This window comes from Lentibacillus jeotgali, assembly GCF_000224785.1.
GTDB classification, from domain to species: Bacteria; Bacillota; Bacilli; order Bacillales; family Amphibacillaceae; genus Lentibacillus; species Lentibacillus jeotgali.
The window spans coordinates 1-81,352 of record NZ_AGAV01000022.1 but is presented as its reverse complement, the minus strand read 5'-3'; the positions used below and the strand labels follow the sequence as shown (position 1 = coordinate 81,352).

Here is an 81,352-nt window from a genome sequence, read left to right as displayed (position 1 = left end):
CGACAGCTACCATTTGATCCGTTACAACCGTGGAACTCTGTTCCACTTCAAAGGAAGTGATTGTCCGTGTAATCGCGTTTTTCTTCAACCGGGAGACGAAGAAATAACCGTCGTCCGTCATGCGGTCAAAACGCTCATAATCTATGTAACCACGATCAAATACGTAAGTGGCTTCCTTGTCATCCATCAACACTTCTAATTGGTTACGATCGTGTTCGTTGGCCGTCGTGATGTTGGCGTATTCCGGATAGGAAGAACCATTTTCCATGAATACCAACCGCAAGTGCAGTTTGACGCCGCCTTTCGTTTTACGAAAGGTAGCCCATGGGTGATTCGTCAGGTTTAATGGCATTGTGCTCGAATCAATGATTTTCACGGGCATAACTGTTCGACCTGGTTGAGAATGACGTATTTGATCAACTAATTGATAAAAGATGGCTGCCAACAAATTGGGGTCAACAGTACGGTGTTTTCGTGACAATTGGGAAACACTAATTGAATCCAGTCCCAATTCCTGTTGAACGTCGTCATCAAAAAGTGTATCACTCATCGCATGTAAGCTTTCCACCTCTTCCAGGTGGGACAACAATAACAATTTGATATACGAATAAGTCGTAAACTTTTTCGTATAGCGATCTTGCCCAGTTTGCATAATTTGTTCTGTAAGTTTTTCAATATTAATGGGTGCAACCCATTTACCAAATGATGATAATCGTGTATGATTGTCCATATTCTGAGTTCCTTTATTTTGGATTTGGACAACAACCACCAATTCCATTATAAAGGATTTTTTATACCCAGAAACCTATATTTTGGATAATTAACAAGATTATCAATTTTCTTTTATTATTTATGCAACGCTAGTGATGCAATATATATTCTTAATGCGGGGGAAAGTTTACCACACTTAAATATCACATCTATTCAATGACATAATAACAAACTACTATTTTAAACAACCGTAATTTCACAGTGAGAAATGCGGTTGTTCGCTATTTAAAGAAATTCTTTTATTTTTATTTATCATTCATCTGGGAAAACAATCATATCAAAAGGCATTTGAATAACAATCATCTACTTTACCCGTAGTGACGGCTTCACTGATACTATACCTTTATTCAATTAAATGGCCCTACAATGGCAAATTGGGCGCTCCCCTTTATTCTGGAAGTGCGCCCGATCGTATTGTTGTATATGCTCTTCTTCCTATTTTATAAAAAATCATTGCGCTGCAAAAACAAAAGAAGGGCATGTTCGCGCTGGACATGCCTTCTTCGTCTATTAAATAAATATGCTTAAGCTCAACCCTAAAGATCATTTAACTTGGCAATGTCTTCATCTGTCCGGTTACCATGAATTTCAACGTTTGAAAGTTCTTCCTCAATTTGATTGTACTCTTCCTCCGTAAGCTCGACTTCAGCTGCGCCTAGATTTTCCTGAATTCGCTCTAGCTTTCGCGAACCAGGAATAGGCACAATAAAATCTCCTTTATGAAGCATCCAGGCCAGAGATACCTGCGCAGGTGTAGCTTCTTTTGCTTCTGCAAACTGCGTAAGAAGATCTAACAACGGCTGATTTGCTTCCACACTTTCTGGATCAAAACGGGTGATAACTCTTCTTACATCATCCCCCGTATATTTCGTATCTTTGCTGATGTTACCAGATAAAAATCCACTTGCCAAAGGAGAAAATGGAACAAATCCGATACCCAGTTCTTCGCAGGCAGGAATGACATCTTTTTCAAACATCCGCTCCATGATAGAATATTCACTTTGAATAGCAGTTAGTGGTGTGACAGCGTGTGCCCGTCTAATTTCTTCCTCTGTAGATTGGGATTGACCCCAGCCTCGTATTTTGCCTTCATCGATTAATTTACCCATAACATGCGCAACATCTTCGACAGGAATGTCTTTGTTTACTCGATGCTGATAATAGAGATCAACATAATCAGTGCCCAGTCTTTTTAATGAAGCATCTAAGTGTTTACGTATACTTTGTTCTAATTGTTCGATAGAATTAGCTTCTGTTTCACTATCAATAAACAATTTTGTTGCTAAGACAACGTTATCTCTTATAGGATTTAAAGCTTCCCCGACTAGTTCTTCATTGTGGCCGTTCCCATATACTTCGGCTGTATCAAAAAAGGTACAGCCCAAATCATAGGCTCCTCGAATCAATTGAATGGACTCTTGTTTGTCTGGACCGCTGCCATACCCGTGACTAAAACCCATACAACCAAAGCCAATTGATGAAACCTCTAAATCTCTCAAAAAACGTTTTTGCATCTCCCTCATCCTTTCTTATTTGAATACGTACACTGTACGGTCCATGTAGAATTATAATTTTTATAGAAAACGGGTTTTTGCATGATCAAAAATATTAAATGTCATATTTTATCGTGCCAAATCCTTTGACTAAATCAGGGTCACGGTGGTTAACGATTAAATTTTTACCTGTATCTAAAGTACTAATCTGTTTCATATCATTATTGTCAAGTTCGAAATCAAAAATATCGATGTTTTCAATAATCCTGTCTTTATGAACAGATTTCGGAATCACTACAGTATCTCTTTGAACAAGCCAACGCAAAATGACTTGTGCTACGCTTTTACCATATTTATGTGCCAACTCAAGTAACTTTTCATTTTCAAAAATGTTATTTTTTCCTTCAGCTAGAGGTCCCCATGACTCGATTTGTACGTTATACTCTTTCATAATCTTTTGGCTATCAGTTTGCTGAGTAAAGGGGTGGGTTTCTACTTGATTAACTGCTGGAACAACATCATTGTGTTGAATGAGGTCAATTAAACGATCAGAATAAAAATTGCTGACACCAATAGCTCGTATTTTCCCTTCTTTGTATAATTCCTCTAACGCTCTCCATGAGCCATAGTAATCTCCTAGTGGCTGATGCACAAGATATAAGTCTAAATAATCTACTTGAAGACGTCTTAAAGATTTTTCAAATGCTTCTTTTGCTTCTTTATATCCTTGCTCTTGGATGATTAGCTTAGTTGTGATAAATAATTCTTCTCTTGGAACACCGCTCCTTTTGATTGCTCTGCCGACTGCTTCTTCATTCAAATAGGCAGAAGCTGTATCAATTAAACGATATCCTGCTTCAATTGCATCATAGACTGCTTGTTCGCAAATATGTGCATCCTCTATCTGAAAAACTCCAAAGCCGATTATAGGCATCTCAACACCATTGTTTAAAATCACTTTTTGCATCACTGTTCCTCCTAAAAATTTAATTTTATACCAAGTTGCCTTTACAATTTCAGCAACCTGAACTATGATTAACTTATCACCTTCGTGTGGCACGAAGGCAAGAGGTTATAATAAATTTTTTATTGGAATGAATGAATTTCATAATTCTTAGCCCTTATCTCGCAAGGGCTCGCAGACATAAAAAAGGAAGTACCTCCCCAAATCTTGTATAATGGTAGTTGACTAAAACATCCATAAAGATTGGAGGAGTACTCCCTATGACCATTATACGACAAACGAGCTTATTTGGCATCCAAGAATTATATGAAATGGAACCTACCCAAAAATATGAGGCCATCATTTCCGCAATTGATTTGGATGCCATTTATCACGAAATCACTAAAAAATCGCGACTTGGTGCGCCTGAAGAGCTAAATTATGCAGCGATGGTTATTTCCATTTTCATTCGTTATGTTGAACGTATCCCAACCATGAAAGACTTGATAAAGCGCCTAAATGACGACATTGCCTTCAAATTGAATTGCGGATTCCTGGTTTCTGACAGTATTCCTTCTGAAGCTTCCTATTCCCGGCTTTTAGCGAAGCTGAGCGAATCAAATGCTTTGGAAAAAGCACAGGAAAAAGTTATCCTTCAAGCCATTGCGGAAGGTTTTATCGTTGATGACACAGTCGCCATCGATGCAACCCACTTCGAAGCACGCGATCAGGCACCGCCTAAACAAGAAAAGTCAAAGCCGGAACCAAAAAAGCGCGGCCGCAAATCCAAGGAAGAGCGTGATCAGTGGCTGAAGGAACAAGCTGAAAAAGAAGCTAACATGGCACTTTATGACAAGCGAATTGTAGCCCAATTGGACGCTTCCTTAACCGAACTTCTTGATGAAGTTCCCTGGGATCCCCAATGGGGCGTCAAGAAGAACAGTGAAGGCAAAAATGAATCCTGGTTTGGTTATAAAGGTCATCTGGCTGTCGGTGCATCGAGTCAATATATTTTACAATCCCTTTTTTCATCCGGAAATCTGAACGACGGAAAAGCTGCGATTCCATTACTGAAAGGAATTGATGGACATTTGCCTCTTCCAAACTTGCGTTATCAGACAATGGATGCCGGTTATGACTTTGAGCCAATATATAAGCAAGTATATCAGATGGGTCAGCAATCCATTATTGCCTATAACAAACGCAATGAATCGGAACCGATTGGATTTGATAAACATTTTGCCCCGACGTGTTTCCGTGAGCATTCATATCGTTATGATAGTTATGACGCCAGGTATGAAACCCTAAAATATACTAGCCCGAAGGAATGTAAAGACTGCCCTTTAGCCAATGAAGGCATATGCCAAAAAGTGTTCAAGATGAAAATCACCAAAGATCTCAGACGATACACAGCGCCAGCCCGGGGTTCCAAAGCTTGGAATGACATCTACAAACGTCGTTCGGCAGTTGAGCGTGTCAATGCGTATTTAAAGGAGTTTTTTCAACTCAACAATGTTCGTCATCGTACAGGAAAACGAGCCAAAGTTCATTTTGATATCGTTACCTTGATGTATAATGCTTCAAAACTAGCTGCAGATCGTATTAATGCGAAGCTAAACCAACAACAGGCTGCCTAGCAAGCTGTTTAAAGGAATTTTTAAAAAATCCATTTTAAAAATTCTGCAGGTCTTTGTGTTTTTAAAAAGAGCTATTATGAAATTGATTCGGAATTCTAAAAAAATCTTAATTTATTGAGGGAGGATTTCAAATGTATTCGGTATGGGAAGTAGCTAAATTCCTTGACCTTACTGAACATACTGTTCGCTACTATACAGATAAGGGGTTAGTTCCCAGTATAAAACGTGACAAGAACAATCATCGTCTTTTTGATGACGAATCCATCAATTGGCTTACAGGAGTCAAATACCTAAAGCAATGCGGCATGTCCGTGGAAGATATCAAAGCCTATGTCGATTTGTGTTTGCAAGGAGACGCTACCATTGAAGAACGCTATGACATCATTATGAAACAAAAAGCTAATGCTATGGATCAGTTAGAAGAAGCGAAACAAAAAGCCAAATATATGGAGGATAAAGCCAGTCATTACATGGACATTATTAATCATAAGATCTCGGATGACATGAATCCCGGGAAGTGGCATAACAATAAAATACGCTAGGCATTACGCAAGAGTTTCATCTTTTTTATCTTCTATTAGCCATCTAAAAGAGTCGATTTCTAACATAAACGAATCACTCTTTAAACATGAAAAAATATCTAACGTAATAAACCCTTCTTCCGCAATCTGCTATTCAGAAGGACACACTATTCGATTAGCGCGCCCGATCGTATTGTGGAAGTAACTTATATATTCTATCGAATCAAATATTTCCTATTGGACTCCTGCAAATCCCCATTGGAATACCCTTATGATTAATAGTTTTTTTCAGATTCACAATAGCGTTCCCTTGATAAACATCTTCCATAATATTTTCTATTTTTTCTCTTTCTCGTTTACTTACTTTTTGCTTCAGAAGCATTTTTTGAAACCATTGACTAATTTCTGTCGGGGAAACATTCCCGGCAATGGAAGAAAGGCGATCATATCCATGTAATACTTTTTCTTCTAAATCCACTTCTCCACCAGCATAAAAATAGAAATCGTTTCTATGTGTACCTTTTTTTATGCGTTCAATTTTTTCTTTATTGCCAGGATCTTTTATTCCAACCACTAAGTTTATCTTACTTAATTGAATAATACTCTTTTCTGATAAATCAAATCCAGTTCTTTTTGGATTGTTATATAAAATTGTAGGTTTATTACTAAGATGGATAATCCTCTTTGTATAAATAAATGCTTCTTCTTGTGTCGGTATAACATACGGTGGATACCCAACCATGATACCGGATATTTTTGTGTGTCGAATCTTTTCAGCTATTTCCTCTGCCTCTTTCTGTCTAATTGAAGCCACACCAAATATTATTTCCATATTACTAATAAGTTCTTCTTCCAGTTCTAAACCGTTTATTATTTCAATTTTCTCCTGAAAGTTTAAACTGTGCTGTTCTCCAGTAGTCCCAGAGACAAGAACAGATTTTACTCCTTGTTTATACAGGTCTCTTATATGGTTTATTGTCCCTTGAATATTTAAAGATTCATCTTCAAAAAAAGCTGTTGGCGCGGCAATATGAACCTTTTCTGTTAGCATTATGTTATCCCCTTTTAAAAAAACCATTTAATAATACCAATTATTTCAAAACCAGATATTAAATTCAATGAATTTTCATAAAAATAAGCTAATATTTGTTTCAAATAAGCTTTAGCTAAACCCCTGAAAAGGAAACAGGCGCTAATCCCTTATTCAAGTTAAGCTCCCGATTGTTTTAAGACAGTTTTAAAAGATCAGCAATAACATCAGAACTACCAGGCATCAATAAGATTACTGAACCAACAATAAATAAAACTCCAATAACAAACAGCATAATAACTGCCTTAACTTCTCCAGAAACTCCTTTTTTGGTGACACCTACAATAATAAAAACAATACCTATCAAGAATAATAGTAAATACCAAAACCCCACAATATCACCTCAATTATGATTACTATTCACTTATATTTTATTAAACAATCTGGCCCTATGATGCAGCATTGGCGCAAATCCTTATTCCTGATTCACGCCAGATTGTCTATTACTTTCCGATGATTTTGAAGTAGGTATGGTAAAACATAAGCTCATCTTCTTTATAAAAGGGAAATAACCCTGTCTCTTTACCACCGGACAATTCATTCTTTAAATCTCCCACAATTCTGGAACTGGTGTCATCATCAGTTTTCGTCAATGCCAACCAATCCTCAACACTTTTTTCTACCTGCAAGGCTTCACTCGAAAGAATGCTTATACCGCTTGTTTTATACATATTTATTAATTCTTCCCTTGTTAATGCCTTAACGTGGGAAGGGTCTCTGAGAATTTCATATTGATTATAGGACTGATTTAATTCGGATTCCTTTGGAGAAATCATATCGATCACAGCGATAGTACTTCCTCTTTTCCCGCATCGAACCATCTCGCGAAAAACCTTATAGGGATCGGTAAAGTGGTGAAAAGCGAGCCGACAAACCACAATATCAAACGAATCATCTTCAAAGGGCAGATTTTCAGCTGAACCCTGAACAAATTGGATGTTGGATATTTGATGTTGCTTGTTTTCCTGATTCCCTTGACGAATCATATCAGGTGAGAGATCCAAAGATGTAACTTGAGATACGAAAGGAGCCATAGCCCGACTAACAATTCCGGTTCCTGCAGCAACATCCAGTACAGAATGACTTTTGTTTAAAGGTATACTCGATAAAATCCACTGAATGTATTGATCATTGCTCAGAGATAGATTTTTGTTAGAAAACCCTTGTGCTTGTTTTTTAAATTGATGTATGACTTGCTCATTATGATCGCTCATTTCTTATTCCACCTTTTTTGAAATTTATTATTCCACAACATAGCCCAACAAATTAAGAAAAAACACAAGTTTTATTCGTTTCTTGCACCCTTATGTACAGTACGGGCGCTAATCGTTATTCCAGATAGGCGCCCTATCGTATAAATTTCAAGACTTTAACGATAAATTATTGGCTACCAAGTATCACCACCAGATGGAGGAGGCCAAGATCCAATAATTTATAATTTTATAGGTGCACAATCTTGTTCGTTTCTTGCATCCGTTAACTTAACAAGCCTCAATTAATCAATTCTACAAAAGTTGTATTAATTCCAAGTGGGTAGCTTTCTCTAACCTTACCATCATATCCGACTCTAATCTTATCGCCAATTTGAAACGTTGTATTATTGGCAACTGAAAGATTCACACTCACTTCTTGTCCTGATTTAAGTATTTTGCCCTCTTCTATTGTTACAATAGCAACGTTTTGATCCATTATCTTTTCAATGGTTCCTGTAAAAGTTACTTTTGTCTCATTACCATCTGTTTTGTCGGCATTAGAGGAACTACACGCAGATAATAAGCCGACTAATACAATTGCGAACACAGTACATTTAATTTTTTTCCACATTGATTCCACCTCATAACATAAAGTTATGCAAAATGGCTCTTTTTCAGCATTGGCGCTAATTCTTATTCCAGATTTGCGCCCAATAAAAGCAAAACAGTCCTATTCTTCAATGTTAACCAATTCCACTTTGATCCACAGGGACAAAACTTGTTCCGATACCATTAAACCTGAGTTGAAGCGATCCGCCTTTACTCCGTATGTTTTTGAGCAATTCGCCGTTAGTCAATGTAATATTGTAAATATAGGTCTTCTTGTTCAAAATGTCTGCTCCTTCCTTTTCAAAATTTTCTTTGTGAGTTTTTCAAATATAAGCTGCAGCGATCTCTTCTTTTTTCGAAATGCTCTTCCTTATACATCACTACCGTTCAGTTACCCATTTTTCACAGTATGGAGACCCAATAATTACTGAATTCCAATTTAACGGTGAACTTATACACTATCGTTGGGATAGTACAAGAGATGAAAGCGAGGAACATATAGCAGAAAATATGGATACAGGGGAACGATTTAGCGTGCAGGAAGATTACTGTAAGAAGCTTGTAAACAATCCGAAAATGCCGTATATCACAAACTGTTATAAGTATAAAAGTCATGAATTTTAATTTATTCCATTCTTAAATGTAGATTAATTTGAGGTTGGGACATAACCCAGTAAATATAAAAGAAGCGTGGTACTTACCGTTTAGGTGAGATACCACGCTTTTTTTATATTATCGTTTATTTTTTAGTAAACAAAAAGGATCGCCTCTGATAAAATTAAAGTAACCACACCATAACCATCGGAGGGATCCTTATGTTTAAACATTATAACATGAATCAAGTGGTTTTGCCTTTAGATTTAGAAATAAAAATAGAGGAAAATGATATTGCCTATGCCGTCAATGAAGTCGTGGAAACTATCCCGAATGATGCCTTCACAGGTTTCCGGCGTGACACAGGCTGTCCAGCTTATCATCCGCGCATGATGATGAAGATTATTTTATGTGCTTACACGCAATCTGTTTTCTCCGGCAGAAAGATCGAAGGATTACTACATGACAGTGTCCGTATGATGTGGCTGGCTCAGGGATATGAACCAACGTATCGCACCATCAATCGATTTCGTGTGCATCCAGAGGTTAAAGAGATACTGCGTCAGTGCTTCGTCCAATTCCGCTGCCAGCTTGTACAGGAAAAACAGATTGATGAAGAAGCGATTTTTATCGACGGGACTAAGATTGAAGCGAATGCCAATAAATACACATTTGTTTGGCGGAAAGCAATAGAGAAATACAGCGCCAAATTGGTGGAGAAGTCCAATCAAATGTATGATGAATTGCTGGCAAACGAAATTATCCCGGAGATCGAACGGGAAAGCGAGGACGAATTATCCACTGATGAACTCAGGCAAATAGCCGAGAAACTGGATGAGAAAGTCGAAGCGTATGACAAAGAGATTGAAGCACGTGAAAAAGGAAGCGAACGGAAACAGCTTCGTTCCGAACGTAAAGCGCCGAAACAATACCGCAAACGGTTCAGGGACTTTGTCGTGCGCAAACAGAAATACCAACAGGACATGGAAATCTTTGGAGAACGCAACAGTTATTCAAAAACGGATCATGATGCCACGTTTATGCGCATGAAAGATGACCATATGAGGAATGGCCAACTGAAAGCAGGTTATAATGTGCAGCTTGCGACAGAAGGTCAATATGCGCTCGCTTATGATGTATTCCCAAACCCGACAGATACACGTACTTTCGTTCCTTTCCTGGATCACATTGAGGAAGGTTACTTTGAGCTGCCTAAGTATATCGTGGCTGACGCAGGCTATGGCAGTGAACAAAATTACGAAGACGTCCTCGAGAACAGGGAACGCACGCCCCTGATCACCTATAACCAATATCGAAAAGAAAAGAAAAAGAAATACAGAAATAACCCTTTCCATTCCGCTAATTGGGAATATAATGAGGAAAATGATACGTTTATCTGTCCGAATGGTCAAAAACTGACATTCCGTTATATATCCAATCGAACAGACCGATATGGTTATACACGAACATTTAAAGTTTATGAGTGCGAAGACTGTTCCGGTTGTCCGTTACGATCTCAATGTACCAAAGCAAAAGAAGGCAATAACCGGAAAATTTATTATAATGAGAAGTGGGAAAATCAAAAAGCTTATACGAGGCGGAAGCTTTCGGAAGAAGAAACTGGCGAAATTTACGGACAACGTAAAATCGATGTGGAACCAGTCTTCGGATTTCTGAAGGCTAATTTGCGTTTCACACGTATGTCTGTAAGGGGACAAGACAACGTGGAAAATGAATTAGGATTTGCATTCATGGCGGTAAACTTGAGAAAGTACACCGCCGAGAAGACAAATCCTACCTTAGATGATAACAATCATTCAAATCAAAAAGGTTCCAACCATCAAAAATTGATGATTGGAACCTTTTTTAAGTCATTTTTGACAGTTATGTCCCAGCCTCTTTTTGTTATACAAAAAAATAACCCAGTACGGCAAGAACTCAGTAATCATTCGTATATGCTTTTAATTTTATTATTTAACTAGTCGAGTAGAAGAGACTCTCTCTCATAAGCCCCTTAATGAACTTGGACAATAAGAGTGTGATTTACTATACTGCTTATGTACCAAGGAGGAAGCTTTATGAAACAAACAAGATACTCAAAAGAATTTAAAGTACAGGCTGTCAAAGAAGCCATGGAAACAGGAAAGCCATCCGTGGTTGCACGCCGTTATGAATTAAATGCCAATATGGTTGGGCGTTGGGTTCGTGAGTATAAAGACGGTAAATTGGGTGATGTCGATGTTTCATCAGCACCTGATCTTGATACGAAACAGCTTTCCAACGAAAATGACCAATTAAAGCAGCTTTTGGGTGAAAAAGACCTTGAGATTGCCGTTTTAAAGGATCTTATAAAAAAGAAAAACCCTCACTTACTGAAAAAATTGAAGTAGCTGATAAATGGATACGAAAGGGTTATACCATTACATTAGTATTGAAAATACTTGATATACCTCATTCCACCTATTATCATCGCAAATCTTACCGGGTGGAAGAGAAAAAAGTAAGTGAGGGACGTCCAGCACCAGGATACTCCACCGATCAGAACAGGAAAAAAGTTCCTGATGAACAAATAAAAGAGTTTTTACTAGAGCTTATAGCTGGTGAATATAGTAATTTCGGCTATCGTAAACTGACCAAAATGCTCCGGCGTATTTATAAGGTTGAAATCAATAAAAAGAAGGTGTATCGCCTATGTAAAGAGCTGGATATTCTACGCCCACAGAAAAGAAAACGGATCAAATATCCAAGGAAATTGGCATGAAATCGGGTTGTGACGGCATCCAATCAGCTCTGGGAGGCCGATATCAAATACGGTTATATTCGGGAGAAGACCGATTTTTCTTCATCTGTTCGCTTATCGATATCTACGACAGGTCCATTATGGCCTACCATGTTGGACTTGAATGCACAGCTGAAAATATCGTGCACATTCTGAACAGGGCACTGTTAAAAAGGCAACAATTTGAAACCAGGAAAAGCCTGTGATCCGAACGGATAACGGTCCACAGTTTATTTCGAATACATTTGAGAAATCCTGTGTCGCCTATGAAATGGAACACGAAAGGATTCCGCCAAAGACACCAAATATAAATGCCCATATCGAGTCATTTCACCGTATACTGGAAGATGACTGCCTCTCAGGAAGTGAGTTTGAAACATATGGGGAAGCATACAAGGCCATTATTGACTTTATGGATTTTTATAACAATCGACGCATTCATTCAAGTATTCTGGACCTGACGCCAAAGGAATTTTATGAGCTGCAAAAAAGTGGTGAGACTGGCATCAAAGACATTCGGGTTTAACCCCCTTCCATTTTTCTTCGTTTTGTCCCTGCCCTGAAATCAGCCAATTCTGGAATGGAATCAAGGGCTGAGCGTAAGCGAAGGGCAAAGCCTTTATCCTTGGTGGAATGGAAGCATTGGCTATCATCTTGAAAGGGACAAAAGAAGGAGCTAATCTATGAAAATAGAAGAATTTTAAGTCTGAGCTAGTTTAAGAGTGTATTTGTCCAAAATTCAGGGGTTAATCCGCGAAGTTCTCCTTAACTCCTTAATTTCGCTTAAAATCTCTTTTTGTATTTCCAAGTTTTCTTTTCGCATTGCCATCAATTCATTAGTTCGCTTATTTGATGACTTAGCGAACCTTAAGGCAAAAACAAGCAAAAATGTGGTGAATATTGCCATAACAATTACTGCAATGATTATTAAGTTCAGAACTTCTATTAGATCCATTAACAACCCTCTTTCAAATGTAATTTCTATTCGATCTATTTATTCGACTATCAGGCCTGACAATAGCAAATTAGGCGCTGTTCATTATTCCGGAAGTGCGCCCGTTCGTATTAATGGAATAAAGTTAACACATTCTTCAACAGAACTACATGTTTGTTTAAGTTCATTGCTTCATAATTCTTACAATTAGTTTAACATAAAATACCATAAAGTCTTGAAAGAATCTACAACAAGAAAACACTTTTAATTCAAAAGAATGGTATGCTGACATAGTAGTTCAATCAAACGTTATCATATATGCACAACTTAAAAGATGAATTTTCACATATTTGTTATAATTAATCGTTTTAGCAAGGAAGTTTTTGTACTATAATATAATTTGAAATAGTATGATAAGGGATGTGAAAAAACTATGCGAGCACAGACCAGCATTGAGGAACTTGTTAACCAAAACAAAAAGGATTGCTCAATGATAAAGTAGCATTGAAGGTAATCGAGCAAAAAATAGATGAAAAATATACAACGCAATTTTAAACTTCAGCGAGTGTAAGTCCTGCCGAGTTTTTTCATTCTCTATGATATGCAGAAAACTTGTATCATTTTACAGTTTTCATTTCAGCGTACTTCGGGTATAATAAAAATAGGACATATCACATAAAATAAAAGTGACCGTTAGTGCTGATACACTAAAGGTCATGCACAACAGCCCTTCAAGGGGGCGACTCACGTGGGTCAAAAAAAGGACCACCCTACGCTTGTCAGGCTTACAGGGTGGTTATTTTTTTGGTTTGACAGTATAGCTATGATTAATGTTCCGAAGGAAATCATCAAGATCAGTGTTTCGAATACCGTCGTCAGCATCACTCCCTTTCTCAAAAACATATAAAGGGGCGTGAGCCACCACCCATGAAAGCCTTATTGTACAAATCCTATTATAACAAAAATCAGGCTAGTCTAACAGAACATATTTTTCTTACCATAAATGAAATGTTTCGCTTTTTTATGAATTACCAAACTTTATTTCAAATCAACAAAATAACCACCCATTGCTATGACTGCCATGTATCATCACGTTGTTTTTCTAAAATCGAATTAACATTTATCTGGATTAGGCACAATTTAGGCATGAAATAATATTTCTGTAAAAAAACCCAGTCATATCCATTGATATGACTGGGTTTTTAAAGTATTAACCAATAGAACCTTCCATTTCCATCTTAATCAGGCGGTTCATTTCAACTGCGTATTCCATTGGAAGTTCTTTCGTGAATGGCTCGATGAAGCCCATGACAATCATTTCCGTTGCTTCCTCTTCACCAAGACCCCTGCTCATTAGGTAGAAGAGCTGCTCCTCTGAAACTTTGGAAACCTTGGCTTCGTGCTCCAATGAAATATTGTCATTGTTGATTTCGTTATATGGAATCGTATCGGATGTCGATTCATTATCCATGATTAACGTATCACATTCAATGTTCGAACGGGCACCAGTAGCTTTACGTCCAAAATCAACGATCCCGCGATAGGTGACTTTACCGCCCTGCTTGGAAATTGATTTGGAAACGATACTGGATGACGTATTTGGTGCTAAGTGATGCATTTTCGCACCTGCATCCTGATGCTGACCACGGCCTGCAATCGCAATGGATAACGTGTTACCGCGTGCACCCTCGCCTCTTAACAGGACAGATGGGTATTTCATTGTCAATTTCGAACCGATGTTGCCGTCAATCCATTCCATCGTCGCATTAGCGCCAGCTGTTGCACGCTTGGTAACCAAGTTATACACATTATTGGCCCAGTTTTGGATAGTTGTATAACGACAGTATGCATCTTTATGAACGAAAATCTCAACAACTGCACTGTGCAGTGAGTTGGTTGTATAGACCGGAGCTGTACAGCCTTCCACATAGTGTACGGAAGACCCTTCATCCGCGATAATCAGGGTACGCTCAAACTGTCCCATGTTTTCCGAGTTAATCCGGAAATATGCCTGAAGTGGTGTTTTTGCCTCGACACCTTTAGGGACATAGATGAATGACCCGCCGGACCATACAGCTGAGTTCAATGCGGCAAACTTGTTATCGGATGGCGGAATAACCTTGCCGAAATATTTCTTGAATAGCTCTTCGTTCTCCTTAAGAGCCGTGTCGGTATCCTTGAAAATAATACCCAACTCTTCAAGATCTTCTTTCAGATTGTGATAAACAACTTCTGATTCATACTGTGCAGATACACCCGCCAAGTATTTTTGTTCGGCTTCCGGGATACCTAGTTTATCAAAAGTCTGCTTGATCTCATCGGGAACTTCATCCCACGTTTTTTCAGTTCTTTCTGATGGTTTTACATAATAGACAATTTCGTCAAAGTTAAGCTCTGACAGATCGCCGCCCCACTGTGGCATTGGTTTTTTATAGAATTGCTCCAGTGCTTTAAGACGATAGTCGAGCATCCACTGTGGTTCTTCTTTCATTTTTGAAATTTCTTCAACTATTTCACGTGTCAACCCTTTTCCGGAACGAAAAACCGATACGTCTTTATCATGAAAGCCATATTTGTACCCATCGAGTTCTGGCATTTGTTTTGCCATGAATATACCTCCTTTAAAGTGTTCTTTCTATCATTTGTCCCAAATGTCTGCCTACTATTCCTGAACACCTTTTTCCATTGCCTTCCAAGCAAGGGTTGCACATTTGATTCGCGCCGGAAACTGGGAAACGCCCTGTAATGCTTCGACATCTCCCATATCCAGTTCCTCAGTATCCACATCCTCGCCAAGCATCATATCAGAGAAAGCTTTCGACATATTCAATGCGTCATCTAGTTTTTTTCCTTTGACTGCCTGGGTCATCATCGATGCGGATGACATGCTAATGGAGCAGCCTTCACCGGTGAACTTGGCATCCTGAACAACACCATCTTCAACCTGTAATTGCAGCTGGATCCGGTCACCGCATGTCGGATTATTCATATCTACAGTCAGCGCGTCTCCGTCAACAGAGCCCTTATTTCTCGGATTTTTATAATGATCCATAATGACCTGTCTGTACAGTGTATCAAGGTTGTTAAAAGACATCGCCAAAATACTCCTTCGTTTTCAAAAGTCCCTCGACTAATCGGTCAACATCTTCTTCTGTGTTATACAAGTAGAAGCTCGCCCGTGCTGTTGCGGTTACATCCAGCCATTTCATCAAAGGCTGTGCACAATGATGACCTGCCCGAACTGCGATTCCTTCCGCATCAAGCACGGTTGCAGTATCATGCGGATGAACATCCTCCAGGTTAAACGTAACAAGTGCTGCACGCTTTTCCGGACCGTAAATGTTGATACCGTCTATTGTGCGTAATTTTTCCATTGTATAGTCGGCTAATTTCTGTTCGTGTTCTGTGATGTTATCCATTCCAACGTCATTCAGGAAGTCAATAGCTGCTCCAAGTCCGACAGCACCTGCGATGATTGGAGTTCCACCTTCAAACTTCCATGGCAGTTCTTTCCATGTTGAATCATAAAGGTTTACAAAATCAATCATCTCACCACCGAATTCGAACGGTTCCATATCTTCCAGGAGGTCCTGTTTGCCATACAGTACTCCGATACCGGTTGGACCTACCATTTTATGACCGGAAAAGGCATAAAAATCACAATCCAAATCCTGCACATCAACGTTCATGTGCGGAGCTCCCTGCGCACCGTCGACAACGATAACCGCACCGTTTTGATGCGCGATTCCGGCTATTTCTTTAACAGGGTTAATCGTCCCGAGAACGTTCGATACATGCGTGATGGCAACAACTTTCGTATTCCCGGTTACCGTTTCACGGATATCGTCCAATGAAACCGTACCGTCATTCTGCAAGGATACGTATTTTAATGTTGCCCCTGTGGCTTTGGCCGCCTGCTGCCAGGGGATCAGATTACTGTGATGTTCCATCGGAGTAATCACAATCTCGTCCCCTTCTTTCAGGTTGGCGCGCGCATAACTATAGGCGACTGTGTTAATCGATGTTGTTGTGCCGCGTGTAAAAATAACCTCGGCTGTACTTTTCGCATTAATGAACTTCCGTACCTTTTCACGGGCACCTTCATATTTCTCAGTGGCCCTTGTTCCCAATGTATGCACACCGCGGTGCACATTGGAGTTATCTTCTCTGTAATAAGCATCGACAGCTTCAATTACAGGAAGCGGTTTTTGTGATGTTGCAGATGAGTCCAGATATACCAAGGGATGCCCGTTCACTTCCTGATGCAAAATTGGAAACTGCTCCCGTATGGCGTTTACATCCATTAGTATACCTTCCTTTCAATAACCTGCCTCAACTGCGTTTTGACGGATTCAATCGGAAGCTGATTGACAACCGGTGCAAGGAACCCGTGAATGACTAGACGTTCTGCTTCATGACGGCTGATTCCACGGCTCATCAGATAGTACATCTGAATCGGGTCCACACGACCGACTGATGCGGCATGGCCCGCTTCAACATCGTCCTCATCAATCAGAAGAATCGGGTTAGCGTCCCCGCGTGCGTTTTTACTCAGCATCAGGACACGTGATTCCTGCTCAGCGTTCGATTTTGAACCGCCGTGCTCAATTTTGCCGATGCCATTAAAGATTGATCGTGCCTGATCTTTCATAACACCATGCTGCAGGATATGACCCTCGGTAAATTTACCAAAGTGAACGATTTTTGACGTGAAGTTTTGGGATTGTTTACCACGGCCGACTGAAACCGTTTTGGCATTTGAACCAGAGTTTTCGCCAATCAAGTGGGTCACATTTTCAGAGACCGTATTGCCGTCGTTCATTTGCCCAAGTGCCCATTCAATTCTTGCGTCACGGTATGTGACACCTCGGCGGTTGATGTATCCCGTTGTGCCTTCTGCAAAGTTATCAACACCGCCAAAAGAGATTTGGGCATTGTTGCCGGCAATCACTTCGGTCACAATATTGGCCACTGTTTCCTCTTCATGATTTTGTGAGAAATAATTTTCTACATATGTCAATGAACTATTATCATCCGCTACAACCAGCACATGATTGAACATGGCAACTTCCGGATCTTCCTGCCAGAAAATGACCTGCAACGGTTCTTCCAGCTGAACATTTTTTGGCACATAGACGAAAACTCCGCCGTTCATCAGTGCTGCATGCAATGCGGTAAGTCGATGCTCATCAACGGATACAGCGTCTTTCATATAATAACGTTTAACCAAATCTTCATGATCTCTCAGTGCCGTGAAGATGTCGGTGAAGATGACACCTTTTTCTTCGAGCTTTTTGCTTAACGATGCATATGCAACAGTATGGTTGCGTTGGATTAAAAGGTTTTCCTGTGCGTTTTCCTTGTCAAGAAAATCCTGTATATCTTCAGGCAACTTATCCAGTGATGCAATTTTTTCGCCTTTAGCTGCATCATGTTTGAACTTGCTGAAATTCCACTTGCTTATGTTCGTCTTGTCAGGCTGTGGCATTTCCAACGCGTCAGCTTGCTCTAAAGCTTGAAGGCGTAAATCGCGCATCCAGTCCGGTTCGTTGTTATCCTGTGAAAACTGGGTGATATAGTCTTTATCGTAAGGCAGTTTTGTTTCTACAGTCATATTACCCCTCCTCGCTTTTAGACTTCTTGCTCGACGTTTTCGTCTTCAATACCAAGCTCTTGTTTAATCCAGTCATAACCTTCTTCTTCCAGGCGCTCGGCCAGTTCAGGTCCGCCGGATTTCACAACACGACCTTGCATCATGACGTGCACTTTGTCCGGTGTAATGTAGTTAAGCAGGCGCTGATAGTGTGTAATAATCAGGCAGCCAAATTGATCATCACGTAATTTATTGATCCCTTTTGAAACAACTTTTAACGCGTCAATGTCAAGTCCGGAGTCGATCTCATCCAGAATGGCAATCTCCGGTTTCAGCAGCATCAATTGCAGAATCTCATTACGCTTCTTCTCACCGCCAGAGAATCCTTCGTTCAAATAACGCTGGGCCATGTTTTTGTCGATTTCCAGATAATCCAGAACTTCATCCATTTCTTTGATGAACTTCATCAGTGAAATTTCATCACCTTCTTCACGGCGTGCATTAATGGAAGAGCGCAGGAAGTCGGATGTTGTCACGCCACTGATTTCGCTCGGATACTGCATACCAAGGAAGAGACCGGCTTTTGCACGTTCATCCACTTCCATATCCAGTACTTCTTCACCATCCAGCAGAACACTGCCTTCAGTGATTTCATAATGCGGGTGGCCCATGATTGCAGAGGCCAATGTTGATTTACCTGTTCCGTTTGGTCCCATTACCGCATGGAATTCGCCACCCTTTATCGTAAGGTTGACACCCTTTAATATCTCGTTACCTTCAATTTCAACATGAAGATTTTTAATCTCTAGTGTTGAGCCTGCCATATCGATACCTCCAGTTACTGTTATTATGCTATTGTTGGAAATGAATATGTTACTATCCATTCTCAATCTATTCTCATTATAATTTTAAATCATTTCAAAAGTAATATCAACTCTCAGGACACTATCTAGTTAGGGATTACTATTCCATCAGCACCAGCTTTCATATTCTCCATTATAATACACGTGCCTACATCATCTAAAGTATGAAGAACACGCAAAAATGCCCGATCTTTTACCGGGCATTTTGCTTATTATATTGAATTCTCCTCGCACCACGCATCATTTTTCTTCAGCAGTCCTGCTGCATTTTCAAGCTGCTCTTTCACGCTTTGCTTTGCCGTCCCGCCTGGGGCCTGCCGGGCATTCACGACAGCTTCTGGACTGAGGGCTTCGAAAATATCCTCTTCAATCACGTTAGAAAACGAACGAAATTCATCCAGCGAAAGATCTAGCAAGTACTTTTTCTGATTGAGGCAATGCAGCACAATATTTCCAACGGCCTCATGGGATTCCCTGAACGTCATTCCCTTATCGGTCAGATAGTCCGCCAGATCAGTGGCATTGGAATAGTCCTGTCTGACAGCTTCATACATCTCGGTTTTCTTAACATGCATCGTTTCTATCATTGGTGCAAACAGCGCAAGAGCTCCCCGCAATGTCTCTGCTGTATCAAACATGCCTTCTTTATCTTCCTGCATGTCTTTGTTATAAGCAAGCGGCAGCCCTTTTAATGTTGTAAGCATTCCGGTCAGGTTGCCGTAAACCCGGCCGGTTTTGCCGCGTACAAGCTCTGCCACATCTGGGTTTTTCTTTTGGGGCATCATGCTGCTCCCCGTACAGAAGGCGTCATCGAGTTCGATAAAGTTAAATTCGGCACTTGACCATTGCACCATTTCTTCACACAACCGCGACAAATGCATCGCGATAATGGAGGCATCTGATAAAAATTCGACCACGAAATCACGGTCGCTGACAGCATCCAGGCTGTTTTCGCATATACCGTCAAACTGAAGTTCTTCGGCAACATATTCTCGGTCGATGGGAAAGGTTGTTCCTGCGAGCGCACCCGCACCAAGCGGCATTTTATTGATCCGTTTCAAACTATCGGTGAGCCGCTCCACATCGCGTTGAAACATGAACAGATATGCCAGCATATGATGGGCAAACAGAACAGGCTGCGCTCGCTGTAAATGTGTATACCCGGGCAGGATTGTGTCCAGATTGGCTTCAGCCTGCTTATGCACTGACTTTTGAACATCTGTGAGCAATTGAATCAGCTCCAGAACAACTTCGCGCAAGTACAGGCGCATATCGAGTGCCACCTGATCATTCCGGCTTCTTCCCGTGTGCAGCTTACCACCAACCGGGCCGACTTCATCAATCAGCAGCTTCTCAACGTTCATGTGGATATCTTCATGTTCTTCACTTAATTCCGCTTCGCCCTTTTCAATTTTAGCGGCAACCGTTTGGAGCCCTTCAACTATCTTATCGGCATCACTATCCGGTACGATGCCGCATTTCTTGAGCATCCTGACATGCGCAAGACTTCCCGTGATATCATGTTTTGCCAGTTTTTTATCAAAATGAATGGACGATGCGTATTCATCCACTAGCTGATTGGTTGGTTTTGTAAATCGTCCACCCCATAGTTTCATTGGTTCTGTGTTTCCTTTTCAGCACTGTCGATTTTGATATCTGCCGGTGAATTGTCCACCTTATGCGATGCATTAATGGAAGAATGAACTTTTGTCGGGAGTCCCCACAGTTTAATGAATCCATTGGCTGCCTCATGATCGAATGCGTCATCAGCATTATAGGTTGCCAGATTAAAGTCGTAAAGGGACTGTTCTGACTTACGGCCAAGCGTATGGACGTGTCCTTTGTACAGCTTCATTTTGACAGTACCGGATACATACTTCTGGGTTTCTTTTACGAATGCTTTAAGTGCATCTGTTAATGGTGAATACCACAGACCGTCATATACTGATTGAGCGAATTTTTCCTCGACATTCGGTTTGAAGCGGGATGTTTCCCGGGTCAATGTCAGTGATTCCAGTTCCTTATGCGCTGTTAGCAACACAGATGCTGCCGGCGCTTCATAAATTTCTCTTGATTTAATGCCGACCAGACGGTTTTCCACATGATCGATCCGTCCGACACCGTGTTTGCCTGCTATTTCATTCAACGACATGATCAGTTCATGTAGCTCAAGCTTTTGGCCATTCAGAGAGACCGGTTTACCCTGTTCAAACGCCACCTCGATTACGTCAGGCTCATCCGGTGCTTCGATTGGGTCAGCCGTCAGATCGTACGCATCTTTGGGCGGCTCAGCCCAAGGATCTTCCAGAATACCGCATTCGTTGCTCCGTCCCCATAAATTTTCATCGATACTATACGGACTATCTACGCCAACAGGCACCGGAATATTGTGCTCTTGTGCGAATGCAATCTCTTCTTCTCTCGACATTGACCACTCACGCACCGGTGCGACAACGTCGAGGTTCGGGTCTAGTCCGGCAAAGGCGACATCAAACCGCACCTGATCGTTACCCTTTCCGGTACATCCATGAGCAACAGCTGTGGCGCCCTCCTTTTCAGCTATGTCAACAAGAAGTTTTGCAATCAGCGGTCTGGAAAGTGCTGAAATAAGTGGATATTTTCCTTCATATAACAAATTGGCCTGCAATGCCGGGAGCACATACTCATTAGCAAACAGTGATTTGGCGTCGATCACATACGACTTCACGGCGCCGACATCAAGTGCCTTCTGTTTGACAAAATCGAGATCTTTTCCTTCTCCAACATCTATTGCAGCTGCAATGACATCATAATTATATTTGTCCTGCAGCCATTTAACTGCAACAGAAGTATCAAGCCCTCCGGAATATGCCAAAACAACCTTTTCTTTCCCCATAGTATCCTCTCCTTGTGATTTTATTTGGACCTCTTTATATAGAATGTTTTATTTAACCCGCAGCCCGAAGACACTTCGCTTTCCGGGGGCGGCTGATGAGCCTCCTCGTGCCTTCAGCACTGTGGGGTCTCATCTAGGCCTGCAGTCCCCCAGGAGTCTACGTGTCTTCGGGCTGCTCAGTGCTTCGAAATGTTTCTCAAAAAGCGACAAGCATTTAGAAAATAGCCTCTAAAATGTATATCTTCTTATATTATATAAATCAGCTCATTAATGCCATCATCAGTGCTTTCTGAGCGTGCAACCTGTTTTCTGCCTGCTGAAAGACAACTGATTGCTTTCCGTCAATAACATCTGCTGTGACTTCCTCTCCACGGTGTGCTGGCAGACAGTGCATGAAGAAAGCATCATTCTTGGCAAGCGAACAAAGCCTGACGTTCACCTGAAAATCGGAAAATGCTTGTTTCCTGTTTCCTTGTTCGTCTTCCTGCCCCATACTCGCCCATACATCGGTGTAAATGACATCAGCCTGCTCTGCGGCAGCCTGCGGGTCTGAAGTGACTTCCACATGTCCCCCTGTCTGCTCGGCGATCGTTAATGCTTCCTGAACAATCGACGTGTTCGGCATATAATCGTCAGGGGCGGCAATGTTAATATCCATCCCTGTCATGGCTGCCCCGATCATCAGGGAATGTGCCATATTATTCCCATCTCCGATATAAGCAAGTTTCACACCGCTCAATCCGTTTTTTATTTCCCGGATTGTCTGCAAATCGGCAAGCACCTGGCACGGATGATACATATCTGTCAGCCCATTAATTACCGGAACCGTCGCATTTTGGGCGAATTCCTCAAGGACTTCGTGGGAAAACGTCCGGATCATCATGCCGTCAACGTAACCTGAGAGAACCTTGGCTGTATCTGCCATTGATTCCCCTCTTCCCAACTGCAGATTGTCTGAATTCAGAAAAATCCCTGAGCCACCGAGCTGGAAGATACCTGTTTCAAAAGAGACGCGCGTTCTGGTCGATGGTTTTTCAAACAGCATGCCAAGTGTTTTTGCTTTCAATGGTTCCTCATGCAACCCTGATTTATGTTTCTGTTTCAGTTCACCAGCAAGCTCAAGCAAGTAGCCTAATTCTTGTATGTTCAGATCAGTAAGTTTTAGAAATTTGCGGCCCTTTAGCTCATTACCGGTAAATACGGGCTCAGCTTTTGTTTTCATTTACATAGCACGCTCCTTCCGCCGATTCAGTTCACGGCTGTCATTCAAATAATCATTCACTGGCACAGGGGCCTCCTGCGGCTGTTCTGCTGCATAAAGATAAGCAAGCAATGTTTCAGCGGACGTGAGACATGTCGTATTAACCGCCAGGGCTGCCATCCTGAGCCGGGTATGCTCATCCTCCATAAATGATTTTTGTGTATCGCAAACGAGTGAAAATCCATTTTCCGAACAAATATTACTGGCTTCGGCAATATCCACGATACGGTCAATGTGGATTCTCTTTTTGCTGAGGAAAGCGGCAGTTTCCGGATCAGCAGCTACCTTGATCGGTAAATTTGAGAGCAAGGACAAGAGCTGCTCGGTTAAATTGTCAGTTGAACCAAGGGACAGATAAACGGGTTTGTCTGTCGCTTTGTCCAATAGGCTGTTTTCCGTCCAGCCGCATGCTTTTGCCAGTGCCTGACCAATCGTTCTCCCTAGTCCGATAGCTTCGCCGGTTGACTGCATTTCTGGTCCTAGGTAAGGATCGACCCCAGATAACTTTGCTGACGAAAAGACCGGCATTTTAACGGCATAATATGGTATATCCTCATGCAATCCAAGTTTCCATGCCTGTTCTGCGAGGGACTCACCTGTTTGTATGCGCACTGCCAGATCAATCAGCGGTATGCCGGTTACTTTGCTTGCGATCGGCGCCGTCCTTGACGCCCGCGGATTAACTTCCAGCACATACAATTCCTTGCCGTCTTCACTGAGCACGAATTGAATATTGACCATACCCTGCAAATTCAGTGCTGCCGAGATGGAGGTCGCATATGATTCGATCTGCTGCTTTTGCGACTGTGAAAGGTCGGGCCCCGGGAAAATTGCTATACTATCTCCTGAATGGGTCCCCGCCCGTTCTATATGCTGAAACACACCTGGTATCAGGATGTCCTCTCCGTCGCAGACTGCATCTACCTCAAATTCTTTTCCCGGAATAAAACGATCGATCAATAGCGGGAAGATAGCCGATTCGGACGCTTTTTCTTTCAATCCGTTAAGGTATGTCAGCAGTTCCGGCTCACTGTGCAAAATAACCATCCCGCTTCCGCCGATAACGTAGGATGGCCGCACCAGAACCGGATAGCCTATATCAGATGCGGACTCGACTGCTTCTGTTATCCCTGACACTGTTTTTCCAGGTATATGAGGAATTTCAAGCTTTTGCAGCAGCTGATAGAACTCATCCCGGTCCTCCGTTGCGTTGATTGCCGGTAAAGATGTGCCATAGACATGGACACCGTTCTTGTATAATTCCTCCACGAGGTTAATTGCTGTCTGCCCGCCAAACTGCACCACAACCCCATCGGCTTCTTCATTCTGAACGACGGCTAAAACATCTTCAGCGGTCAGCGGCTCAAAATAAAGATGATCGGCCGTATTGTAATCCGTACTGACCGTTTCCGGGTTATTATTTATGACGGTCGCATTGATGCCCTGGTCCTGAAGGGACATCGCTGCATGCACTGAACAATAATCAAATTCAATCCCCTGACCAACCCTGATCGGACCAGCGCCCAAAACGACAACCTTTTGACCTTTTAATGGCAAGGCTTCATTCGCATCGTCCCAAGTACTGTAAAAATAGCCTGTGTCCGCTGATGCTTCTGTTTCACCTGTATCAACCATTTTGTAGGAAGGTGCCAATTTCAGGGATAGTTCCTGCGCTGCTCCTATATCTTTATTGAGAAGCGAAGCCAAGATCTGATCGGAAAATCCCATTGTTTTGGCCTGGTTCCATTGTTCCCAAGTGACGGCATCCCAGTTTTTTTCCTTGATTAATTTCTCCATGTCAATGACAGCCGCTATTTCGTTCAAGAAGAAGTGATTGATGCCAGTCAATTCGTGAATGTCGTCGAGCGAATAGCCTCTTCGTATGGCTTCTGCTGTCACAAACAACCGTTCATCTGTGGCATGCATCAGCGCCTTTTCAATTGCTTCCGGTGTCCAATCGGAAAGAAACGGAAAATGACTGATGCCGGTATCAAGCGACCGAACGGCCTTATTCAATGCAGCCGGAAAGCTGCCGGCCAATGCCATTACCTCACCCGTTGCCTTCATTTGCGTCCCGAGTGTCCTGTCAGCGGTCCTGAATTTATCGAACGGCCAGCGCGGTATTTTCACGGCGATGTAATCAAGCGCCGGTTCAAATCCCGCGTATGTGTTGCCTGTCATCGGGTTTTGCAGTTCATCGAGGTGCCACCCCATGGCAATCTTGGCCGAAACTCTGGCAATTGGATAACCGGTTGCCTTTGAAGCGAGTGCACTTGAACGGCTGACCCTTGGGTTGACCTCGATAATCACATACTCATCACTGTCCGGGTTCAGAGCAAATTGAATATTGCAGCCGCCGATAACGTCCAGAGCCCGGATTACCTTAAACGAAACGTTCCGGAGCATTTGAAGCTGCTCTTCAGTCAATGTCTGTGAAGGTGCAACAACTATACTGTCACCTGTATGAATACCGGCCGGGTCAATATTTTCCATATCACAAACGATCACACAGTCATCATTTGCGTCCCTAATGACTTCAAATTCGATTTCCTTCCAGCCTTTAATACTTTGCTCTACAAGCACCTGACCAACAGGGCTCATATCGAGGCCGTGCTGGACGGCTGACTTAAGCTCGTGTTCGGTTTCAGCGATTCCTCCACCGGCTCCGCCTAACGTATAAGCCGGTCTGATGATAATCGGAAAACCAGCTGTCTGTGAAAAACGGATCGCGTCGTCTATTGAATGGACTGATAAGCTTTCGGGAACAGGTTCTTCGATTGCTTTCATGGTAGATTTAAAGATATCACGATCTTCGCCTTTTTGGATAGCTTCTAAAGAGGTACCGAGCAGTTCCACTTTATATTGCTCCAATACACCTGCTTCGTTTAATGACATAGCCAAATTCAGTCCTGTCTGCCCGCCGAGTGTCGGCAAAATTCCATCCGGCTGTTCTTTTTGAATGATGGCGGTGAGTGAATCCGTCGTCAGTGGCTCCAAATATACATGATCGGCTATTGTTTGATCTGTCATAATTGTTGCCGGGTTATTGTTGACAAGGACAACCTCAACCCCTTCTTCTTTCAGTGCCAAGCAAGCTTGTGTCCCGGAATAATCGAATTCAGCTGCCTGACCAATGATGATGGGCCCTGATCCAATCACCAGAACCTTCCGAATCTGCTGTAGTTTAGGCATAGTGTACCTCCTCTTCCGTAAAACGTGTCACATATAATGTATAAAATGTTATGTATTATTATGCAATAAAATTTATATTAATGCAATACCCTTTATTAATTTAATTAGTGGTTTTAAGAGTTTTTCGAAAGCTATTGTTATTAAGGGTGAATGGTATTCGATCAGGGTGGTTTGTCATTCAAAGCAGAAAGCAGCATTCAGTGCGAAAGTATTTTTCAAAAAATAATTGCAGACCATTTTGCTGGTCTGCACTGAATTCGTTAATTTTTTAATTCCTTAACCTTATTTTCTATTTTTCCGATGTTGTCAATTTCTACAGTTATAATGTCTCCGTTGTGTACAAACTGTGGCGGATTCATTCCCATCCCGACTCCGTTTGGCGTCCCGGTCATGATCAGATCACCAGGTTTTAATGTGATCAGGGACGAAATGAATTCAATCAGAAACGGAATGTCAAAGATGAGCTTTTCCGTCGTTGCTGATTGTCGCTCCTCGCCATTTACGTAAGAACGAACTGACAATTTTTCGACATCACCGACCTCATCGGCAGTGACAACCCACGGACCAACAGGTGTAGAGCGATCCAAAGTCTTTCCTTGAAGCCACTGTGGTGTCCGCTTTTGCAGATCGCGTGCCGACATATCATTGCCGATTGTGTAACCGGCAACATAATCAAGCGCTTCGTCACGTTTGACATGTGATGCTTCTTTTCCGATAACCGCCATCAGTTCAGCCTCGTAATCGAGCTTGCTGACGAATTCGGGTTTTTCAATCACATCCTCGGGACCAATCAGCGCATTTGCAAATTTGGCAAACAATACCGGGTTGTCCGGTACGTCACTATCCATTTCGGCTGCATGTGCTGCATAGTTTTTGCCGACACATATAATTTTTCCAGGGGATGGAACCGGAGTGGAAATAGATACGTCAGCCCGGTTAAAACTGATAGCTCCCGTATCATTCGCTTCTGGATATGTCTTTAGATCTTTAGCCTGTTCGATAACTCGATGTCCTGCTTTGAAAAATTGTGCAGGGTCAGCTGGAAAAAGCTCGTCCGCAGCATCTGCCGCATCAATATCACTATTGGAACGCTTTAATCCCCTCCAAGCTTCCTGAAGGTCAACAATCTTTTCGCCATGCATGAAGCCCATTCTCGATGGGCCGGGAATTCCTTTAATTTTGTAGCTTAATAATTTCAAAATATGTACCTCCTTGAAGACTTCGGTTATATACATATTCGACTTCAAACATCCCATTCCCTGTTTGGGTTGCTATTTTTCAAGAAATTTTTCAATACGGGAAAGTTTGCGCCTGTATGAAGGATCATGGGCAAGAGATTACAAACATGTTCCTAAAAGCGCAAACATGGGCGGCAACACCGCAGCATACCCGAAACTTACGGCTCCCGAAGCCAAATACAGGAAAATCCGGCACTCTGTATCAGAGTGCCGGATTATTTCTATCAATTATGAATGTGACTATCAATTTCAGCTACCATGTGTTTACATTTCTCATATTCATTCTGTCGTCTTTTTTCAACGGCTATGCGGTTATCAAGGTTCCTTTCATATTCGACATAGCCCATTTTGTTTGATTGCTGCATTGCTTTTTCCATTTCTGGCGTGTAATGCATTTTTATTCCACTATTAATAGTGAACCATCCTTTCGTTTGATTACGATATCAAGAATACCATATCTATAGTACCTCGACAATTCGCATTTAAACGCGTGTAAACGACAGAGTTGAGAAATATTATGGCTGTTGCGATTAAGCTGTGTTGTATTTAAATATAGAGCAAATTACTGCCAAATGCTGTGGATTCCCTAAAAATCGCCTTTACTCCGATTTGCCGTCAACCGGCACCACAGCACCGTTGAACTCTTCTTTGATAAAGCTTTGAATTTCTTCAGAGTGCAGCACATCCACTAAAGTGTTGAGAGTTTCGTTGTCCTTGTTTTCCTTTTTCACTGCTACCACATTCACATATGGAGATTCATTACCCTCCAGAATGAGAGCGTCCTCTGATGGGTTCAAATTAGCGCCGATTGCATAGTTTGTATTAATCGCAACCAAGGTATTTTCTTCTGTTTCATATAAATTAGGCAATGTTGCTGCATCATAATCATATGAGAACGTCAGATTTTTCGGGTTTTCCACAATATCGTCTGTCGTCGCATTGACCGTTTCAACATCCTCAGCCAGTTTGATCAGCCCCTCACGTTCAAGCAATCCGAGAACGCGTCCATGGTCTGCAACAGAGCGGCTCATCAGCACTTCGGTCCCTTCAGCAACCTCATCAATGCTGTTGAAATCCTTGGAGTAAATACCCATCGGTTCTATATGAATACCGCCAAGATGAGTGAAATCATAGCCAATGTCCTCAATCTGCCCTTTCAAATAAGGAATGTGCTGGAAGTAGTTTGCATCAATTTCTCCATTTGAAAGGTCTTCGTTTGGTAAAACATAATCCTGATACTCTTCAATTGTCAGAGTGATGCCTTTTTCCTCAAGAATCGGCTTTGCTTCCTCTAAAATCTGAGCGTGCGGTGTACTGGATGCACCGACTTTTATTTCAGTGTTGTCGCCACTTCCCGATCCCCCGCATGCTGCCAGTAAAACAACTAATAATAATGATACAAACGCCAAGCCTTTTTTCATGTCTGTCTCGCTCCTTCTTTTTATCCAGCATCTAATGGACAAATAGCCCGCCACAGAACGGCGGCTAACTGTTCATAAATGCCCGATTCGGTTCTACTAACATTTAGTGGAGGAAAACACTCCACTGAATGAAGTTTCTCTTTACCTTTTATCTATTTTGTTTGAAATATAATCACCTATGAATTGGAATAAAAATACGATTAATACGATTAGAACTGTACATACAAATACGACATCAAACTCTCGCCGCTGGAATCCGAAAAAGTACGCATAATTTCCCAATCCTCCGGCACCGATGACACCAGCCATAGCTGTATAGCCAATCAGGTTGATTGCTGTAACGGTAATACCCGAAACAAGTGCTGGCATCGATTCCGGGAGCAGAACCCGAAAAATAATTGTCCTGGTTTTCGCGCCCATGGCCTTTGCCGCCTCGATAACACCTTTATCCACTTCTTTCAGGGCAATTTCAACAAGCCGCCCGTAAAATGGTGCCGAGCCAATGATTAATGCCGGCAGTGCTGCATTCGGACCGCGGATCGTTCCAATCAGGAAGTCGGTAAACGGGAACAGCAATAAAATTAAAATGATAAATGGTATGGCCCTGAATATATTGACGATTGAGGCAACCATTATGTTAAGTATTTTATTCTGCCAGATGCCGCCTTTCATAGTCAGATAAAGCAGGAGGCCCAGCAATATACCAAAAATAAATGTGCCGATCAGTGCAAAAATCGTCATGTAAAATGTTTCATAAGTTGCGACCCATAAATCCTGCATCTCGATATTCGGAAACAGATTATTCCACATTCCGGACCACCTCCACTTCCACAGAGGTCTCATCCGTTATATAGGTTATAGCGCGTTCAATTTCATCCGTATGGCCATCGATTTGAACGAACAATGTGCCATATGCGCCCTGCTGCATTTGTGTAATTTTTCCCTGCAAAATATTGATGTCAATGTTAAATGATCTGGCAACATGGCTGATAAGCGCCTGATTTGCGGATTCACCAACAAAATGCAGTCTAACGATTTTTCCACTTTCATACATATTAACTAGTTCTTCGACACCGTTATGTTCACCTTCAGTTCCCATCACCTGTTCTACAAACTTTTTGGTGACCCGCTGTTTCGGATGCAGGAACACATCAAGCACATCGCCTTGTTCGACGATTCGTCCTTCTTCCATCACGGCCACCTGATTACAAATCTTACGAATAACATGCATTTCGTGCGTAATCAGGATAATGGTCAAACCCAGCTTTTCATTGATATCAACAAGCAAATCAAGAATCGCATTCGTCGTTTCCGGGTCAAGAGCAGAAGTTGCCTCATCACAGAGAAGTACTTTCGGTCTGTTTGCAAGTGCCCTTGCAATTCCGACACGCTGCTTCTGGCCGCCGCTTAATTGTGATGGATAGGCGTTTTCCCGGCCGGCTAAACCGACAAGTTTGATGAGTTCCCCAACACGCTCTTCCCGTTCACGTTTTGGCACCCCGGAGATCTCCAGCGGAAATGCGATATTATCTTTCACTGTTCGTGACCAGAGCAGATTAAAATGCTGAAAAATCATGCCAATTTCCTGACGGGTGAGACGCAGCTGATTGGAATTTAATGTTGTAATATCCTGATTATCGATGACTACTTTTCCGGCAGATGGTTCTTCCAGCCTGTTGACCAGACGAACAAATGTACTTTTGCCGGCGCCGCTGTAACCAATAACGCCAAATATCTCACCTTCTTTAATATCAAGGGTCAAATCATCGACAGCCGTTATCCGATTCTTTGTTGTTGTTGAAAAAATCTTTGTTAAACCCTCTATCGATATCAAGGTTTTCCTCCTTCATTGTTACTATGTCCGTATCTAACAATAGCATTACTTCGCTTTAAGGTAAGATGCCGGGAATCATTGATCTGTGAATGATGGCATTTTTTCATTTAGAAAATCAAATCTAAAAGAAAAACGCCTTTCTGTAAGAGAACAGAAAGACGTGTGTATATCATCTTCACGTTCCCCTATCTGCCAAAGCATCCGCTTCGCAGGAATTGGCACCTTTCAAATAACTTTGATTTGAGGTTGCCGCGGTTTCATAAGGCCAGCCCCTCCACCGCTCTGGATAAGAGAAAATTCATATTCATTTACCAATCGACTTTAAAAGGATACCATGCCCTTGTACCGGCTGTCAATAAAATTAACTTGTAGCAAACAGCTCCGGCTTGTAGTCCATCAAATAGCTGTATATGTTGGCAATCGACTTGAAAGCGTAAACTTTATCCCTGATTTCCCCGCCTTCCTTGATCAGCAGGCAAGGGACACTTTCGACTTTGTAATCCTGCATAAATTCAGGGTTGAGTGACGCATTCATTTCATAAAAAATATCCTGCTGATGAACCGATTCGATTTTATCAAGCATCGTTCTTGCAAGTGCACAAGTACCACATAATGGTGTATAAATATATAATAAATAACGTTCCTGCTGCAATATATCATCAGTTACCTGCTGCAAAAAAATCACCCTAAATCAGAAAAATCGGATTAACCTCAATTCGTTTCCCTGCCAGTTCAGCAGCCAGTATATTATCAGGTGTTGTCGCCACTTCGCGATATTCACTGCTGACATAGATATGTTCGGCATGCGGAAGCTCGCGTGACAGCTGATTGCGAAGCCTGATGCCCGGACTGTCTTCGTCAACCAAAATATAAACATCCCGGTTGTCGAGGTCATAGTCCTCGAGAAGCTCATCAAATTTTTCCACGCCAAGTGTTCCGTTTGTACAGATAATTTCTGCATCCTCAGCAATCACTTTTTTGATTTGCTTTTTATCGGTCAACCCTTCCACAATGATAACTTTTTCGGTGTACTCTGTCATCTATATTGCACTCCTTAAGAAAACACCATGATGGGGGGTACAGATATTATATGATTGGAAACCATTAACGATTAAAAAAGCCGACCTTCACATCTGAGAGTGAGTCAGCTTTTTCATCATCGATTGTTATTAATCATTGTTAATGGCTTCTTCGTATTGCTCAGCAGATAATAACTGATCGACGTCAGACTCATTGGACGGTTCCAAAACAACCATCCAGGCTTTGTCATAAGGTGATTCATTAACGAATTCCGGGCTGTCTTCAAGCTCCTCGTTAATTTCGACGATTTTCCCGCTGATCGGGGCATACAATTCTGAAACCGTCTTAACAGACTCGACACTGCCGAATGGCTCATCAACCTCAATTTCATCACCAACTTCAGGCAACTCGACAAAGACAATGTCACCAAGTTCATCCTGTGCAAAGTCCGTAATCCCTATCCGAACTTTTCCGTCCTCTTTTTTCACCCATTCATGTTCTTCAGTATAAAACAAATCTTGTGGTAAGCTCATAAATATCCCTCCATTAAATCATTGCAACGGTAACCATAACTATACTAGGAAGCTCTGTGTTTTTCTAGTATAACATTCTATTTTTACAGCCAGGTTTCGGTGAATGTATCTTCTTTAAATCCAACTGTCACTTTCTCGCCGTCTGTCACGATCGGCCGTTTGATCAGCATGCCGTCCGAGGCCAGCCACTCCGCCATTTCTTCGGTACTCGCATCCTTAATTTTTTCCTTCATATTTTGTTCACGATACTTTTTTCCACTTGTATTGAAGAACTTTTTCGGCGACATGCCACTTTTGGAAATAAAGTCCAACAGTTGTTCCTTCGTAGGTGGTTCTTCTACAATATGTATGCTTGTATAATCAATGTCATGTCCGTCGAGCCACTTTTTAGCTTTTTGACACGTACCGCATTTCGGGTACCAGTAAAACGTTAATGCCATGTGCTTCTCTCCTCTGCTATAAAATAGATACATTCATTATAGCAAAATTAACACTCTCAGGCGACCAGAATTATTTTTATGGCTATAATTGTGAATATTTCAGCCGGAAGTTGTGAACTTCGGGTTTTTCTTTTATAACAAAAACTGCTCCGCAGCCTATCTGGCCGGGAGCAGATTTCCGTTGCTTAAATCAGACAACATATTTTTCTTCTTCAATGATCTTTGCTGCAATTTCACGTTTTTTGGCAATCACGTTTGTTGGCGTGTGACGTGTCAGCTTACGCAGAGATGACAGCATCATTCTCAGGTTATCGCCTTCTTCAACAGCGATAAGTGATTCTTTTGCATCTGCTTCAATCCGGTTAAAGGCTTCCTGCACATATACCTGTGTGTATAGAAGCTTCTGCTTGTGTTTATCTTCACCATCTTTATTGATTGCTTTTTCGGTACGCAGGACGGCCGCTTCCATATTGTATATTTCATTGACCATATCTGCCAGATTAACCAGAATTTCCTGCTCGTTTTCCAGCTTCTGCTGATATTTTTGTGCAGCCAGGCCAGCACCGAGCAACACCATTTTCTTGGCGTTTTTCAACAGATATTTTTCCTGCTCCAAAGTAGCATCGCCGATTTCTTCAGGCATCATCATCATGAGTTCTTCCTGGAGTTTTTGTGCTTCCTGAAGAAGCGGCAATTCACCTTTCATGGCTTTTTTCATCAGCGTTCCGGGCACAATCAGACGGTTGATTTCATTGGTTCCTTCAAAAATCCGATTAATCCGGGAGTCACGGTACATTCTCGCCACTTCATACTCCTCCATGAAGCCGTAACCGCCATGGAGTTGGACAGCTTCATCCACAACATGATCGAGACATTCTGTGGCCGAGAATTTATTCAACGAACACTCAATTTGATATTCAGCGATCGCTTTTGCCACTTCTCTGCCGTCTTTCAACTGTTCGTCTGTCAATGAACCCATCCGCTGCTCAAATAATCCGACTGTACGGTAAACGGCGCTTTCGTTGGCATATGTTCTAACCGCCAGTGTTGCCAGCTTTTCCTGAGTCAATGAAAAACTTGAAATCGGCGTGTTGAATTGTTTTCGTTCATTAACGTATTTCGTTGCCACTTCGATTGCGTTCTTGGAGCCGCCGACACCGCCCATAGCAAGTTTATAGCGACCTACGTTCAGGATATTGAAGGCAATTTTGTGACCTTTTCCTTTTTCACCGAGCAAATTCTCAACCGGCACTTCAGCATCCTCCAAAATCAGTGTTCGGGTTGAGGAACTCTTGATACCCATCTTCTTTTCCTCAGGTCCTGTTAAAACACCAGGGAATTCGCGCTCAACGATGAATGCTGTGAATTTATCGCCTTCCACCTGCGCATAAACAACAAATACGTCCGCAAAAGCTGAGTTGGTAATCCATTGTTTTTCACCGTTCAGAATATAATGGGTGCCTGCTTCATTCAATGTTGCTGTAGTTTTCCCGCTCATGGCGTCAGAACCCGCACTTGGTTCTGTCAATGCGTAAGCCGCGATCTTCTCCCCGGTAGCTAATTTCGGTAAATATTTCTCCTTTTGCTCCTCGTTTCCAAAAAATACGATTGGCAGCGTTCCAATACCGACGTGTCCGCCATGTGTTATCGAAAAACCACCGGCACGTGCAAATTTTTCGGTGATGATGGCTGAGCTGATTTTATCCAGGTTTAGTCCGCCATATGCTTCCGGAATGTCCGCGCCAAGCAGTCCCAGCTCACCTGCCTTTCTAATCAGGTCAACGGAATGCTCAAATTCATGATTTTCCAGATTGTCAATTTTGGGTAAAACTTCACCATCAATAAAGTCATCGGTCGTTTTACCGATCATTTTATGTTCTTCGGTAAAATCTTCAGGTGTCACCACATCTTCAGCTCGCAGGTCTTCTGTTAAAAATCCGCCGCCTTTGAACAACTTCTCTGTTGTTTCACTCATATTAATCGTTCCTTTCCATATTGGAATTTTTCCATTGCATCAAATTTCTTTGATACGATATTCAAGGTCCTTTTTGTATATTTTGCTGCTTATTACGCAGTTGCAAAATCGCGCGACACCCTCCAGATTTCGCGCGAGGGTGGCATGAAATCGCGCGACATTCCCTGGATTTCGCGCGAGAGTAGCACGAAATCGCGCGACACCCTCCAGATTTCGCGCGAGAGGACTCCTCGTACTCAGATGTCGTGAACAAAATACACGCGCTGACATGGCGTTGATTGGAGCGGAGGGCAGGAGACTCCTGCGGGAAAGCGGGCGGCTGGTGAGCCTCCTCGAACTCCGTTCTGCGGGGTCTCACCTATGCCTCTGCTCCCGCAGGAAGCGGTCTTTGCTTCCGAGGAAACTGAAGCGTTGCCCTAAGGTGTGCGACTGCCCGCAGCGGAAATCAACCAAAACACTATGTCGCAGTTTATGGATTTTGTGTCAAGAACAACAAGCTTTTACAATCCTTTGAATTCGTGCGAGTTAGCATTTACGCCTTTTCAACAGACTAGAACTAAATTTCAACAAGATTCATAGCTTACAAGAGTTCAAACACGCCGGCTGCTCCCATGCCGCCTCCGATACACATGGTGACAACACCATATTGTACGTTGCGGCGCTTCATCTCATGAATGAGGCTCAGTGTCAATTTTGTCCCAGTCATGCCAAGCGGATGACCGAGTGCGATGGCCCCGCCGTTAACATTGACAATATCCGGGTCCAGATCAAGTGCCTGAATGACACGGACTGACTGTGAAGCAAACGCCTCATTCAATTCAATCAAGCCGATGTCAGATAAATCCAGCCCAGCAATTTTCAACGCTTTCGGTACAGCTTGGACGGGACCGACCCCCATGATCTCCGGTTCAACACCCGCCACAGCAAATGAATGAAATTTGGCAAGCGGCTCTAGACCTTCTGAATCAGCCTTTTCACGGTCCATCACGAGAACAGTGCCTGCTCCATCACTCATTTGCGAGGAGTTTCCTGCTGTTACGGAGCCCGTTGCGGAAAATGCCGGCTTCAGATTGCCGAGAATTTCTTTTGTTGTGCTCGCGCGTACCCCTTCATCCATTTCAAACTTCAATGTTTTCTCTTCAACGTTATTCTTTTTGCCAATCACGCGCTCAGTCACTTCGACCGGCACGATTTCATCTTTGAATTTACCTTCTTCAAGCGCTTTTGCTGCGCGCTGGTGACTCCGGACAGCAAATTCATCTTGTTCGTCTCTTGAAATGCCAAAACGTTTGGCCACTTCTTCAGCAGTGTGGCCCATTTGCATGTAATATCCCGGTGCATTCTGAACAAGCTTCGTATTCGGCTTAATCACATGCCCGCCCATTGGAATTAAGCTCATGGACTCTGTCCCGCCGGCGATGATTGTATCACTTGCACCGACCATAATACGTTCTGCTGCATATGCAATGCTTTGCAGTCCGGATGAGCAATAACGGTTAATCGTGATGCCGGGAACATCTTTTCTGAGACCGGCAAGACCGGCAATGTTGCGCGCCATATTCATGCCTTGCTCGGCTTCCGGCATCGCACAGCCGATAATCACGTCATCGATATTCCCGTCATAATCTCCCGCGCGTTTTAATGTTTCTTTAATCGTTAAGGCTGCCAGGTCATCGGGTCTTGTGCTGGCCAATGAACCTTTATTCGCTTTTCCTACAGGGGTTCTTGCACCCGCAACAATTACTGCTTCCTTCACGTTTTCTCCCCCTCTTCAAATTAGTTTCGCAATGGTTTTCCTTTTAAAAGCATGTGTTGCATACGCTGCTGTGTCAGCTGTTCACTGATCAGGCTGAGGAATGCTTCACGTTCCAGATCCAGCATTGTTTGTTCGTCAATCAGTGTTCCTTCTTTAATCCGTCCGCCTGATAGTACATATGCTAATTTTTCAGCAATCTTCACGTCATGATCTGATGCATATCCACTGAACTGCAGTGATTTTGCACCAAGCAGCATTGCGGCATATCCTGCGTCGCCGACAACCGGGATCTTCTCGCGTTTTGGCGGCTGGTAACCTGCTTTAGCGAGTGCCAATACTTTTTCTTTTGCATCATGCAGCAGGTGCTCCGGATTCACGCTGATGTCATCACTGCTATCCAAAAATCCGTTTTCCCGGGCTTCCTCAGCTGATGTTGATACTTTGGCCATGGCCACTTTTTCAAAAACGTCATTTGCAACTTTGGTCAGATCAAAGTCTACACCTTTAGGCAAAGTGCGGAGTTCTTTCAGATAAAGTTCTTTCGTTCCGCCGCCGCCCGGGATTAGCCCGACACCAAATTCGACCAGACCCATATATGTTTCAGCTGATGCCTGGATTGATGCGGCCGGCAGGGAAAGTTCAGCGCCGCCCCCAACCGTCATATTGAATGGGGCGGTTACAACTGGCTTTTCAGAGTATTTAATATTCATCGCCGTATTCTGGAATTGTCGGACAACCATATCTAGTTCAAAGAAGTCATCATCCTGTGCCGCCATCAGCATCATGCCAAGATGGGCGCCAACACTGAAGTTTTTGCCCTGGTTACCGATGACCAGCCCTTCATAATTTTGATTCACTTCTTCAATCGCCTCATTTACCATTTTGATAATATCCAGGCCGATAGCATTGCCCGGGCTATGGAATTCCAATCCGGCAACACCGTCTCCCAAATCTATTAAACTGGCACCAGAGTTCTTCTTAATAACCCCTTTTTCTTCTTTTAATCGTTTAAGATTAATTTCTTTCGGGTTAAAATACTGCTGTTTGTATTCACCGTTATCGTAATAATAGACATTGCCATTTTCAGTCTGATAGAAGGATTCCTTTCCGGATTCCAGCATGTTCAGTATCCATTCAGGGACTTCCGATCCCTCTTGTTGCATACGCTCGATTGATTTTCGCAAACCGATGGCATCCCACGTTTCAAATGGACCGACTTCCCAGCCGAATCCCCATTTCATCGCCTGATCAATGGAGACAATGTCATCGGCAATTTCACCTGTAAGTTCCGCAGAATAGATGAGCACCGGTTTTAAAACGGACCAGACCAAGTCACCGGCCTTGTCACCTTCAGCTGATACAAACGCTTTCAATTTACGGCTGGGGCCTTTCTCCTGTTTCGCCATCTCAGTTGCATTCGTTTTCAATTTTTTGCGGTCTTCATATTCAAGCGTTTCAGGATTTAATTCGTATATTGTGCTTCCATCTTTTCCTTTTTTCTTCAGGAAAAATCCCTGACCGCTTTTTGCACCAATCCAGCCTTTTTCCTGCATTCTTTGCATGAAATCCGGTACCTTGAACACGTCTTTTTCTTCACCTTTAACCTGATCACGCACATTATTGGCGACGTGAATAAATGTATCCAACCCGACAACGTCCAGCGTACGGAAAGTGGCACTCTTTGGACGACCGATCATCGGTCCGGTGACAGAATCCACTTCACCGATACTGTAACCGCCTTTCAGCATCTCCTGCACGGTTATAAGCAGCCCATATGTTCCAATCCTGTTGGCTATAAAATTCGGCGTATCTTTTGCTTCGACAACACCTTTCCCCAGAACGTCTTCACTGAATGTTTTCATAAAAGAAAGCACTTCCGGATCTGTTGCTTTCGTTGGAATAATTTCCAAAAGCTTCAGGTAGCGAGGTGGGTTAAAAAAGTGTGTGCCGAGGAAATGTTTGCGAAAATCCTCTGACCGTCCTTCAGCCATGGCCTCCACTGAAATACCGGATGTATTGGAACTGACAATAGTTCCTTCTTTTCGATAGTTGTCAACGTTTGCAAATACCTTTTGCTTGATTTCAAGATTTTCAACAACCACTTCGATGATCCAGTCAACATCCGCTAGTTTTTCAATGTCGTCCTCCATATTGCCGACTTCAATTAAATCAAGACTATTCCTAGATGTGATTGGTGATGGTTTTTGTTTTAATAAAGCTTTTTTACTGTCGGCAGCCATACGGTTCCGTACAGCACGATCCTCAAGTGCTAAGCCTTTCTTTTCTTCATTTTTGGTCAGTTCACGCGGTACAATATCCAGCATTATCGTTGGGATACCGACGTTAGCCAAGTGTGCAGCAATACCGGACCCCATTACCCCGGAACCCAAAACCGCAGCACGCTTGATCGTTCGCTTCATGTTTTTTCCCCCTATCATCTTTGAATGAATACTCATTCATTTTTGCCAAAAAATAAAAGATAGTCGCCTATCCATCTATTAACAGTATAAGTTATATTCTGATAGTTCGCAACAAAATAAGTAATATTTTTAAGAAAACTTGGCTTAACGTCAAGCTCACTTATGCAGTAAGACAGGATTTATCCTTTCTTAACCGCTTAATAAAAGAAAGGCTTTTATGAACCGGCAAACTAAGTTAAAATGATAAAGGTTTATAAATGAGGATTCAGGTTATCGGCAAGACAGCTGATTTCAACATTTTTTGGAAAACTTTGCTTCTCGACAGGCATCAATATCGTAAGCCTTAGTTACACTTATTGCAGTAAGAAAGGATTTGCATCATATGAACAAAAAACTTATGACAGAATATGTTCAAATTATTATCGGTGCTTCATTAGTCGGACTATCTTATAATCTGTTCCTTTTGCCCTCCAAACTTGCAGCGGGCGGAATTTCAGGTGTCAGCACCATCCTTTATGAATTATATGCATTAAGCCCTGCCCTCACCCAATTTTTGATTAACCTCCCCATTTTTATTATCGGTTGGATTGCCCTGGGAAAAGATTTCAGCTGGAAAACGCTGCTCGGTACCTTTTGGGTGCCATTCATGATCTATCTTACGGCTGATTTTCCTTATACGGTTTCAAATCCTGTGCTGGGTGCCATTTACGGTGGCCTCATTCTAGGGGTTGGTCTTGGAACAGTATACAAGGGACGCGGTTCGACTGGCGGAACAGCGGCTATCGCACAGGTTGTCAAAAAATTCACCGGTCTTTCAAGCGGGTATTCGCAGCTGATTGTCGATGGTCTGGTTGTTACTTTTTCCATCATTGTATTCAATCTGGAATTGACCTTATTTGCACTCATGTGCATCTACATCACAAGTAAAACCATTGATATCGTGCAACTGCGTACATCAGCAACTAAACTGATTATGATCATTACAGAAAACGAGGAGAACATTCACGATATGATCAGCGACCAGATTGATCGCGGATTGACAAAAGTACGAACCATTGGGGGCTATTCCAACCAGGATAAAACGATGATCCTATGTGTTGCCGAACAGCAGGAGGCAGTTAAACTGAAGCGAATTATGCAGGATAAGGAACCCACATCATTTGTTGTATTTATCGATGCCTCAGAAGTATTGGGACGGGGCTTCACCCTTGATAAGTATTACGGCCAGAAATTCTAATTATACCGTGCAGAAATCGGCGTCCTGCCGGTTTCTTTTTCCTGCAAATACCTTTGCTGTTCTGCCGATATCTTGTCTCTTCTGCGGATATTTCTGCTCTTCTACCGATAGTTTTTCCCTCCCGCAGATATCTTTGCTCTTCTGCCGAACCCCCTCCTTCTGTCGATAATAAAGTAAAACTTCATTCAGTGGGACGTTTAAGACGGTTTAATCTAACAGCTTCCGAGTCCAGTTGTAAAATGTTCCAGCATAAATCGTAATCATTCCTATTTACAAATCGTAATTATTACGATAATATGAATGCATTCATTTCGAAAGGACTTGTATGATGAAACGATATCAGGCCATTCTACTATTAATAATGACAGGAATTCTTGCAGCCGGCTGTACATCATCTGAATCGGATACAAACAGCAATGCTGCCTTGAAAATTTACACCTCTCTTTACCCGATTCAATACGCGGTAGAGCGAATCGGGGGTGAATCTGTTGAGACTGAATCTGTCTATCCACCCGGTGTTGACGCCCATACGTATGAACCATCCTCCAGGGAGATGACATCCATTGCAGAAGGTGATGCGTTCATGTTCCTCGGCGCCGGGATGGAAGGATTTGCGGAAACCGCTGCTCAGGCACTTGACTCACAGAATGTAGCCTTAATCGAATTAGGTGCTGACGAGGCATTATTTCATGAGGAAACGGACGGAAGTAATACACATGATCACGCGGGGCATCATCATGACCATAACCCGCACATTTGGCTTGATCCAACACGAATGATTGACATGGCAAAAATCATCAAAGGCAAGCTTGCTGACCTGCATCCGGAAAAATCAGAACAATACACTAACAATTTTAATGAACTGAAAAATGACTTGCTTGCATTGGATGAACAGTTCCAAAAAACGCTCAAGCCGAAAAAAAACAAAAAAATTCTCGTATCTCATGCAGCATATGGCTATTGGGAAAAACGCTATGGGATTGAACAAATTGCCATCAGCGGATTATCGTCAAGTGAAGAACCATCCCAAAAGGAATTAACGACAATCATTGATCAAGCACAGAATTATAATATGGACTATATTCTTTTTGAACAAAACAGTTCTGACCGTGTTTCCGAAATTATACAGGACCAAATAGGCGCCAAAAGCTTATCCATTCATAATCTCGCCGTTCTAACAGAAGCTGATGTTGCAAACGGCGAAGATTATTTGTCATTAATGAACCACAATCTTGAAGTACTTGACCAGGCAACCGAGTAGGAGGCATATAGAGCTATGGAAGAGCCAGTTGTATCAATGAAAAGCATCACTTATGCATATGAACGGAAAAATGTCCTGAATGATATTAATTTTGAAATCCCCAGGGGCGTTTTCATGGGCGTGCTCGGCCCAAACGGCGGTGGCAAAACAACTTTAATAAAACTTATTCTTGGCCTGCTAAAACCCGACAATGGAAACATTCGTCTGTTCGGTCAGCCCATCGAAAATTTCAAAGACTGGGGCAAAATCGGTTTTGTTTCCCAAAAAGCCAATTCATTCAATAAAGGCTTTCCAGCCACCGTCTATGAAGTTGTGTCAATGGGATTGACTGCCAAGATCGGCTATTTAAAACTATTTACATCAAAACATAAAAAGAAAGTGCTTCAGACAATCGACCAAGTCGGCATGAGCGATTACGCGTATGAGAATGTCGGCAGTCTATCAGGTGGACAACAGCAGCGCGTCTTTATCGCCCGGTCACTTGTCAGTGATCCGGAGCTCCTGATTCTTGACGAACCGACCGTTGGGGTAGACCAGGAAAACGTCCGTAAATTTTACGACCTGCTGCATCAATTGAACGACGAACACAATATCACATTGCTGCTTGTCACACATGATACCAGGACGATGACAGAACATGCGACAGACATCGTTTGCGTGAATAAGACGCTGCATTTTCACGGGAACCCTAGTGAATACAAAACACTGTCCAATCAGGACCTATCACAATTTTACGGTCATCCCGTTAACATTGTGGCACATGACCATTAACGTTGGAGGACTCATTTTATGCTCGCAGATTTTTTGGAATATGACTTTTTAAGGCATACATTTTTCACAGGACTTTTAATCGGAATCATCGCACCACTTCTTGGGACGTTCATTGTTGTTCGCCGTCTTTCCTTGATCGCTGATGCTCTGTCACATGTAACGCTTGCGGGAATTGCCTTTGGGCTGTTCATAGATAAGAAGTTTGCGTTGGGGATAACCCCACTGTACAGCGGAATGGGCTTTTCGGTGCTCGGGTCCATTTTCATCGAAAAATTGCGCGGTGTCTATAAAGCGTATCAGGAACTGGCCATTCCAATTATTCTATCCGGCGGTGTTGGCCTGAGTGTTATTTTCATTGCACTTGCAGATGGATTCAACACAGATCTTTTCAACTACTTGTTTGGCTCTGTGTCCGCCGTTAGTAAGACGGATTTTTATTCCATTTTAGGGATATCCGTTGTGATCATTCTGGTTATCCGTCTTTTTTACCGGGAGTTGGTCACCTTATCATTCGATGAGGAACATGCGGTTGCATCAGGCATTCATGCAAAACGGATTCATTTATTGTTTATCATACTGACAGCACTTGTCATTGCCGCATCGATCCGTGTTGTCGGTGTTCTGCTGGTGTCGGCACTAATGACCCTGCCGGTAGCAACAAGCATGCGGATAGCCCGCGGGTTTAAGCAAATGATTGTATTTTCAATTGTATTCGGTGAACTGGCTGTTATCATAGGATTAATATCAGGCTACTATTTCAGTATCCCTCCCGGCGGCACCATTGTCGTTGTTTCCATCATCATGCTGCTGTTGGCGATCGGGATTAAACGATATTCATTTAGGAGGGTAACCCATGAAACTGAATGAAGCTATTAAGGAAGTAAAGCGTCACGGCTATAAAACAACCGCCAAACGAAAAGATATGCTGAATTTCTTTGCTGAGGCTGACGGCTACCGGACGGCGAAGGACCTGATCAACCACCTGGAACCTGCCTATAAAGGAATTAGTTTTGATACGGTGTACCGCAACCTGCACATGTTTGATGACATCGGTGTCCTAGAGGCGACCGAATTAAATGGTGAAAAGCACTTCCGCATCAGTTGCACACACCATCATCACCATCATTTTATCTGTAAAGATTGCGGAAAAACCAAAGAAATTGAGGTCTGCCCAATGGACGAGGTACGGAAGGCTCTCGGCAATTACGCCATTGAAGACCATAAATTCGAGATTTACGGCTTATGCCCGGTTTGTCAAGAAGCGTGGTAAAGAGGCCTCCCCTGAAGGTAATGGTTTTAGTTTCGGATGAGAAAAATGAACAACTAGAATTAAAAAGACCGGGCACTCATCGGCCCGGTCCTTTCAAAATTTGTTATGATGAAATCCCCATTATGGCTTTTGGCTCAAGGTATTCCTCAATTCCAAAATCACCCCATTCGCGGCCGATACCGGATTGTTTGAATCCGCCAAACGGTGCGGAGAAATCGGTTGGGGCCGAATTAACCCTGATCTGACCAGCGCGGATACCTGATGCTGCTTTTTGTAATGTGTCAGGATCCTCGCCGACTACGTAACCCGCAAGTCCATAGATAGTATCGTTTGCGATTTCAATCGCTTCATCTAGCGTATCGTACGGGATTATTGTCGTTACCGGCCCGAAAATTTCCTCCTGGGCGATCGTCATATCATTGCTGACATCCGTGAATACGGTTGGCATTGCAAAATACCCTTGCTTCAATCCCTCAGGCTTACCTACACCACCGATGAGAACTTTAGCACCTTCATCCATGCCTGTTTGAATGTAGCCCTGAACACGATCCCATTGTTTTTCCGCTACAAGCGGACCAACCTTATTGTCTTGTTCGGGGTCACCAACAGTCAATTTTTCTACAGCGGCTTTGACTTCCTCTTCGAATTGCGGTTTTATCGTCTTCGGCACAAGGACGCGGGTAGCTGCCGTACAAACTTGGCCAGTATTATTCGAGATATTTGCAACAGCAATTTTCGCCGCTTTTTGAACATCGGCATCTTCCAATACAATCATCGGTGATTTGCCACCCAATTCAAGTGCAACCTTCTTAATATCTTTCGCCGCGTTCTCCATCACTTTACGTCCGGCAACACCGGAACCTGTATAGGAAACAAAATCAATGTCCGGGTGTGAACTGATAGCATTGCCAACTCCTTCACCCGTACCGTTAACGAGGTTAAATACCCCTTTGGGAAGACCTGCAGCTTCAAAAATATCCGCAAGAATCATCGCTGCGTAAGGGGTGATTTCTGCTGGTTTTAATATGACGGTGCTGCCTGCCGCGAACGCACTCGCAATCTTAGTTGACGTCTGATTAGTAGGAAAGTTCCAAGGTGTAATCAAGCCACTGACACCAATCGCTTCTTTTACGATCGTTGATTTGTCGCGTTTTTCAGTAAACGAAAAGTGCCGAAGCTCCTCGGCCGCTTGTTTAAAATGGGAATACCCCATCATATAGTGCACCTTTTCTGAGAGGTTAAGTGGCGCGCCCAACTCTTCTGTGATAACTTTTATCAAGTCATCCTTTCGTTTTTCATATTCATCTGCAATTTTTTCCAACAATTCTATCCGATACTCTTTCGATGTTTGTGAAAAAGACGGGAAAGCATCTCGTGCTGCCCTGACAGCTCTATCCAAATCCTCCTGCGTTCCCAGACTGATATGTCCCATGACTTCTTCTGTCGCAGGGTTGATAACTTCCATCGTCTCTGAACCGGTAGATTCAACCCATTCGCCATTAATATAGTGTTTGAGATAATCACGCATTTAGACATAGCTCCCTTTTAATTATTTCTATCCACTGTATACCCGTTACATTGCTTTAAAAAACAAAGCATCGGATATTGTTGGCAAACAAATTCTTAAAAACATTCCACATGGACATTGTTAGTGCGCTAACGCTCATGATATCCTTCGGGATGTTAGTATGAGATAGTATTTATTCTTCACCGCCTCTGCACCCTATTCAACTTTTGTGCCCGTTTCTTGAATAGTTTTTACTGTTAGCTGGTATTGTTTAATGACTTGGCATATTTGAAGGTGAAAACCTCCCAAGGGGGGACGAACCCACGTGAAATACCTGCTATTCACAAAAAGAAAGAGTGCAGCTCTTATGTCAGATCACACTCTTCAGCTTTAAGCATCTTTCTTAATTATTATCTTGCCTTACTTTAAAAAAATCTCCACCCTTTTGTTTTTCTTTATTGAGCTTTTGTAGCTTTGGTATATGTTTTGAACAATGAATATAGGCTTCTTCCACTTCGATAACAACCCATCGTTCAGCTTTTTTTCCTTCTTTCTCTTGAATAGTGGTTATAGTCTCATCTGGAATATCTAGTAAAGTTAATTGGTGGTTTTCCAAAATCGAAGCTTTACCATTAACATGTAATCCAATTTGATTTTCAATAAAATCTATAAACATTAACCCAATATGCGGATTTTCAACAATGTTTCCCAAGCTTGCCATCACACCATTCCCTTTGTATTCGGGATACATCAGTGTTCTTTCATTAATAACCCGTACAAAACCAAGTGCCCCTGCCCGGAAAGATGAATCACATTTTCCACGACCATCAGCGGTTGATATAAACATCATATCTTGCTGAGATATAAACCATTTCATAACACTGTTAAGGTGATCAAGCATTTGTTTATCATAAAAAGCAGCAGCTTTCTTCATTGTTCCATATTGTTCTTGTAGTAAATGCTCTCCGTGTTGCCCGGCCAATTTAGTTCAACCCTTTCATGCAGCATTTATCACCACTATTTTATCACAGTAATATCTCCTAAACATTTTCTAGGTCTTATTCAGAATTAAGTAGTCTTATTAGAGATAAGTGCCCGTTAGCTTAACAATAAACTTAATATAATTGGTAATATGATCAGTTTTATAGAAGCTGTATAAATATCTTAATAAAATACAATAGACTGGCTTCGCATGAGGGGTTGGCAGCACTGTCGCTCGTCGGTAGTCTTCGGTGGGAGACTTCCCAGGGAGGGAGGTGATTACTATCGTAGAAGAATAGTCATTTTGGATATAACAACCATAATTATTGCAATACATACAACGGAGCGTAACAGTTTTGTCATTCCCAGGTGTTGATTTGATTTGATTCGTTTATTTGATATAACACGTTATTGTTGCTTTTGCTATATTACCAAGTACTTGGAAAATTAGTAGTATAACTACGAATGAATATTTGAAAAATACTGGTTTGTTATAAGGGGCAACTGAAACAGTCGGGAACCGCAGAAACGGTTAATCCCGATTTTTTCTAAATTTCGATATCAAATTCATCCCGACACCATTCACAAAACAATAGATAGTCCTGATTTACCTGGTTTTTGTAAAACATCGACCATACTACGACTTCGGATAAGAAATGATTAAAATCATCACCTATCGCCTTTAAAATTTCTTCTTCACTCTCATAGGAAAGCGGAATTTCATCAGCGTCAGCATCCGCGCGCGCATGGATCTTTGCTGTTATTTTACCCATTACTTCTACAGTGTCGTTCATTCCTTTTGTTTCGGTCAATTCCTCTTGATCGACACTTTCGTCAAAAGGTGAGTTTTCCCTAACGTAAAAATGGTGGTCTCCAATGGTTAAATAACCCAAGAATGGATCCTCCAAATAGTGCATGGCCTTTTGTGTTGTAATCACGCGCCTGCCATGGTGAGCTTTGTCCTCGGTAAACAATTCGTCATATGAAAGGAAATGTGCAGGAACCGGCGTACGCGCTTCTTTTGCTTCCAGCACAATATCATCACGTTGCTTTCCGTCTTTTTTCCCTTCAATGAGAATATAATAACGTGAAAGACCGATTGAACCTGTGCCCGCTCCATGTTTTTTCACAACGTCTTTGATGTGGAAAAAGCCTTTTTGTTGTTCATTTTCCGCATCAATCGAAGCGATATATTCCGGCCATGCATTTTCCAAAGCTACGCGCTCTTCTTCGTTAAGTGATTCCAGCTGTTCCGAACGCACAAACTGCCGCTGCTCGCTGTCTAAGGTTGTGACCTCCTCAAGAACTTCTTCTCGTTCTTTTGTTTTTAACGATTGTAAAGCATGCTGAACCGGGCCAGCTGTATTGGCATCATTAAACATAAGTGTGCCCGGGTCCGCGTTATCTTCAGCAAAATCCTTAATTTGCTCATAATAAGTTTGTAAAAACGTGCGAATTAAACTTTTTTGTTCGTTTTCGTTGTAATTAAGTTCCTCGGCAAACAAGGCAATGCTTGCTGTCATCCGCAGCACATCGTGTAAATACGATCCCAAATAGCCTTCGTCAAAATCATCCGTATCGAAAACCATGTCACCTTTTTTGTTCATGAAGGCACTGAAATTTTCAAAATGCAGGTCTCCTTGCAGCCACGTCGGCTTGTCCGCCGGGGTGTGAAAGGAAATCGGCATGCGCAAGACATCATAGTAGAACAAATACGCGCTACCTCGGTAAAATTGAAACGGGCTGCTGGTCATCTTTTGGTACTTCTCTTTCTGATTTTCAATGCTTAAACCGAGAATCTCGCTGTCGTATTCGTTTAAAATCGTCTTAATTGCATGTTTTCGCAAATACCGCCGTGTGGATTCAATACGTTCGATCTTTGTTGGCTCCATTCTGTTCCTCCATTCATACAAAATGTTCACATCACCTATTTTACACCTTATAGCAAATTTCAGGTGATACGATGACTGTACCACGATGATGTGGGGTCTCATGAATTCCCACTTTTCTTTCTTGTTAAAGAATTATATTTTTATGCTTCTACTCTGCCCGATGCACCGTTTCTTGCACCTAGGATGGAGTATTGTTCTAATCTTTATTCCTGATTAGCACCCGATTATTGATTCTTTTAACCGCTTATCGTTTCTATTTTGTTAATATTTTCTGCAGCATAAACAATGGTGATTAGCATAAGAATTACAGGTAAAATATATAGAAATATTTACGGTATTAATAGATATGATAAAGCAATTTTAATCGAGATGTTCATCCCACCGCCCCCTTAAAAGAATTTAACCCGCAAGTCAAAAGCCTGCGGGGTGTTGCTTTCTTAAGTGAACTGCTGAATCGTTATCCTTAGCTTGTCTGCTACTGAATGGACACCTTGGTTGATTTCTGCATCTGTGAATGAAACACGTACAAAATCTTCATCCATTTCCAGTGCTTCTGAAAACAGTCCGCCCAGTCCTTTAGCACGTCGGTCAATCTGAAGGATAAGTTCAACTCTGCTTGCTTCCAATTCATCCAAATCACGGTGGAAATCGCTACCCGGCATGAACTCAAACTCTTGAACATAGCGATGACGTCTGGAGTACTCCATTTCCACTTTACGCATACGTATTCCAAGTTCATTTGTCAAAGCCTCCAATACGGTATTCATATTCCGGTGCGGCTCAACTTTGATAAAGTCTCTGTCTTTTGGGTCGATTGCGTTTGGCACGTCCATTCCAGTCTATAAATCATGCACACCTGCTAAAATGATTGCTAGTTTTGCTGATTTTTCTAATGTTAAACAAAGATAAACCCGATTTATCATTAAAAAAAGGATACTAAAATCACTTGTGATTGTATCCCTAAATTGTTATATTGTATTTTCTTTCCCCAAAAATGAACCCATTACTCAAAAGGAAGCCCCCTTTATCCCTCATGTAACGGCAGTAAACTTTCCAAACTACGGCGGTAAAGTGACCTTAAATGGAAATGTTCGATCCGGCTTAACTGACAAACAGTGGGGGAGACGCCCCACTGTTTGAAGTTCACTCGCTTGGCTGGCAATTAGCCAAAAATCTCTTCCAGCACCTTTGATTCTTCATGGTCCAGTAGGTTTTTCTGAATCAGTTCCGTAACCGGCTTGTTCATTTCGTTTTCCAGCTCGGAAGCATCATCCGGTTCACCGACGACATAAATTTTCTCCCATTCCTGCTCTTTGGCTTTCTTATCTAGTTTAGGGGCAATATTTTTATACCAGCGTTGTTTATTCGCTTCATAACGGGCGTTAAACTTATCCTGCTGCAGACTTTTGCCCCCGGATCCCATTGAGGCCTGTGCCTGGTGCGGACCGGAAAATTGACGCCATTTTTCGGTATCGATATCAAGCTCATAATATTCGCTATCCAGAATTTCATTTAAGTGTGCTTCAATCAATTTGATTATATTTTTCTGTACTAGGATGATACCTGATTTCGGATAAGTTTCAAGCAGCTCCTTCAATTGTTCGAGCTTTGGCTCCTCTTCCCAGAAAAATTCAGTTCTTACGGGCATCTGGAAGCGATCCGCAAACCAAACCTCTTCGTCTGCGGATGCAAATAAAATAATACCTTTGCGGAAATGCTGTTCATTGCCGTGAACAAACTTTTCGACCTTTTGCTTAACGAGCTGAAAGTTTTTCAGTTCTTCTTTGTTATTATCTTCCTCCAAATAGCTTTCGAAATTTCTTAAACCATTTTTTAGATGAATTTTCCACTCACCGGCCTGCTGTTCAGGGTCAGATGGGTCTGTGTTTAAATACATCGACAGAACTTTATTGTCCTGCTCTTTTTTAACGTTTTCCAGCTGTTTAATCTGTTGACGCAAACTCATTGGATATCGGCACTCCCTTAAAGATTATTTCGATTTCCTAATACGTGTTTATCCATATAGTGCGTCAGCTAAACATCTCAGGTAATCAGCTTCAGACCCACAGCCGCCGAAATAATCATGCCGATGAACAAAATACGGCGCCAGTCCGTTGACTCATTATAAAAAATCATCCCGGCGATCGCACTGCCTGCTGTACCAATTCCCGTCCATATCGCATAAGCGGTCCCCATCGGCAATTCTTCCATAGCCAGTGTCAAAAATAGAAAGCTAAACAGAAAGCCGCCAATCAGCCACGTAAACGAGAGGATGCTTTTTTGTTCATTTACTTTATTAATACCCATCACGCCAAGAATTTCGCCAACTCCGGCAATGACTAAATAAATCCAACTCATGACTCCCGCTCACCTGCCTCTTCCTCCGTAACGAGTTTCAGCCCGATGACGCCACCTAACAATAATAAAATGAGAAGAATTTTAACTAAACGAAAGGGTTCACCAAACACAACAATTTCCAGAATGACGGTTCCTGTTGCCCCCATCCCGGCAAACACGGCATACGCTGTCCCCACCGGAAGCTTTTGGGATGCAAGTATGAGTAAATGCATACTTAAATAAATGGCAATCGCTGTCAAAATCCAGGTCATGACACTGTCAGCATGTTTCAGCCCGACAACCCAGCCGATTTCAAACAATCCGGCCAAAAACAAAATATTCCAGCTCTTGTTCACTATTATCACCTCTGATTCTGACTTGTAATTAAAGCGAAAAGCCCGGGAAGATATCCAGCATTCAGATATCCTCCCGGGCTTTTATCCCGCCGTGTACACATTTCGTGCGTTTTCTCTCGGACCAGACCAGCAGCTGCTGCGGAACCCTAGAAAACTTTATATTACTCACACTATATACGAACATCTGAATTCAGTCAAGGGCGGCAAGTTTTCCTTTTACTAACATGCTACTTTTATACGTTTACCGCCGATTCCAGCAGTAAATCGACTAATTTCACCAAATATCGTGACAATTCCATGACATAACGTTACGACCTATCTTTAACATATTCATTTTAGGGTATTCTAAAGATATGAACTGTCCAATATACAAGGAGTTGTTAGTTTGGTATTTGTATGGTTTTTTCTTGCAGCCGCAGTAACAGTATATACTGCAATGAAATTATCTGAGTATGCAGACGTGATAAGTGAAAAAACAGCAATGGGCGGAATGATGGTCGGAACCATTCTGTTGGCAGGCGCCACTTCACTGCCCGAAGTTACGACAAGCTTCTCTGCAGTGTTAATTGATAATATTGATATAGCAGTCGGGAACATGCTTGGATCCAATGTTTTTAATGTATTCATTATTGCAGCGTTTGACTTGTACTATAGAAAACATAAGTTGTTTGATTTGGCAAGCAGCAACCATAAGTATACCGCATTTTTGGGGCTGCTATTGATGATCCTTGTATCTGTGGCACTTGTGCTTCGGATTGACTACACCCTTCTGGGAATCGGTGCGGATTCATTACTGATTTTGGCTGCCTATATTGTCGGATTGATCGTAATCAGTAAAACGCCATCACCCTCGGTCAGTGAAGAAAAAGCAAAAGAGACAACCGACGAAAAGAAGTCGGTCTCTGTTAAACATGCGATTATCGGTTTCATTATTGCGGCAATTTTTATTTTGGGGGCAGGGACGCTTCTCTCGGTAACAGGTGACCAGATAGCTGTTGTAACCGGATTGGGTTCCAGCTTCATCGGAAGTTTCCTGATTGCGGCGACCACCTCACTTCCGGAAGCCGTTTCTGTCTTTTCGGCACTCCGGTTAAAAAATGTCAATTTGGCTGTCGGGGCAATCCTCGGAAGCAATTCATTCAATATGATCATATTGGCGATTTCAGATGTTGTTTATCAGGGAGGATCAATTTTAGCAGACGCATCCGGCTCACACTTGGTATCAGCATTTGGGGGGTCTTTGCTTATCGTGATGGTCATTTGGGCCTTTCTGCGACAGCGCTCAACATCTCTCGCGGCATACAGCTTACCTTCCGTCATAACGGTTATCGGTTACTTTGTCGTGCAGTATCTGATCTTTAACAGATGATTGTTCGTCATAGTGATAATGAACGACATTTAATCGCAAAATATATATGACGTCTTACATTTGGTTGCCATCCTCGCCCATTTTGACAATGGTGACGGTGCCAGGGTGTTGCGATGTCTTTTGAGTCAGATTTTTGTTACGATTATAAACAACACTACTGCGCGTTATGAACGTATTGATTTTTTAAATAAAAGGAGTGCAAGTTTAATTGTTAGTTGCTATTGGAGTTCTAGTCTTGATGATTTTTTTGAATGCCTTTTTTGCTGGAGCTGAACTGGTGCTGGTCTCGTTGAATGAGAATAAGGTGAAGCGCCAGGCTGACGAGGGAGATCCAAAGTCACAAAAGCTTTATAATCTGATCTCCGAACCAAGCCGTTTTCTTTCCACCATTCAAATAGGGGTAACATTATCCGGGTTTTTAGCAAGTGCCTTTGCAGCTGACTTCTTTGCCAAACCCGTGTCAGAGGCACTGTATAACCTGGGTGTCCCGCTGTCACAGTCGGTACTTCAAACGATATCAGTTGTTATGATTACAATCATTCTCTCGTATTTCACCCTCGTATTCGGTGAGCTCGTCCCGAAGCAGATTGCACTGCAAAAAGCAGAGGCATTATCAAAATTCATTGCTTCACCTCTTACGCTGGTATTCAAAATTACACTGCCGGTCGTTAAACTTTTGTCTCTTTCGACAAATGCCGTTGTACGCTTGTTCGGTGTTGACCCTCATGCAGATAATGAAGAGGCAACTGAGGAAGAAATACGAATGATGGTAGATACCGGCGGAGACAAAGGCAATATTGAGTTGGACGAGAAGTTGATGATCAATAATGTCTTTGAATTTAATGATAAAAGGGTTTCCGACATTATCACACACCGTACGGATATATCCATGATTCCCGTTGATACCAACTTAAAGGAAACGGTTCAAAGGGTAAATCAGGAAAGATATACAAGATTTCCTGTATATGAAGGGGATATTGACAATATTATCGGTGTTTTCCATACCAAAGATCTAATTCAATTCCTTGAAGATAGGGATAAAGAGATGTTTGATCTAAGGCAGATGGTTCGAAAACCATATTTTGTCCTGGAGACACAAAATTTGAATAATTTATTCAAGGATATGCAAAAAGACAACATTCATATTGCCATTGTTCTTGATGAATATGGTGGAACAGAAGGTCTGGTAACCATTGAAGATACGATTGAGGAAATCGTAGGTGAAATACTGAGTGAAAACGAAGGTCCGGGAGCGTCCGTTGACGAATTCAGAAAGATTGACGATCATAAATATTCTATTTCAGGTACGGCTCATCTTCATGAGATTGAAGATTTACTGGAAGTAAAATTACCTACAGATGAATATGAAACGGTAAACGGATTCTTAATTGGCCACATCGGATATTTTCCGGATGAAGGGGAAGAGCCCGAATTCAGTTATAATGGCGTTCGTTTTAAAGTGAAGCAGACGACAGAAAAACGAATTGAAGAAGTTATCGTCACAAAGGAAAACCCGGAAAAAGATTCAGATGGAAGTGAATGACTCCTTTAATTAGTCATTTTTGAAAAGTTCCCGATAATTTCCCCCAAGCTTATGCAATGTGTGTATACCCGCAGATAATCAATCACAATGATTAACGCGAATCCACTTCTCTCTTATAGTGGATTCGCGTTACGTTATCTACTGTCCCAAACTGCCTTCACTGTTGATGCATATTCACAGTCCACTTAAAATGCTATCCATAACTTACCTCCTATAGATGATTTATTTGTCCAAATAATTTGATAATAGCAATAATCACAGCATTCTTTTCTTCCCAACAAATTTCCATGGATAAACTTCTTCGGTTGGACATATCTTTTATAGAGTGAAACTTCAATTAGTGGAACTTTTCCCCTAATTTTGGGACAAGTTTAATAGTGTGGTGATATGTTGCTAAAAAAAACAGCATCAGTTCTGGCCGGCAGTATCCTTATTGCAATTGGCATCAACTATTTTATTATTCCGAATCACCTGGTAGATGGCGGCGTGATAGGTCTGGGGCTTATTGCCAAATATACACTAGGCCTGAAACCGGGCTTGACTATTATCATACTGAGTCTGCCATTGTACATTTACGCCTGGTTTCATTTTCGTACGTATTTCTATAATGGTGTTCATGGTTTATTAGTTACGGCATTATTCATTGATTATTTTCGGCCTTTGATGACTTTGCATACACCGCCGATCTTAATCAGCTCCGTTACAGGAGGTTTATTGCTGGGAACTGGAATAGGTCTCATGCTGCTGACAAAAGTTAGTACCGGGGGCGTTGACCTGCTGGCATTGATGCTTTCAAAAATTGTTTCAATGAATGTCGGACTTATCATACTGGTAATTGATAGTATTGTGGTACTATTTGGTTGGTTTATTATTCAGGAGACAACCCTCATTTATTCTGGTTTAATGGTGGGGATGGTTGGACTGACAACTTTCTTCATCACCGGAACATTTTCTGAGCAGAACTAAAAATCAGCGGGGACTAAAGAAGCCCCCACTGATAAAGTGACACGTTATTACTCTTCTTTTTTCGGTACCGTTTCTTTTTTAACCATTCGGACAAACGCCACAACTATCAGCAGTAAAATAACGGTAAATGGCAGTGCAGATGTAAGCGACGCAGTCTGTAAGGCATTTAAACCGCCTGCAAACAAAAGCACCACAGCACTAGCTGTAATCAGTATACCCCAAACGATTTTCACGGTCAGTGCCGGGTTCAGACTGCCTTTGGATGTCATACTTCCCAATATATAAGTTGCTGAGTCTGCTGACGTTACCAGGAACGTGAAAATCAGGAAAATAGCCAGAAGTGATAACACGTTTGGAAGCGGTAACCCGCTGAATGATTGAAACAATGCGACAGTCATGTCAGCATTTACCGCTTCAGCAATTTTCGTTCCATTGAATAAATCACTGTAAATCGCCGTACCGCCAAATGCAGCAATCCACAAGCAAGCAATCGCCGGTGGTACAACCAGTACACCAAAAACGAACTCACGGATGGTTCTGCCTCTTGAAACCCGAGCAACGAAGGCGCCAACAAACGGTGACCATGCTGTGGACCATGCCCAATAGAATACCGTCCACTCGGTAACCCACGTCTCACCCGAATAAGGTGTCAAACGTAAGCTATAGTGCACAAAATTTGTTATATAGTCGCCTAACCCTAACACAAACGTATCCAGAATGAATACGGTCGGACCAGCCACAAAGACAAAAGCGAGTAATAACAAACATAAGCCAAGATTCAAATTGCTCAGCCATTTAATTCCTCTATTCAGACCCGTGCTTGATGAAAGCAGGTAAATTACCAGCATGACACCTGCAATAACCATTTGAATCCAAATGGAATTCGGCAGACCAAACACACTTTTTAAACCGCCATTCATTTGGGAAATTCCCAGCCCGAGTGACGTTGCAACACCCATGACTGTCGCAATGACAGCCAGGGTATCAATCGTTCCGCCTAATGCTCTGTTTCTCCCGACAACTGGTGCGATTGCTGTTGAAATCAGGCCTTTCTTATCTTTTTTAAACTGCAAAAATGCTATAATCAAACCAACAACAGCAAATACAGACCACTGGCTCACACCCCAATGAAAAAAGGCATAGCCCATTGCTACCCGAGCACCTTCTTCTGTCTGAGCTTCTATGTCGCTAAAAGGGGTTTCAAAAAAATGACTCATCGGCTCCGCCACGCCCCAGAATACCAGGCCTGCACCAAATCCTGCGGAAAAAAGCATCCCAATCCAAGTGAAGAATGGATACTCAGGACGGGAATCCTTTGGCCCAAGCCGCAGCTTTCCGTACTTTGTGATCGACAGAACCACCAGAAACAATACAAAAATGAATACTGCCATCAAGTAAAGCCAACCGAAATTAAAAGTGGTAAAATTAAACAGGGTGTTGGCTACATTATTAAATGCATCGGTATAAATTGCCCCTGCCAAAACTAACAATGTAACGATAATAGCAGATACGAAAAACACCGGGTTTTTGTATGTATGCTTCTCCATAACAATTCCTTTCTTTTCACAGGTGAAATGGAAGAGATGTTATTAATTTTAAAGTGACATATGTCTTGCATTCTCGTGATAAAACAATCACCTGTGCAATGTAAGAGTTTTCTTCCTATTCCCTTGTTTCCGTCTAAATGACGCCATTTCATAAATTTATTAAAGATGTGGTCATTATTATACATTTTTTCCCGGAATTTTTCTAATCATATCGGCTCTATTATCCGCAATTCAGTTCTTCTTTACCAATTTCAGGATTGATCAAGATGTTTATATCCCCCCTGAATGCTGGTTGAATAAAATCGTCTGCTACTTTCCTTGTCAAACTTTAAACTTGCGGCCTTACTTCCGTTAAAAAAAAGATCCGCCCGAAAAGGCAGACCTTTAAATTTTTTGTTATTGAACTCGGCGGACGTGTCCGGCAAATTTATCTTTCCAGTAACCGCTAGTCATGTCAGCAACTGCGACTCCGGTACTGCTTTGGGCACCCAGGAATTTGCCGTTTCCAAGATAAATCCCGACATGGCCATTTGTCTTATATGTGTTGAAGAATACTAGGTCTCCCGGCTGTGCACTGCTATAAGACACTTTTGATCCTACACTTTGCAGTGCTGCTGTGCTTGATGGAACGGAAACACCAGCCTGTCCAAATGCCCATGATACAAATCCGGAGCAATCAAAACCACCGGGACTTTTACCAGCTGTCACATATGGTGTTCCCATCTGTGTATAGCCTGCCTGGATTGCGGAACTATAACTACCACTTTCGGAACTTTCTGCTTTTTTGCTCAGCTGCTTCACATCGCCATCATCAGAAGAGGACGATGAAGATGATCCGGGTGACTCAGGCGATTCAAATGATCCAGATGATTCACTGGTTTTACCTGTATTAGAATCACTGCCGGAATTATCGGACTCTGAATCGGTGGAATCATTGTTTTGATTGCGGTGTTTAATCTCCTGCTCGATAGAAGCCAGACTGCTGTCTTTATTCTCCAGTTCAGATTTCATTTCTTTCAAATTCTTTTCTTTGTTTTTCAGTGCTTTCTTATCTTTTTCATTCTGGTTTTTTTGTGCAGTGATTGTCTGCTTCATGCCGTCCAATTCGACCTTCATGTCCTGAAGGCCTGACAGTTTTTCCTGCTTGGCAGCTTTTTTCTCCTGCAATTCGGCTTTATCCTTTTGCTGCTGCTTCATCAGCTTTTCGTCAGATTCGGCAATCTTGGACACTGCGGAAACACGGCTGATCATATCACCAAAACTTTTGGAACCGAAGACAACTTCCAGATAGTTGATATCCCCACCATTTTTTTGTAGTGAGACAATCCGGTCTTTCAAAATTTCTTTACGTTCTTCTATCTTTTCCTCAAGTTTGGTAACTTCTTTTTCAATTTCTGCTACTTCATCTTCAGTTTTTGCTATTTTTTGTTCCGTATCTTCCATTTTTTGTTTGTTTTTATCAAGAGCTCCATTGACGGATTTGATTTTTTCATTTAAATCTTCCAATTCTACCATAACGTCTGCAATGTTAGATTCTGCCTCTGACAGATTATTCTGAACGCTCGAACGCTCCTCCTTTACATCCTGCAATGTTTCGGCGTGCACAGAGTCACTCAAAAATGCACTCCCAAACAACACCGCACCGGCAGTGACTACTGTTCCAATTACTTTTTTCACCTTATATCCCCTGCTTCCACAACCGCAAACCTGTCTATCTATGTATCATTCAACAAAGTGTAAATTGCGGTAATATAATTTTCTATTATGTATTAATAGTTTTAGGTAATTCGTATTATATCAACAAAAAATAACATGCATGTTATGAAAAGATTACAATTGTATTTCAGACAAAGACAGACGCCATGATCGTCTATATGACAGCAATTTTAGGCACGGAATAATAAGAATATACAAAACACGCCATTACCGGAGTTTTTCGTATCTCTGTTTAGCACCAGGGGGCAGTAGATTCTGTCTATTAAAAAATCCCAGGATCCTTATTACAAATATGTTACTAAAAGGAGCTTGATAGGCTTTTAAAGTGAACAAACCCACCTTTTGTAAAAAGATGGGTTTTTCATTGATTTAATAACAGTGTTATCTGACAAATTGTTCCGCTTCTGTCGACCCCTTTAAAGCCCCAGTTGATGATGCCCCTCCTGAAATTACCTGGGCTACCTCATCAAAATAACCTGTTCCTACTTCGCGCTGATGGCGTGTGGCACTATAACCGAATGTTTCACTAGCAAATTCTGCTTGCTGCAATTCTGAATAGGCAGCCATTCCTGATTCCTTATATTTTCTGGCCAGATCAAACATGCTGTGATTCAGGGCATGGAAACCTGCCAATGTTACAAACTGAAATCTATAGCCCATTTCACCTAGTTCATGCTGGAAATTGGCAATTTCCTCATTTGACAGCTTGCGTTTCCAGTTAAATGATGGTGAACAATTATAAGCCAGCAACTTATTCGGGTATTTTTCATGAATCGCATCGGCAAATTGCTGCGCCTCCTGCAAGTTCGGTTCAGACGTTTCACACCAGATCATATCTGCATATGGCGCATATGCAAGGCCGCGGGCGATGGCCTGGTCAATGCCCGCTTTCGTACGGAAAAACCCTTCTGTCGTGCGCTCCCCTGCTATAAACGGCTTATCATATGGATCCAGGTCACTCGTGATCATATCGGCAGCATTGGCATCAGTTCGAGCGATGATGAGTGTTGATGTTCCCATAACATCAGCAGCAAGTCGTGCTGAAATCAAATTCCGTACCGCCGTTTGTGTTGGCAGTAACACTTTACCTCCAAGGTGACCGCATTTCTTTTCCGATGACAGCTGATCCTCAAAGTGAACTGCCGAGGCTCCGGATTCGATCATGGCCTTCATTAATTCAAACACGTTCAATTGGCCGCCAAATCCAGCTTCGGCATCAGCAACAATTGGGGCAAACCAGTCAACGGAATCATCTCCTTCTGCGTAATGGATTTGATCTGCGCGCTGCAACGCCTGATTGATCCGTTTAACAACATTCGGAACACTGTCGGCCGGATACAGGCTTTGGTCGGGATACATCTGACCAGCTAAATTTGCATCAGCCGCGACCTGCCAGCCACTCAAATAGATCGCTTGCAGGCCGGCCTTTACCTGCTGTACTGCCTGATTTCCCGTTAGTGCCCCCAGTGCATTCACATAGTCTTCATTATTAACGAGCTCCCATAATTTTTCTGCACCTTTTTTGGCAAGTGTATATTCAATATCAATTGATCCTCTCAGCCGATCAACATCCTCTGCTGTATACGGACGTTCAACTCCGACCCACCGTAAATTATTTTCCCATTCAATTTTGCTATTTTCGATTCGTGCGTTTTGATCCATCCGCCATGTCCCCCTTTGTATATTATAACCCCTGTCATTTGGTACTCCCGACCGCATACCTTGTTATAAAACAATATTATTTTATGATTTTGTTATATAACAGAACCTACAAAAATTCACTCTTCCCTTTTTGACAAACAGTAATCACATTCCAAGGTATAGCTGTGTTGATCGATGCGCTCGCCACATTCCGGGCATGTTGGAATTCTCATAGCTGTTTCCCCCTCCTCTCTCTTATATAACAGATTATTAATTATTTAATTGTTATAATACAGTCTATTGGTTAATGTCTGAAAATGCAACCCCTTTTTCCATATTTTTTTAATAGTTGCAATCAAGCTGGTTTATTGGAAAAATAGATATCTGAGAGAAGTTATCTGGAGATGAAATTAATGAAGTATTTTAAACTAGCAGGAAGCCGGGTCGTCAAAACAGGTGTCGCTATTTTTATCACGGCATGGATTTGTGTTCTATTGGATTGGCCGCCTGTTTTTGCAGTCATTACAGCAATTGTAACCATTGAACCCACGGTGTCTGATTCCATCAAAAAAGGACTCGTACGCTTTCCGGCTTCGGCTATTGGATCGGCATATGCAGTGCTTTTCATATCGTTATTAGGTGACTCACCGCTCACTTATGCATTGGCAGCCGTCTTCACAATTGCAACATGTTTCCGGTTAAAACTACATGCCGGGTTGCTTGTAGCTACCTTAACCTCTGTTGCAATGGTCGAAGTGATTCATACGAATGTGCTCATGTCATTTTTTATCCGGCTTGGTACCACAACAACCGGACTGCTGGTATCAACAGTGGTCAATATGTTTATGATGCCGCCTGAATATACAAACGAGATTGCTAAAAAACTGGAATCAATCGCCTATAGAACTGGTATTGCCGTCGAAAAAGTCCTTCAGGATATAGTGGATGCCCAGCATCAGGTAGTGGTTGTTGAACAAGAATTAGCTGAACAACTTGATAAAATGATTCATCAGACGGAACAGCTTATCCGATTTCAAAAGGAAGAATCTAAATATCACCCACTCGCAGGAAGTGAACGGACCCACTTTCAGCAGGAACAGGAACAGCTAGTGCGGCTGCGATTAATTCATTACCATTTAGGCAATCTTATCTATTCATCTTTTAATACGATTGAGTGGTCCGATGAAAAACGTACAGCCATCTTGAATGCTGTTACAGATGTAGCCCAGTCACTCAAGCACCCGAATGCCTACGAGCACGAAAAACACCAGAAGCAGTTCACACGATTGACTGACATATTCTGGGATGATAATCGGGCGATAGCCGAAAAGAAAGAAAAGCGGCCGGCAAACCTGCCGCCCGAGCTGACAATTTTATATGAACTTCTATCCATTTATAACCTGGTGGAAAAGTATTACAAAAAGCCACACTGATGTGGCTTTTTTCATGCAATACGATACGAAATTGTATTTAAATCAATTTATCTATTTCAGCATCTCGTTTGCAATCAATTCATACGATTTTTTTCGTGCTTCGTAACTATGTGTAATCGTGACTAGCATCCATTCATCCACATCGTATAAAGCCTGAAGGTGCTCAAGTTGCTGTTTGACCTCTTGCGGATTGCCGATCACCTGTTTATCCATCATCTTCTTCAGTCTTTCTTTTTCTTCATCCGAGTAGGTATAATTCTTTGCCTTCGTAACCGTTGGCACCTTGCCGTCACCTTCTCCTTTATCACGCAGGATTGACCACAAATGACCGCTCATGGCAAGCTCTCGGGCTTCCTCGGTTGTTTCCGAACAGATTGCTGATACCGCTGCGATTTTTTCTGGTTTCTTCTCAGGATGTTGTTCGGCAAATTTATCCGAATACGTCTTAACGATTGATGGGCCATCCTGGTCGCTCATGAAGTAGCCGAACGTATATGGCAGCCCTTTTTCAGCAGCAGTCAACGCACTCTTCTCACTCGTTCCAAGCATCCATGGCTGTGGCGAAATTTGGGGGACCGGGGTTGGTCTGATCTTGGCGTACTTTTCATCTGCAGCAAAATCATGGTGAAAAAATCGCAATAATTCATCAAGTTTTTCAGGCATTTGCCGGACATTTTCCAAAAAGTTGCCGGATAGTGCTATCGATGCTTCTGCAGAGCCGCCAGGAGCCCGTCCAATGCCCAAATCGATTCTTCCGGGGTACAAAGTTGCCAATAGGTTATAGGTTTCAGCCACCTTGTAAGGACGATAGTGCGGCAGCAGAACAGCGCCGGCACCAATCCTGATCTGCTCCGTCCTGGCGCCAATAATACCGAGCATCACATCTGGATTCGGACAGGCAAGACCGGAAAAATCATGATGCTCGGCAATCCAATACCGTGTATAGCCCAGCTCATCTCCTCTTCTTGCAAGATCAACTGACGCGTTTAATGCTTCCTTCGGCGTATTACCAGTGGAAATGGGTGACTGATCCAATATACTGAGTTTCATTCAAACAGGCCTTCTTTCAGAGATATTACAGGTTATTGCCAATTTCATCCACCATTCTTTCAGCAGCTCTACGATAATAATTGCTCATATTTGTAAATAATGCAATCAGCAGCAATTGCTCCAGATATTCTTCATCCTGGTCTTCCAGTTTTCGAATCTCTTTTGTCAGTTCGGTATAATGATCCTGGAGATCAGTTTTAAATTTTTCCGAACTGTTTTCAACCATCTGAAGATAGGATTCATAAAACCGCTGTAAATCAAATGCATCATCATCCGTCACTTTTTCATTCAACCTGTCCAATGATGTCTTGACGTCGCTGATTGATAAAGTACCTTTCATCTGATAGATCATGCTGATAAGGATCAGATGGTCTCTTGTATATTTTTTATTTTCAATGGGAAAAAATAATTTCCCTTTAGCATAATTATTAATCATGGTTTTGGTTAGGACTTTATCATCGTCATTACGTTTTGTATCAGCAAATTGACGCTCAAACAGCTGAATAACCTGGTCCATGTATAAATTTAAATCCGGAATGTCCTTTAACGACAGGTTACTATTTAAGTGCAGACTCTCGGCTAATTCTTCCATACTTATCATAACAAAACTCCAATTGTTTTGATTAAACCGCCAAATTACAGCGGCTAATTGTCCTAAAACGTTTGATTCCGTTCGACTATCGCTCTGTGGGGAAAAGTGCCTCACTGAATGAATTCTCACCTTATTATACTGCAGGAGTTCGTTGAAGTAAAATGTTGACTACTTAATAAAATGCACATATTATGGTTATATAGTTTTAAAAACTACTTATGATTGTGAAGGTGTTAAATATGGAATTTTCTATTCGTGAACCAATTAACAGTCTCACGCATTTATTCGGGGCTATTCTATCACTCGCAGGACTTGTTGCACTGGTCATCAAGGCTTCGGTTACGGCAGATTCCGCACTGGCGATTATAGCTGTGGCCATGTTTGGAATCAGCATGATCTTGTTATACAGTGCCTCGGCTACATATCACATGGTGATGGCGGGGGAGCGCGTCGTCGCATTTCTTAGGCGTGTTGATCACTCGATGATTTTTGTACTGATCGCGGGGACATATACACCGTTATGTCTAATCAGTCTGGAAGGCGTAACTGGCTGGGTACTGTTTGCGGTCGTCAACGGTCTGGCTTTAATAGGGGTTATTTTTAAATTAGTCTGGTTTCATGCGCCCAGATGGCTATCTACAGCGCTTTATGTTGCCATGGGCTGGATTATCATTTTCTTCAGTTCGGCTCTTTTCCCGATCATTGGCGGCGGTGGTATGCTAATGCTCCTGATCGGCGGGGGGTTTTATACAATTGGAGCTGTCATTTACTGGCTTAAACCTGATTTCCTATCGTTCAAGCATTTAGGATTCCATGAAATTTTTCATGTATTTATTTTGTTCGGAAGTCTGTTTCACTTCATCTGCATTTATGGTTACGTGCTTTGAAGGTCTTTCCGCCGAGCTCCGGCCTCGTTCAAGACTTCTTAACGCCGAATAGTTGAAACAAGCGTGCAGTTTTCAGTTTTAAAAACTGCACGTTTGTTTTATTAACTGTTTACCATATCTGAAAGCACGTAATGATATAGCAACTCTTCTGTATTTTCCAGTGAATCTTCATGTGTCCGCTCATAGGCATGGGATGAATCGATTCCCGGTCCGACCAGCCCATGCATAATATCATTGCCCGCGTGAATAGCTGCTGAGGCGTCGGAATTGTAATATGGATAAATGTCCAATTGATAGCCGATTTCATTTGATTTTGCCAGTTCAGTGAGGTTTTGACGCAAATCGTAATGGTATGGACCGCTCGCATCTTTTACACAGATGGACACTGTATATTCATCAGTAGACTGACCATCCCCCATTGCGCCCATATCCACAGCCAAATATTCAACCGTTTCCGGTGTAATGTTGGAATTACCGCCATATCCGATTTCTTCGTTATTGGAAATAAGAAAGTGGGTTGTATACGGAAGCTGTTTGTTTTCATCTTTCAACCTTTTGATCAGCTGCAGCAAAATGCCGACGCTTGCTTTATCATCCAAATGGCGCGATTTAATAAAGCCATTATCAGTCAATTGAACACGGGGATCGAATGATACAAAATCACCTACTTCAATACCCAATCCACGAACATCCTTGGCATTATTAACTTTGGAATCAATCCGGATTTCCATATTTTCCTGGTTCCGTTTCGCATCTCCGGCATCTTTATAAACGTGGACAGATGTCTGATGCATCAAAATTGTCCCGGTAAAAACTTGTCCCTCAGTTGTATGTATATTACAGTATTCGCCTTCTATTGCATTAAACTTGAAACCGCCAATCAAATCAAGACGCAGGCGCCCATTGCTTTTAACTTCCTTCACCATTGCACCGAGAGTGTCAACATGGGCAGTCAACATGCGATGTTCGCTGTCTCTTTCCCCGGGCAGTGTTGCTATCAGTCCACCTTTGTTGTTATGCTTGGTTTTGACCTGTAATTCTTTAAGATGCCATTCAACAAATTGGATGACATTCTTCGTATAGCCGGACGGGCTCGGAATCGAAACAATTTCTTTAATCAGTTCTTTTGTTTCCTTTTTATTTGGGTATACGGTCACTATGAATACTCCTCTCTTATTTTATATCATTACAGAACTTAGATTACTGGAGAAATTCCTTTAAACTGGCATCAATCAGCTGAACGTCTCCATCACTCAAACCAAAGGCATCCGCCGCGCATCGGTCAAGTAGTTCATTTAACTGCTTTTCTTCCTGAAGCAGCTCATCCACTTGTTCTCCAGCCTTACTTTTCAGACGCTGGATATCAAGCATATGGCCCGCCGCCTTTGATATCCGTTCAATTTCCGCTTCAGACACATTAGGAACCGGAAACATTTTAAGATCTTTCACCTTAAATTGCGGGAACGTTTTACGCTGGAACTTATCGAATTTATGAATGAACCAGAATGTAATGACTTTAGAATTGAGGACACCAAGCACAAAAAGCGGATCGATTTGGAAATCAATTATGTTATTGGAATTGCGGTCGTTCAATATTTCCTTTTCCGTGTAAACAGCATGGATGGCATACTTTGATTTTGATGGAATCTGCCGGACTAATATTCTTGGCTTGGTGAAGATTTCTTCATTCCTTCTGGCAGCCAGGTTTGATCCGTATTTGAGCCAGCTGCCTCTCCAATCAATCGAAAATCGGCAAACACCTCGGCCTTCAAGATACATCCAATAAGTATCATCAACCTGAGAATCACTGTGATAGATCCTATTTTCTTTCATCGCTTTCGTTTGTTCGGGGGCGCCCCTTCCAACCTCATATGCGACTAATCCGGATCTTACCGCTGCAACAGATCCCAGATTCAGTTTCTCGGTTTCAATCTTGTTCATCACTTCATGAAGCCGTCGATCCTTCATCAGTGAATAATTAATAATGCTTTGTTCATCAAGCAGCTCTTCAGGTTCCACTTCAGCGACGATTTTGAATTCATTCTTGATATATTCTCCCAATTTAACAGTTGTTGGATTCGTTTTCTGGAAGATAAGCAGGCACGTATCGACATCCGCCTGTTCAAACATGCGGTTATGGTTATTGATGATTTTCAGGTTACCAGTATGTTTCAACAGAAACCGGCGTATTTTTCTGCACGAATCAATTGTCAGCAGGTTATTCGGTACAATAAAACCGAACCATCCGCCCTCTTTTAACAACTGAAAAGAGCGTTCGATGAATAATATATATGTATTGATCTGATAGTCAGTCAGAGCGTAATGGCTATTAAAATACTTTTTCTCGTTCTTTGTGAACCCTTTATTTCGCGCAAACACGTACGGTGGATTGCCAATAATGATATCAAAACCGCCATTATCCATGATTTGCGGAAATTCCCTATGCCAGTCAAATGCTTGCTCAGAAATATCAGACTGATCAATTAGTGCATTGCCTGTTTTCAGATGATCACGATGTGATGGCCATTCATCGTTATTTTTAGCCGCCTTTACCCACAAAGACAGTTTCGCCAAATCCAGACTTTTATCATTCAAGTCGACTCCAAACAAATTATGACTTAGATCATATCGTTCAGGATATTCGCTGTATTTATATAATTCATCCCGGAGCATTTCATATGCCATTGTCAGAAAAGCACCGCTTCCGGCAGCCGGGTCAAGAATTTTAATAGATTTCAAACGCTGCAATAATTTGTCGTTAAATTCAGCATCCTTTTCAGTCCCGATAGCACTTTCATATAATGCGTTCTTCCAGTCATCAATCCAATTCAGTAATGTCTCTTGTATCAATAGCTTGGTTATACCAGAAGATGTATAAAATATACCATCATTTTTCCGTTTCCCCTGCTGAAGATTATCGTTTTTATCTGTCATTTTTTCCATATCATGAATCGACTGTTCAAAGATATGAGCAAAAACACTAACATCAAGATCTAACGCAAAATCATAATCGGTGATCGCTTCAAGAGTAGGAAAAATATGATTCAAGATAATTAACTGATCCAAATCAGTATCTTTTTGGAATAGCTTACTTATAGTCGTATCGACAAAACCTTCTTCAACCGATCGGAAGAGGCTTTTCAATTCATCCCAGCACCGTTTGCCACCCTTATTTATTAAATGGTTTTCACTCCGTAGAATATTCCTGAACAGGTCTTGCGTTAACAGATTATAATCCTCACTGAAACAGAGGAACAATATCCGATTGAGAATTTTCCGCGACTTGTCAAAAAGAACACGTTTACTTACTTGAGTGTTTTGCGCCAGTAAATGGGCAAGTAATGCATCGCGCACCTTCTCGTAGTTACGATAAAACGTTCGCGTACTTATTTTGCCACTTCGGCTATCAGCAGTAGGCACCGTATCACCTTCTTTTTGCAAATACAGACAATTTTATTGTACCACAGAAATTTATGAGGTTGCTGTCAATTCAAAAGAGAAAAATATGTTGTAATGAATGAACAATAGATTGGCTTCGCATGAGAAGGTTGGCTCCTTCCTTTAGGGGTACTTCCCAAAAAGGAGGTGTTGCCTGTGGCTGTGGAGACTGTATTGACGCTAATGATATCCTTTTGGATGTTAGTAGCGTTTACTATGTCAAATAGCAACCATAAAAAATAACCCCTCATTCGCAAATTAGCCAAGCACTGAGGGATTATTTTTCCTAGTGTGCCGAACCCCTCTTGTCAGGGTTGGTCTATTGGAACCGTCTCATACTGGAACATGAGACGGTTTTTAAATATGATATGTCTTTCTAATCTGATTATACTACGTTTTGCTTATTTGTACACCTGAACACTGAGTTGCACAAAAAACCACCAACATATGTATTGGTGGAGACGGTGGGAATCGAACCCACGTCCAGAGATATCGCCACTCAGACGTCTACACGCATAGTTGACATATTATCATTCGCATACCGTTCAGCCTGCCAACGGGCTTACCGGCAGCTAGTCTGATTGTGTTCTGCCGTCATCCTCAGACGGTGGACGACGGAATAGCCCGCTTCATTTGAGACCCTTCAATCTGCCACACGGGCGATAGCAGGAAGGATCGCTTTAGGCAGTGCTTAGGCAGCTGCTAAAGCAGGAGTTTCTTCTTTTTCGCCGTTTATATTTAGCGAGTAACGTTTTACGAGCCGTAACCTCGACGCGCAGTCTGAGCTCAATCTATCCCTGTCGAATCCGTAACGTCCCCATAGAAATGATGGAGAATTCACTCGGATAGAACGAGCACTATTCATTTAGTTGTTATTACGACAATTATTATTATAACAAAAACAGCCTGAAAGTCAAGCGCTGATAAGGCACACCTTGCATTTGCTACGTATCAGTTCTCTCCTATATTTTAGCAAAAATGGAACAGCTGCGTCAAGCAACTGCTCCACTTCACTTTAAACCTGACGATCCCAGTGACGATGTGCAGCAACAGCTTCAACGAATGAAGTCAAAAAGCTGTCTGTATTATCGTTCTGAACAACACCAGTTTCTCCTGTCACATTCGCACCCTCAAGTAACTTTCTGCCATCACCGGTTGCACCTATCGGTTTATAATGCTTGAACATCTCATGTACCATATAGCTGGCATTGCGCTTAAATGAGTTGTCCATATTCGGACCCCCAGCTACATACAGGGCATCAAACAGAACAGGATCACCAGTGTCAAAAGTGGCTTCCGCTTCGATTTCAGTGCTATTTGATCCTTTAACTTTGCCAAGCGTCGTACTGACAACCACCGGATGCGTATTTTGTTCCTTCAAACCGTCCACGACTTGCTGAACTGATTTTCCCTCAAAGCCTTCATCAAGTACAACGCCGACCTTTAAGGTATCTGGTTTATGCGTTGTATTCTCCTGGCTGAGCGCAGGAGATGATTTCTTAACATTAGAGCCGCCCTCTACCGGGACTGTCACACCAACATTTTCTGCTACTTTTTTGGCGAGTTTAAGATCAATATTGGTAATCATATCCACAACCTGTTGTCTGATATCTTTGTCATTAACCATACTCAGTTCAAAACTAAACGCTTCTTTTATATGAACTTTCTCCGGTTCGCTCATACTGTTCCAGAACAAGGCCGCCTGGGAGAAATGATCCTTGAAGCTTTCACTTCTGGCTTGAACTTTACGGCCTTCAACCTTTTCCTGGTAATGAACATAGCCGCCTTCTTCTTCTGGTGCCGGTCTTGGGTGATTTTTTGAAAGCGAGTTTTTATGGTAGCTGGTTTTCCCAACATTAATGGTCTGCCTACCATAGCCATCACGCTGATTATTATGAAACGGGCAAACCGGTCGATTTATCGGCAGTTCGTGAAAGTTTGGCCCGCCAAGGCGTATCAATTGCGTATCCGTATAGGAAAACAATCTGCCCTGCAGCAACGGATCATTGGTAAAGTCGATTCCTGGTACGACATGTCCCGGATGAAAAGCCACTTGCTCCGTTTCGGCAAATACGTTGTCAACGTTACGATTCAATGTCATTTTTCCGATGATTTCAACCGGTACATCTTCTTCAGGCCAAATTTTGGTAGGATCGAGCACATCAAAATCAAATTTAAATTCATCTTCTTCGGGAACAATCTGCACGCCGAGTTCCCACTCTGGATAATCACCGTTTTCGATCGATTCATGTATATCTCGACGGGTGAAATCCGGATCTTTACCGTTTATTTTCTGAGCTTCGTCCCACACTGTAGAATGAACACCAAGCGTAGGTTTCCAATGAAATTTCACGAAATGGGATTTCCCCTCTGCATTGACAAACCGGAATGTATGAACACCGAAACCTTCCATCATCCGCAGATTTCTTGGAATGGCCCGATCTGACATCAGCCACATCATCATATGCGCTGACTCCTGGTTGTTTGCAATGAAATCCCAGAATGTATCGTGTGCTGATGCTGCTTGCGGATAGCCAGTGTCAGGCTCCGGTTTGACTGCATGAATAAGGTCAGGAAATTTAATTCCGTCCTGGATGAAAAACACTGGCATATTATTACCGACCAGATCAAAGTTTCCTTCCTCTGTATAAAATTTCGTTGCAAATCCTCGCACATCCCTTGGGATATCCGGAGATCCCTTAGAGCCAGCCACAGTTGAGAACCGGACAAACACCGGAACTTTAGAGCCAGGTTCCTGCAGAAATCCAGCCTTTGTATAAGGCTCCATCGATTTATATAGTTCAAATTCACCATGAGCGCCGTATCCCCTGGCATGAACAACTCTCTCCGGGATACGTTCATGATCGAAATGGGTCATTTTTTCCCGGAAATGAAAGTCCTCCATTAGGGTGGGGCCGCGCTCCCCTGCTTTTAGGGAAAACTCATCTCCCGAAACTTTCAGCCCTTGATTTGTCGTCATGTGCTTATCGCGTTCATCACTCCGAAACTGTTCCAGCTGCTCGTCCTTACTGTTGCCGTTTACGTTGCGCTTATCGCTCATGACTTAAAAATCCTCCTTGTTTAATGCTCAATTCACCTTTTTAGCCAATTCCCGGCAAGTAATCATTACAAACATTAAACAAGGAGGCGGTTTTCAAAAGATCTATTCAGATTGTTGAAATCATCAAGTTTAATAAACTACCGCAGGCTTTCCTTAACAGCACGATCCGCGTCACGTTTCATTTGTTTCCGCTTCAAATCTTCCCGTTTATCATATTTCTTCTTCCCTTTGCCGACACCGATCAGCACTTTGGCCACACCGTTTTTAATGTATACCTTCAGAGGCACAAGTGAGTAGCCTTTCTGTTGAATCATACCGACCAATTTATCAATCTCTTTCCTGTGCAGCAGCAACTTGCGTGAACGCGTCGGGTCGTGGTTAAACTGGTTTCCCTGTTCATACGGTGCAATATGCATATTAACAAGCTGCATTTCACCATGGTGATCAATCCGTGCGTGTGAATCCTTTAAATTGATGCGGCCAACCCGAATCGACTTAATCTCCGTTCCCCGCAGTACAATTCCGGCCTCATATGTTTCTTCTATAAAAAAATCATGCCGTGCTTTTTTATTTTGTGCAAGTGTCTTTCCATTTCCTTTTGGCATACGTGCGTCCTCCTACTGCTTCCGTGAACTTATTTTAACAGAAAATAGCCGTTGTGCCAATTGTCAATGGACTTTCCCGGTGTTTATAATACTTGCATCAAACCACCGTCATCTTAAAGCTATATAAACAACAAAAGACTAAGCGCCATAACTGCCATTCCGCCGATCAGTCCGTAAATTGAGACGTGAGCTTCATCATACTTCTGGGCGGCCGGCAGCAGTTCATCTAGCGAAATGAACACCATAATCCCGGCGACTGCAGCAAAAATCACACCAAACATGACGTCACCCAAAAATGGCATCAATACGAGAAAGCCGACGACGGCTCCGACCGGCTCGGCAATTCCGGATAAAAATGACCAGCGGAATGCTTTGCGCCGATCATTTGTTGCGTAATAAATCGGTACGGATACAGCAATACCTTCAGGAATATTATGGATCGCTATGGCAAATGCAATCGCAATTCCCAGTGCCGGATCCTGCAACGCGGACATAAACGTCGCAATACCTTCAGGGAAGTTATGAATCCCGATGGCCAGCGCTGTAAACGTCCCCATTTTCAACAAATCAGGATCTGCCACTTTCGATCCGTTTTTTCGCATATCCTCAATTTTTTTCATTTCATGGGGGTTCGATTGTTTCGGGATAAAACGGTCGATGAGGGCAATCAGCATAATCCCCCCGAAAAAACCGCCGACAGTTAGCCAGGTGCCGTCTACCTCTCCCATAACGCCAACTAATGCTTCCTGTGCTTTTGAAAATATGTCGATCATCGAGACATAAATCATCACGCCAGCTGAAAAACCAAGCGCAAATGATAAAAACTTTGTATTAGTCGTTTTAGCGAGAAAAGCCAATACACTACCAATTCCAGTTGCCAAGCCCGCAATAAGCGTCAGCAAAAAGGCAAGCATAACCTCTTGTGACATGGTACATTCACCTTCTTTGTTGTCCTCATTAACAATTGTTGCGTTGAGGAAACTCTTATAGACTCAGTTATATTCTATTCCCCCAGAACCCAAAATGCAACTAACTTTTAATTAAAATAAAAAAGACTAACATGATGCTCCGTATCGCACCACATTAGCCTCTCCTCAATTTTGGTTTACTTTTTTGCTTTCTTAGCCTTTATCTTTTTTTTATTTTTCTTCTTCGGCTCCTTTGTTGTAACGAGTTCAAAGTCTACGGCACGTTCATCGGTATTTACTTTAACTACACGCACATCGACTTCTTCACCAATCTTATACATATTACCTGTGCGTTCACCGATCATCGCATGATTACGATCGTCGTAATGATAATAATCGTCCGTCAGATAGCTGACATGAACAAGCCCTTCAATTGTATTCTCCAATTCAACAAACAAGCCAAAATTGGTAATTGAGCTGATGACACCTGTATATTCCTCACCGATTTTATCCTGCATGAATTCGGCTTTTTTCAAGTCATCAGTCTCGCGCTCGGCATCAACCGCTGCCCGTTCCATTTCCGACGAATGACGGGCAATTTCCGGCATCCGTTCTTTCCAGTGCCTGATTGTCTTTCCATCCAATTTCTTATCGATCAAATAGGTTCTGATCAAACGATGCACCGTCAAGTCCGGATAACGGCGAATCGGCGATGTGAAATGCGTATAGAAATCGGTTGCCAGTCCAAAGTGCCCGACACTCTCTGGGTCGTACTTGGCCTGCTGCATCGAGCGGAGCATCAACTTGGAAACAATCATTTCTTCAGGTTTACCTTTCACTTCCTCGATTACTTTCTGCAATGCCGATGGATGGATTTCATTGGCTGTGCCTTTCACCACGTACCCAAGTCCGGCAATAAATTCAAAAAAGTGCTGAAGTTTGCTTTCATCCGGATCCTGGTGTATCCGGTGAATGAAGGGCACGTCCATCCAATGAAAATGCTCGGCAACCGTTTCGTTAGCTGCTAGCATGAATTCCTCAATCAGCCGCTCAGCAACCGACCGTTCACGTAACACCACATCTTCCGGCTTGCCTGTTTCATCAACGAGTACTTCAGCTTCTTTAAAATCAAAATCGATGGCACCGCGCCCCATACGTTTCGAGCGCAGTATCTCAGCCAGTTTTTCCATGTTTTCAAACATCGGAACAAGTGGTTTATAGCGTTCGCGAAGTTCCTCATCATGATCAGTCAGGATTTTGTTCACATCGTGATACGTCATGCGTTCGTTCGTCTTAATCACGCTCTGGAATATTTCGTGGTTGACCACTTCGCCTTTTGCGTTAATTTCCATCTCACACCCAAGTGTCAGCCTGTCCACTTGGGGATTCAAAGAACAAATACCATTGGATAAGCGATGGGGAATCATTGGAATAACCCGGTCAACCAGGTAGACACTTGTGGCACGTTCGAACGCTTCCTCATCAATCGAGGTATTTTCGTCCACATAATAACTGACATCTGCAATATAGACACCAAGCTGAAAATTGCCATTCTCCAATTGTTTGACGGAGACCGCATCATCCAAATCTTTGGCATCCGCACCATCAATCGTGACAATTTGCTCCTCGCGCAAGTCGCGGCGGTTTTCTATTTCAGATGGATCGATTTCATCAGGGGTATTGGTTGCCTGCTCAAGGACTTCCTCGGGGAAATCTACTTTGATGCCGTGTTTATGAATTATGGATATGATATCAATGCCGGGATCATTTTTATGACCGAGGATATGAACAATTTCACCCTCAGCACTCATTCGGCCTTCCGGATAATTCGTAATATGAGCGATAACCTTGTGACCGCTGACCGCACCGCCGGTCATACCCTTTGGAATGAAAATATCATTCGGGATCCGCTTATCATCGGCCACAACAAACCCAAACGACTTGTTGTCCTTAAACGTGCCGATGACTTGATGCGTTGCCCGTTCCAAAATGCGGATGACCGTTCCTTCTGGCCTGTTTCCATCGGCATTTTGCTTTTCAATCCTTACCATGACTTTGTCATTATTCATAGCCGATGCGAGGTCAGAGTGATGGATATAGATATCTGACCGGGTATCATCTTCCGGAATCAAAAACGCAAACCCTTTGGCATGCATTTGAATTCTGCCGCGGACAAGGTTCATCTTTTCCGGGAGGCCGAAACGGTTTTTGCGTGTACGAACAAGTTCTCCCGACTCCTCCAGTTCATTCAGTGCTTTCACCAGCTCTTTAAATTCGACAGCATCTTCAAGTCCTAATACTTCTTCAAGCTCATGTACTGCCAATGGTTTTTCACTATGTTCGTTAAAATATTCTTGCAAGCGTTCCTGCATTGTTTCGTTCATGTTTCTCACCTTCTTTCTACTGCTATTATTCACGTTTTTTCCTAATTATAATCATCTGCTCCAATCGAGCGATTCCAAAAATTGATAGATATCCTCAAACAGCCGCTCTTTTTCCTTGCCCATCGTAATAACATGACCGGATTCTTCATACCATTTGATATCTTTCTGATCGGCTTCAACATTTTCATAAATGTATGTGGCACTGTCTGTGTTGATCATTTCATCCTGACGTGCCTGAACCACGAACGTCGGCGTGTAAATCGTGTCAATAGTTTGATTCACTTCAGTTATTAACTCTGCCAGATCGGAAAACATATCACGGGAATTATCGACAAGTTTCTGTACTTCATTTTGAATCGTGTCCTCATCTTTTCCTTCCAGCTGCTTAAATTCCTTCGCTTTAAACTTATAACCCTTTGTGAGTTCCTCTTCATTGTCGAAGAACATCGGGGCACACATGGGAATGACGCCTTTAACCTCTTTCGTGTAGGCGAGCTTCAGACTCAACACACCGCCTAGCGACAGCCCGGCAATTGCTATTTCTTTGTAGCCAAGCTCTTTGAGATGATTGAACGCATTATTAACGTCTTCCCACCATTCATCCGCACTCGCTTTGACCAATTCCTCGGGTTCTTTTCCGTGGCCGCGATATATCGGTGCATGGCTTGTGTAGCCTTTTTTCTCCAGAAACCGCCCCAGCATGCGCACATCTGCTGAATGTCCTGTGAATCCATGTAATAACAATACCGCACGTGGACCTGCTTCAAACGTAAACGGTTCCGGTAATTTAATCTTCATTTTTGTGCTTCATCTCCTTCTAAAGTTCCTGTTCCATATAATATACCTTACCCGAATAATGAGTTTCTGAAAAATAAAAAACCCTTATCGCGCTGATAAGAGTCTTTCATTCATTATTATTGAAGTAAATAGCCACTAATAAAAGCTAAAACAAAAAACAGTACGCCGGTCACAATTGTTCCCCGGTGTAAAAACAAATCCGCCCCACGTGCTTTTTGTTTACCGAAAAGCTGTTCAGCTCCCCCCGAAATAGCCCCGGACAGACCCGCGCTTTTACCTGATTGCAATAAAATAAGAACAACCATAATGATGGCATCAATCAACAATGCTATATGAACGAAAGTTTCCATATTAACCAGCACCCCCAGTCAAAAACGCTCTATTCCTAATACGTACTTTAGCACAACATTATCTTTTATCGCAAGTTATCCTTTGCTTATTTTTGACGTTTTTTCTATCATATCAGTGAAACTTTATTCAGTGGTGCTTGTTCTTAATAGTAATGACATGTTTAGAAATGGATGATGACATAATGGAAAAAACATACTGGTTAACCCGCCCGGATAATGTCGAACTGCACCTAAAGAGATGGATTCCTGCCGAAAAAGAACCGGAAGCAATCATACAAATCGCTCATGGCATGATTGAACATATTGGCCGATATAATCATTTTGTAAGCTTCATGACTGAAAATAATATCGCCGTTTATGGAAATGACCACCGAGGCCATGGGAAAACCGGTGAAAAGCAAGGCTTATTCGGCTATTTCGCTGATGAGGGCGGGTTTGAGAAAGTATCAGATGACATGCGTGCGGTCACAAAGCGGATAAAGCAGGAATATCCCGACACTCCGATCTTTTTACTGGGGCATAGTATGGGGTCATTTTTAGCACGGCATTATATCCAGGAAAAGAGCAATCTGATAGATGGCATTATATTGTCAGGAACAGGCTATTATCCGAGAATCATCACGGAAATCGGAATGAGGATTGCTGCAGCTTTACCACCGAAAGAACAATCACGATTAATGAATACGCTTGTTTTTTCTACTTATAACAAACGCATTAAAAACAATACGACAAATTTTGATTGGCTGGCTGGTGATCAAAAGACGATCCAATCCTACATTGACGACCCTTATTGCGGATTTATTCCGACTGCAGGATTTTTCAAAGATCTCATGAACGGGTTGTCGACCATTCATCATCAGAACAATAACCGGCACATCCGATCAGACCTGCCAATGCTCATTATCAGTGGTACCGAGGATCCTGTCGGCGACTATACAAAAGGTGTCTGGAAAACAGCGGAACTATACAATAAAGCAGGGCTTGATCATGTCATGACCATGTTGGCGGACAATGAACGACATGAATTGCTGAATGGTCTGAACCGGCATGAAATTTACACACTCCTATTGGATTGGGTCGTTCGATTGACAAGGAAGAATTCTTGATTTGGCGAAGTATATACGTGTAAAATGAAGAATGGAGTAAAAATCACTCGAAGGGTTGGTCAACTATTATGATTCAAGGAATTGCCGCATCAAATGGCATAGCAATTGCTAAAGCGTATCAGCTTGTCACACCGGAATTAACCTACGAGAAAAAATCAATCGATAATCCAAATAAAGAAGTCGAACGTCTCGAGGATGCACTGGGAACAGCAAAGCAGGAACTCGAAAAGATTCGGGAGCATACCAGAAACGAAATGGGAGATGAGCATGCAGAAATTTTCTCTGCCCATTTACTCGTGCTGGATGATCCGGAACTCATTAATCCGATTAAAGATAAAATCACAAATGACAATATCATGGCAGAAACGGCGTTGGAAGAGACAACCAATATGTTCATCGATATGTTCAAAAATATGGACAATGAATATATGCGTGAACGCGCTGCCGATATACAGGACGTCTCAAAACGGGTACTTGCACACCTGCTCGGCGTCATCGTTCCAAGCCCAGCTCTGATCGATGAAGAAGTGATTGTCATCGCCAATGATTTAACCCCCTCTGACACGGCGCAGTTGAACCGGGAATTTGTTCAGGGCTTTGCAACAGATATCGGCGGACGGACATCACACTCAGCCATTATGGCCAGGTCCCTGGAAATCCCTGCTGTCGTCGGCACCAAAAAAATCACCAGCAACGTTAAACAAGGTGACATGATCATTGTCGATGGTATTGAAGGAAACGTTATCGTAAATCCTTCCGATAATGAATTGGCAACTTATAAAGCCAAACAAGAGGAATTTGAGAAACAGAAAGAAGAATGGGCTAAACTTAAAGACGAACCAACGATAACTGCCGATAAAGAGCAAGTTGAACTCGCAGCAAACATCGGCACGCCGGATGATGTCGCAGGTGTCCTTGCAAACGGCGGTGAAGGCATCGGATTATACCGTACTGAGTTTTTATACATGGGCAAAAACCAATTGCCAACCGAAGACGAACAATATGACGCCTATAAATCCGTCCTTGAGCAGATGGAAGATAAGCCGGTTGTTGTCCGAACACTTGATATCGGCGGGGATAAGGAATTAAGCTATTTGGACTTGCCGGAAGAACTGAATCCGTTTTTAGGTTTCCGCGCTATCCGCTTCTGTCTGGAAAATGAACATGTCTTCCGCACACAGCTGAGGGCCCTGTTGCGTGCGAGCGTTCATGGCAATCTTAAGATCATGTTCCCGATGGTCGCGACATTGGAAGAGTTCCGTCAGGCTAAAGGTATTCTTCTGGATGAAAAACAAAACCTGAACGATGAAGGTACCGCCGTCTCAGATGGCATTGAGGTTGGCATCATGGTGGAAATTCCATCAACAGCTGTTACGGCCAAACAGTTTGCAAAAGAGGTCGACTTTTTCAGCATCGGTACAAATGACTTGATTCAGTACACGATGGCAGCCGATCGGATGAACGAGCGCGTATCTTATTTATATCAGCCATACCACCCTGCCATTCTGAATCTTGTCAGCACGGTCATCGAAGCAGCACACGCTGAGAATAAGTGGGTTGGCATGTGCGGTGAAATGGCCGGTGACTCAATCGCTATCCCGGCACTGCTCGGACTGGGTCTTGACGAATTCAGTATGAGCGCAACATCCATTCTGCCTGCTCGAACCCAGTTACGCGGATTATCTAAAGAAACCATGACTTCTTACAAAGACAAGCTCTTATCGATGGGCACTACTGAAGAAGTTGTTGAGTTTATCAAGGAGAAAACCGAATAACTAGCTTAACCTCCGGCGTCTTATAAGGTTCCGGGGGGTTTTTATCTTTCAGGCTGACTGTTTCGTTTACGTGCCCATGTTTCGGCATTTGCGCTCATGTTCCGGCTCCTCTGATTGCTTTTCTAATATGGTCACTCCGATATAAACTCCAGCTTTTCCGCTATAGGCGTCCTCCCTTTATCGCGGGGAATTTTCTCGGGATAACCTATTTGCATGACAGCGGCAATTTTATACGTATCTCCATTGATCCCGATATCCTCGGCAAATCCTGTATCATGCATGTATGGCGTGATGGTCCAGAGCATTCCAATGCCATGCGCCCATGCGGCAAGCTGTGCGTTTTGGATGAATGCACAGACAGCAGCATATTCTTCCTCATATCGGACAGAATCTTCTTCTTTTTTAAAATAAATCAATGCGTGATGCGGGATTCTCAATAAAAATTGCTTCATGGATTCAATCATTTTTTGTGTCTTTTGGTCGTTACGCGTGTTTAACATTCCGATACGTTGATAGCTTGCGATGATGGCCTCAACAAAATCCTGCTTGCCATGCTTCTCGTACAGTTTTATGTGCCACGGTTCTTTCATATAATGTGTCGGTGCATAGGATCCATAAGTGAAAATGTCACGCAATGTGGCATGGTCTACTTCATCACGTTTAAAGTTATGAATGGATCGTCGTGCTTTAATGGCTGTTAATATATCGATCTGGATCACCTCGTACAAAACGCTCTTTCAATCTATTATGCCATTTACTGAAACGCCTGCCCAGTCATGACCGACATAAATTTGTTGTAAAATTGCCAGTAATCGAGCTCGAGTGCGATTCGATGATGCTTTTCACTCTCGGCTTCAATCTCCTGGAGATCCACATATGGTCTCATATCGGTAATGCTTTGACCTCGTGCCACTCCACCATCCTGAATAATTTCAACCGGTAAATACCTGAACAAAAACATATCTTTATCAACGGTTGCCATCAATGTCACAACATCATGAAGCGGACTCCCATGTATCCTCGGGTTTCGCTGTTTATAAAAACGATAATAATAGTCAAGGAGCGGTTTTATAATTTTTGCCTGACCTACTCTGTTGATATAATCGACCATCTCTGGCGTCGCAATTGCCTGCAAGGTCACATTCAGCGGAACAATCGTAACATGGGTGGCGTTTTTTAAAACAAGCTGGGCGGCAATCGGATCACCATAAAAATTCGCCTCTGATACTGGTGTTGCATTGCCCGGCACTAAAAATGCCCCGCCCATCATATAAATATGCCGCACATTTTGCATGGCAAATGGATACAGAATAAACATTGTAGCAAGTGATGTCAGCCTGCCAATATTAACAATAACCAAGTCCTGATCTCGATATCGTTCAATAATTTCAACGACTTCAAAGAAATTCTCAACGATCCCTGTCTCATTTATAAGCGGCGGTTCAATCGGGCCAAGTCCGTACTCACCATGAATTTCGGGAGAAAATGTTGGTTCCTCTCCAGTCATCGGTTTTTCAGCACCTAAAATGACAGCAATCGAAGGGTCGATATCAAACAATCTTCTTACATAATTAACATTTGCTATTGCCTTTTCCCTCGCTATATTTCCGTAATTAGCCACAACACCAACAATATCAATCCTGTCATCAAAATAGCCATAAATTAGGGCCACAGTATCGTCAATGCCAATATCGCCGAACACCAGCACCTTTTGCGACACATAAATCCTCTCCCAAATTTGGAATAGTTACCCAGTTTAGATTATTCGTTTATGTATTTGTCCTATACCAACTTAATGACACCTTTGTGATACTGCATTGCCAGCAGTATCACAAAGGTGTCATGTTAAAGGGAGTTATTATTTTCAATGGTCAAGCAGCCCCAGCAGAAAAGATTTCATATCGACAAGCCGCGGGTGTTTTGGCTTTATGGCGGTACCTGCAATTACCACAGGGACCAGCGATTCCTGTTTGTGCAATGAGCCATGTGCAGCACCACCAAGATGGAATGGTGTCGATTGTGCCTTAAATTCACAGCCGGGCTTTGCATTAACCACAATAAAACGGCCTGGCTGTGAATACAAAGCACCATAAATACGGGCTAGTCCATCGGGATAATCGCCGTAGGAAATTTTGTTGTCGCTTGCCAACGTTAAATCCAATAGGTTAGGCTTTCCATTCAGATGCCATGTTTGCTCGTACATGTCTGAATATTTGCCGCCTGGACTATAGTGCAATGAACCTGTTCTCGTGCCTGATTCGATATGAACACCGTGCTCGGTCTTCGAAGCAATGATATCAATCCGGGAATCTTTCTTCAGTTTTTCGGTAAGAGCAGAGAGCGGTAACGCCTCATCCAAAAGATAAATATATGCCATGCGCTGGTTAACACTGAGTACAATCTGATCTTTTTTTCGGATGGGACGCTGAATTCGCGCGACTCGATATTTCTTAAGTATTTTACGAAGATCAATCATAAAATCCCGATACCTTGAACCCATCGGCGCATGACCGTTATCCCCCATAACCATCCAAATATTCCGTCTAAGTGCTTCTTCCCAGCTTGGATACAAATTAAGGGTTTTTTGAATTTGGCGATCAATTTTGGCGATTCCCTTTATATCCATCGGTCCTTTAAAATGAATGCGGAAATCCAGATCCTGAAAGATGCAAAACGTAAATCCCGGGAGTCTATTCCGCCGGATGAGATGACGAAGCTCCCGGGCTGTGTATTTATAATTTCCGGCTGCGATTTGTGTTGCCACACTTCGTTTACGCAGTTTGGAAAAAACACCTAAGGAAAAAACCGATGTGGCTTCCGCTGTCCACTGGCCATCTTTAAATCGGGTCAATCCACGAAGCAATCCGGGAACTTGCAGCTTTTGTGGTGTATTGCCGCGATAGACAAAGGAATTAATGGAAGCAGATTGGATTCCCCTGTCTGCCAATTCTTCATAAATCGTTCTGACATGACTGCTCAAATGTTCATTATTCAGCCGATAAAGCATGTTATGGACTGTTTTTCTAAGCCCTGACTTATTCGTCTCCCTGAATCCTGTCCCGTAGTTAATAATCTCATTTTTAGAATCATCGAACCAGTTTAAACCGGGAATTTGGTGCTTATCAGCATAAGTGCCTGTCAGAAGACTGCTATCAATCGTGACTGACATCGTGGGAAAAGAGCTGACCATATTGGAGATATAACTGCCATTTTCCATCAAAAACTTTAAGGCAGGTGCACGTCCGGTTTGTACTGCTATTTCCAGCGGTTCAGGCATCAATGAATCGATATTTAATAATATGACCGGTTTTCGAGGTTTTACATGTTGATCCACGCTGTTTCATCCTCACTGTATGTATTAGACTCCCATAATTATTACTGTCCAATTCATTTTCACCTATTCCTGCAAAGATTGAGCTTAAACTAATTATGGTAAATTGATAAGCCCTTGTTAAAAATTTTGCTACTTTTAATTCTTGTAGTTGATATAAACTGCGACACAAACCAGAAGTTAGCGAGAATCTCTAACGACGCAGCTGGAATATACTCGCTTTCCGTGGGCTCACCACAAGCCTCCTCGCTCGCA

At 42.4% G+C, this 81,352-nt stretch carries 73 protein-coding genes, 1 other RNA gene and 2 riboswitches; of the genes, 19 read left to right on the top strand and 55 right to left on the bottom strand.

Annotated features, from left to right (window positions below; all coding sequences use genetic code 11):
* The 3 genes from ON01_RS17060 to ON01_RS17050 all read right to left on the bottom strand — a co-directional run.
* On the bottom strand, nucleotides 1–730 hold a 730-nt coding region (locus tag ON01_RS17060; protein ID WP_029329179.1), incomplete at its 3' end, for an IS4 family transposase.
* Nucleotides 731–1,307: 577 nt separating this feature from the next.
* The gene (locus tag ON01_RS17055; protein ID WP_010532231.1) at nucleotides 1,308–2,285 is read right to left on the bottom strand and encodes an aldo/keto reductase; all 978 of its coding nucleotides are present in this window, start codon (nucleotides 2,283–2,285) and stop codon (nucleotides 1,308–1,310) included.
* Between the two features lie 94 nt (nucleotides 2,286–2,379).
* Complete coding sequence (locus ON01_RS17050; RefSeq protein WP_010532230.1) at nucleotides 2,380–3,231, bottom strand: aldo/keto reductase; 852 nt, start codon at nucleotides 3,229–3,231, stop codon at nucleotides 2,380–2,382.
* 257 nt (nucleotides 3,232–3,488) lie between these two features.
* On the opposite strand from ON01_RS17050, the gene ON01_RS17045 reads away from it, so the two are divergent.
* Nucleotides 3,489–4,844 (top strand): IS1182 family transposase, encoded by a 1,356-nt coding sequence (locus ON01_RS17045; RefSeq protein ID WP_010532229.1) that lies wholly within the window; start codon nucleotides 3,489–3,491, stop codon nucleotides 4,842–4,844.
* Nucleotides 4,845–4,975: 131 nt separating this feature from the next.
* Nucleotides 4,976–5,386, top strand: coding sequence for a MerR family transcriptional regulator (locus tag ON01_RS17040; RefSeq protein WP_010532228.1), 411 nt, complete (start codon nucleotides 4,976–4,978; stop codon nucleotides 5,384–5,386).
* 202 nt (nucleotides 5,387–5,588) lie between these two features.
* On the opposite strand, the gene ON01_RS17035 is transcribed toward ON01_RS17040, so the two are convergent.
* From ON01_RS17035 to ON01_RS19695, 5 genes are all read right to left on the bottom strand, one after another.
* On the bottom strand, nucleotides 5,589–6,416 hold the full coding sequence (locus tag ON01_RS17035) for a dihydrodipicolinate synthase family protein (RefSeq protein WP_010532227.1): 828 nt from the start codon (nucleotides 6,414–6,416) through the stop codon (nucleotides 5,589–5,591).
* 175 nt (nucleotides 6,417–6,591) lie between these two features.
* Entirely contained in the window at nucleotides 6,592–6,789 is a 198-nt protein-coding gene (locus tag ON01_RS17030; protein ID WP_010532226.1) for a hypothetical protein, read from the bottom strand.
* 109 nt (nucleotides 6,790–6,898) lie between these two features.
* Nucleotides 6,899–7,669 carry a class I SAM-dependent methyltransferase gene (locus ON01_RS17025; RefSeq protein ID WP_010532225.1) on the bottom strand — a complete coding sequence of 257 codons (771 nt, stop codon included), beginning with the start codon at nucleotides 7,667–7,669 and terminating at the stop codon, nucleotides 6,899–6,901.
* Between the two features lie 277 nt (nucleotides 7,670–7,946).
* Nucleotides 7,947–8,279, bottom strand: coding sequence for a DUF3221 domain-containing protein (locus ON01_RS17020; RefSeq protein ID WP_010532224.1), 333 nt, complete (start codon nucleotides 8,277–8,279; stop codon nucleotides 7,947–7,949).
* Between the two features lie 112 nt (nucleotides 8,280–8,391).
* The gene (locus ON01_RS19695) at nucleotides 8,392–8,538 is read right to left on the bottom strand and encodes a hypothetical protein (protein ID WP_175284977.1); all 147 of its coding nucleotides are present in this window, start codon (nucleotides 8,536–8,538) and stop codon (nucleotides 8,392–8,394) included.
* Nucleotides 8,539–9,072: 534 nt separating this feature from the next.
* On the opposite strand from ON01_RS19695, the gene ON01_RS17015 reads away from it, so the two are divergent.
* From ON01_RS17015 to ON01_RS19070, 4 genes are all read left to right on the top strand, one after another.
* Nucleotides 9,073–10,833, top strand: coding sequence for an IS1182 family transposase (locus ON01_RS17015; RefSeq protein ID WP_010532223.1), 1,761 nt, complete (start codon nucleotides 9,073–9,075; stop codon nucleotides 10,831–10,833).
* A 96-nt stretch (nucleotides 10,834–10,929) separates the two neighbouring features.
* Complete coding sequence (locus ON01_RS17010; protein WP_010532222.1) at nucleotides 10,930–11,241, top strand: transposase; 312 nt, start codon at nucleotides 10,930–10,932, stop codon at nucleotides 11,239–11,241.
* Between the two features lie 95 nt (nucleotides 11,242–11,336).
* Nucleotides 11,337–11,612, top strand: a complete 276-nt coding sequence (locus ON01_RS19080; protein WP_175284976.1) for a helix-turn-helix domain-containing protein — start codon at nucleotides 11,337–11,339, stop codon at nucleotides 11,610–11,612.
* Between the two features lie 220 nt (nucleotides 11,613–11,832).
* Nucleotides 11,833–12,156 carry an integrase core domain-containing protein gene (locus ON01_RS19070; protein ID WP_083838418.1) on the top strand — a complete coding sequence of 108 codons (324 nt, stop codon included), beginning with the start codon at nucleotides 11,833–11,835 and terminating at the stop codon, nucleotides 12,154–12,156.
* Between the two features lie 213 nt (nucleotides 12,157–12,369).
* Here ON01_RS19070 and ON01_RS17000 read toward each other — a convergent pair whose 3' ends face one another.
* The gene (locus tag ON01_RS17000) at nucleotides 12,370–12,585 is read right to left on the bottom strand and encodes a hypothetical protein (RefSeq protein ID WP_010532221.1); all 216 of its coding nucleotides are present in this window, start codon (nucleotides 12,583–12,585) and stop codon (nucleotides 12,370–12,372) included.
* A 462-nt stretch (nucleotides 12,586–13,047) separates the two neighbouring features.
* Between ON01_RS17000 and ON01_RS20265 the strand changes: the two genes are divergently transcribed.
* The gene (locus ON01_RS20265; RefSeq protein ID WP_138919831.1) at nucleotides 13,048–13,119 is read left to right on the top strand and encodes an FbpB family small basic protein; all 72 of its coding nucleotides are present in this window, start codon (nucleotides 13,048–13,050) and stop codon (nucleotides 13,117–13,119) included.
* Between the two features lie 198 nt (nucleotides 13,120–13,317).
* Here ON01_RS20265 and ON01_RS20260 read toward each other — a convergent pair whose 3' ends face one another.
* The 22 genes from ON01_RS20260 to ON01_RS16900 form a co-directional block, all read right to left on the bottom strand.
* Complete coding sequence (locus tag ON01_RS20260) at nucleotides 13,318–13,413, bottom strand: hypothetical protein (protein ID WP_425357519.1); 96 nt, start codon at nucleotides 13,411–13,413, stop codon at nucleotides 13,318–13,320.
* Nucleotides 13,414–13,774: 361 nt separating this feature from the next.
* Nucleotides 13,775–15,172 carry a Fe-S cluster assembly protein SufB gene (sufB, locus tag ON01_RS16995; protein ID WP_010532220.1) on the bottom strand — a complete coding sequence of 466 codons (1,398 nt, stop codon included), beginning with the start codon at nucleotides 15,170–15,172 and terminating at the stop codon, nucleotides 13,775–13,777.
* A gap of 54 nt (nucleotides 15,173–15,226) precedes the next feature.
* On the bottom strand, nucleotides 15,227–15,658 hold the full coding sequence (gene sufU / locus ON01_RS16990; protein WP_010532219.1) for a Fe-S cluster assembly sulfur transfer protein SufU: 432 nt from the start codon (nucleotides 15,656–15,658) through the stop codon (nucleotides 15,227–15,229).
* The gene (locus ON01_RS16985) at nucleotides 15,648–16,868 is read right to left on the bottom strand and encodes a cysteine desulfurase (protein ID WP_010532218.1); all 1,221 of its coding nucleotides are present in this window, start codon (nucleotides 16,866–16,868) and stop codon (nucleotides 15,648–15,650) included. The genes sufU and ON01_RS16985 overlap by 11 nt, the downstream gene beginning before the upstream one ends.
* Nucleotides 16,868–18,178, bottom strand: coding sequence for a Fe-S cluster assembly protein SufD (sufD, locus tag ON01_RS16980; RefSeq protein WP_010532217.1), 1,311 nt, complete (start codon nucleotides 18,176–18,178; stop codon nucleotides 16,868–16,870). The genes ON01_RS16985 and sufD overlap by 1 nt, the downstream gene beginning before the upstream one ends.
* A 17-nt stretch (nucleotides 18,179–18,195) precedes the next feature.
* Entirely contained in the window at nucleotides 18,196–18,981 is a 786-nt protein-coding gene (gene sufC, locus ON01_RS16975) for a Fe-S cluster assembly ATPase SufC (protein ID WP_010532216.1), read from the bottom strand.
* A gap of 251 nt (nucleotides 18,982–19,232) precedes the next feature.
* Entirely contained in the window at nucleotides 19,233–20,636 is a 1,404-nt protein-coding gene (gene argH, locus ON01_RS16970) for an argininosuccinate lyase (protein WP_010532215.1), read from the bottom strand.
* On the bottom strand, nucleotides 20,633–21,895 hold the full coding sequence (locus tag ON01_RS16965; RefSeq protein ID WP_010532214.1) for an argininosuccinate synthase: 1,263 nt from the start codon (nucleotides 21,893–21,895) through the stop codon (nucleotides 20,633–20,635). Before ON01_RS16965 ends, argH begins: the two co-directional genes overlap by 4 nt.
* 259 nt (nucleotides 21,896–22,154) lie before the next feature.
* Nucleotides 22,155–23,117, bottom strand: coding sequence for an ornithine carbamoyltransferase (gene argF / locus ON01_RS16960; RefSeq protein WP_010532213.1), 963 nt, complete (start codon nucleotides 23,115–23,117; stop codon nucleotides 22,155–22,157).
* Nucleotides 23,118–26,348: a carbamoyl-phosphate synthase (glutamine-hydrolyzing) large subunit gene (gene carB / locus ON01_RS16955; RefSeq protein ID WP_010532212.1), complete on the bottom strand. Its 3,231-nt coding sequence runs from the start codon at nucleotides 26,346–26,348 to the stop codon at nucleotides 23,118–23,120. It lies immediately after the preceding gene.
* Between the two features lie 260 nt (nucleotides 26,349–26,608).
* On the bottom strand, nucleotides 26,609–27,547 hold the full coding sequence (locus ON01_RS16950; protein ID WP_010532211.1) for a fumarylacetoacetate hydrolase family protein: 939 nt from the start codon (nucleotides 27,545–27,547) through the stop codon (nucleotides 26,609–26,611).
* Nucleotides 27,548–27,810: 263 nt separating this feature from the next.
* The gene (locus ON01_RS20295) at nucleotides 27,811–27,933 is read right to left on the bottom strand and encodes a YuzK family famiily protein (RefSeq protein ID WP_483466327.1); all 123 of its coding nucleotides are present in this window, start codon (nucleotides 27,931–27,933) and stop codon (nucleotides 27,811–27,813) included.
* 252 nt (nucleotides 27,934–28,185) lie between these two features.
* The gene (locus tag ON01_RS16945; protein ID WP_010532209.1) at nucleotides 28,186–29,007 is read right to left on the bottom strand and encodes a MetQ/NlpA family ABC transporter substrate-binding protein; all 822 of its coding nucleotides are present in this window, start codon (nucleotides 29,005–29,007) and stop codon (nucleotides 28,186–28,188) included.
* Between the two features lie 141 nt (nucleotides 29,008–29,148).
* Nucleotides 29,149–29,817 carry a methionine ABC transporter permease gene (locus ON01_RS16940; RefSeq protein ID WP_010532208.1) on the bottom strand — a complete coding sequence of 223 codons (669 nt, stop codon included), beginning with the start codon at nucleotides 29,815–29,817 and terminating at the stop codon, nucleotides 29,149–29,151.
* On the bottom strand, nucleotides 29,807–30,841 hold the full coding sequence (locus ON01_RS16935) for a methionine ABC transporter ATP-binding protein (RefSeq protein ID WP_010532207.1): 1,035 nt from the start codon (nucleotides 30,839–30,841) through the stop codon (nucleotides 29,807–29,809). Before ON01_RS16935 ends, ON01_RS16940 begins: the two co-directional genes overlap by 11 nt.
* 182 nt (nucleotides 30,842–31,023) lie before the next feature.
* Nucleotides 31,024–31,134, bottom strand: a riboswitch (SAM riboswitch).
* A 68-nt stretch (nucleotides 31,135–31,202) separates the two neighbouring features.
* On the bottom strand, nucleotides 31,203–31,526 hold the full coding sequence (locus tag ON01_RS16930; protein WP_029329178.1) for a thioredoxin family protein: 324 nt from the start codon (nucleotides 31,524–31,526) through the stop codon (nucleotides 31,203–31,205).
* Nucleotide 31,527: 1 nt separating this feature from the next.
* Nucleotides 31,528–31,881, bottom strand: a complete 354-nt coding sequence (locus ON01_RS16925; RefSeq protein WP_010532205.1) for a toprim domain-containing protein — start codon at nucleotides 31,879–31,881, stop codon at nucleotides 31,528–31,530.
* 129 nt (nucleotides 31,882–32,010) lie between these two features.
* Entirely contained in the window at nucleotides 32,011–32,394 is a 384-nt protein-coding gene (gene gcvH, locus ON01_RS16920) for a glycine cleavage system protein GcvH (RefSeq protein WP_010532204.1), read from the bottom strand.
* A gap of 83 nt (nucleotides 32,395–32,477) precedes the next feature.
* Nucleotides 32,478–32,834 carry an arsenate reductase family protein gene (locus tag ON01_RS16915; RefSeq protein WP_010532203.1) on the bottom strand — a complete coding sequence of 119 codons (357 nt, stop codon included), beginning with the start codon at nucleotides 32,832–32,834 and terminating at the stop codon, nucleotides 32,478–32,480.
* Nucleotides 32,835–33,024: 190 nt separating this feature from the next.
* Nucleotides 33,025–34,809 (bottom strand): acyl-CoA dehydrogenase family protein, encoded by a 1,785-nt coding sequence (locus ON01_RS16910; RefSeq protein ID WP_010532202.1) that lies wholly within the window; start codon nucleotides 34,807–34,809, stop codon nucleotides 33,025–33,027.
* Nucleotides 34,810–35,389: 580 nt separating this feature from the next.
* A complete protein-coding gene (locus ON01_RS16905; protein ID WP_010532201.1) occupies nucleotides 35,390–36,565 on the bottom strand; it encodes an acetyl-CoA C-acetyltransferase in 1,176 nt (391 codons plus the stop codon).
* Nucleotides 36,566–36,585: 20 nt separating this feature from the next.
* Complete coding sequence (locus ON01_RS16900; RefSeq protein ID WP_010532200.1) at nucleotides 36,586–38,985, bottom strand: 3-hydroxyacyl-CoA dehydrogenase/enoyl-CoA hydratase family protein; 2,400 nt, start codon at nucleotides 38,983–38,985, stop codon at nucleotides 36,586–36,588.
* Nucleotides 38,986–39,367: 382 nt separating this feature from the next.
* Between ON01_RS16900 and ON01_RS16895 the strand changes: the two genes are divergently transcribed.
* The 5 genes from ON01_RS16895 to ON01_RS16875 all read left to right on the top strand — a co-directional run bounded on the left by ON01_RS16895 (nucleotide 39,368) and on the right by ON01_RS16875 (nucleotide 43,524).
* A complete protein-coding gene (locus ON01_RS16895; RefSeq protein WP_010532199.1) occupies nucleotides 39,368–40,222 on the top strand; it encodes a YitT family protein in 855 nt (284 codons plus the stop codon).
* Between the two features lie 328 nt (nucleotides 40,223–40,550).
* Nucleotides 40,551–41,483: a metal ABC transporter solute-binding protein, Zn/Mn family gene (locus ON01_RS16890; RefSeq protein WP_010532198.1), complete on the top strand. Its 933-nt coding sequence runs from the start codon at nucleotides 40,551–40,553 to the stop codon at nucleotides 41,481–41,483.
* 15 nt (nucleotides 41,484–41,498) lie between these two features.
* Complete coding sequence (locus ON01_RS16885; protein ID WP_010532197.1) at nucleotides 41,499–42,254, top strand: metal ABC transporter ATP-binding protein; 756 nt, start codon at nucleotides 41,499–41,501, stop codon at nucleotides 42,252–42,254.
* Between the two features lie 18 nt (nucleotides 42,255–42,272).
* The gene (locus ON01_RS16880; protein ID WP_010532196.1) at nucleotides 42,273–43,121 is read left to right on the top strand and encodes a metal ABC transporter permease; all 849 of its coding nucleotides are present in this window, start codon (nucleotides 42,273–42,275) and stop codon (nucleotides 43,119–43,121) included.
* On the top strand, nucleotides 43,108–43,524 hold the full coding sequence (locus tag ON01_RS16875; protein ID WP_010532195.1) for a Fur family transcriptional regulator: 417 nt from the start codon (nucleotides 43,108–43,110) through the stop codon (nucleotides 43,522–43,524). Before ON01_RS16880 ends, ON01_RS16875 begins: the two co-directional genes overlap by 14 nt.
* Nucleotides 43,525–43,627: 103 nt before the next feature.
* Here the strand turns inward: ON01_RS16875 and ON01_RS16870 are convergent, their stop codons facing one another.
* From ON01_RS16870 to ON01_RS16840, 7 genes are all read right to left on the bottom strand, one after another.
* Entirely contained in the window at nucleotides 43,628–45,052 is a 1,425-nt protein-coding gene (locus ON01_RS16870) for an aldehyde dehydrogenase family protein (RefSeq protein ID WP_010532194.1), read from the bottom strand.
* 382 nt (nucleotides 45,053–45,434) lie between these two features.
* Nucleotides 45,435–46,013: a pyridoxamine 5'-phosphate oxidase family protein gene (locus tag ON01_RS16865; RefSeq protein WP_010532193.1), complete on the bottom strand. Its 579-nt coding sequence runs from the start codon at nucleotides 46,011–46,013 to the stop codon at nucleotides 45,435–45,437.
* A gap of 547 nt (nucleotides 46,014–46,560) precedes the next feature.
* A complete protein-coding gene (locus ON01_RS16860; protein ID WP_010532192.1) occupies nucleotides 46,561–47,904 on the bottom strand; it encodes a DUF2252 domain-containing protein in 1,344 nt (447 codons plus the stop codon).
* A 437-nt stretch (nucleotides 47,905–48,341) separates the two neighbouring features.
* Nucleotides 48,342–48,737 (bottom strand): sporulation protein, encoded by a 396-nt coding sequence (locus ON01_RS16855; RefSeq protein ID WP_010532191.1) that lies wholly within the window; start codon nucleotides 48,735–48,737, stop codon nucleotides 48,342–48,344.
* A 329-nt stretch (nucleotides 48,738–49,066) separates the two neighbouring features.
* Entirely contained in the window at nucleotides 49,067–49,870 is an 804-nt protein-coding gene (locus ON01_RS16850) for a VLRF1 family aeRF1-type release factor (protein WP_010532190.1), read from the bottom strand.
* A 77-nt stretch (nucleotides 49,871–49,947) separates the two neighbouring features.
* Nucleotides 49,948–50,262 carry a DMT family transporter gene (locus ON01_RS16845; protein ID WP_010532189.1) on the bottom strand — a complete coding sequence of 105 codons (315 nt, stop codon included), beginning with the start codon at nucleotides 50,260–50,262 and terminating at the stop codon, nucleotides 49,948–49,950.
* On the bottom strand, nucleotides 50,259–50,597 hold the full coding sequence (locus ON01_RS16840; protein ID WP_010532188.1) for a DMT family transporter: 339 nt from the start codon (nucleotides 50,595–50,597) through the stop codon (nucleotides 50,259–50,261). The genes ON01_RS16845 and ON01_RS16840 overlap by 4 nt, the downstream gene beginning before the upstream one ends.
* A 68-nt stretch (nucleotides 50,598–50,665) precedes the next feature.
* Nucleotides 50,666–50,758, bottom strand: a riboswitch (guanidine-I (ykkC/yxkD leader).
* 224 nt (nucleotides 50,759–50,982) lie between these two features.
* Between ON01_RS16840 and ON01_RS16835 the strand changes: the two genes are divergently transcribed.
* The 3 genes from ON01_RS16835 (at nucleotide 50,983) to ON01_RS16825 (ending at nucleotide 54,475) form a co-directional block, all read left to right on the top strand.
* A complete protein-coding gene (locus ON01_RS16835) occupies nucleotides 50,983–51,966 on the top strand; it encodes a sodium:calcium antiporter (RefSeq protein ID WP_010532187.1) in 984 nt (327 codons plus the stop codon).
* 238 nt (nucleotides 51,967–52,204) lie between these two features.
* Nucleotides 52,205–53,509 (top strand): hemolysin family protein, encoded by a 1,305-nt coding sequence (locus tag ON01_RS16830; protein ID WP_010532186.1) that lies wholly within the window; start codon nucleotides 52,205–52,207, stop codon nucleotides 53,507–53,509.
* 387 nt (nucleotides 53,510–53,896) lie between these two features.
* Entirely contained in the window at nucleotides 53,897–54,475 is a 579-nt protein-coding gene (locus tag ON01_RS16825) for a YitT family protein (protein WP_010532185.1), read from the top strand.
* Between the two features lie 47 nt (nucleotides 54,476–54,522).
* Here ON01_RS16825 and ON01_RS16820 read toward each other — a convergent pair whose 3' ends face one another.
* The 3 genes from ON01_RS16820 to aceA form a co-directional block, all read right to left on the bottom strand.
* On the bottom strand, nucleotides 54,523–56,022 hold the full coding sequence (locus ON01_RS16820) for a BCCT family transporter (RefSeq protein WP_010532184.1): 1,500 nt from the start codon (nucleotides 56,020–56,022) through the stop codon (nucleotides 54,523–54,525).
* Between the two features lie 396 nt (nucleotides 56,023–56,418).
* Nucleotides 56,419–57,699 (bottom strand): C40 family peptidase, encoded by a 1,281-nt coding sequence (locus ON01_RS16815; RefSeq protein WP_010532183.1) that lies wholly within the window; start codon nucleotides 57,697–57,699, stop codon nucleotides 56,419–56,421.
* 420 nt (nucleotides 57,700–58,119) lie between these two features.
* A complete protein-coding gene (aceA, locus tag ON01_RS16810) occupies nucleotides 58,120–59,400 on the bottom strand; it encodes an isocitrate lyase (RefSeq protein WP_010532182.1) in 1,281 nt (426 codons plus the stop codon).
* A gap of 392 nt (nucleotides 59,401–59,792) precedes the next feature.
* Here aceA and ON01_RS16805 point away from each other — a divergent pair, with 392 nt between their 5' ends.
* Nucleotides 59,793–60,812 carry an aromatic acid exporter family protein gene (locus ON01_RS16805; RefSeq protein WP_010532181.1) on the top strand — a complete coding sequence of 340 codons (1,020 nt, stop codon included), beginning with the start codon at nucleotides 59,793–59,795 and terminating at the stop codon, nucleotides 60,810–60,812.
* Nucleotides 60,813–60,863: 51 nt separating this feature from the next.
* Here the strand turns inward: ON01_RS16805 and ON01_RS16800 are convergent, their stop codons facing one another.
* Nucleotides 60,864–61,862, bottom strand: coding sequence for an LLM class flavin-dependent oxidoreductase (locus ON01_RS16800; RefSeq protein ID WP_010532180.1), 999 nt, complete (start codon nucleotides 61,860–61,862; stop codon nucleotides 60,864–60,866).
* Between the two features lie 25 nt (nucleotides 61,863–61,887).
* A complete protein-coding gene (locus ON01_RS16795; protein ID WP_010532179.1) occupies nucleotides 61,888–62,463 on the bottom strand; it encodes a DUF1836 domain-containing protein in 576 nt (191 codons plus the stop codon).
* A 230-nt stretch (nucleotides 62,464–62,693) separates the two neighbouring features.
* Here ON01_RS16795 and trhA point away from each other — a divergent pair, with 230 nt between their 5' ends.
* Nucleotides 62,694–63,341 carry a PAQR family membrane homeostasis protein TrhA gene (gene trhA, locus ON01_RS16790; RefSeq protein WP_010532178.1) on the top strand — a complete coding sequence of 216 codons (648 nt, stop codon included), beginning with the start codon at nucleotides 62,694–62,696 and terminating at the stop codon, nucleotides 63,339–63,341.
* Nucleotides 63,342–63,442: 101 nt separating this feature from the next.
* Here the strand turns inward: trhA and ON01_RS16785 are convergent, their stop codons facing one another.
* The 9 genes from ON01_RS16785 to secG all read right to left on the bottom strand — a co-directional run bounded on the left by ON01_RS16785 (nucleotide 63,443) and on the right by secG (nucleotide 74,885).
* The gene (locus tag ON01_RS16785; RefSeq protein ID WP_010532177.1) at nucleotides 63,443–64,498 is read right to left on the bottom strand and encodes a M42 family metallopeptidase; all 1,056 of its coding nucleotides are present in this window, start codon (nucleotides 64,496–64,498) and stop codon (nucleotides 63,443–63,445) included.
* Nucleotides 64,499–64,541: 43 nt separating this feature from the next.
* Nucleotides 64,542–66,761, bottom strand: coding sequence for an Eco57I restriction-modification methylase domain-containing protein (locus ON01_RS18635; RefSeq protein ID WP_010532176.1), 2,220 nt, complete (start codon nucleotides 66,759–66,761; stop codon nucleotides 64,542–64,544).
* 471 nt (nucleotides 66,762–67,232) lie between these two features.
* Nucleotides 67,233–67,598: a transfer-messenger RNA gene (gene ssrA / locus ON01_RS19065) on the bottom strand.
* A gap of 196 nt (nucleotides 67,599–67,794) precedes the next feature.
* Nucleotides 67,795–69,840, bottom strand: a complete 2,046-nt coding sequence (locus tag ON01_RS16775; protein WP_010532175.1) for a catalase — start codon at nucleotides 69,838–69,840, stop codon at nucleotides 67,795–67,797.
* A gap of 137 nt (nucleotides 69,841–69,977) precedes the next feature.
* Nucleotides 69,978–70,445 carry an SsrA-binding protein SmpB gene (gene smpB / locus ON01_RS16770; RefSeq protein WP_010532174.1) on the bottom strand — a complete coding sequence of 156 codons (468 nt, stop codon included), beginning with the start codon at nucleotides 70,443–70,445 and terminating at the stop codon, nucleotides 69,978–69,980.
* A gap of 119 nt (nucleotides 70,446–70,564) precedes the next feature.
* Nucleotides 70,565–71,374, bottom strand: coding sequence for a zinc transporter ZupT (gene zupT / locus ON01_RS16765; protein WP_010532173.1), 810 nt, complete (start codon nucleotides 71,372–71,374; stop codon nucleotides 70,565–70,567).
* Between the two features lie 176 nt (nucleotides 71,375–71,550).
* Nucleotides 71,551–73,737 carry a ribonuclease R gene (gene rnr / locus ON01_RS16760; protein ID WP_010532172.1) on the bottom strand — a complete coding sequence of 729 codons (2,187 nt, stop codon included), beginning with the start codon at nucleotides 73,735–73,737 and terminating at the stop codon, nucleotides 71,551–71,553.
* A 51-nt stretch (nucleotides 73,738–73,788) separates the two neighbouring features.
* Nucleotides 73,789–74,535: an alpha/beta hydrolase gene (locus tag ON01_RS16755; RefSeq protein ID WP_010532171.1), complete on the bottom strand. Its 747-nt coding sequence runs from the start codon at nucleotides 74,533–74,535 to the stop codon at nucleotides 73,789–73,791.
* Nucleotides 74,536–74,651: 116 nt separating this feature from the next.
* Nucleotides 74,652–74,885 carry a preprotein translocase subunit SecG gene (gene secG, locus ON01_RS16750; protein ID WP_010532170.1) on the bottom strand — a complete coding sequence of 78 codons (234 nt, stop codon included), beginning with the start codon at nucleotides 74,883–74,885 and terminating at the stop codon, nucleotides 74,652–74,654.
* Nucleotides 74,886–75,067: 182 nt separating this feature from the next.
* Here secG and ON01_RS16745 point away from each other — a divergent pair, with 182 nt between their 5' ends.
* Both ON01_RS16745 and ptsP read left to right on the top strand, forming a co-directional pair.
* A complete protein-coding gene (locus tag ON01_RS16745) occupies nucleotides 75,068–75,991 on the top strand; it encodes an alpha/beta hydrolase (protein ID WP_010532169.1) in 924 nt (307 codons plus the stop codon).
* A gap of 68 nt (nucleotides 75,992–76,059) precedes the next feature.
* A complete protein-coding gene (ptsP, locus tag ON01_RS16740; RefSeq protein WP_010532168.1) occupies nucleotides 76,060–77,766 on the top strand; it encodes a phosphoenolpyruvate--protein phosphotransferase in 1,707 nt (568 codons plus the stop codon).
* Between the two features lie 131 nt (nucleotides 77,767–77,897).
* On the opposite strand, the gene ON01_RS16735 is transcribed toward ptsP, so the two are convergent.
* The 3 genes from ON01_RS16735 to ON01_RS16725 form a co-directional block, all read right to left on the bottom strand.
* Nucleotides 77,898–78,485 carry a nitroreductase family protein gene (locus tag ON01_RS16735; RefSeq protein ID WP_010532167.1) on the bottom strand — a complete coding sequence of 196 codons (588 nt, stop codon included), beginning with the start codon at nucleotides 78,483–78,485 and terminating at the stop codon, nucleotides 77,898–77,900.
* Between the two features lie 35 nt (nucleotides 78,486–78,520).
* Nucleotides 78,521–79,486, bottom strand: coding sequence for a nucleoside hydrolase (locus ON01_RS16730; protein WP_010532166.1), 966 nt, complete (start codon nucleotides 79,484–79,486; stop codon nucleotides 78,521–78,523).
* Nucleotides 79,487–79,630: 144 nt separating this feature from the next.
* On the bottom strand, nucleotides 79,631–81,100 hold the full coding sequence (locus ON01_RS16725; RefSeq protein WP_010532165.1) for an alkaline phosphatase family protein: 1,470 nt from the start codon (nucleotides 81,098–81,100) through the stop codon (nucleotides 79,631–79,633).
* Nucleotides 81,101–81,352: the final 252 nt, after the last annotated feature.

What these genes read in the sequence shown, in the direction of transcription:
- ON01_RS17055 (WP_010532231.1), bottom strand. Translation starts at nt 2,285, where the DNA reads ATGCAAAAACGTTTTTTGAGAGATTTAGAGGTTTCATCAATTGGCTTT.
- ON01_RS17050 (WP_010532230.1), bottom strand. Translation starts at nt 3,231, where the DNA reads ATGCAAAAAGTGATTTTAAACAATGGTGTTGAGATGCCTATAATCGGC.
- ON01_RS17045 (WP_010532229.1), top strand. Translation starts at nt 3,489, where the DNA reads ATGACCATTATACGACAAACGAGCTTATTTGGCATCCAAGAATTATAT.
- ON01_RS17040 (WP_010532228.1), top strand. Translation starts at nt 4,976, where the DNA reads ATGTATTCGGTATGGGAAGTAGCTAAATTCCTTGACCTTACTGAACAT.
- ON01_RS17035 (WP_010532227.1), bottom strand. Translation starts at nt 6,416, where the DNA reads ATGCTAACAGAAAAGGTTCATATTGCCGCGCCAACAGCTTTTTTTGAA.
- ON01_RS17025 (WP_010532225.1), bottom strand. Translation starts at nt 7,669, where the DNA reads ATGAGCGATCATAATGAGCAAGTCATACATCAATTTAAAAAACAAGCA.
- ON01_RS17020 (WP_010532224.1), bottom strand. Translation starts at nt 8,279, where the DNA reads ATGTGGAAAAAAATTAAATGTACTGTGTTCGCAATTGTATTAGTCGGC.
- ON01_RS17015 (WP_010532223.1), top strand. Translation starts at nt 9,073, where the DNA reads ATGTTTAAACATTATAACATGAATCAAGTGGTTTTGCCTTTAGATTTA.
- ON01_RS17010 (WP_010532222.1), top strand. Translation starts at nt 10,930, where the DNA reads ATGAAACAAACAAGATACTCAAAAGAATTTAAAGTACAGGCTGTCAAA.
- ON01_RS17000 (WP_010532221.1), bottom strand. Translation starts at nt 12,585, where the DNA reads ATGGATCTAATAGAAGTTCTGAACTTAATAATCATTGCAGTAATTGTT.
- ON01_RS20260 (WP_425357519.1), bottom strand. Translation starts at nt 13,413, where the DNA reads ATGATTTCCTTCGGAACATTAATCATAGCTATACTGTCAAACCAAAAA.
- sufB (WP_010532220.1), bottom strand. Translation starts at nt 15,172, where the DNA reads ATGGCAAAACAAATGCCAGAACTCGATGGGTACAAATATGGCTTTCAT.
- sufU (WP_010532219.1), bottom strand. Translation starts at nt 15,658, where the DNA reads ATGTCTTTTAACAACCTTGATACACTGTACAGACAGGTCATTATGGAT.
- ON01_RS16985 (WP_010532218.1), bottom strand. Translation starts at nt 16,868, where the DNA reads ATGGATGTAAACGCCATACGGGAGCAGTTTCCAATTTTGCATCAGGAA.
- sufD (WP_010532217.1), bottom strand. Translation starts at nt 18,178, where the DNA reads ATGACTGTAGAAACAAAACTGCCTTACGATAAAGACTATATCACCCAG.
- sufC (WP_010532216.1), bottom strand. Translation starts at nt 18,981, where the DNA reads ATGGCAGGCTCAACACTAGAGATTAAAAATCTTCATGTTGAAATTGAA.
- argH (WP_010532215.1), bottom strand. Translation starts at nt 20,636, where the DNA reads ATGAAACTATGGGGTGGACGATTTACAAAACCAACCAATCAGCTAGTG.
- ON01_RS16965 (WP_010532214.1), bottom strand. Translation starts at nt 21,895, where the DNA reads ATGGGGAAAGAAAAGGTTGTTTTGGCATATTCCGGAGGGCTTGATACT.
- argF (WP_010532213.1), bottom strand. Translation starts at nt 23,117, where the DNA reads ATGAAAACAAAAGCTGAGCCCGTATTTACCGGTAATGAGCTAAAGGGC.
- carB (WP_010532212.1), bottom strand. Translation starts at nt 26,348, where the DNA reads ATGCCTAAACTACAGCAGATTCGGAAGGTTCTGGTGATTGGATCAGGG.
- ON01_RS20295 (WP_483466327.1), bottom strand. Translation starts at nt 27,933, where the DNA reads ATGGGCTATGTCGAATATGAAAGGAACCTTGATAACCGCATAGCCGTT.
- ON01_RS16945 (WP_010532209.1), bottom strand. Translation starts at nt 29,007, where the DNA reads ATGAAAAAAGGCTTGGCGTTTGTATCATTATTATTAGTTGTTTTACTG.
- ON01_RS16940 (WP_010532208.1), bottom strand. Translation starts at nt 29,817, where the DNA reads ATGTGGAATAATCTGTTTCCGAATATCGAGATGCAGGATTTATGGGTC.
- ON01_RS16925 (WP_010532205.1), bottom strand. Translation starts at nt 31,881, where the DNA reads ATGACAGAGTACACCGAAAAAGTTATCATTGTGGAAGGGTTGACCGAT.
- gcvH (WP_010532204.1), bottom strand. Translation starts at nt 32,394, where the DNA reads ATGAGCTTACCACAAGATTTGTTTTATACTGAAGAACATGAATGGGTG.
- ON01_RS16915 (WP_010532203.1), bottom strand. Translation starts at nt 32,834, where the DNA reads ATGGCATTAACGTTTTACTGGTACCCGAAATGCGGTACGTGTCAAAAA.
- ON01_RS16910 (WP_010532202.1), bottom strand. Translation starts at nt 34,809, where the DNA reads ATGAGTGAAACAACAGAGAAGTTGTTCAAAGGCGGCGGATTTTTAACA.
- ON01_RS16900 (WP_010532200.1), bottom strand. Translation starts at nt 38,985, where the DNA reads ATGAAGCGAACGATCAAGCGTGCTGCGGTTTTGGGTTCCGGGGTAATG.
- ON01_RS16895 (WP_010532199.1), top strand. Translation starts at nt 39,368, where the DNA reads ATGAACAAAAAACTTATGACAGAATATGTTCAAATTATTATCGGTGCT.
- ON01_RS16890 (WP_010532198.1), top strand. Translation starts at nt 40,551, where the DNA reads ATGAAACGATATCAGGCCATTCTACTATTAATAATGACAGGAATTCTT.
- ON01_RS16885 (WP_010532197.1), top strand. Translation starts at nt 41,499, where the DNA reads ATGGAAGAGCCAGTTGTATCAATGAAAAGCATCACTTATGCATATGAA.
- ON01_RS16880 (WP_010532196.1), top strand. Translation starts at nt 42,273, where the DNA reads ATGCTCGCAGATTTTTTGGAATATGACTTTTTAAGGCATACATTTTTC.
- ON01_RS16875 (WP_010532195.1), top strand. Translation starts at nt 43,108, where the DNA reads ATGAAACTGAATGAAGCTATTAAGGAAGTAAAGCGTCACGGCTATAAA.
- ON01_RS16870 (WP_010532194.1), bottom strand. Translation starts at nt 45,052, where the DNA reads ATGCGTGATTATCTCAAACACTATATTAATGGCGAATGGGTTGAATCT.
- ON01_RS16860 (WP_010532192.1), bottom strand. Translation starts at nt 47,904, where the DNA reads ATGGAGCCAACAAAGATCGAACGTATTGAATCCACACGGCGGTATTTG.
- ON01_RS16855 (WP_010532191.1), bottom strand. Translation starts at nt 48,737, where the DNA reads ATGGACGTGCCAAACGCAATCGACCCAAAAGACAGAGACTTTATCAAA.
- ON01_RS16850 (WP_010532190.1), bottom strand. Translation starts at nt 49,870, where the DNA reads ATGAGTTTGCGTCAACAGATTAAACAGCTGGAAAACGTTAAAAAAGAG.
- ON01_RS16845 (WP_010532189.1), bottom strand. Translation starts at nt 50,262, where the DNA reads ATGAGTTGGATTTATTTAGTCATTGCCGGAGTTGGCGAAATTCTTGGC.
- ON01_RS16830 (WP_010532186.1), top strand. Translation starts at nt 52,205, where the DNA reads ATGATTTTTTTGAATGCCTTTTTTGCTGGAGCTGAACTGGTGCTGGTC.
- ON01_RS16825 (WP_010532185.1), top strand. Translation starts at nt 53,897, where the DNA reads ATGTTGCTAAAAAAAACAGCATCAGTTCTGGCCGGCAGTATCCTTATT.
- ON01_RS16820 (WP_010532184.1), bottom strand. Translation starts at nt 56,022, where the DNA reads ATGGAGAAGCATACATACAAAAACCCGGTGTTTTTCGTATCTGCTATT.
- aceA (WP_010532182.1), bottom strand. Translation starts at nt 59,400, where the DNA reads ATGGATCAAAACGCACGAATCGAAAATAGCAAAATTGAATGGGAAAAT.
- ON01_RS16805 (WP_010532181.1), top strand. Translation starts at nt 59,793, where the DNA reads ATGAAGTATTTTAAACTAGCAGGAAGCCGGGTCGTCAAAACAGGTGTC.
- ON01_RS16800 (WP_010532180.1), bottom strand. Translation starts at nt 61,862, where the DNA reads ATGAAACTCAGTATATTGGATCAGTCACCCATTTCCACTGGTAATACG.
- ON01_RS16795 (WP_010532179.1), bottom strand. Translation starts at nt 62,463, where the DNA reads ATGATAAGTATGGAAGAATTAGCCGAGAGTCTGCACTTAAATAGTAAC.
- trhA (WP_010532178.1), top strand. Translation starts at nt 62,694, where the DNA reads ATGGAATTTTCTATTCGTGAACCAATTAACAGTCTCACGCATTTATTC.
- ON01_RS16775 (WP_010532175.1), bottom strand. Translation starts at nt 69,840, where the DNA reads ATGAGCGATAAGCGCAACGTAAACGGCAACAGTAAGGACGAGCAGCTG.
- smpB (WP_010532174.1), bottom strand. Translation starts at nt 70,445, where the DNA reads ATGCCAAAAGGAAATGGAAAGACACTTGCACAAAATAAAAAAGCACGG.
- zupT (WP_010532173.1), bottom strand. Translation starts at nt 71,374, where the DNA reads ATGTCACAAGAGGTTATGCTTGCCTTTTTGCTGACGCTTATTGCGGGC.
- rnr (WP_010532172.1), bottom strand. Translation starts at nt 73,737, where the DNA reads ATGAACGAAACAATGCAGGAACGCTTGCAAGAATATTTTAACGAACAT.
- ON01_RS16755 (WP_010532171.1), bottom strand. Translation starts at nt 74,535, where the DNA reads ATGAAGATTAAATTACCGGAACCGTTTACGTTTGAAGCAGGTCCACGT.
- secG (WP_010532170.1), bottom strand. Translation starts at nt 74,885, where the DNA reads ATGGAAACTTTCGTTCATATAGCATTGTTGATTGATGCCATCATTATG.
- ON01_RS16745 (WP_010532169.1), top strand. Translation starts at nt 75,068, where the DNA reads ATGGAAAAAACATACTGGTTAACCCGCCCGGATAATGTCGAACTGCAC.
- ptsP (WP_010532168.1), top strand. Translation starts at nt 76,060, where the DNA reads ATGATTCAAGGAATTGCCGCATCAAATGGCATAGCAATTGCTAAAGCG.